The sequence below is a fragment of the uncultured Devosia sp. genome (assembly GCF_964244875.1).
Classification (GTDB): Bacteria; Pseudomonadota; Alphaproteobacteria; order Rhizobiales; family Devosiaceae; genus Devosia.
Genome location: NZ_CAXTKA010000005.1, coordinates 1 through 115,343 on the forward strand (window position 1 = coordinate 1; position 115,343 = coordinate 115,343).

105 protein-coding genes and 2 pseudogenes (1 of these 107 running past the window's edge) are annotated in these 115,343 nt (G+C 62.9%); 64 read left to right on the forward strand and 43 right to left on the reverse strand.

Going from position 1 to position 115,343, the window contains the following annotated elements; translation table 11 throughout:
- Positions 1–548: 548 nt before the first annotated feature.
- The 5 genes from ACFE8X_RS07595 to ACFE8X_RS07615 all read right to left on the reverse strand — a co-directional run bounded on the left by ACFE8X_RS07595 (position 549) and on the right by ACFE8X_RS07615 (position 4,791).
- Positions 549–1,724, reverse strand: coding sequence for a GNAT family N-acetyltransferase (locus ACFE8X_RS07595; RefSeq protein WP_375450856.1), 1,176 nt, complete (start codon positions 1,722–1,724; stop codon positions 549–551).
- Positions 1,714–2,475 carry a glycerophosphodiester phosphodiesterase family protein gene (locus ACFE8X_RS07600; protein WP_375450857.1) on the reverse strand — a complete coding sequence of 254 codons (762 nt, stop codon included), beginning with the start codon at positions 2,473–2,475 and terminating at the stop codon, positions 1,714–1,716. The genes ACFE8X_RS07595 and ACFE8X_RS07600 overlap by 11 nt, the downstream gene beginning before the upstream one ends.
- Positions 2,476–2,679: 204 nt before the next feature.
- A complete protein-coding gene (locus ACFE8X_RS07605; protein WP_375450858.1) occupies positions 2,680–3,144 on the reverse strand; it encodes a RidA family protein in 465 nt (154 codons plus the stop codon).
- Entirely contained in the window at positions 3,141–4,499 is a 1,359-nt protein-coding gene (locus ACFE8X_RS07610) for a DNA polymerase IV (RefSeq protein ID WP_375450859.1), read from the reverse strand. The genes ACFE8X_RS07605 and ACFE8X_RS07610 overlap by 4 nt, the downstream gene beginning before the upstream one ends.
- A 1-nt stretch (position 4,500) precedes the next feature.
- Positions 4,501–4,791 carry a DUF3572 family protein gene (locus ACFE8X_RS07615; protein ID WP_375450860.1) on the reverse strand — a complete coding sequence of 97 codons (291 nt, stop codon included), beginning with the start codon at positions 4,789–4,791 and terminating at the stop codon, positions 4,501–4,503.
- 87 nt (positions 4,792–4,878) lie between these two features.
- On the opposite strand from ACFE8X_RS07615, the gene ACFE8X_RS07620 reads away from it, so the two are divergent.
- Positions 4,879–5,250: a response regulator gene (locus ACFE8X_RS07620; protein ID WP_299723993.1), complete on the forward strand. Its 372-nt coding sequence runs from the start codon at positions 4,879–4,881 to the stop codon at positions 5,248–5,250.
- Positions 5,251–5,377: 127 nt separating this feature from the next.
- Positions 5,378–6,748 carry a PleD family two-component system response regulator gene (locus ACFE8X_RS07625; protein WP_375450861.1) on the forward strand — a complete coding sequence of 457 codons (1,371 nt, stop codon included), beginning with the start codon at positions 5,378–5,380 and terminating at the stop codon, positions 6,746–6,748.
- Between the two features lie 397 nt (positions 6,749–7,145).
- Here the strand turns inward: ACFE8X_RS07625 and rpmG are convergent, their stop codons facing one another.
- From rpmG to rnr, 3 genes are all read right to left on the reverse strand, one after another.
- Positions 7,146–7,313, reverse strand: a complete 168-nt coding sequence (gene rpmG / locus ACFE8X_RS07630) for a 50S ribosomal protein L33 (protein ID WP_375450862.1) — start codon at positions 7,311–7,313, stop codon at positions 7,146–7,148.
- Between the two features lie 248 nt (positions 7,314–7,561).
- A complete protein-coding gene (locus ACFE8X_RS07635; protein ID WP_375450863.1) occupies positions 7,562–7,957 on the reverse strand; it encodes a DUF983 domain-containing protein in 396 nt (131 codons plus the stop codon).
- A 1-nt stretch (position 7,958) separates the two neighbouring features.
- Complete coding sequence (gene rnr, locus ACFE8X_RS07640) at positions 7,959–10,190, reverse strand: ribonuclease R (RefSeq protein WP_375450864.1); 2,232 nt, start codon at positions 10,188–10,190, stop codon at positions 7,959–7,961.
- Between the two features lie 186 nt (positions 10,191–10,376).
- On the opposite strand from rnr, the gene ACFE8X_RS07645 reads away from it, so the two are divergent.
- Positions 10,377–11,426, forward strand: a complete 1,050-nt coding sequence (locus ACFE8X_RS07645) for a dipeptidase (protein WP_375450865.1) — start codon at positions 10,377–10,379, stop codon at positions 11,424–11,426.
- A gap of 82 nt (positions 11,427–11,508) precedes the next feature.
- Positions 11,509–11,934 (forward strand): SMI1/KNR4 family protein, encoded by a 426-nt coding sequence (locus ACFE8X_RS07650; protein ID WP_375450866.1) that lies wholly within the window; start codon positions 11,509–11,511, stop codon positions 11,932–11,934.
- 50 nt (positions 11,935–11,984) lie between these two features.
- Here ACFE8X_RS07650 and topA read toward each other — a convergent pair whose 3' ends face one another.
- From topA to ruvX, 7 genes and pseudogenes are all read right to left on the reverse strand, one after another.
- Positions 11,985–14,588, reverse strand: coding sequence for a type I DNA topoisomerase (gene topA / locus ACFE8X_RS07655; protein ID WP_375450867.1), 2,604 nt, complete (start codon positions 14,586–14,588; stop codon positions 11,985–11,987).
- Between the two features lie 153 nt (positions 14,589–14,741).
- The gene (locus ACFE8X_RS07660; RefSeq protein ID WP_375450868.1) at positions 14,742–15,140 is read right to left on the reverse strand and encodes a hypothetical protein; all 399 of its coding nucleotides are present in this window, start codon (positions 15,138–15,140) and stop codon (positions 14,742–14,744) included.
- A 171-nt stretch (positions 15,141–15,311) separates the two neighbouring features.
- Positions 15,312–16,442 (reverse strand): annotated as a pseudogene (gene dprA, locus ACFE8X_RS07665) (DNA-processing protein DprA).
- Positions 16,439–17,053 carry a glycerol-3-phosphate 1-O-acyltransferase PlsY gene (plsY, locus tag ACFE8X_RS07670; RefSeq protein ID WP_375450869.1) on the reverse strand — a complete coding sequence of 205 codons (615 nt, stop codon included), beginning with the start codon at positions 17,051–17,053 and terminating at the stop codon, positions 16,439–16,441. The pseudogene dprA and the gene plsY overlap by 4 nt, the downstream one beginning before the upstream one ends.
- A 228-nt stretch (positions 17,054–17,281) precedes the next feature.
- The gene (pyrC, locus tag ACFE8X_RS07675; RefSeq protein ID WP_375450870.1) at positions 17,282–18,574 is read right to left on the reverse strand and encodes a dihydroorotase; all 1,293 of its coding nucleotides are present in this window, start codon (positions 18,572–18,574) and stop codon (positions 17,282–17,284) included.
- Positions 18,571–19,560, reverse strand: coding sequence for an aspartate carbamoyltransferase catalytic subunit (locus ACFE8X_RS07680; RefSeq protein ID WP_375450871.1), 990 nt, complete (start codon positions 19,558–19,560; stop codon positions 18,571–18,573). Before ACFE8X_RS07680 ends, pyrC begins: the two co-directional genes overlap by 4 nt.
- A 385-nt stretch (positions 19,561–19,945) precedes the next feature.
- Positions 19,946–20,410: a Holliday junction resolvase RuvX gene (gene ruvX, locus ACFE8X_RS07685; RefSeq protein WP_375450872.1), complete on the reverse strand. Its 465-nt coding sequence runs from the start codon at positions 20,408–20,410 to the stop codon at positions 19,946–19,948.
- Positions 20,411–20,479: 69 nt separating this feature from the next.
- On the opposite strand from ruvX, the gene ACFE8X_RS07690 reads away from it, so the two are divergent.
- The 7 genes from ACFE8X_RS07690 (at position 20,480) to ACFE8X_RS07720 (ending at position 25,957) form a co-directional block, all read left to right on the forward strand.
- The gene (locus tag ACFE8X_RS07690) at positions 20,480–21,007 is read left to right on the forward strand and encodes a hypothetical protein (RefSeq protein ID WP_375450873.1); all 528 of its coding nucleotides are present in this window, start codon (positions 20,480–20,482) and stop codon (positions 21,005–21,007) included.
- 63 nt (positions 21,008–21,070) lie between these two features.
- A complete protein-coding gene (gatC, locus tag ACFE8X_RS07695) occupies positions 21,071–21,358 on the forward strand; it encodes an Asp-tRNA(Asn)/Glu-tRNA(Gln) amidotransferase subunit GatC (RefSeq protein ID WP_375450874.1) in 288 nt (95 codons plus the stop codon).
- A gap of 42 nt (positions 21,359–21,400) precedes the next feature.
- Complete coding sequence (locus ACFE8X_RS07700; RefSeq protein WP_375450875.1) at positions 21,401–21,907, forward strand: hypothetical protein; 507 nt, start codon at positions 21,401–21,403, stop codon at positions 21,905–21,907.
- 76 nt (positions 21,908–21,983) lie between these two features.
- On the forward strand, positions 21,984–23,468 hold the full coding sequence (gene gatA / locus ACFE8X_RS07705; protein WP_375450876.1) for an Asp-tRNA(Asn)/Glu-tRNA(Gln) amidotransferase subunit GatA: 1,485 nt from the start codon (positions 21,984–21,986) through the stop codon (positions 23,466–23,468).
- Positions 23,468–24,223 (forward strand): pentapeptide repeat-containing protein, encoded by a 756-nt coding sequence (locus tag ACFE8X_RS07710; RefSeq protein WP_375450877.1) that lies wholly within the window; start codon positions 23,468–23,470, stop codon positions 24,221–24,223. The genes gatA and ACFE8X_RS07710 overlap by 1 nt, the downstream gene beginning before the upstream one ends.
- Positions 24,224–24,331: 108 nt before the next feature.
- Positions 24,332–24,649 (forward strand): hypothetical protein, encoded by a 318-nt coding sequence (locus ACFE8X_RS07715; RefSeq protein ID WP_375450878.1) that lies wholly within the window; start codon positions 24,332–24,334, stop codon positions 24,647–24,649.
- Positions 24,650–24,790: 141 nt separating this feature from the next.
- Positions 24,791–25,957: an alpha/beta hydrolase gene (locus ACFE8X_RS07720; RefSeq protein WP_375450879.1), complete on the forward strand. Its 1,167-nt coding sequence runs from the start codon at positions 24,791–24,793 to the stop codon at positions 25,955–25,957.
- A gap of 61 nt (positions 25,958–26,018) precedes the next feature.
- Here the strand turns inward: ACFE8X_RS07720 and ACFE8X_RS07725 are convergent, their stop codons facing one another.
- Positions 26,019–26,276, reverse strand: a complete 258-nt coding sequence (locus tag ACFE8X_RS07725) for a YjhX family toxin (RefSeq protein WP_375451055.1) — start codon at positions 26,274–26,276, stop codon at positions 26,019–26,021.
- 289 nt (positions 26,277–26,565) lie between these two features.
- Between ACFE8X_RS07725 and ACFE8X_RS07730 the strand changes: the two genes are divergently transcribed.
- The 4 genes from ACFE8X_RS07730 to gatB are packed head-to-tail and all read left to right on the forward strand — an operon-like array spanning position 26,566 to position 29,397.
- Complete coding sequence (locus tag ACFE8X_RS07730; protein ID WP_375450880.1) at positions 26,566–26,880, forward strand: chorismate mutase; 315 nt, start codon at positions 26,566–26,568, stop codon at positions 26,878–26,880.
- Between the two features lie 14 nt (positions 26,881–26,894).
- Positions 26,895–27,407 carry a GNAT family N-acetyltransferase gene (locus ACFE8X_RS07735; RefSeq protein ID WP_375450881.1) on the forward strand — a complete coding sequence of 171 codons (513 nt, stop codon included), beginning with the start codon at positions 26,895–26,897 and terminating at the stop codon, positions 27,405–27,407.
- Between the two features lie 5 nt (positions 27,408–27,412).
- Positions 27,413–27,898, forward strand: coding sequence for a GNAT family N-acetyltransferase (locus ACFE8X_RS07740; RefSeq protein WP_375450882.1), 486 nt, complete (start codon positions 27,413–27,415; stop codon positions 27,896–27,898).
- Entirely contained in the window at positions 27,895–29,397 is a 1,503-nt protein-coding gene (gene gatB, locus ACFE8X_RS07745) for an Asp-tRNA(Asn)/Glu-tRNA(Gln) amidotransferase subunit GatB (protein ID WP_375450883.1), read from the forward strand. Before ACFE8X_RS07740 ends, gatB begins: the two co-directional genes overlap by 4 nt.
- Here gatB and ACFE8X_RS07750 read toward each other — a convergent pair whose 3' ends face one another.
- The 4 genes from ACFE8X_RS07750 to purM form a co-directional block, all read right to left on the reverse strand.
- Entirely contained in the window at positions 29,398–30,048 is a 651-nt protein-coding gene (locus ACFE8X_RS07750) for a carboxymuconolactone decarboxylase family protein (RefSeq protein ID WP_375450884.1), read from the reverse strand. It lies immediately after the preceding gene.
- 13 nt (positions 30,049–30,061) lie between these two features.
- Complete coding sequence (locus ACFE8X_RS07755) at positions 30,062–30,952, reverse strand: DMT family transporter (protein WP_375450885.1); 891 nt, start codon at positions 30,950–30,952, stop codon at positions 30,062–30,064.
- 218 nt (positions 30,953–31,170) lie between these two features.
- Positions 31,171–31,758, reverse strand: coding sequence for a phosphoribosylglycinamide formyltransferase (purN, locus tag ACFE8X_RS07760; RefSeq protein WP_375450886.1), 588 nt, complete (start codon positions 31,756–31,758; stop codon positions 31,171–31,173).
- Positions 31,755–32,831 carry a phosphoribosylformylglycinamidine cyclo-ligase gene (purM, locus tag ACFE8X_RS07765; protein ID WP_375450887.1) on the reverse strand — a complete coding sequence of 359 codons (1,077 nt, stop codon included), beginning with the start codon at positions 32,829–32,831 and terminating at the stop codon, positions 31,755–31,757. The genes purN and purM overlap by 4 nt, the downstream gene beginning before the upstream one ends.
- A 132-nt stretch (positions 32,832–32,963) precedes the next feature.
- Between purM and ACFE8X_RS07770 the strand changes: the two genes are divergently transcribed.
- Genes ACFE8X_RS07770 through ACFE8X_RS07785 form a run of 4 tightly spaced genes read left to right on the forward strand, consistent with a single transcriptional unit; the run spans position 32,964 to position 38,481 of the window.
- Complete coding sequence (locus tag ACFE8X_RS07770) at positions 32,964–34,052, forward strand: AI-2E family transporter (protein WP_375450888.1); 1,089 nt, start codon at positions 32,964–32,966, stop codon at positions 34,050–34,052.
- Between the two features lie 4 nt (positions 34,053–34,056).
- On the forward strand, positions 34,057–34,785 hold the full coding sequence (locus ACFE8X_RS07775; RefSeq protein WP_375450889.1) for a hypothetical protein: 729 nt from the start codon (positions 34,057–34,059) through the stop codon (positions 34,783–34,785).
- Positions 34,778–36,949 carry an RNA degradosome polyphosphate kinase gene (locus tag ACFE8X_RS07780; RefSeq protein WP_375450890.1) on the forward strand — a complete coding sequence of 724 codons (2,172 nt, stop codon included), beginning with the start codon at positions 34,778–34,780 and terminating at the stop codon, positions 36,947–36,949. The genes ACFE8X_RS07775 and ACFE8X_RS07780 overlap by 8 nt, the downstream gene beginning before the upstream one ends.
- Positions 36,946–38,481, forward strand: coding sequence for an exopolyphosphatase (locus tag ACFE8X_RS07785; RefSeq protein ID WP_375450891.1), 1,536 nt, complete (start codon positions 36,946–36,948; stop codon positions 38,479–38,481). The genes ACFE8X_RS07780 and ACFE8X_RS07785 overlap by 4 nt, the downstream gene beginning before the upstream one ends.
- 60 nt (positions 38,482–38,541) lie before the next feature.
- Here the strand turns inward: ACFE8X_RS07785 and rnd are convergent, their stop codons facing one another.
- A complete protein-coding gene (gene rnd / locus ACFE8X_RS07790) occupies positions 38,542–39,711 on the reverse strand; it encodes a ribonuclease D (RefSeq protein WP_375450892.1) in 1,170 nt (389 codons plus the stop codon).
- A 199-nt stretch (positions 39,712–39,910) separates the two neighbouring features.
- Between rnd and aspS the strand changes: the two genes are divergently transcribed.
- The 17 genes and pseudogenes from aspS (at position 39,911) to ACFE8X_RS07875 (ending at position 57,518) form a co-directional block, all read left to right on the forward strand.
- Positions 39,911–41,701 (forward strand): aspartate--tRNA ligase, encoded by a 1,791-nt coding sequence (aspS, locus tag ACFE8X_RS07795; protein ID WP_375450893.1) that lies wholly within the window; start codon positions 39,911–39,913, stop codon positions 41,699–41,701.
- Between the two features lie 211 nt (positions 41,702–41,912).
- Positions 41,913–43,514 (forward strand): EAL domain-containing protein, encoded by a 1,602-nt coding sequence (locus ACFE8X_RS07800; protein ID WP_375450894.1) that lies wholly within the window; start codon positions 41,913–41,915, stop codon positions 43,512–43,514.
- 84 nt (positions 43,515–43,598) lie between these two features.
- Complete coding sequence (locus ACFE8X_RS07805; RefSeq protein ID WP_375450895.1) at positions 43,599–45,887, forward strand: NADP-dependent malic enzyme; 2,289 nt, start codon at positions 43,599–43,601, stop codon at positions 45,885–45,887.
- A complete protein-coding gene (locus ACFE8X_RS07810) occupies positions 45,884–46,174 on the forward strand; it encodes a Dabb family protein (RefSeq protein ID WP_375450896.1) in 291 nt (96 codons plus the stop codon). The genes ACFE8X_RS07805 and ACFE8X_RS07810 overlap by 4 nt, the downstream gene beginning before the upstream one ends.
- A gap of 81 nt (positions 46,175–46,255) precedes the next feature.
- On the forward strand, positions 46,256–47,227 hold the full coding sequence (locus ACFE8X_RS07815) for a ribose-phosphate diphosphokinase (RefSeq protein ID WP_375450897.1): 972 nt from the start codon (positions 46,256–46,258) through the stop codon (positions 47,225–47,227).
- A gap of 61 nt (positions 47,228–47,288) precedes the next feature.
- The gene (locus tag ACFE8X_RS07820) at positions 47,289–47,687 is read left to right on the forward strand and encodes a septum formation initiator family protein (protein ID WP_375450898.1); all 399 of its coding nucleotides are present in this window, start codon (positions 47,289–47,291) and stop codon (positions 47,685–47,687) included.
- A gap of 113 nt (positions 47,688–47,800) precedes the next feature.
- A complete protein-coding gene (gene pdhA / locus ACFE8X_RS07825) occupies positions 47,801–48,820 on the forward strand; it encodes a pyruvate dehydrogenase (acetyl-transferring) E1 component subunit alpha (protein WP_375450899.1) in 1,020 nt (339 codons plus the stop codon).
- 4 nt (positions 48,821–48,824) lie between these two features.
- The gene (locus ACFE8X_RS07830) at positions 48,825–49,103 is read left to right on the forward strand and encodes a hypothetical protein (RefSeq protein WP_375450900.1); all 279 of its coding nucleotides are present in this window, start codon (positions 48,825–48,827) and stop codon (positions 49,101–49,103) included.
- 50 nt (positions 49,104–49,153) lie between these two features.
- A complete protein-coding gene (locus ACFE8X_RS07835) occupies positions 49,154–50,542 on the forward strand; it encodes a pyruvate dehydrogenase complex E1 component subunit beta (protein ID WP_375450901.1) in 1,389 nt (462 codons plus the stop codon).
- Positions 50,543–50,554: 12 nt separating this feature from the next.
- Positions 50,555–51,952: a pyruvate dehydrogenase complex dihydrolipoamide acetyltransferase gene (locus ACFE8X_RS07840; RefSeq protein ID WP_375450902.1), complete on the forward strand. Its 1,398-nt coding sequence runs from the start codon at positions 50,555–50,557 to the stop codon at positions 51,950–51,952.
- A 9-nt stretch (positions 51,953–51,961) separates the two neighbouring features.
- Positions 51,962–52,612: an SGNH/GDSL hydrolase family protein gene (locus tag ACFE8X_RS07845; RefSeq protein WP_375450903.1), complete on the forward strand. Its 651-nt coding sequence runs from the start codon at positions 51,962–51,964 to the stop codon at positions 52,610–52,612.
- Positions 52,609–53,199, forward strand: coding sequence for a GNAT family N-acetyltransferase (locus tag ACFE8X_RS07850; RefSeq protein ID WP_375450904.1), 591 nt, complete (start codon positions 52,609–52,611; stop codon positions 53,197–53,199). Before ACFE8X_RS07845 ends, ACFE8X_RS07850 begins: the two co-directional genes overlap by 4 nt.
- 3 nt (positions 53,200–53,202) lie before the next feature.
- Positions 53,203–54,642, forward strand: coding sequence for a dihydrolipoyl dehydrogenase (gene lpdA, locus ACFE8X_RS07855; protein WP_375450905.1), 1,440 nt, complete (start codon positions 53,203–53,205; stop codon positions 54,640–54,642).
- Between the two features lie 138 nt (positions 54,643–54,780).
- Positions 54,781–55,821 carry a Gfo/Idh/MocA family protein gene (locus ACFE8X_RS07860; RefSeq protein ID WP_375450906.1) on the forward strand — a complete coding sequence of 347 codons (1,041 nt, stop codon included), beginning with the start codon at positions 54,781–54,783 and terminating at the stop codon, positions 55,819–55,821.
- Positions 55,818–56,052: pseudogene (locus ACFE8X_RS07865) on the forward strand (GlsB/YeaQ/YmgE family stress response membrane protein). Before ACFE8X_RS07860 ends, ACFE8X_RS07865 begins: the two are co-directional and overlap by 4 nt.
- 74 nt (positions 56,053–56,126) lie before the next feature.
- Positions 56,127–57,080 (forward strand): lipoyl synthase, encoded by a 954-nt coding sequence (gene lipA, locus ACFE8X_RS07870; RefSeq protein WP_375450907.1) that lies wholly within the window; start codon positions 56,127–56,129, stop codon positions 57,078–57,080.
- On the forward strand, positions 57,081–57,518 hold the full coding sequence (locus ACFE8X_RS07875) for a type II toxin-antitoxin system RatA family toxin (RefSeq protein ID WP_375450908.1): 438 nt from the start codon (positions 57,081–57,083) through the stop codon (positions 57,516–57,518).
- An 8-nt stretch (positions 57,519–57,526) separates the two neighbouring features.
- On the opposite strand, the gene ACFE8X_RS07880 is transcribed toward ACFE8X_RS07875, so the two are convergent.
- Complete coding sequence (locus ACFE8X_RS07880; protein ID WP_375450909.1) at positions 57,527–58,039, reverse strand: CinA family protein; 513 nt, start codon at positions 58,037–58,039, stop codon at positions 57,527–57,529.
- Complete coding sequence (locus tag ACFE8X_RS07885) at positions 58,039–59,229, reverse strand: bifunctional 2-C-methyl-D-erythritol 4-phosphate cytidylyltransferase/2-C-methyl-D-erythritol 2,4-cyclodiphosphate synthase (protein ID WP_375450910.1); 1,191 nt, start codon at positions 59,227–59,229, stop codon at positions 58,039–58,041. The genes ACFE8X_RS07880 and ACFE8X_RS07885 overlap by 1 nt, the downstream gene beginning before the upstream one ends.
- A gap of 175 nt (positions 59,230–59,404) precedes the next feature.
- On the opposite strand from ACFE8X_RS07885, the gene dusB reads away from it, so the two are divergent.
- The 8 genes from dusB to hflX all read left to right on the forward strand — a co-directional run bounded on the left by dusB (position 59,405) and on the right by hflX (position 69,543).
- Positions 59,405–60,406 carry a tRNA dihydrouridine synthase DusB gene (dusB, locus tag ACFE8X_RS07890; RefSeq protein ID WP_375450911.1) on the forward strand — a complete coding sequence of 334 codons (1,002 nt, stop codon included), beginning with the start codon at positions 59,405–59,407 and terminating at the stop codon, positions 60,404–60,406.
- Positions 60,403–61,527, forward strand: a complete 1,125-nt coding sequence (locus tag ACFE8X_RS07895; protein WP_375450912.1) for a nitrogen regulation protein NR(II) — start codon at positions 60,403–60,405, stop codon at positions 61,525–61,527. Before dusB ends, ACFE8X_RS07895 begins: the two co-directional genes overlap by 4 nt.
- Positions 61,524–62,972: a nitrogen regulation protein NR(I) gene (ntrC, locus tag ACFE8X_RS07900; protein WP_375450913.1), complete on the forward strand. Its 1,449-nt coding sequence runs from the start codon at positions 61,524–61,526 to the stop codon at positions 62,970–62,972. Before ACFE8X_RS07895 ends, ntrC begins: the two co-directional genes overlap by 4 nt.
- Positions 62,973–63,875 carry a PfkB family carbohydrate kinase gene (locus ACFE8X_RS07905; protein ID WP_375450914.1) on the forward strand — a complete coding sequence of 301 codons (903 nt, stop codon included), beginning with the start codon at positions 62,973–62,975 and terminating at the stop codon, positions 63,873–63,875.
- Between the two features lie 171 nt (positions 63,876–64,046).
- Complete coding sequence (locus tag ACFE8X_RS07910; protein ID WP_375450915.1) at positions 64,047–66,353, forward strand: ATP-binding protein; 2,307 nt, start codon at positions 64,047–64,049, stop codon at positions 66,351–66,353.
- The gene (locus ACFE8X_RS07915) at positions 66,353–67,735 is read left to right on the forward strand and encodes a sigma-54-dependent transcriptional regulator (protein ID WP_375450916.1); all 1,383 of its coding nucleotides are present in this window, start codon (positions 66,353–66,355) and stop codon (positions 67,733–67,735) included. The genes ACFE8X_RS07910 and ACFE8X_RS07915 overlap by 1 nt, the downstream gene beginning before the upstream one ends.
- 174 nt (positions 67,736–67,909) lie before the next feature.
- The gene (gene hfq / locus ACFE8X_RS07920) at positions 67,910–68,161 is read left to right on the forward strand and encodes an RNA chaperone Hfq (RefSeq protein ID WP_046138466.1); all 252 of its coding nucleotides are present in this window, start codon (positions 67,910–67,912) and stop codon (positions 68,159–68,161) included.
- 8 nt (positions 68,162–68,169) lie between these two features.
- Positions 68,170–69,543 carry a GTPase HflX gene (gene hflX / locus ACFE8X_RS07925; RefSeq protein WP_375450917.1) on the forward strand — a complete coding sequence of 458 codons (1,374 nt, stop codon included), beginning with the start codon at positions 68,170–68,172 and terminating at the stop codon, positions 69,541–69,543.
- Positions 69,544–69,693: 150 nt separating this feature from the next.
- Here the strand turns inward: hflX and mazG are convergent, their stop codons facing one another.
- Together mazG and ACFE8X_RS07935 are read right to left on the reverse strand one after the other, a co-directional pair.
- On the reverse strand, positions 69,694–70,506 hold the full coding sequence (mazG, locus tag ACFE8X_RS07930) for a nucleoside triphosphate pyrophosphohydrolase (RefSeq protein ID WP_375450918.1): 813 nt from the start codon (positions 70,504–70,506) through the stop codon (positions 69,694–69,696).
- A gap of 45 nt (positions 70,507–70,551) precedes the next feature.
- Entirely contained in the window at positions 70,552–71,475 is a 924-nt protein-coding gene (locus ACFE8X_RS07935; RefSeq protein WP_375450919.1) for a phytanoyl-CoA dioxygenase family protein, read from the reverse strand.
- A gap of 107 nt (positions 71,476–71,582) precedes the next feature.
- Here ACFE8X_RS07935 and ACFE8X_RS07940 point away from each other — a divergent pair, with 107 nt between their 5' ends.
- Positions 71,583–72,377, forward strand: coding sequence for an AraC family transcriptional regulator (locus ACFE8X_RS07940; protein WP_375450920.1), 795 nt, complete (start codon positions 71,583–71,585; stop codon positions 72,375–72,377).
- A 236-nt stretch (positions 72,378–72,613) separates the two neighbouring features.
- On the opposite strand, the gene ACFE8X_RS07945 is transcribed toward ACFE8X_RS07940, so the two are convergent.
- Genes ACFE8X_RS07945 through ACFE8X_RS07975 form a run of 7 tightly spaced genes read right to left on the reverse strand, consistent with a single transcriptional unit; the run spans position 72,614 to position 79,796 of the window.
- The gene (locus tag ACFE8X_RS07945) at positions 72,614–73,450 is read right to left on the reverse strand and encodes an MBL fold metallo-hydrolase (protein WP_375450921.1); all 837 of its coding nucleotides are present in this window, start codon (positions 73,448–73,450) and stop codon (positions 72,614–72,616) included.
- A 3-nt stretch (positions 73,451–73,453) separates the two neighbouring features.
- Positions 73,454–74,233, reverse strand: a complete 780-nt coding sequence (locus tag ACFE8X_RS07950; RefSeq protein WP_375450922.1) for a TatD family hydrolase — start codon at positions 74,231–74,233, stop codon at positions 73,454–73,456.
- A 3-nt stretch (positions 74,234–74,236) separates the two neighbouring features.
- A complete protein-coding gene (metG, locus tag ACFE8X_RS07955) occupies positions 74,237–75,787 on the reverse strand; it encodes a methionine--tRNA ligase (protein ID WP_375450923.1) in 1,551 nt (516 codons plus the stop codon).
- Positions 75,787–76,839, reverse strand: a complete 1,053-nt coding sequence (locus ACFE8X_RS07960; protein ID WP_375450924.1) for an AAA family ATPase — start codon at positions 76,837–76,839, stop codon at positions 75,787–75,789. The genes metG and ACFE8X_RS07960 overlap by 1 nt, the downstream gene beginning before the upstream one ends.
- Positions 76,836–77,522 (reverse strand): dTMP kinase, encoded by a 687-nt coding sequence (gene tmk, locus ACFE8X_RS07965; RefSeq protein ID WP_375450925.1) that lies wholly within the window; start codon positions 77,520–77,522, stop codon positions 76,836–76,838. Before tmk ends, ACFE8X_RS07960 begins: the two co-directional genes overlap by 4 nt.
- A 19-nt stretch (positions 77,523–77,541) precedes the next feature.
- Positions 77,542–78,687, reverse strand: a complete 1,146-nt coding sequence (locus ACFE8X_RS07970) for a D-alanyl-D-alanine carboxypeptidase family protein (RefSeq protein WP_375450926.1) — start codon at positions 78,685–78,687, stop codon at positions 77,542–77,544.
- A gap of 56 nt (positions 78,688–78,743) precedes the next feature.
- Positions 78,744–79,796 (reverse strand): septal ring lytic transglycosylase RlpA family protein, encoded by a 1,053-nt coding sequence (locus tag ACFE8X_RS07975; protein WP_375450927.1) that lies wholly within the window; start codon positions 79,794–79,796, stop codon positions 78,744–78,746.
- Between the two features lie 233 nt (positions 79,797–80,029).
- Between ACFE8X_RS07975 and metH the strand changes: the two genes are divergently transcribed.
- Both metH and ACFE8X_RS07985 read left to right on the forward strand, forming a co-directional pair.
- Positions 80,030–83,800, forward strand: a complete 3,771-nt coding sequence (metH, locus tag ACFE8X_RS07980; RefSeq protein WP_375450928.1) for a methionine synthase — start codon at positions 80,030–80,032, stop codon at positions 83,798–83,800.
- Positions 83,797–84,165: a hypothetical protein gene (locus tag ACFE8X_RS07985; protein ID WP_375450929.1), complete on the forward strand. Its 369-nt coding sequence runs from the start codon at positions 83,797–83,799 to the stop codon at positions 84,163–84,165. Before metH ends, ACFE8X_RS07985 begins: the two co-directional genes overlap by 4 nt.
- Positions 84,166–84,312: 147 nt before the next feature.
- Here the strand turns inward: ACFE8X_RS07985 and ACFE8X_RS07990 are convergent, their stop codons facing one another.
- Both ACFE8X_RS07990 and ACFE8X_RS07995 read right to left on the reverse strand, forming a co-directional pair.
- Positions 84,313–84,858, reverse strand: coding sequence for a DUF1643 domain-containing protein (locus tag ACFE8X_RS07990; RefSeq protein WP_375450930.1), 546 nt, complete (start codon positions 84,856–84,858; stop codon positions 84,313–84,315).
- Positions 84,855–85,757 (reverse strand): bifunctional methylenetetrahydrofolate dehydrogenase/methenyltetrahydrofolate cyclohydrolase, encoded by a 903-nt coding sequence (locus ACFE8X_RS07995; RefSeq protein WP_375450931.1) that lies wholly within the window; start codon positions 85,755–85,757, stop codon positions 84,855–84,857. The genes ACFE8X_RS07990 and ACFE8X_RS07995 overlap by 4 nt, the downstream gene beginning before the upstream one ends.
- Before the next feature lie 442 nt (positions 85,758–86,199).
- On the opposite strand from ACFE8X_RS07995, the gene ACFE8X_RS08000 reads away from it, so the two are divergent.
- A complete protein-coding gene (locus tag ACFE8X_RS08000; RefSeq protein WP_375450932.1) occupies positions 86,200–87,675 on the forward strand; it encodes an AMP nucleosidase in 1,476 nt (491 codons plus the stop codon).
- Between the two features lie 448 nt (positions 87,676–88,123).
- Here the strand turns inward: ACFE8X_RS08000 and eno are convergent, their stop codons facing one another.
- The 6 genes from eno to tpiA all read right to left on the reverse strand — a co-directional run bounded on the left by eno (position 88,124) and on the right by tpiA (position 93,852).
- Positions 88,124–89,401: a phosphopyruvate hydratase gene (gene eno / locus ACFE8X_RS08005; RefSeq protein WP_375450933.1), complete on the reverse strand. Its 1,278-nt coding sequence runs from the start codon at positions 89,399–89,401 to the stop codon at positions 88,124–88,126.
- A gap of 83 nt (positions 89,402–89,484) precedes the next feature.
- On the reverse strand, positions 89,485–90,450 hold the full coding sequence (locus ACFE8X_RS08010; protein WP_375450934.1) for an NAD-dependent epimerase/dehydratase family protein: 966 nt from the start codon (positions 90,448–90,450) through the stop codon (positions 89,485–89,487).
- 32 nt (positions 90,451–90,482) lie between these two features.
- Positions 90,483–90,659, reverse strand: coding sequence for a DUF4169 family protein (locus ACFE8X_RS08015; RefSeq protein ID WP_375450935.1), 177 nt, complete (start codon positions 90,657–90,659; stop codon positions 90,483–90,485).
- An 11-nt stretch (positions 90,660–90,670) separates the two neighbouring features.
- A complete protein-coding gene (locus tag ACFE8X_RS08020) occupies positions 90,671–92,299 on the reverse strand; it encodes a CTP synthase (RefSeq protein ID WP_375450936.1) in 1,629 nt (542 codons plus the stop codon).
- Positions 92,300–92,406: 107 nt separating this feature from the next.
- Complete coding sequence (gene secG / locus ACFE8X_RS08025; protein WP_375450937.1) at positions 92,407–92,940, reverse strand: preprotein translocase subunit SecG; 534 nt, start codon at positions 92,938–92,940, stop codon at positions 92,407–92,409.
- A 156-nt stretch (positions 92,941–93,096) separates the two neighbouring features.
- Positions 93,097–93,852, reverse strand: a complete 756-nt coding sequence (gene tpiA / locus ACFE8X_RS08030; RefSeq protein ID WP_375450938.1) for a triose-phosphate isomerase — start codon at positions 93,850–93,852, stop codon at positions 93,097–93,099.
- 210 nt (positions 93,853–94,062) lie between these two features.
- Here tpiA and ACFE8X_RS08035 point away from each other — a divergent pair, with 210 nt between their 5' ends.
- The 10 genes from ACFE8X_RS08035 to ACFE8X_RS08080 all read left to right on the forward strand — a co-directional run bounded on the left by ACFE8X_RS08035 (position 94,063) and on the right by ACFE8X_RS08080 (position 103,179).
- Positions 94,063–95,937, forward strand: coding sequence for a SurA N-terminal domain-containing protein (locus ACFE8X_RS08035; RefSeq protein ID WP_375450939.1), 1,875 nt, complete (start codon positions 94,063–94,065; stop codon positions 95,935–95,937).
- A 19-nt stretch (positions 95,938–95,956) separates the two neighbouring features.
- Entirely contained in the window at positions 95,957–97,465 is a 1,509-nt protein-coding gene (gene trpE / locus ACFE8X_RS08040) for an anthranilate synthase component I (RefSeq protein WP_375450940.1), read from the forward strand.
- A gap of 31 nt (positions 97,466–97,496) precedes the next feature.
- Positions 97,497–98,096, forward strand: a complete 600-nt coding sequence (locus ACFE8X_RS08045) for an anthranilate synthase component II (protein ID WP_375450941.1) — start codon at positions 97,497–97,499, stop codon at positions 98,094–98,096.
- Positions 98,093–99,118: an anthranilate phosphoribosyltransferase gene (gene trpD / locus ACFE8X_RS08050; protein WP_375451056.1), complete on the forward strand. Its 1,026-nt coding sequence runs from the start codon at positions 98,093–98,095 to the stop codon at positions 99,116–99,118. The genes ACFE8X_RS08045 and trpD overlap by 4 nt, the downstream gene beginning before the upstream one ends.
- The gene (trpC, locus tag ACFE8X_RS08055) at positions 99,111–99,920 is read left to right on the forward strand and encodes an indole-3-glycerol phosphate synthase TrpC (RefSeq protein WP_375450942.1); all 810 of its coding nucleotides are present in this window, start codon (positions 99,111–99,113) and stop codon (positions 99,918–99,920) included. The genes trpD and trpC overlap by 8 nt, the downstream gene beginning before the upstream one ends.
- Positions 99,920–100,402: a cyclic pyranopterin monophosphate synthase MoaC gene (moaC, locus tag ACFE8X_RS08060; RefSeq protein WP_375450943.1), complete on the forward strand. Its 483-nt coding sequence runs from the start codon at positions 99,920–99,922 to the stop codon at positions 100,400–100,402. The genes trpC and moaC overlap by 1 nt, the downstream gene beginning before the upstream one ends.
- Positions 100,399–101,604, forward strand: coding sequence for a gephyrin-like molybdotransferase Glp (glp, locus tag ACFE8X_RS08065; RefSeq protein ID WP_375450944.1), 1,206 nt, complete (start codon positions 100,399–100,401; stop codon positions 101,602–101,604). Before moaC ends, glp begins: the two co-directional genes overlap by 4 nt.
- Positions 101,605–101,743: 139 nt before the next feature.
- Positions 101,744–102,454 (forward strand): transcriptional repressor LexA, encoded by a 711-nt coding sequence (gene lexA, locus ACFE8X_RS08070; RefSeq protein WP_375450945.1) that lies wholly within the window; start codon positions 101,744–101,746, stop codon positions 102,452–102,454.
- A complete protein-coding gene (locus ACFE8X_RS08075; RefSeq protein WP_375450946.1) occupies positions 102,454–102,786 on the forward strand; it encodes a hypothetical protein in 333 nt (110 codons plus the stop codon). The genes lexA and ACFE8X_RS08075 overlap by 1 nt, the downstream gene beginning before the upstream one ends.
- Positions 102,787–102,807: 21 nt before the next feature.
- The gene (locus ACFE8X_RS08080; protein ID WP_375450947.1) at positions 102,808–103,179 is read left to right on the forward strand and encodes a YybH family protein; all 372 of its coding nucleotides are present in this window, start codon (positions 102,808–102,810) and stop codon (positions 103,177–103,179) included.
- Between the two features lie 169 nt (positions 103,180–103,348).
- Here the strand turns inward: ACFE8X_RS08080 and ACFE8X_RS08085 are convergent, their stop codons facing one another.
- On the reverse strand, positions 103,349–105,160 hold the full coding sequence (locus tag ACFE8X_RS08085; RefSeq protein ID WP_375450948.1) for an IlvD/Edd family dehydratase: 1,812 nt from the start codon (positions 105,158–105,160) through the stop codon (positions 103,349–103,351).
- A 289-nt stretch (positions 105,161–105,449) separates the two neighbouring features.
- Between ACFE8X_RS08085 and ACFE8X_RS08090 the strand changes: the two genes are divergently transcribed.
- The 4 genes from ACFE8X_RS08090 to ACFE8X_RS08105 are packed head-to-tail and all read left to right on the forward strand — an operon-like array spanning position 105,450 to position 109,838.
- The gene (locus tag ACFE8X_RS08090) at positions 105,450–106,373 is read left to right on the forward strand and encodes a 2-dehydro-3-deoxygalactonokinase (protein WP_375450949.1); all 924 of its coding nucleotides are present in this window, start codon (positions 105,450–105,452) and stop codon (positions 106,371–106,373) included.
- A gap of 12 nt (positions 106,374–106,385) precedes the next feature.
- A complete protein-coding gene (locus ACFE8X_RS08095) occupies positions 106,386–107,000 on the forward strand; it encodes a 2-dehydro-3-deoxy-6-phosphogalactonate aldolase (protein WP_375450950.1) in 615 nt (204 codons plus the stop codon).
- Entirely contained in the window at positions 106,997–107,872 is an 876-nt protein-coding gene (locus ACFE8X_RS08100; protein WP_375450951.1) for an SMP-30/gluconolactonase/LRE family protein, read from the forward strand. The genes ACFE8X_RS08095 and ACFE8X_RS08100 overlap by 4 nt, the downstream gene beginning before the upstream one ends.
- Positions 107,873–107,882: 10 nt before the next feature.
- On the forward strand, positions 107,883–109,838 hold the full coding sequence (locus ACFE8X_RS08105) for a beta-galactosidase (protein ID WP_375450952.1): 1,956 nt from the start codon (positions 107,883–107,885) through the stop codon (positions 109,836–109,838).
- On the opposite strand, the gene ACFE8X_RS08110 is transcribed toward ACFE8X_RS08105, so the two are convergent.
- Entirely contained in the window at positions 109,807–111,990 is a 2,184-nt protein-coding gene (locus ACFE8X_RS08110) for a ComEC/Rec2 family competence protein (RefSeq protein ID WP_375450953.1), read from the reverse strand. The genes ACFE8X_RS08105 and ACFE8X_RS08110 overlap by 32 nt on opposite strands.
- A 51-nt stretch (positions 111,991–112,041) precedes the next feature.
- Here ACFE8X_RS08110 and gltX point away from each other — a divergent pair, with 51 nt between their 5' ends.
- Entirely contained in the window at positions 112,042–113,460 is a 1,419-nt protein-coding gene (gene gltX / locus ACFE8X_RS08115) for a glutamate--tRNA ligase (RefSeq protein ID WP_375450954.1), read from the forward strand.
- Between the two features lie 136 nt (positions 113,461–113,596).
- Positions 113,597–114,886: a citrate synthase gene (gene gltA, locus ACFE8X_RS08120; protein ID WP_375450955.1), complete on the forward strand. Its 1,290-nt coding sequence runs from the start codon at positions 113,597–113,599 to the stop codon at positions 114,884–114,886.
- Here the strand turns inward: gltA and ACFE8X_RS08125 are convergent.
- On the reverse strand, positions 114,873–115,343 hold the final stretch of the coding sequence (locus ACFE8X_RS08125) for a lipid-A-disaccharide synthase (RefSeq protein ID WP_375450956.1). The gene runs 666 nt beyond the window's last position; 471 of the gene's 1,137 nt are visible here — the last part of the coding sequence; its start codon lies off the right edge, out of view; the stop codon is at positions 114,873–114,875. The two genes, gltA and ACFE8X_RS08125, sit on opposite strands and share 14 nt — an antisense overlap.

The window sequence follows — 115,343 nt, forward strand, 5'->3', positions numbered from 1 at the left end:
GCGCAGGGCATCGGGGGTGGGGAGAAGGGGGATAGAGGGGATGGATCGGGGGTGAACAAGGACCCCCACCCGGCCTCCCCCTGGCAGGGGGAGGAGGTCCCGCCACTCGCGGGACACGATCCAGTTCAATCACTTGGTCAGGGTCTCGATCCCAGTTCCACCCACCGGGCCGCTCCTCCCCCTGCCAGGGGGAGGATGGGTGGGGGTGCACGGAGCCACGATGTCGGGTTGTTACAGACACCTTGCGGCCGGGGTGCATCTCGGGATGGGTACCGGCCGGCGCCGGGGTGACACCGTGGGTGGGCGGGATTGTGCAAGGCGAGGCGAGAGAGCTGACAGATCGGGGCCAAACGAAACCCCCACCCTTTGTTATTCGAGCATAGCTCTCATGGCCTTCATCGCTCAAATCGTTGTACAGGAGCGATTTGCCCTGCGGGACGCTGTGCAGTCCCCTGGGAGGGGAAGAGGGTGCGCCACTCGTGGCGTGAGATCAGATCAAACTTGGTCGTGCTGAAGTGCTGTCGAGCGGCGCCTGCCGCGGGGCGCTGTTATTTGTCGGTGCGTTCGCCCTTGCGGAAGGGGGTGTAGTGGTCGAGCAGTTCCTGCTGCTCTTCGACCGAGGCGCGTTCGTGTTCGAGGAAGTCGGCGATGGCGGTGCGCAGGCCGGGGTGGGCGATCCAGTGGACGGAATAGGTGGGGGCAGGGGCGTAGCCGCGCGCGAGTTTGTGTTCGCCCTGGGCGCCGGCTTCGACCACGTTGAGTTTGTGCGCGATGGCGAAATCGATGGCCTGGTAGTAGCAGAGCTCGAAATGGAGGAACGGGACTTCGCGGATGGCGCCCCAGTTGCGGCCGAAAATGCGGTCCGAACCGAGGAAGTTGATGGCGCCCGCAATGGGGGTGGGGCCGTCATAGGCCAGCATCAGGACGATGCGGTCGGCCATGGTCTGGTTCAGGAGCGAAAAGAACTTGCGGTTGAGATAGGGGCGGCCCCATTTGCGGGCGCCGGTGTCTTCGTAAAAATCATAGAACGCGTCCCAATGGTGTTCCATCAGGTCCGGGCCGGTCAGCCACTTGACGGTCAGGCCATCGGCCAGGGCATCGCGGCGTTCGCGGCGGATGGTCTTGCGCTTGCGCGACGACAGGGTTTCGAGGAAGTCGTCGAAACTTGCAAACCCTTCATTGTGCCAATGGAACTGGGTATCGACGCGCTTGAGCCAGCCGTCGGCCTCGATGGCATCGGCTTCGGCCTGGGGCACGAAGGTGGCGTGGACCGAGGAAGCGTCGCGCTGGTCGGCGAGTTGCCGGGCGGCAGCCAGCAAGGCGGCCGTGATGTTGGCGTCACCGGAAGGTACCAGAAGCTTGGGCGCGGTTGCCGGCGTAAACGGCACCGAGCATTGCAGCTTGGGGTAATAGCTGCCGCCGGCACGCTCAAGCGCATTGGCCCAGCCGTGGTCGAAGACATATTCGCCCATGGAGTGGGATTTGAGAAACAGCGGCATCAGGCCGGCCGGCGTGCCGTCCGCTCCGGCGACGGTGATATGTTGCGGCTGCCAGCCGGTGCGGCCGGTGGCGCAGCCGGACTGTTCGAGGGCGAGGAAAAAGGCATGATCGAGGAAAGGATTGTCGGGTTTGCCAAGCGTAGAGGGAACAAGGCTGTTCCAGACCGCAGCGGGAATTGCCGCGGTGCTCGGGTGAATGGTGGGCGTGTAGGAACTAGCTGGCAAGGAGCGGGTCGAAGCCTTCAAAAACGATCTGGTCAACATGGGGCCGGGCGGCCTCGGCTTCAACCTTACTGCGAATGGTCCAGGCGGTCACGGGTTTGCCGAGGGCTCGCCAGAACTTGATGGCGGGCAGGTCCAGCGCGTCCTTGTCGCAGGAAATGAAATCGAAGTGCGTTTCGTGCCAGTGCAGCAGGTGGCGCAGGGTATAACGCTGCTCGTCGGTCAGGCCGGCATCCGCATCGCTGGGCTCGTAGTCATAGGTGATGATGCCGCGCGGACCGGTGAAGCCGAACTGGCGGATCTGGGTGAGCAGGTTGGGATCGAAGGATTCGATGGTGACGGGGCCAGCATAGGCTTTGAGCAGTTCGGCGGTGGCGCGGGCGAGAAGCTGGGTACCGGCGACATCGCGCTGATGCTTGAGCTCGATCTGCAGGAGAGTGCGGCCGTCGATCTGGGCGAGGAAATCGGTCAGGCGCTGCGGGCAATCGGCGGTCATGCTGCCGAGCAGGGGGGTGGCGGTGAGATCGATGGAGGCAATGGCGGAGACGGGGCCGGTCTTGCCGGTGAGACGTTCGAGATCGTCGTCGTGGAAGACCACCGGGACGCCGTCACTGGTCAATTGCAGGTCGCATTCGATGGAGAAGTCGGCGGCGATTGCGGCTTCGAAAGCGGTGGCGCTGTTTTCGATGATGCCGGCGGCGCGGTCATGCAGGCCGCGATGGGCGATGGGGCGGGGGAAAAGGGCGGTGGTCATGGGGGACCTCATCGGAATGGGAGGGGTCTCGTGTGGCAGGGGATTGTGACGGGGGTGTTACGCCCCTCATCCGCCCTTCGGGCACCTTCTCCCACGGGGGGAGAAGGGGAGAGAGCCGAGAGTTCTCAGTCATCACCCCTCTCCCCTTGTGGGAGAGGGACAGACATTTCTGCGTTCAGCAGAAATGTTAGGGTGAGGGTTGTGTTAGCCCTCGACCTCGATCACCGCATCAATTTCCACTGCGGCGCCAAAGGGCAAGGCCACGACACCGAAGGCGGCGCGGGCGTGTTTGCCTTTGTCGCCGAGGACGCCGACCAGGAGATTGGAGGCGCCGTTGGCGACCAGGTGCTGCTCGAAAAATTCGGGATCGGAGGCGACGAGGACCGTCAGCTTGAGGACGCGCTTGATGTCCTCGAGGCGAAAGCCGCCGATATGAACGATCTGGGCCAGGATGTTGACGGCGCAGAGTTCGGCGGCGTTGCCGCCCTGCACGACATTCATGTTTTCGCCGAGCCGGCCGGTGACCACGCCACCTTCGCCGCTGGAAATCTGGCCCGAGACGTAAACTACGTTGCCAGTGCGGGTGATGGGCACGTAGCTGGCGACGGGGGGCTTGGGGGCGGGGAGTTCGTAGCCGTATTCTCGGAGCTTTTCGATCGGGCTGGTCATCGCGGCTTACCTTGGGTTTGCTCGTGTTCGGACAGGTCCAGGGCTTGTTCCGGACTGGCGTCGGCCTCGGCCGGATCGGTGACCGGCTTGAGCTTGTATAGCTTGCCTCGCACCACGGCGTCACGCCCGAAGCGGGTGCGAACGCGATCCATGGCGCGTTCGGCAGCAGCTTTTCGGGCAATCGCGGGCTCGAGCAGGTCGGCCGGATCGGTGCCGTCGGCGACTTCGAGGCCGGAAACGCCGACGCCGATCAGCCGGAACGCCGTGCCGTCGACTTCCCGCGCCAGCAATTGCAGGCCGGCCTCGTAGATGACATTGGCCAATTGGGTGGGAATCATCAGATGGCGGGCGCGGGTGCGGGTGCGAAAGCCGGCGGATTTCAGCTTGAGCGTTACGGTGTCGCCGACGATGGTCTTGGCCTTGAGGCGTTCCGAGAGGCGTTCGGTGACCTGCAGCAATTGGGTGGACAGGGCGTCGAGCGTGGCAATATCGGTGTTGAAGGTGGTTTCGGACGAGATGGTTTTCATCGCTGCGTCGCTGGAAATGCGGCGGCTGTCCTGGCCGCGCGACAGGCGGGCGAGGCGGGCGCCCATTTCGCCATAGCGGCGCATCAGGTTCGCCGGCGGCTCTTCCTGCAACTGGCCGATGGTGACGAGGCCATCCTTGCGCAGGGTTTCGGTGAAGACCTTGCCGACGCCGTAGATCATGCTGATCGGTCTGGGGGCGAGGAAGCCGAGGGTTTCGGCGGACCCGATGACGGCAAAGCCACGCGGTTTGTCGAGGTCGGAGGCGAGCTTGGCAAGGAACTTGTTGTGACTGAGGCCAACCGAGATGGAGACGCCGATATCGGTTTCGACGGCTTTGGCGAAGCGGGCGAGAACCAGGGCGGCCGGGGCCTTGTGCAGGGCCTGGGTGCCGGTGAGATCGAGAAAGGCTTCGTCGATGGAAAGAGGTTCGACCAGGGGCGTCAGCGCATCCATGTAGCCGCGAATTCGGCGGCTGACATCGACATATTTGGCCATGTTGGGCTTGATGATGGTGGCGTGGGGGCACAGCTTGCGCGCCTGGAACATCGGCATGGCGGAGCGGACGCCGAACTGGCGGGCAATGTAGCAGCAGGTGGAAACGACACCGCGAGTGCCGCCGCCGATGATCAGCGGCTTGTCGCGCAGGCTGTGGTCGTCGCGCTTTTCCACCGAGGCGTAAAAGGCATCACAGTCGACATGGGCGATGGTGAGCGCGAACAATTCGGCATGGCTGCGAATCCGGGGGGAGCCGCAGGCGGGGCAGCGCATCGGGGCGGTAGCGGCTTGCCCGCATTCCAGACAGTCGCGGCAGAGCCAGGGCGCGGCCATGTCATCCCGCCGGGTTCAGTTTTGCCCAGACGCGCATGAATGCCTCGGGCGTGATGGCGGCGTTGGCGCAGAGAGCGAGCAGAATCGATTCGTTTGAGGCAAAGTAGTCGATGAGGCCGCGCTGCAACTGAATGGACCCCACCGAAGTGCGCAGCGATGCGGGCGCGTAGCCGGCGACATCCATGAAGCGCAGCAATTCGTCGGTATGTTCGGCCAGATAGGCCAGGCAAAGCTCAGCCAGGGCCGGCGGGCTCAGGGGGACGGACTTGTGGATGGGCACCGGCGCGCTCATTTGACGTTTCGTAAGAGATTCAATGTTAGCTGAAACGCGTGGCAAAACGAAGCGCTGCCAGTGCCGACAAGGCGCAAGTGAGGATTCATGCCCAAGACAGTCATGATCGTGGAAGACAATGAGCTGAACATGAAGCTCTTCAACGATCTGCTCGAATCGCGCGGCTATGCGGTGATCCAGACCCGGAACGGGATGGAGGCGCTGGATCTGGCGCGGGCGCATCGGCCCGACCTGATCCTGATGGACATTCAATTGCCCGAAGTGTCGGGACTGGTGGTGACCAAATGGCTCAAGGACGATGACGAGCTGGCCCATATCCCGGTCATCGCGGTAACCGCATTTGCGATGAAGGGCGACGAGGAGCGGATTTTGCAAGGCGGATGTGAAGGTTACATTAGTAAACCGATTTCCGTACCTCACTTTTTGGAAACTATTGCCCGCTACATTGGACCTGCCTGAAACGCTCCTGTACCACGCTATGGCGGTCATCTGAGGCCACCAGAAGGCGTTTGCAAACGGCCTTTCAGCGCCAGGCTGGACCGTTGTGGTGGACGCTGCAGGACCAGGCCGTAATTGGGGCCCGACTTTGACCGCACGCGTACTCATCGTCGACGATATTCCGACCAATGTGCGGCTGCTCGAAGCGCGGCTGACAGCGGAATATTATGACGTGGTCACCGCCACCAATGGTCCGCAGGCGCTCGAGATCTGCAACACCTCGGATGTCGACATCGTGCTGCTCGATGTGATGATGCCCGATATGGACGGCTTCGAGGTCTGCAAGCGGCTCAAGGCCAATCCGAAGACGCATCACTTGCCGGTGCTCATGGTGACGGCGCTGGACCAGCCGTCGGACCGCGTCAGGGGGCTCGAGGTCGGCGCTGACGATTTCCTGACCAAGCCGGTCGACGACATGCAGCTGATGGCGCGGGTGAAAAGCCTGGTGCGCCTCAAATCGCTGACCGACGAGTTGCGCGACCGGGCGCTGACGGGCCAGCAGATCGCCATCGAGGACGCATTGCGGGCGATGGACCAGATCACCACGGAGGGTGGATCGATCCTGATCGTGGATACCGACCAGCGGCATGCCGAACGCATCAAGGGCTATCTGACGCCGGCCCACAAGGTCGATATATTGATCCAGCCGGCCGATGCGGTGTTCCAGGTGACGGGGTCGCATTACGAACTGGCGCTGGTATCGATGGCGCTGGATGATTTCGATCCGCTGCGGGTCTGCTCGCAAATCCGGACGCTGGAGCATACCAGGACGCTGCCGATCATCCTCGTGGCGGACGAGGCCGACAAGCCGCGGGTGGTCCGGGCGCTGGACCTGGGGGTCAACGATTTCATCTCCCGCCCGGTGGAGCGCAATGAGCTGGCGGCGCGGGTGCGCACGCAAATCCGGCGGCATCGCTATGGGCTGGAATTGCGCCAGAGCGTCAACAACACGATGGCGCTGGCGGTGACCGACGACATGACCGGGCTTTACAACCGGCGCTATTTCGACCGGCATCTGGGCGTGATGCTGAGCAAGGCACAGGCGCAGGATCGCGACATGGCGGTGATGCTGCTCGATATCGATCACTTCAAGGCGGTCAATGATGGACACGGCCACGATATCGGGGATGCGGTGCTGAAGGAGTTTTCGCTGCGGTTGAAGCGCAATATTCGCGGCGTCGACCTGGCATGCCGGTTTGGCGGAGAAGAATTCGTGGTGCTGATGCCCGATACCGATTTTCGCCAGGCCGAGGCGGTGGCGGAGCGGGTGCGCGAGGCGGTGGCAGAACGAGGCTTTGAAGTGGGCGCGTCGCGGCCGTTGACGGTGACCGTCTCGGTGGGCGTGACACTGCAAGAGAGCGTGGACGATACGGCCGAGACTTTGATCAAGCGGGCCGACGTGGCGCTGTATCGGGCCAAGCGCGAAGGCCGCAATCGCGTCGTGTTCGACGCGGCTTGACCCGCGGCGGTGCCATTAGGGTTATCCCTTATACTTAACAAAGCATTAGCGGGTCGTAAGGCCCGGTTTAACTTGAGTTTTCCGGGAGTCGGCGTAAACGTCATCTCAACGCCAAGACACGACGCTAGAGTGTTTTGGTTAGAGTTCCTTACGGTCACCCGGGTCCGCCGCAACACCTGGGTCCGTAGGGCGGCTGATCCGGTAGCGGATAGAGTGGCCTCTTCGACATGCCGCTCCGGATCAGCCACACCCTCCTCCAAGGGGGAGGCATCTAAATTTCGCCACGAGCGCGTGGTTTACCAGAATTGCACTCCAAAGCTCACGTCACGAGCAACACAAAAGCCCCGCATCGATGATGCGGGGCTTTTGATTTTTGGTACACAATTTGGCGCCAGGATTACTTGATCTTGGCTTCCTTGAACTCGACATGCTTGCGCGCAACCGGATCGTACTTCTTGTAGGAAAGTTTTTCGGTCTGGGTGCGGGCGTTCTTCTTGGTGACGTAGTAAAAGCCAGTATCAGCCGTCGACACGAGCTTGATCTTGACGGAAGCGGCTTTGGCCATTTGTGAATCCTAACAGGGCAAAGGCGCGGCAACGGGGCAGCGCTTGAATTTGGGCGCAACCTACGGATTTGCCGCAGATTGTCAAGTCGGCCGGCGAGATTCAGGTTGGAGCCGCCTGCAAATGGCGGCTTTCTGCACTTCGGTGCTTACGGACCTGGTGTGCGCTCCGCTCCGATGCTCGAACCACCATTTTCGACTGGTACCGACCTGAATTTCATCCGGCCGATGCCCAGTCGCACTCAAGACCGTCAGGCCCGATGGGCGGGATCGAAGCCGTGCATGCGGGCGGCCCATTGCAGGCCAACGATGGCGCCTTTAACGGATGGCAGGATGGCCAGGGGCAGGATGATGGCCAGAGGCAGCAGGGTATAGAGGTACACCATGGGGTTGACGTGCCAAGCCATTTCCATGTGCAGCATGAGGGCTACCAGAAGGTGACCGACGATCATGATGGCAATATAGGGCGGGAAGTCGTCGGCACGATGATAGGACAGGTTTTCGCTGCACACCGGGCAGGTGTCGACGACCTTGAGATAGGTGCGGAACAGCCTGCCCTCACCGCAGTTCGGGCATTTGCACACGACGCCGCGCCACATCGCTTGCGCGACGCTGCGATCCTGCTGGGTGTTGACCTGAACTGGCATCTTATCCCCTCCTGCCGCGCGCCTTGGAGCCGTAACTTTTGGATGGGCGCTTTGTTGCACGCTGAGCAGATGACGCATTGACGCGGACGCCCTCCGACAACAGCTCGAAACGCAACGCGCCGGCCACGGGAGCGACTTCGAGGAGGCGCACAGTGACCGTGTCACCAAGGGTGAATTTTTCGCCGGTCCGGTCGCCGATCATGGCCTGCTGGCCTTGCTCGTAGCGGTAGAAATCCTGCCCCAGGGTGGAGGCGGGGATGAAACCGTCAGCGCCGGTCTCGCGCAGCCGGACGAACAGGCCCGAACGGGTAACGCCCGAGATGCGGCCTTCAAAGCGCGCCCCGATCTGGCCGGCAAGGAACTGGGCGAGCAGGCGATCGGCGGTTTCGCGTTCGGCCAGCATGGCGCGGCGTTCAGTGGAGGAGATGTGCTGGGCGATGCCGGGCAGTTTCTGGGCTTCGTTGTCGCTCAGCCCATCGTCGCCCAGCCCGAGCGCCTTGACCAAGGCCCGGTGGACGATCAGATCGGCATAGCGGCGGATGGGAGAGGTGAAGTGGGCGTACCGTTGCAGATTGAGACCGAAATGGCCGTAATTGTCGGCCGAATATTCGGCCTGGGCCTGGGAGCGCAGCACCATTTCGGAGATCTGCTCGACATTGCCGGCCTTGCGCGCCTGGGCCAGGATGCCGTTGAAATCGCTGGCGCGGACGGCATCGGACTTCTTGACCGAAATGTCGAGCGACCCCAGGAATTCGCGCAGCGCCTGCAGTTTTTCGGCGCTGGGAACGTCGTGGACGCGATAGAGCAGGGGTGTCTTTTTCGCCTCGAGCGCCTGGGCGGCGGCAACGTTGGCGGCGATCATCATTTCCTCGATCAGGCGATGGGCAGCGAGGCGTTCGGGGACGCGGATGTCCTTGACCATGCCCTTGCCGTCCAGAATGATCTTGCGCTCGGGCAGGTCGAGGTCGAGCGGGCCGCGCTGATCGCGGGCCTTGGCCATGGCCGCGTAGGCGGCGTAGAGCGGCTTGAGAATGGGTTCCAGAAGCGGGCCGGTCTGATCGTCCGGGTGGCCATCGATGGCGGCTTGTGCCTGCTGGTAGCTGAGCTTGGCGGCCGAGCGCATCAGGATGCGGTGGAAGCTGTGGCCGAGCTTGTTGCCGCCTTTGTCGAACACCAGGCGCACGGCGAGTGCGGCGCGCGGCTCGCCCTGCCGAAGCGAGCACAAATCGTTGGAGATGCGCTCGGGCAGCATGGGCACGACTCGGTCGGGGAAATAGACCGAATTGCCTCGGAGGTAGGCTTCGCGGTCGAGTGCAGTGCCGGGGCGGACATAGCCGGCGACGTCGGCGATGGCGACATAAACAATGTGGCCGCCGAGGTTTTTTTCGTCCGCGTCGGGCTGGGCATAGACTGCGTCGTCATGATCCTTGGCGTCGGCCGGATCGATGGTGACCAAAGGCAGGTCGCGCCAATCCTCGCGGCCCTTGAGCGTGGCTTCCCTGGCCTCCTCGGCATCGCGGATGACCGAAGGGGGAAAACGAAAGGGGATTTCCAGATTGTGGATGGCGATCAGGCTGATGGCGCCTTCGGAGGCCGGATTGCCGATGACGGCGGTGACCTTGGCGCGGGGGATCATCAGGCGGCCGGACAGCTTGACCTCGACCTCGACGAGATCGCCCTCGCCGGCGGTCAGCAAATCGCCCAGGGGAATGCGCATTTCCTTTTGCTTGCGATCGACCGGAACCAGGCGGGCGCCTTCATTATCGAGGCGCACGATGCCGATATGGCCGCGGCGGGGTTTGTCGAGGATTTTCATCGCCTTGGCGGTATAGGCGGGAATATCGGCGTCGCCGGCATCGATGCGCGCCAGGATCCGGTCGCCGGGAGCGGGCGCCACGCGGGCGTCGCGGCCCCCCAGCACGGCGACGCGGGGGCGCTCGCCTTCCTCCTCGTTCCACTGGGCCGGGAAAGCGTGCAGGTTTTCCGGATCGGCATCAGCCGGGATATCGAGCACGGTGACCGCGGGCAAAGCGGCGGTGCGACGCAGAGCTTTGCGCGTCCGCGTGATGACGCCTTCGCCGTCGAGTTCGGCCAGCATGGCCTTGAACGGGCGGCGCAGGTCGCCGCGAATGCCGAAGACCTTGGCAAGGTCGCGCTTGCCCTTGATGTCGTCGGTATTGGCCAGGGCCTCGAGCAGTTGCTCGCGCGTGGGCAGTTCGCCGGCAGCGGCCAAGCGCGGGCGCTTGGGGCCGGAGGTGCGAGGGGTTCTGGGAGCAGGTTTTTTGCTGGGCATGATGGATATGTAGGGTATCGGGGCGGGATTCGCTAATTCATGGGCTTGTGAGCTGTCGCGGTAACGGGTGGCTCTGCGGCGCGGTTGCCCATATCAATGGGCGCTATAATTTTGTCAGGTTTCTTCATGCCCAATATTCCATTCTTTGACGGCCACAACGATACCTTGCTCAAGCTGTGGATGGCGGCGGGGACCGAGAAGGAGCGGCCGTTTATCGAAGGAATGGCGGGGGCGCATATCGATTTGCCGCGGGCCAGGGCCGGTGGCATGGCGGGAGGGTTCTTTGCGATATTTCCGCCGCCGCTACCAAGCGGGGCGCAGAGCAATCCGGGAAGTTCGGTAGCGCTTGCGGAAACCCTGCCGCCACAACTGGCCTGGGCGGATGCGCAGGCCTCGACCCAGGGCATGGCGTCTATTCTGTTGCGGCTGGAGCAGGCCGGAGCGCTGGCGATTTGCCGGAGCGCGGAAGACGTGCGGGGGGCGATCGCGGCGGGGACGCTGGCGTCGATCTTCCATATCGAGGGCGCCGAGGCGATCGATACCGATCTGCGCGCATTGGACGTGCTTTATGCGGCCGGGCTGCGCTCATTGGGGCTGGTGTGGAGCCGGCAGAACGCGTTCGCGACCGGGGTGCCGTTCCGGCACAATGTCGACCCCGATATCGGGCCGGGGTTGACCGATGCGGGCAAAGACCTGGTGCGGGCCTGCAACCGCATGGGGGTGATGCTGGACGTGTCGCATCTCAATGCGGCCGGGTTCCGCGATGTGGCGGCGCTGAGCGACAAGCCGCTGGTGGCGACGCATTCCAATGTGCATGCGATCTGTCCACATGCGCGCAATCTGGTGGATTGGCAATTGGCGGCGATCGCGGAAAGCGGCGGCGTGGTGGGGCTGAACTTTGCCGTGGGATTCCTGCGGCCGGACGGAAAGTTCATCGCCGATACCGATATCGAGGTGATGGTGCGCCATGTCGATGCGCTGGTGGAGGCGCTGGGCGAGGACGGGGTGGCGCTGGGGTCGGATTTCGATGGAGCGATGATGCCGAACGCGATCGGAGATGTGCGGGGGGTGCAGATCTTGCTGCAGGCGCTGTTGGACAAGGGGTATGGGGAGGCGCTGGTGGGCAAGATTGCGATGAGGAACTGGATGAGCGTGATAGAGACGGTCATCGGCTGAGGCAGGTCGTATTGCTTGCCCGCGAACCACCCGAATCCGGGATTAGTTCGGGCCGGGAACGGAAAAGCGGAGCGTAAATCAGATGGTAGACTGGGTCGACGGCGCGATCAGCAATCCACATCCGGCTTCGCCCGAAGCGGTCAAAACAGCCGAGAATCGGTTGCGGGTCAACTTGCCGCCCGATTTCCTGGCGATCGCCGCGCTGCATCAGGGAGCCGCGCCGGTGCCCGCAAATGTTGTTTTGCCCAACGGGTTCGTGACGGCGCTTGCCCATCTGTTGCATTTTGAGGCATCGCCGATCGTCAGCAACATCGTGGCGGCTCAACTTCCATGGACGGGCGTAATCGACAAGGGGATCATCCCATTCGCCGCGGACATTGGCGGCGATGTCTATTGCTTCAACTACCGCGAGGACTACGACAATCCTGGCGTGGCGTTTTTCAGCGTCGATTTCGGCACCGTGCCGCTGGCATCGAGCTTTACCGATTTCGTGAAATCGCTGGTTTGAGACTGGCAGGTTCGCACCCGAGCATCGCCAAGCTCACGGCTCGACGATGGCTAGAACGGGACGTCTTCGTCGGCGACGATCTTCTTCGGGGCTGCTTTTTTGGCTGGCGCTTTTTTTGCCGCGGCCGGCTTTTTGGCGGCGGCCTTCTTGGCAGGCGCTTTTTTCACCTTCGTGCCAGTCGCCTCGGCGCGGGCGGCGATCAGGGCGAGGGCCTGATCCAGGGTCACGGCCTCTGGCGGCAGGTCCTTGGGGAGGGTGGCGTTGATCTTACCCTGGTTGACATAGGGGCCGTATTTGCCGCCGCGGACCGTGATGGGGCCGTTGTCGTGCTCGAAGGTGGCAATGGCGGCGACAGTGCCGGCGCGCTTGAAGCCACCAGCGGCTTTTTGAGCCAGCAGGTCGACAGCGCGGTTCAGGCCGACGGTGAAGATTTCCTCGACATCAGGCAGGTTGGCATATTTGCCGTCATGCAGGATGAAGGGGCCATAGCGGCCGAGGCCCGCAACGATGGGCAGGCCGCCATCGGGATGCAGGCCAACATCGCGGGGCAGGGAGAGCAGTTGCAGGGCCTTGTCGAGCGTCAAGGCTGCAGGTTCCCAGCCCTTGGGCAGGGACGAGCGCTTGGGCTCTTTGCCGTCGCCGAGTTGGACATAGGGGCCGAAGCGGCCAGTCTTGAGGTGGACTTCTTCGCCCGATTCGGGATCGGTGCCGAGGATGCCGTCGCCGGCGGCTGCTTCGGAGGACTGGCCGGTGGCAGCGTCCGACAACTGCATGGTATGCTTGCATTCGGGATAGTTCGAGCAGCCAATGAAGGCGCCGTATTTGCCCAGTTTGAGCGAGAGCTGGCCGGTGCCGCAGGTGGGGCAGAGGCGACGATCTCCGCCATCCGGCTTGGGCGGGAAGATATGGTCTTGCAGCAGGTCATTGAGCGCGTCGAGCACTTCGGTGACGCGCAGGTCCTTGATCTCGGCCGTGTGGCGCGAGAACTCGGTCCAGAAATCGCGCAGCACGGTCTTGTAGTCGATTTCGCCGGCCGAAACCTGGTCGAGTTGTTCCTCGAGCCCGGCGGTGAAGCCGTATTCGACATAGCGGTTGAAGAAGCTTTCGAGGAAGGCGGTGACGATGCGGCCGCGATCCTCGGGATGCAGGGCCTTGCCTTCGAGCTTGACGTAGTCGCGGTCCTTGAGCGTGGTCAGGGTGGCGGCATAGGTGGAGGGACGGCCGATGCCGAGTTCCTCCATCTTCTTGATCAGGCTGGCCTCGGAGTAGCGGGGCGGCGGCTGGGTGAAATGCTGCTCGATGTCGACGGCCTGCAGCGTGGGCTTGTCGCCGACGGCAAGGGCGGGGAGTTCGCGGCTGTCCTCGTCGACCTCTTCCTCGTCGGACTTGGCCTCGACGCCATAGAGCGCGAGGAAGCCCGGGAAGGTGACGACCGAGCCGATGGCGCGCAGTTCAACGGCGCGGCCAGGCACGTTGACGGCGATATCGACCGTGGTGCGGTCGATTTCGGCGGATTTCATCTGCGAGGCAAGGGTGCGGCGCCAGATCAGGCCATAGAGCTTGGCCCGGTCGGCATCGAGTTGCAGGTTTTCCGGCTTCTTGAACATGTCGGTGGGGCGGATGGCCTCGTGGGCCTCCTGGGCGTTCTTGGCCTTGGTCTGGTAGATGCGGGCCTTTTCGGGCAGGTAATCGCCGCCATAGAGCTTGCCGATGGCGCTGCGGGCCATGGCGATGCCTTCGGGCGACATTTGCACGGCGTCGGTTCGCATATAGGTGATCAGCCCATCCTCGTAGAGGCGTTGGGCGATCTGCATGGTGCGGGATGGCGACAGGCCGAGCCGCGACGATGCGTCCTGCTGCAGGCTCGATGTGGTGAAGGGCGCGTAGGGGTTGCGCTTGGTGGGCTTCTTGTCGACGGCGGCGACGTTGAACTGGCCGGCTTCGATCAGCGCCTTGAGTTCGGCAGCGTTTTCGCCGGTTTTGATGGCAAGCTTGTCGGTCTTCTTGCCATCGACGGCGTAGAGGCGGGCGAGGAAGGACTTACCGTTTTGCGCCAGCTTGGCTTCGACCGACCAGTATTCGTCGGGCTTGAATTTTTCGATCTCGGATTCGCGGTCGCAAACGATGCGCAAAGCGACCGATTGCACACGGCCAGCCGAGCGCGAGCCGGGAAGCTTGCGCCAAAGAATGGGCGACAGCGTGAAGCCAACGAGGTAATCGAGCGCGCGGCGCGCCAGGTAAGCATCGACCAGCGGCTGGTCGATATCGCGCGGGATGGCCATGGCGGCGGTCACGGCATCCTTGGTGATGGCGTTGAACAGCACGCGGCGGACGGGGACGTCCTTCCTGATCGCCTTTTTCTGGCGCAGCACGTCAAGGACGTGCCACGAAATGGCTTCGCCTTCGCGATCCGGGTCGGTGGCGAGGATCAACTCGTCGGCCCCTTTTAGGGCATTGGCGATGTCGGAAATACGTTTCCTAGAGGCCGTGTCGACCTCCCAGGACATGGCGAAATCTTCGTCAGGACGGACCGAACCGTCCTTGGCCGGCAGGTCGCGGACATGGCCGAAGCTGGCCAGGACTTCGTAGCCCGAGCCCAAATATTTGTTGATTGTCTTGGCTTTAGCCGGACTCTCAACGACCACGACCTTCATGAACAACCCAATCCGCAACTGCACTCTTCAAGGTGGCGCAACATGGTGAAGGCGAGCGGCGGTGTCAACGGGATGAAATGCGGGTGCGTGATGCTCTCTCTTTGAAAGAGGAAAATGATGCCTCCCGGACGATGGTACCGGGAGGCGAAAGCGCTACTCGGCCGGAACAGCGCGAGCGGCGGAGCCTTCAGGCGCAAACAGGACCCAGGCAAAGATCAGCACGCCAGCGAGCGTTATCAGCGAGCTGACCGCTACGACGCCTTCGAACGCCAGATTGCCCTGGAGCAGCAAGTAGAGCGAGACGCCCATGATCGCCACGCCTGCGGTATAGACGAGGTAGTGCGCCATGGCGAGGCCGCTGGCGGCTTTGGCCGGATTGAGCGCGTAGTAACCACCGAAAATGGCGCTGGTGACCCAGCCCAGGAGGTTGATGTGCGCATGGGCGCCGATGACGTCATGGTTTTGGCTGATTGACATCTTGAGGCCGATGCCGATGCCGACGAGCAGAAAAACGACGGCAGTCTTGAAAAACAGATTGGAAATTCTTGGCATATGCTTTCCCCCAAATGCCGCAACGCCAGCCTCCCCCTGAGGTGGTGCGGGCGGGGTATGATAGTGCCGCGATAGGCAGGAATCCAGAGTTGTGAAGTTGCTCGTGGCGCGAAGAATGCGGCTCCCGCGGTCGCGGAAATGACGTTGTGGTTGGTCGGGGATGACGGCGCATTACTTATATCGCAGGGCGACCAGCTGGCCGCTGGACCATTCGATTTGTCCGGCGAGGTCGAGTTCGAGCAGCAGCATCTGCATGGCGCCGACCGACAGGCCGGTCTGGCGGATGATCTCGTCCACCTCCACGGGGGTGGTGCTGAGGGCGGAGAGGAGGCGGGCCTTGTCGGTATCGCTAGGCGGTTCGACGGGTTCGCGCTCGGTGAAATCTGGCTCCCAATCGGGATCGAACAGGGCGTTGCGGGAGGGATCGGCGGAGCCCAGCGTTTCGATGATGTCGGCGGCGTTGGTGATAAGCCTGGCGCCTTGCTGGATGAGGGCGTTGCCGCCTTCGGCGCGCGGATCGAGCGGGGAGCCTGGGACAGCGAAGACGTCGCGGTTTTGCTCGAGCGCAAGGCGCGCGGTGATCAGGGAGCCGCTGCGCTTGGCGGCTTCCACCACCACGATGCCGAGCGACAGGCCCGAGACAAGGCGATTGCGACGGGGAAAATCGCGGGCGCGCGGCTCCCAGCCCAGCGGCATTTCGGTGAGCAGGGCGCCGCCCTGGTCGAGAATGTCATGGGCAAGGGGGATGTTTTCGTCGGGATAGATCTTGTCGAAGCCGCCGGCGAGGACGGCTATGGTGCCGGTCGCAAGGCTGGTCTTATGGGCGGCGGTATCAATGCCGCGGGCCAGGCCGGACACGATGGTGTAGCCGCGCTCGCCCAGATCAAGCGCCAGAGTGCGCGTCATCTTGATGCCGGCGGAGGAGGCGTTGCGGGCGCCGACAATGCCGACAGTGCGCTGCCAGTCCAGCGTCTGGCCGCCGGCCATGGTGACCAGCGGCGGCGAGGCGGGGATGTAATTGAGCAAGTCAGGATAGTCGGCCTCGCCGGTAGCGACGAGGCGGGCGCCGTAGCGCTCCAGGCCAGCCAGTTCGTCCTAGGCCTGCGCCTGGGTGGCGATGCGCGGCGTGCTGCCGGTGCGCTTGAGCAGGCCGGGCAGGGCGTCGATGGCGGCTTCGGCCGAACCGAAGCGGTTAAGCAATTGCCGAAAGGTGACGGGACCGACATTTTCAGTGCGGATCAGGCGCAGCCAGGCGGTGCGCTGCGACCGCGTCAGGGCCAGGCCCGGCGCCAGCGCGGTCATGGTGTCGAGGCTTTTTTTTCCGATCCGATCCGGGGTTCGGTATCGTTGAGCAAGCGCACAATATTGGCGCGATGCTGGTAGAACAGCAGGAGCGCCAGTACGGCCGCCGTGGCGGCCAGCCATTCATCCACCACGACATAGGCAAAGATCGGCGCGGTAGCAGCGGCGGTTAAAGCGGCCAGCGAGCTGATCTTGCGGGCGAAGGCGATAACCAACCAGACGGCGCAGAAGATCAGCCCCACGGGCCAGGCTAGGGCCAGCAGCGAGCCGATCATCACGGCGACACCCTTGCCGCCTTTGAAATTGAGCCAGACCGGAAAGCAATGGCCGAGAAAGGCGAAGATGGCACAGAGCAGGGCGGCCTGTTCGCCCCAGAAATAGCGGGCGAAGAGCACCGGCAGCGCGGCTTTTGCCGCATCCAGAATGAGCGTGGCGGCAGCCAGCCAGCGATTGCCGGTGCGCAGCACGTTGGTCGCGCCGATACTCCCCGAGCCGATGGCGCGGACGTCACCCAGGCCCGCAGCGCGGGTCAGCAACAGGCCGAAGGGAACTGAGCCGCACAGATAGCCGGCGACGGCGGCGTAAAGGAAATAGACGTAGGTTGCCGGCACGCGATGTCCCCCGATTGTTGGTAAGAACTACCCTCACGTTGGCCCTTTCCACAAGAGGGAGGGGAAGGAAGGTTTGATGCCGGGGGACTTGGTGGGCGGCGCACCCCCACCTAGCCTCCCCCTGGGAGGGGGAGGGACAGACTGAGGTGGTGGCACGATCTGTTGCAGATCACGGAATGGTTCCTCCCCCTCCGCAGGGGGAGGTTAGGTGGGGGTGGTCGCGCGATTCTATTCGGTATGGGTATGCACCGACACACCGCCCACGATGGTGCGCATGACCTTGCCGGCAAGGCGGGCGCCTTCGAAGGCGGTGTTGCGGGAACGGGAGCGGAAATCGCGTTCGGCGACCTGCCAGGGATAGTCGAGATCGAACAGAATCAGGTCCGCTGGTGCGCCCTTGGCGATGCGGCCCGAGGGCAGGCCCAGGATTTGGGCGGGGCGGAAGGTCATGGCGCGCAACACGGTCATCAGGTCGACATCGCCGGAATGAACCAGGCGCAGGGCGGCGGCGAGCAGGGTTTCGAGGCCGATGGCGCCGTCCGAGGCCTCGGCGAAGGGCTGGCGCTTGACCTCGGAGTCCTGGGGGTCGTGATCGGAATGGATGGTGTCGATGACGCCAGAGCGGAGGCCCTCGATCATAGCTCGGCGGTCGTCTTCGGTGCGAAGGGGTGTCGCGAGCTTGAAGAAGGTGCGGTAACGGCCGATGTCGTTTTCGTTGAGCGAGAGATTATTGATGGAGACGCCGCAGGTGATGGTTCTGGAGCGGCGCTTGGCTTCGCGGACCAGGGAGGCCGAATAGGCGGTGGAAATCTGGGCGGCGTGGTACCGGGTGCTGGTGAGGACGGCGAGCTGCAAGTCGCGGGCGAGAGGGATGGTTTCGGCTTCAAGCGGAATGCCGCGCAGGCCCAGAACGGTGGCGAACAGGCCCTCGTTCATCACGCCGTCGCCAGTCAGGTCGTGGTCGGACACGTGATGGATGATCTGCATGTCGTAATTGGCGGCGTAGCTGAAGGCGGTGCGCAGCAGCGAATTGGACTGGATCGAGCGACGGCCATCGGTCAGGCAAACGGCGCCGGCTTCCTGCAGCAGGCCAAATTCGGTGATTTCGCTGCCGCCGAGGCCCTTGGTGATGGCGGCGGCGGGCAGAACATTGACCTTGCTGGTGGCCTTGGCGCGGCGGATGAGAAAATCGATCAGTGCGCTGTCGTCGACCACCGGCGTTGTGTCGGGCATCATGACGAAGCTGGTAATGCCACCGGCAGCGGCGGCGTCGCCGGCCGATTGCAGGGTTTCGCGGTATTCCTTTCCGGGCTCGCCGGTAAAGACGCGCATGTCGATGAGGCCGGGCGCGAGAATCAGCCCCCTGGCGTCGATCACCTCGGCTCCATTGGGAACGCCGACCGGGCCGCCCTGGACACTGTCGGTGATCAGACCGTTTTCAATCAGCACGGCGCCGGGGCGATCGGTCATGGAGGCGGGATCGACAATGCGGGCGTTTTCGATGAGGACGGGCCGTGTCATGGCTGGTCCCCGGCCGGCAACAGCGCGTCGAGCACGGCCATGCGGACGGCGACGCCCATTTCGACCTGTTCGGTGATGACCGATTGCACACCATCGGCGATGGCGGGATCGATCTCGACGCCGCGGTTCATCGGGCCGGGATGCATGACGATCGCGTCGGGCTTGGCAAAGCCCAGTTTTTCGGCATCGAGACCGTAGAAGCGGTAGTATTCGCGCACCGAGGGGATCATGCGGCCAGTGGCACGCTCGTGCTGCAGGCGCAGCATCATCACCACATCGGCACCGGCCAGGCCCTCGCGCATGTCGGTGAAGACCTCGGTGGCCAGTGCCTCGATGCCGGCGGGCAGGAGGTTGCGGGGGGCGATGACGCGGGTGCGCACGTTGAGCGCGCCCAGCAGCAGCAGGTTGGAGCGGACGACGCGGGAATTGGCGATGTCGCCGCAGATAGCGACGGTGAGGCCGGCAATGCGGCCCTTGTGGCGGCGGATGGTGAGGGCGTCGAGCAGGGCCTGGGTGGGATGTTCGTGAGCCCCATCGCCGGCATTGATGACGGCGCAGCCGACCTTCTGGGACAGCAGTTCGACGGCGCCGGCGGCGGAGTGGCGCACGACGATGACGTCGGGGCGCATGGCATTGAGGGTGCTGGCCGTGTCGATCAGCGTCTCGCCCTTGGAGAGCGAACTGGACTTGACCGACATGTTCATCACCAGCGCGCCCAGGCGCTTGCCGGCGATCTCGAACGAGCCCTGGGTGCGGGTGGAGGGTTCGAAAAAGAGGTTGATCTGGGTTTTGCCGGACAGGGTCGGCAGCGTCTTGCGCTCCTGGCGCGAGACCGGGACCATGGCATCGGCGCGATCGAGCAGATCGACGATCTCGTGCTGCTTGAGATCGGCGATGGAGAGCAGGTGGCGCTGGCTGAATGGGGGGAAATCGCCGGTGGAGGCGGGCGAAGTATTCGAGGCTGTGCCTGGCGAAGCTTGGGCCATGCGCTCCCATCCGTGGTGTTTGGTGGGGTTTAAGGGAGGGATGGAAACGCCGCAAGAGGATTTCCAAAGTGCTGCCGATGGAAGTCGCTATCTGCATGAAATTGCCTAGGCCGCGTGATAGTCATTCCTTATGCAAGACGAGTCACAGAGCCCTTCCTCCATCACCGGCAGTAGTGCGCTAAAGCGCCAGCTATTGGGCGGAATTGTCGTCGGCATCGTTTTGGTTTTGGGAACCTTGGTGGCCGAATGGACCGAACTTTGGCCTAAATGGCTAGGCTACAACGCATGCGAAGGCCTTTATGATAGCCGCGCCGCCGAGACGATCCACGTCCCCGTTTCTCACCGTGGTGCACGTTATCATTGCGAGGTTGTGGAGACGCCGGTCTCAACGCGGCCTTAGCCGGTCCAGAGCGCCCTGCAGGATGTAGCTGGCGGCGAGTTTGTCGACGATCTCGGCGCGGCGGTCGCGGCGGAGGTCGGCCTGGATCATCATGCGGGTCACGGCGCTGGTGGAAAGGCGTTCGTCCCAGAAGGCGATGGGCAGGGTGATGCGTTGGCCAAGGCTTCGGGCGAAGGCGCGGGTGGATTGAACGCGCGGACCTTCGGAGCCGTCCATGTTGAGCGGCAGGCCCAGGACGATGGCGACGATGGCGTTTTGGGCAATCAGTTCGTCCAGCCGGATGGCGTCGGCAGTGAATTTGGTGCGCTTGATGGTTTCGAGCGGGGTCGCCGAATAGCGCATGCCGTCGGACACGGCGACGCCGATGGTCTTGGTGCCCAGGTCCAGGCCCATGATGCGCCCGGTCGGGGGAATGGCGGCGAGAGGATTGGTGAATTGGTCGTCTGACATCGGCCGGTCTCTTGCCTCATAGGGCTCGTCGTATAGTTTGCGGGCAGGCTTGGCGACTGGATTTTCAGCATGAAATTAACATGGTTCGGCGGCACCACGATGCGGGTGCATATCGGGGGCAAGATGCTGGTGATCGACGGGGCGGGGGCGCCCGAAGGGGTCGAGCCGGCCGAATTGCTGTCGGGAGCGGACAGCGTGGTGGCGCTGGACGACGGTGGGTTGGGGCAGGTTGCGGCCAATTGGATGCCGCGGCGGGTAGGGGCCTTGCTGGATGCAGGCGATGACACCGAAGTGCAGATGCACCGAATCGGGGCGGGAGCGATCGTGGTGGATGCGATCGGCGAGCAGCCATTGCTGCTGGTGACGGGTGCGGTGGAGCCTATCGGCCGGTGGACGGGCAATGCGGTGGTCGTCGTCATGGGAGCGCCGGAGACGCTCCCGGAGCTTGCGGCGACGGTTCTGGAGCGGCTGCGGCCCAAGCTGATTGCCGTGGCGGGGCCCGAGGCGGCGGCGGAGCAGGTCATCGCGCTTATCGGCACGTCATTGGACGGGACGGGGCTGGTGTCGCTGGAGCCGGGCCTGGCGCTGGAAGTTTAATCCGTTGTCAAATGCGCAAAGCCGTTGTTAAAAGCGCAGCACTTCCCAAGCCTGGAGACAGCCATGTCGGTCGACGCCGCAACCGTGAAGCGCATCGGACGCCTGGCGCGCATCCGTATCGAGGAGAGCGAGGTTGCCGCCTATCAGGACGAGCTCAACGCGATTCTCGGGTTTGTCGAGCAATTGAGCGAGGTGGACGTGACCGGGGTGGAGCCGATGACGTCGGTGACGCCGATGAGTTTGCGCCGGCGCGACGATGTGATCAGCGATGGCGGCTATGCCGAAAAGATCGTCAGCAATGCGCCGCTGAGCGAGGACAATTTCTTCATGGTGCCCAAGGTGGTGGAGTGATCCATGGCGTGGCGGCCCCCGGCGTACAGAGGAAGCGATAGCGTGAAACTGGTTCTGGTTACGGCGATCTGTCTGGTGGGGGTCGGTTCGGCGACGGCAGCGGATGTGTTCGACGCGATCTATGTGTTGGACCCGGCGGCGTGCGAGCGAGCCGGGGAGGCCGACTTCGCCAACGTGCTGTTTGAGCTGCAGGCCAGCGTGGTCGCACCGCGAACGGGCATCTGGGTTGGCGGCGAATTGGCCTGTACCCTGGTGGATTTTCGCGAGTATCCATCCCCGATAGCCGAGACGAGCGAGGATGTGGAGCTTTATGCCTCGGCGCGGTGCCATGGTTATGATCTGGATTTTCTGGACACTGTCGTTTTGACGGCGGTGTCGCAGCAGATCAACATGGCCAATGGCGATACCGGAGAGGTGCCCGAGGACAAGATGCAGATCATATCGATGCGCGCCGATATCGGTGGGGAAGCCATCACGGACGGATATGCCGGCATCTATACCCGGTGCGATGCGCTGACGCTGGACCAGGTGCAGGCATGGCAAGAGTGATGTGCTGCGCCATTGGCGAGATCGAGCCTGACGCGACCTGCAACCTGTGCCGCGAAAATTTGAGTGAGTTGCCCCGTTGACCGACCTGACCAGACTGAGCCTGGCCGAAGCCCGCAAGGGGCTGGCGGCGAAAACCTTCACCGCGACGGAGTTGACCGGCGCCTATCTCGAGGCGATCGAGGCGGCCAATCCGGCGCTCAACGCCTATGTGGCGGTAACCGGCGAGCAGGCGCTTGGCATGGCCAAGGCCAGCGACGAGAGGCTGGTGCGGGGGCAGGGCGGGCCGCTGGAGGGCATTCCGCTGGGCATCAAGGACCTGTTCGGCACCAAGGGCGTGCACACGCAGGCGGCGAGCCATATCCTGGATGGGTTCAAGCCGGAATACGAATCGAGCGTGACCGCCAATCTGTGGCGCGACGGCGCGGTGATGCTGGGCAAGCTCAACATGGACGAGTTCGCCATGGGTTCGTCCAATGAAACCTCGTTTTATGGGCCGGTGATCAGTCCGTTCCGGGCCGAGGGCAGCAATGCGAACCTGGTTCCGGGCGGATCGTCGGGCGGATCGGCGGCGGCGGTCGCGGCATGGCTGTGCGCGGCGGCAACGGCAACCGATACCGGCGGCTCGATCCGCCAGCCGGCAGCGCTGACGGGGACTGTGGGGATCAAGCCGACCTACGGGCGCTGCTCGCGCTGGGGCGTGGTGGCTTTCGCGTCGTCGCTGGACCAGGCGGGGCCGCTGGCGCGGACCGTAAAAGACGCGGCGCTGATGCTGACCTCGATGTCGGGGTTCGATCCCAAGGATTCCACCAGCGCCGAACTGGCGGTACCCGATTTCGCGGCGGCGGTGGAGCGCGGGGTGAAAGGCCTCGTCATCGGGGTGCCGCGCGAGTATCGCATGGACGAGATGCCGGCAGAGATCGAGGCGCTGTGGCTCCAGGGGCTGGAATGGTTCAAGGCGGAGGGCGCGACGGTTCGCGACATTTCGCTGCCACATACCAAATACGCGCTACCTGCCTATTACATCGTGGCACCGGCGGAGGCTTCGTCGAATTTGGCGCGTTATGACGGCGTTAAATACGGGCTGCGTGTATCTGGCCGCGACATCACGGACATGTACGAGCTGACGCGTGCGGCGGGCTTCGGCCGCGAGGTCAAGCGCCGTATCATGATTGGTACATACGTGCTGTCTGCAGGTTACTTTGATGCATACTATGTGCAGGCGCAGAAGGTGCGGACGATGATCAAGAAGGACTTCGAAGACGCGTTCAATGCGGGGGTGGATGCGATCCTGACGCCGGCGACGCCATCGGCGGCGTTCGGCATCGGCGATGAGGACATGGCCAGCGATCCGGTCAAGATGTACCTCAACGACATATTCACGGTGACGGTAAACATGGCCGGATTGCCGGGCCTAGCGGTGCCGGCCGGCAAGGACGGGCGGGGCTTGCCGCTGGGCCTGCAGCTGATCGGCAAGCCGTTCGACGAGGAAACGCTATTTGCGGCCGCAAGGGTGATCGAGCGCAGCGCGGACATGGATTTTTCGCCCAAGCGCTGGTGGTGATGCGGCAGGGCGCGTTCGAGGATGCGATCCGGACGGGCGCCTTCATCGAGGGCGAGGATCTGTTCGAGATCGACTGGCGCGACCTGCCGTCCGGGCAAGTGCGGCTGCGCGGTTGCACGCTGCGTGACGGCTCGCTCGGCGGCGCCGAACTGAATGAAAGCGTGTTCGAAGACGTTACCTTCCTCAATTGCCGTTTCGCCGGCGCGGACCTGATCAACACCAAATTCCTGCGCTGCGTGCTGTTCGACAGCGAGGCGCGCAAGGGCTGCGACTTTGCCGATGCGCAGATGCGCGGCGCCCATTTCACCGACTGCAACTTGTCGCTGGCGCGATTTGCCGGCGCCAATCTGCATGCCGTGACGCTCGAGCGGTGCAAGGCGGCGGGCGCCGACTTCGAGGATGCAAGCCTGGTGCGCAAGAGCGGCCGCAGCAGCGTGGTAGCGGGTCGGTTCATCGATTGCGCGCTGGACTTCGCCAATTTTCGTGGGGTGGTGCTGGAGGATTGCGACTTTGACGGCAGCAGCCTGCGGCAAGCGGATTTTTCGCGAACCAGCCTGGGCAAGACCGGCTTCCGGCGCGCCGATTTGTCGGCAGCGATCATCGATGAAGCCGATATGGCGGGTGCCGATCTGCGCGACGCTGTGGTCAACGGATTGGATTTGACGCGGGCGCGCAATTTCACCGGCGTCAAGGTCAGCCAGTCCCAGCTTGGCGCATTGGTCGGACCGTTCGGACTGCGCGTGTTTCCCGATTGAGGCACAGCGGCGCCTTGATTGGCGCGGCCATGAGCGTTATGTGCGCTAGGGTTCGCCCCAAAGCGCAACACATTAGGCAGGCAACCTGCCGCTGCTTCAGGTGATTGGATGGCCGTGGATATCTTTACCTCGCTCGACTGGTCCGAGCCGCCCAAGGACATGAGCAAGCCGCTGCAAGCGCTGTGGTGGCTCAAGAAGGGCAATATGCGCGTCGGGCCCGAGTGGGAGCAGGCGCATACCATCGTTCAGGCGATGGAAGGCGTGCAGGCGTTCGATTGGGTGCATGCATTGATGCACTGGATCGAGGCCGACATGGGTAACGCAGATTACTGGTATCGCCGCGCCGGCAAGAAGCGGGCGACAGCCAGCGTTTCGGCTGAATGGGAGCATATCGCGGCCGAACTCAGCGATGTGACGCGCCACTAGACCGGCTCAAGGAAACACAAGCCCACGCAACTTAAGTTGTCTAGACCGCGACGATCGTTCACGTTTCGGAGGCTTGGGAACAGCCCATGAAGCTTGTCGTTAAGGAGGCAGCGTCCCCCTTTCCCAATGACGAGAAAAGCAATGCAAACCCAGTTTTTTCGCCCGGCCGAGCTGTCGCTGATGGCGCTCGCGACGGCCCTTATGCTCACCGGCTCCGTGTTGGCGCAGGACGCTGCCGTACCTGAACCGATGCCGGCGGACGCCGCACCCGCCGATGCTGCAGCGCCTGCCAGCGATAGCAGTGACCTGGCTGAAACCGACGATAGCGGCACGATGGAACGAGCGCATCCGGAGATGAAGATGGTGCTCGAAAAGCTGATGGAGCTTGGCGCCAAGCCCGTCCATACGCTGAGCGTTGAAGAAGCCCGCCTACAAAAGACTCCCGCGGATGCCGTGGTGGGCGTGTTGGTGGACAAGGGGGAAAGCGCAGCCCCCGAAGCCGTGGGCAGCTTGAAGGAAATCACCATTCCGGGCGCCGAGGGAAACCTGAAGGCGCGGGTCTATACACCGGCCGGCGAGGGGCCGTTTCCGGTCATCGTCTATTTTCATGGCGGCGGCTGGGTGATTGCCGATCCGGTCGTTTACGATGCCTCCGAGCGGGCGCTCAGCAACCAAGCCAATGCAATCGTGGTGGGACCGTATTACAGCAAGGGTCCTGAACACCGCTTTTCCGCGGCGCAGGACGATGCGATCGCAGTCTACAAATATGTGGTCGAGAACGGGGGCGAATGGAATGCCGATACGGACCGGATCGCGGTTGCGGGTGAAAGCGCCGGCGGCAATCTTGCGGTCAACGTCGCCATCGCCGCGCGCGACCAGAAACTGCAGACGCCGGACGCAGTGATTGCGGTTTACCCGGTCGCCGGGGCTGACCTCAATACGCCGTCCTATATCGAAAACCAGAATGCTACGCCGCTGGGCAAGGCGGATATCGAATGGTTCGTCGAAAATTATGCCAACAGCATGGACGATACCAAGGACACGCGGTTCGACCTGGTGCATGCCGACCTGAGCGATTTGCCACCGACGACGATCATCGGTGCGGAAATCGATCCGCTGGCTTCGGAAGGCAAGACGCTGGCCGATAATCTGACCGCGGCCGGTGTGGAAGTGAAGTATCAGCTTTGGGATGGCGTGACGCACGAATTTTTCGGCATGGCCGCCGTGGTGCCCGAAGCGCAGGAAGCGCAGGATTTTGCCGGCGAAAGCCTGCGAGCGGCGTTTGGCACGATAGCCGTATCACCCTAGCGCGGCGCTTGCGGATGCGGACAAGGCCGGGCATTGCCCGGCCTTTTTACGTGCCGCACGGTCAGCGATTGTCGTATTCGCTCCTGACCAGTTCCAGCCCGCGGCGGGTAATCCGATAAGGCTGTCCGCCGGTAGACTTGATGGCCTTTTTCGCCTTCAGCTTGCGGAATAACAGCAAGCTGCAGTTGCTGATCAGCCAGCCGTCGCGGCTGAAGAACTCCAGTCCAATGGTCTTGCCATGGTCGTTTTTGAGCAGCGCAATGCGGCCGCCCTGCGCCAACGCGTGCAACACGCGCTGTTCGTCTCGAGAGATATCCATTTTGATTGTTGGCCCGAAATGCGGGCGGGGTGCCTTGACCCAACGGCCCGCGAACAAACGTCATCCGTCGGCGGCATCGCGCGCGCCGGCAGATTGGTTCACTCATGCCCCGTCGCAGATGGACGGGGCGCTAGCGGGTCTCGGACTGAGTAGACATGGGCAGAACCTTGTTGCCACTCGAGAATAGCGCCGTCATGCAACGCTTGCCAGATTAGGCAATCGGAGCGGTTGAAATTGGGGCGGTGCCGGTGCAAACCAGCAACAGCAACAAAGCCGCACTGGAATTGCCGTGACCGAACCCAAGCCGCCCGCCCACTGCCAGACCAAAGAAGACGTTCGCGCCGAAATCGACCGGGTGGACCAGGCATTGCTGGCGCTGTTTGCGGAGCGGCATCGCTACGTGACCCGAATGGCGCAGATCAAGACCGACCCGCACGAGGCGCGCGACCCGGTTCGCATCGAAGCCATCATCGACAAGCTACGAACACGCAGTTTGGCCCTTGATCTCGACGAAGATCAGGCCGAACTTATCTGGCGCACCCTGATCGACTGGAATATCAACTACGAGAAGGGCATCATCGCGGCGCGCCGACGCGCCGAATAGGGACAGAGGTTGTCATGGCGGGCATTTTCATCCGCAAGGCCGAAAGCGAAGACGCGCGCAGGCTCGCCGATATCGCCTACCGCGCCTGGGAAAGCGGCATCCTGCCGCTGTTGACCGAACAAACCGGCATGCGCCAGGCCGAACAGCGCCGGCTGGCCCAGGTGGTCGCCGAAACGCTGGGGCGCATCCTGGTGGCCGAGGTCGACGGGATCGTCGTCGCCTGGTGTTCGCGGGCGCATCGGCGAGCCTATATTCCATATCTGTTCGTGATGCCCGAACTGCAGGGCCACGGCCTGGGCAGCATGCTGCTGCGGCGCATGGAGGTGATCCTGGAGCTGGAAGGCGCCGAGCGCGTGCATCTGGAGACGCCGGCAGACAACGTCCTGGCGGTGCGGTTCTACGAAAAGCAGGGCTATCGCATTCTGGCGATGCGGCCGGACGGACGCGCCGCGCACGAGCCCTTCATGAGCGTACGGCTGGAAAAAGTGCTGCATCCGTTCGATGGCGTCGTTACGGATGAGGACTGATCCGATTGACGATCGTCGTTAGAAGAGCGCGGCCCGGAGAGGGCAAGGCGCTTGGCGCAATCGGCTTTGCAGCATGGGCGGCGAGCCAATTTGCCATCAACGACAATAGCCGCGCCGATCGAACGGCACTGCGGGCCGATTTCGAAAAGATCGGCAATGATGATCCAGACGCGATTCTCGTTGCAGAGATCGATGGGCAGCTTGCCGGATGGGGCGCATGCGAAGACCGAGACCAACGCATTTCGGACCTCTGGGTCGCGCCGGCATTCCAGGGACAAGGCGTTGGCAGCACGCTACTTGGTGCTTTGGAGGCCGAAGTGGCGGCGCTAGGTCTGTTGCAGGCGGAGTTGGAGACGCTGGCCAGCAACAGCGCGGCAATCGGTTTTTACCAGAGGCATGGATTCGTTGTCGCCTGGCGTGGTGAAAAGTTTTCCACAGCACTCGGGTATGCCATAGACAAAGTTGGAATGAACAAGAGCCTCGCCCCATGACCCTTATCGACACGCGCATACCCAATCCGAAAAGCTTTATTGCCGGTTCGACGGGCGATTGGGAAATCGTTATCGGCATGGAAGTGCACGCGCAGGTGACCAGCGAGAGCAAGCTGTTTTCGGGGTCCTCGACGCTGTTCGGCAATCCGCCCAACAGCAATGTGTCGTTCGTGGATGCGGCAATGCCGGGCATGCTGCCGACGATCAACGAGGAATGCGTGCGCCAGGCGGTGCGGACCGGATTGGGGCTCAAGGCGGCGATCAACAAGCGCAGCGTCTTCGATCGCAAGAACTATTTCTATCCCGACCTGCCGCAGGGCTATCAGATTTCCCAATTCAAGGATCCCATCGTGGGCGAGGGCAGGGTGGTCCTCGACATGGGAGAGGACGGCGAGATCGAGATCGGTATCGAGCGGCTGCACCTGGAGCAGGACGCAGGCAAATCGATCCATGACCAGCATCCGAATATGAGCTTTGTCGATTTGAACCGCTCGGGCGTGGCGTTGATGGAAATCGTGTCCAAGCCCGACCTGCGTTCGGCCGAAGAGGCCAAGACGTATCTGAGCAAGCTGCGCACGATCCTGCGTTATCTGGGGACTTGCGACGGCAATATGGAGCAGGGCTCGATGCGCGCCGACGTCAATGTGTCGGTGCGCCGGCCGGGCGGCGAATTCGGGACGCGCTGCGAAATCAAGAATGTGAACTCGGTGCGGTTCGCCGGGCAGGCGATCGAATACGAGGCGCGGCGGCAGATCGATATCCTGGAGGATGGTGGCAGCATCGATCAGGAAACGCGCCTGTTCGATCCCAAACTGGGCGAAACGCGCTCGATGCGCTCCAAGGAAGAAGCGCATGATTATCGCTATTTCCCCGACCCCGATTTGCTGCCGCTGGAGTTCGACCAGGCGTTTATCGATGCCCTGGCGGCAAAGCTGCCGGAACTGCCGGACGAGAAGCGGGCGCGCTTCATCGCCGACTATGGCGTCTCGGCCTATGACGCGATGGTGCTAACGCTGGATCGCGAAGCCGCCGATTTCTACGAAACCACGGTAAAGTTTGGCGGCAAGGCGCGCGACGGCAAGCAGGTGGTCAATCTGATCATGGGCGATCTGTCGGCCTATGCGAACACGCAAGGCGTGACGTTTGCCGAAACGCATGTGACTCCCGCCCAGATCGCCGGCATCGCTGACCTGATCGCCGACGGCACGATCTCGACCAAGATCGCCAAGGACGTGCTGGCGCTGATCCTGGGTGAGGAAAAAAGTGCCGATCCGGCCGAACTGGTCGAGCGGCGCGGGCTCAAGCAGGTGACCGATCTGGGCGCGATCGAAAAGATCATCGACGAGATCATCTCGGCAAATCCTGACCAGGTGGAAAAGGTCCGGGCCAAGCCGACGATTATCGGCTGGTTCGTGGGCCAGGCGATGAAAGCTTCGGGCGGCAAAGCCAATCCGCAGGCGCTGAACGAGCTGATGAAGCAAAAGCTGGGGATCGAATAATCAGGTTGGCTTGCCGACGGTCATTGTCGCGCGAAACTTTGGATCCTCGTCCAGGAACGTGGGTTCCGGCATGGCGCCTACGGCATCGAAATAGCGACTCATGAAGCAGCGGAGCGAGGCGCAGAGCGCGATGTCGGCGATTTCGACATCGCTAAACGCCAGGGCGCGCAGCGCATCGATGTCCTTCTGGGTAATTTTTGAGGCGTCGCGCGCGATCTGCTCTGCATAGGCGAGCATGGCGACAGCTTTTACATCCAGACCGGCGGTGCGGAAATCGCGCTGGACTGCCAGGACCATCGCTTTGGAGCCCAAATCGGCAAGTAGGAGTCGGGCGTAGACATGGGTGCAATAGGTCGAGGGCACCTGCTTGGCGGCGATGAAGGTGATGAGACGCCAGTTGCGCGTTCCGAGCGAGAAATTGGCCTTCACCGCTCCAAAAAAGTGCTCGAAAATCGGCAGCATGTCGGGGCGCGCCGTCCAGCATTGCGTCGCCGCCATAAGCAAGCCGATACTGGCCACTTCGCCGCGATAGATATCGGCGACTTCGCCGGTGGCTTCATCGGCGGCAATCGTCTTCAAAAACATGGGTGGTTCTCGCTCCTGCTCACCAAGCCTAGCGCAGAACGGAACGTGCGTCAGCGTTGGAATCAAGGTTCTTCCCGGTTCAGGCCGCGAGCTTGCGGCGCATGGCGAGCAGGCGGCCATCGATCAGCAGAAGGCCGACAAAGACCACAAGCATGCCAAGCAACTGGATCGGCGGCACGGTTTCTCCGAGTAGCATTACGCCGAGGACAATCGCCGAAATGGGGGCGATGAACGTTGTCGTGGCGAAATTGGTGGCGCCGACGCGCGGCAGAACGCGGTACATGACCTGGAAGGTGAAAGCGGTGGAGAGCAGCCCGATGGCCAGAACGGCAAGCCAGGTCTCGGTTCGGGCCATGACAGGAATGCCTTCGACCACCAGTGCCAGCGGGGTCGAGACGATCGTGGCCCCGGTCAGCGCGATGGCGGCCAGGGCCGTCGGCTCGACGGAGCGAAAACTGCGCGTGATGTTGAGCGAAACGGCATAGCACAGCGTTGCGAGGAGGCAGGCACCAACCGCCCAGAGCTCGGATTGGCCACCCGACGACAGCGCGGGCGAAGCCAGGATCGTGGCCCCGGCAAAGCCCAACACGATTCCGGCGCCCTTGGCCCGATTGGCCCTTTCGCCGCCCGGCCAGAAATGGCTGACGATCACCGTCATGATCGGCGTTAGCGCGTTGACGATGGCGGCGACGCCGCTGGCGAGATTGGCCTGCGCCAGGGGAAACAGAGCGAATGGAACGGCGTAGGCCAGAACGCCGAGCGCGCAGAGCTTGAACCACAGCACCGGATCGGCTGGCAAGGGTTTGCGAAGCACGATCATCACCGACCAGCAGCCGAGCGCTCCGATCGCCACGCGCAGGGATGTGACCCAAAGCGGCCCGATCTCGCGGATGAGTATGGCATTGAAAATGAACGAGCAGCCCCAGATGGCGCCCAGCAGAATTATCCAGAACCAATTGCGCGGCGCCATGTCGTTTCTCCCAAGCTCGTAAACTATCCGGGCGCCGAGTCCGGGTCGAACCGATTTTGCCGATGGGAGCCATCATATCAAGTCATTCAACCAAGGTCGTTCGCGTCGCCGGTTGCCTTGGTTTGGTGCGGCATTTCTAGGGACTGGCGGCCGTACCACCGGCTAAATCCGGCCTGATATCCCGCCCCAAATGGACGGGCGCATGACGAGCGTGGCCGTCAGGGCAGGCTGATCTTCCCCTCGGCCAACAGCCTTAGCGCTTCGGGATAAATGCGGTGCTCGGCGGCAAGAGTGCGATCGGCCAGTGTTTGCACGGAGTCACCGTGAAGGACCGGAACTTGCGCCGACAGTATCGGGGCGCCTTCATCGAGGCCGGGCGTTACGAAATGGACGGTGCAGCCATGCACGGTGGCGCCATCGGCCAAAGCGCGGGCGTGGGTATCCAGGCCTTTATAGCGTGGCAGCAGGGAGGGGTGGATATTGATCATCCTGCCGGCCCAGCGGAGCGTGAACCGTGCACTCAAAATCCGCATGAAACCGGCAAGGCAGACGATATCGACCTCCCAGCTCTCAAGCACACGGGTCAGAACGTCTTCGAAGTCCTCACGGCTTGGAAACTGGCTTTGCGCCAGCGACGCCGTGGCAATTGCCTGGCGTGCAGCGAGGGCTAGGCCTGGTGCTGCAGCACGGTTCGATAGAACGCCGACGATTTCGGCGGGGTAGTCCGGCGCCTTGGCAGCCTCGATCAGCGCCTGCATGTTGGAGCCACGACCCGAGATCAGGATAGCGACGCGTTTGCGGTTCACAGGGCCAATTTACCCCGGAACGTCACTGGCTCGTCCGTCCGCTCGGTCAGCTCGCCGACGATGGCGGCGGTTTCTCCGGCGGCGTTGAGGTGGGCGACGAGCCTGTCGGCGTCCTCTGGGGCCACGGCGGCCAGCATGCCGACGCCACAATTGAAGGTGCGCAGCATTTCGCGTTCGCCGATCCCGCCGACGCGGGCGAGCCAGCCGAATACTCGTGGTACGGTGATGCCGGAAAGATCAATCTTGGCGGCCAGGTGGTCGGGCAGGACGCGCGGAATATTGTCGATGAAGCCGCCGCCGGTGATATGGGCCAGGGCCTTGATGGCCATGCCAGCCTTGAGGGCGGAGAGCAGCGGCTTGACGTAAATGCGGGTGGGCGTAAGCAGTGCATCGGACAGCGATTGGCTGGGGGCGAAGGGGGCGTCCATGTACCAGTCGATGCCGGATAGCTCGACAATGCGGCGGACCAGCGAATAGCCGTTGGAATGCACGCCCGAGGAAGCCAAGGCGACCAGCACGTCGCCGGCGGCAATGTCGGGGCGCGGCAGCAGCGTGCCGCGCTCGGCGGCGCCGACGGCAAAGCCGGCCAGATCATAATCGTTGCCGTGGTACATGCCGGGCATTTCGGCGGTTTCGCCGCCGATCAGGGCACAGCCGGCCAGGCGGCAGCCTTCAGCGATGCCGTTGACGATGGACGTGCCCTGGGCGACATCCAGTTTGCCCGTGGCAAAGTAATCGAGGAAGAACAGCGGCTCGGCGCCCTGAACGATGATGTCGTTGACGCACATCGCCACCAGGTCCTGCCCGATCGTGGCGTGGTTGCCGGTATCAATGGCGATCTTGAGCTTGGTGCCGACGCCGTCATTGGCGGCAACCAGCACCGGATCGATAAAGCCGGCGGCCTTGAGGTCGAACAGGCCGCCGAAACCGCCGATTTCGCCATCGGCACCGGGGCGGCGCGTGGAGCGCACGGCAGGCTTGATGGCTTCGACCAGGGCGTTGCCGGCATCGATATCGACGCCGGCCTGCTTGTATGAGAGCCCGTTTGATGGCAGGTTTTGCGGGTCGGACATGGGCCTCAATGCCAATTGGGGAAACCGGGCGCAACTGCGCGTTCTAAACTTCAAGCAGTTGAAGTTTCAGGCGCTGGCCGCTACGAGGCCTGATAGCTTCTCCACTGAACCGAAGCAAGGGTTGCCCGCCGCATGACACTGCGAAATCAAGTCCTGATCTGGATTGGCCTGCTGGCTGCCCTGGTGCTGGTGCTGTGGGTGTTCCGCGCCATCCTGCTCCCCTTTATCGTCGGGGCCGCCTTGGCTTATCTGCTCAATCCGCTGGTGAACCAGTTGCAGGCCTGGCGCATCAACCGCCCTTGGGCCACCACGATCGTGTTGCTGAGCGTGATCGCCATTGTGCTCGGCATCTTCACCATGTTCGTGCCGCTGATCGGCCAGCAGGTCATCGGGTTGATCCAGCGCATGCCGCAATATGTCGGCGACCTGCAAGCCTTGGTCGCGCGCTGGTCTCCTCAAATCAATGAATGGCTCGGGCCGGAGCGCGCGGCCCAATTGCAGGCCAGCATCAACGAACTGGCGCGGCAGGCGCTTGGTTTCATCGCCACCTTGCCGGGTGAACTGGTCAATATCGGGCTCACCGGCGCGGCCGTCATAGGCTTCACCGTGCTGACGCCCGTGGTCGCTTTCTACCTGCTGCTCGATTGGGAAGGCATGGTTCGCGGCATCGAAGGGCTGTTGCCAAAGGACCATAAAGGCGAGATCGACACGATCCTCAAGGATATCGACAAGTCGATGGCGGGCGTGATCCGGGGGCAGGGCGGCGTGCTGTTGATCGACGCGGCGTTCTACGCCACGGCCCTGAGCGTGATCGGGCTCAACTTCGGGCTTGTGGTCGGGCTCATCGCGGGCTTGATGAGCTTTATCCCCTTTGTCGGCGCCGTCTTGGGCATTGGCCTATCGGTGGGCATCGCCATCGTGCAGTTTTCGGGCGATCTGTTGATGGTGGGCATCGTTGCCGGCGTGTTCCTGTTCTGGCAGTTCATCGAGGGCAATATCTTGTATCCCAAGCTGGTGGGCTCCTCGATCAATATCAACCCGGTCTGGATGATGTTCGCGCTGCTCGCCCTGGGCGCGGTGTTCGGTTTTATCGGCCTGTTGCTGGCCGTGCCGATGGCTGCCATCGCCTCGGTGCTGGTGCGCTATGGCGTGCGCAAGTACAAGGAAAGCGCGCTTTACCTGGGGTCCAATGGTTCCGGCGGCGATCCTGGAACGATCTGAGTCAATGGTGAACGATCAGGTTTCGGGCCAATTGCCCCTGGCGTTTGGCCATGTCGCGGCGCATGGCGAGGGTGATTTCCTGGTCGGCGAGGGGAATGCCCTGGCGCACGGCCGCATCATGGCCTTTCCTCAATGGAGCGATCCGCTGACGCTGGTGCTGGGGCCGGCCAAATCGGGCAAGTCGCATCTGGCCCGGATTTTTGCGGATCGGAGTGGCGCGGCCTTTGCCGGAGTGGACGCGCTGGAGCGACTGGCGCGCGAGGGTGGGCAAACGCCGTTGGTGATCGAGGATGTCGATCGCGCCGGTTATAACGAGGCTGGGCTGTTCCATTTATTGAACCAGGCGATGCGCGACAACCGGGCGGTGCTGATGACCGCGCGGGATGAGGTTGCGCAATGGCCATTCAGCACCGATGATGTGCGCTCAAGGGCGCGGCGCGCGACCGTGTTCAGCGTGGCAATGAGCGATGACATGCAATTGTCGCAGATGTTCGTGAAACTGTTTGGGGACCGCCAGATCGCTGTCGATCCAAAGATCATCGGCTATCTGGTGGCGCGGATGGAACGCTCCACCGAGGAAGCCGTGATCCTGGCCGAGCTCATGGATCGACTGGCGCTGGCCAAAGGAACCGCCATTACCCGCAGCATTGCCGCAGATGCGCTCGACCGCCGCAGGATCGCGCGAGGTCATGCGCACCAGGACGACGACCAGGACGAAGCAAACGATGAATGAGATCAGCGAAATCGCCGAAGCCGATGTGAGCACGCCCGATATCGAGGAATTGCGCAAAAGTCCGGCCCGGTTCGTCAACCGGGAAGTGAGCTGGCTGCAGTTCAACATGCGGGTGCTGGAGGAGGCGGGCAATGTCCATCATCCGCTGCTGGAGCGGCTGCGGTTCGTGTCCATTTCCGCCAATAACCTGGACGAATTCTATATGGTGCGGGTGGCGGGCCTCAAGGGACAGACTCGTGCTGGCCTATCCAAGCAGAGCGCCGATGGACTGACTCCCGCCGAGCAGCTCGAGGAAATCGGCACGCTGGCCCAGCACCTGCAACTGGAGCAGCAGGATCAGTGGCAGACGGTGCGCGAGGAATTGTTCGCGCAGAACGTGGTGATCCACGAGGCCGATGACCTGAGCGCCGACCAGGTCGATTACCTGTCCAAGCTGTTCCGCGAAGAAATTTTCCCGGTGCTGACGCCGATTGCGGTCGATCCGGCGCATCCGTTTCCGTTTATTCCCAATCTTGGGCTGGCGCTGGCGTTTGAATTGAACCGACCCAACCATGACCAGCCGCTGACAGCACTGGTGCGCATACCGTCCAATCTCGACCGGTTCATCAATCTGCCGGGCGGGCTGGTATCGGAGGGCCGCAGCGAAGTCGTGACCATCGATACGCTGGTCAAGCTGTTCTTTCACAAAATGTTTCCCGGCCATGAGGTGGTCGGCTCCGGTGCGTTCCGACTGATCCGCGACAGCGAAATCGAAATCGACGACGAAGCAGCCGATCTGGTGATCGAGTTCGAGACGGCGCTGCGCCAGCGCCGGCGCGGGCAGGTGATCCGGCTCGAGGTGGAAAGCACCATGCCTCGGGCGCTGAAGCGCCAGATCAGCGAGCAGTTGCGCGTCAAGGACGGCGATATCTTTGAGGTGCAGGGCTTCCTCGGGCTCGCCGATGCGGCCAAGATTTGCGACGTCGACCGGCCGGACCTCAAGTTCACGCCCTATCACGCGCGGTTCCCCGAACGCATCCGCGATTACAGCGGCGATAATTTCGCTGCGATCCGGGCTAAGGATATCCTAGTGCATCATCCGTTCGAAAGCTTCGACGTGGTGGCGCAGTTTTTGATCCAGGCGGCGCGTGATCCGGATGTGGTGGCGATCAAGCAGACGCTTTACCGCACCTCGGCCGACAGCCCGATCATCAAGGCTTTGGTGCTCGCGGCGGAGGCAGGCAAGTCGGTGACGTGCCTGGTCGAGCTCAAGGCGCGGTTCGACGAGGAAGCCAATATCCGCTGGGCACGCGACCTGGAACGCGCCGGGGCGCAGGTGGTGTTCGGGTTTATCGAGCTCAAGACGCACGCCAAGCTCAGCCAGGTGGTGCGCCGCGAAAAGGGCAAGCTGGTCAGCTATTGCCATATCGGGACGGGCAATTACCACCCGATCACGGCCAAGATTTACACGGATCTCAGCTATTTCACCATCGATCCGGCGATCACGCGGGACGTGGCGCGGGTGTTCAACTTCATCACCGGTTATGCGCGGCCGACGGAACTGGAGACCATCGCGGTCTCGCCGGTCAATCTTCGCGAGACGCTGATGGACAGCATCGCGCGCGAAATCGAATTCGCCCGCACCGGCCAGCCGGCCAGCATCCTGTTGAAAATGAACTCGCTGGTCGATCCGCAGATCATCGACGGGCTGTACGATGCCAGCCAGGCGGGGGTGAAGATCGATCTGATCGTGCGCGGCATTTGCTGCTTGCGGCCCGGTATCCCGGGCTTTTCAGACAATATCCGCGTCAAGTCGGTGGTTGGCCGGTTCCTCGAACACAGCCGCATCTACTGCTTCGGCAATGGCGAGGCGATGCCATCGCCGCGTGCCATGGTCTATATCTCCTCGGCCGATCTGATGGGACGGAACCTGGACGGGCGCGTCGAGGTTATGGTGCCGATCCTCAACAAGACCGTGCATAAGCAGATTTTGGACCGCATTCTGGTTGCCTATCTCAAGGACAACCAGCAGAGCTGGGAGGTGCTGCCGGATGGTAGCTCGCACCGGATTCGCATGGCCGAGGGGGATGAACCCTTTAACGCCCACGACTATTTCATGACCAATCCATCGCTTTCGGGCCGCGGCAGCGCGGGCCTGCACGAGGGTGACGAGGGCTTCGATTGAATTCCTTCTGGGGCGTCGATGCCGATCCAACGGCGCAGGGGCGAATAAAAGGCGCCCGACCCGTGGCGGTGCTGGATATCGGCTCCAATTCGGTCCGGCTGGTGGTTTATGAGCGGCATGCCCGGGCGCTGACGCCGCTTTATAACGAGAAATCGGCGTGCTCGCTGGGGCGAGGCATCGCGCAAACCGGGCGGCTGGCCGATGCCAATGTCGAGCGGGCGCTGACGGCTATCAAGCGTTTTGCGCTGGTGGCGCGGATGATGCGGGTGGGAAAAATTCATGTGCTGGCCACATCGGCGGTACGCGATGCGGCCAACAAGCGGGAATTCGTAGCGGCGGTTGAAGCCATCATCGAATCTCGCGTGCAAGTGCTCAGCGGTGAGCAGGAGGCTCATTTCGCGGCTCTTGGCGTGGCGGCCGGTATCGCCGATTTCGCCGGGATGGTGGGTGACCTGGGCGGGGGGAGCCTGGAGCTTTCCGCGATTACCGGGGGCGCCGATACCAATGGGGAAACCTTCGAGCTGGGCGTGATCCGGCTGCAGGACGATAGCGGCGGCTCGCCGGCCAAGGCGGTCGAGATCGTGCGCGAGCGGTTGGCGGGCTCGTCGCTGGCAAACAGCGGGGGCGGGGCATTCGCGGCCATCGGCGGCACGTGGCGGTCGCTGGCCAAGCTGCATCAAGTGCAACGCCGTTATCCGCTGCATATGGTGCAGCACTACGAGGTCGCGGCAGCCGACATGGTCGTGCTGTGCGACGAGATCGTGGCGGCCGGGTCGCTCAAGACCTATCCGGGTTCGGACAGCGTCAGTTCGTCGCGGCGCGACCTGGTGCCGTTCGGCGCCGTGGTGCTGGCCGAAGTGCTGCGGGCCGGGCAGTTCGACAGCGTGGTGTTTTCCGCTTTGGGCGTTCGCGAAGGGTTTTTGTACGGCCTGCTCGACCGGAGGGAACAGGGGATCGATCCGCTGATCCAGGGCGCAGAGGAGCTTTCGGTGCTGCGGTCGCGCTCGCCGGCCCATGCCAGCGACCTGATCGAATTCAGCAGTGAGTATTTGGCGGTTGCGGGGGTTACCGAAACCGCCGAGCAGACCCGGCTGCGGCAGGTGTCGTGCCTGCTGGCCGATATCGGCTGGCGAGCGCATCCTGACTATCGCGGTCTGCAAAGTGCGGACGCGGTGGCGCATGGGTCGCTGACCGGTGTCGATCATGCCGGTCGGGCATTTCTGGCCCATGTGATCGCCGTGCGTTACAATGGGCTCAAGCTCAAGGGCGTGACACAGCCGCTCGTGGGGCTGGCGGGCGCGGAAGGATCGCGGCGGGCCCGGCTGATCGGCGCGCTGTTTCGCGTGGCCTATCCGATGACGGCAGCGATGCCGGGCATCCTGCCGCGTATCCGGTTCCTGATCGAGGGCAATACGCTGGTGCTGGTGCTGCCGCAGGACCTGGCGTTTCTCGACGGTGAGCATCTGCAAGGCCGGCTGGAGCAATTCGCCGGCATCGCGGGCCACAAGAGCGCGAAAGTGCGGGTGGGCTAGCCGTCAGGGTCAGCCACCAGCAGCATGACTTCGACACGGTAACCAGCAGCTTCCCTCTGGCTACTCTGCCGGTGTGGTGTCCTTCACGGCGAATTCGATCACGCCCTTGCGGGTAGCAACGAGGCCAACGCGGCCGTGCTTGATGTCGAGCGCTTTGTCGCCGAAGAGCTTGCGGCGCCAGCCTTTGAGGGCGGGCACATCGGCATCGTCATCGAGCACCAGCGCGTCGATTTCATCGGACGTGGCGATGATGCGGGCGGCAACGCCATGTTGATCAGCGACCGATTTCAACAGCACCCGGATCAGGTCGCCGACGGCGCCCTTGGGCGAGGGGCCACGATAGCGGTCGGGCAAATGGGGTAGATCGGATTTGTCGAGGCCCTCAACTTGCTTCAGGATGCTCATGATTTCGCCGGCGGCAGCGCTGCGGCCAAAACCGCGCGGGACCGCGCGCAGCTTGTCGAAGGCATCGGGGGTCAGCGGGCGCTGCATCGCCAGTTCGTAGAGCACATCGTCCTTGAGCACGCGGCTGCGCGGCTGGTCGCCGTCCTGGGCGCGTTTTTCGCGCCAGCCGGCCAACAGCTTGAGCGCCGCCAGATCGCGCGGGCGATTGATCTTGAGCTTGAGGCGTTCCCAGGCCTGATCAGGCTGGATGACATAGGTGTCGATATTGCGCAGCACGCCCAGCTCGTCCTCGACCCAGTCCCAGCGCTTGGTGGCGTCAACCTGCCGGCGCAGTTCGAGATAGATGTCGCGCAGGTGGGTGACGTCGGCGGCGGCATAAAGACGCTGCTTTTCGCTGAGCGGGCGGGCCGACCAATCGGTAAAACGCGACGACTTATCCAGTTCGACATTGGTGATCGAGCGCACCAGATTGTCATAGGAAACGCTGTCGCCAAAGCCGCAGACGCTGGCGGCGATCTGGGTATCGAAGATGTTAACCGGCACCTTGCCGGTCAGCTTGACGAAGATTTCGATATCCTGCCGGGCGGCGTGAAAAACCTTGGTCACGTTGGGATCGGCCAGCAGTACAAAAAAGGGCGACAGATCAACGCCGGGCGACAATGGGTCGATCAAAATGACCTCCTCGGGCGTCGCGGCCTGGATCAGGCACAGCTTGGGCCAATAGGTGGTCTCGCGCAGGAATTCGGTATCGACGGTTACAAAATCGAACTGTGCGGCGCGCTCGCAAAAGGCCGCGAGCACGTCTGTGGATATAACGAGGTCCATACCGGCTTCCGTCTCAAAATCGTCGTATTTCTTCCTAGCAGGTGCGGCAGTTCCACTCCAGAAGGGATTTGTTAAGCTATCGGAATTGGTTAGTCGGCTCGGCGCGCGCAGGGCGGCGGTAGGGGTCGCGCTGCTTGACAAGTGGAGTCACCCATGCGCTTTTCGCGCCAAGATTCCGGCCTTTTTCCACGGTTACGACATGACACAGCATCGCTATCGTTCCCATACCTGCGGACAGTTGACGGCAGCCGACGCCGGCCAGGATGTTCGCCTCAGCGGCTGGGTGCATCGGGTTCGCGACCATGGCGGGCTACTCTTCATCGATCTGCGCGATCACTATGGGCTGACCCAGGCCGTGATTGATCCCGACTCTCCCGCATTCAAGGATGCCGAGAAGGTCCGGTCCGAATGGGTGATCATGATCGATGGCGAACTAAAGCTGCGCGACGCCGCCGCAATCAACCCAAACCTGCCCACGGGGATGGTCGAAGTTTATGTGCGCGCTATCGAAGTTCTCGGGGCTGCCGCCGAACTGCCGATGCCGGTGTTCGGGGACCAGGAATATCCCGAGGACGTGCGGCTCAAGTACCGGTTCCTGGACCTGCGCCGTGAGCGGCTGCACCGCAATATTGTGCTCCGTTCCAAGGTCATCTCGTCGTTGCGGAGCCGCATGGTGCAGCAGGGCTTCATGGAATATCAGACGCCGGCGCTGACGGCGTCCAGCCCGGAAGGCGCTCGCGACTTCCTGGTGCCATCGCGCGTGCATCCGGGCAAGTTCTATGCGCTGCCGCAGTCGCCTCAATTGTTCAAGCAACTCCTGATGATCGCCGGGTTTGATCGCTATTTCCAGATCGCCACGTGCTTCCGCGACGAAGATGCCCGCGCCGACCGCGCCGTCGAGTTTACCCAACTCGATATCGAGATGAGCTTTGTCGAGCAGGAAGACATCTTTCAGGCCATAGAGCCGGTATTGCGCGGCCTGTTCGAAGAATTTGCCAATGGTTGGCGCGTAACGCAGACCTTCCCGCGCATTCCTTATGCCGATGCCATCCGCAAGTATGGTTCGGACAAGCCGGATTTGCGCAACCCTATCGAAATGCAGGCGGTGACCGAGCATTTTGCCGGTTCGGGTTTCAAGGTGTTCGCCAGCCAGATCGAAGCCGATGCCAAGGTGGAGGTTTGGGCGATCCCCGCCAAGAACAAGGCCGGCGCCGAGCCGATCGGCCGTGCCTTCTGCGATCGGATGAACGCCTGGGCGCAGGGCGAGGGCCAGCCAGGCCTCGGCTACATCTTCTTCAAGGATGGCGCAGGGTCTGGTCCGATCGCCAAGAACATCGGCGAAGAGCGCACTGCTGCCATCAAAGCCCAGCTTGGCCTGGATGACGGCGACGCCGTGTTCTTCGTTTGTGGCCGCCCGGAGAAGTTCTACAAATTTGCCGGCGAAGCCCGCACGAAGACTGGTACCGATCTCGGTCTGGTCGATCTCGAGCAGTTCGCGTTCTGCTGGATCGTTGATTTTCCGATGTTCGAGTGGATGGACGAAGAAAAGGAGGTGGATTTCTCCCACAATCCGTTTTCGATGCCGCAGGGCGGGTTGGACGCGCTACTGACGCAGGATCCGCTGACCATCAATGCTTATCAGTATGACTCGGTCTGCAACGGCTATGAACTGTCGTCCGGCGCAATTCGTAACCACCGGCCCGATATCATGCGCAAGGCTTTCGAGATCGCCGGCTATTCAAACGACGACCTGGAGGATAAGTTTGGCGGCATGTTGCGCGCCTTCGAACTCGGGGCCCCGCCGCATGGCGGCATCGCTCCGGGCGTTGATCGCATGATCATGCTGTTGGCCCATGAAGACAATCTGCGTGAAGTCACGGCATTCCCGATGAATCAGCAGAGCGAAGACCTGTTGATGGGCGCGCCCAGCGCGGCATCGGCCAAGCAGTTGCGCGAGCTCAACCTGCGATTGAATGTGCAGGACAAGTGACGGTTCGGCTGATCGAGCTTGCGCTACACATGGTGTTGTTTCCGGGAACGCGGGAATGACCCAGCTATATAATGTGGCTCTTTGTAGGGAAAACTAGGTTCAGCGGCACAGGCATGGTGCCAACCCTTTCCGCCAGTTAATCAGCATTAATGATGCGTTAAACGCTGCTTGATACTCCAAAGGGGTCGACCCGCCCCGATGGATTCGTGCGTTGCCATCCCGCTATAACCACATCCTGATGCTGCTGGGCGCCATTCTGGCGTTCGTGCCCATCGTCGCCGTGGATTATCTATTGGACGCCTATGTCCGGGTGAAAGAGAAGGACATTGTACAGCAGTCGGTTGGCGCCGTCACTTCACAGATCGAAATCGGTGCGGATGGCGCGATAACCGCGTTGCGCCGTATTCTGGCGGACAGTCCGTCGCTGTGTACGCCCACCTTCATCGCCAATGTCCAGCACGAAATCGAGGCCAGCCTCACCATCAAGCAGGTGCTGGTCGAAAATGCCGATGGCGTACAATATTGCGACGCTTTCGGGCAGACGCTGCGCTACTCGCCACTGTCGGCGAGCCTGCCAATGCCAGGCCAAACCGAGACCATCACCGTGGTCAAGTTCGGCGACATGGCGATGCCGGCCCTCAAGATCACGCAGGCCTTCGGGCAGACGCGGCGGGTGTCGGCCTTTGTGCCGCTGCTCGGCCAGACACAGGCGGGGCTATCGGACGCCATGAGCACGGCGGCGCTGTTGCGCGTGGCCTTGACCGATGGCACCACCATCCTGACGGTAGGTGATCCCACCGCGTTCGACCGCCGCACGACGAGCGCCGAGTTCATCTATGCCAAGACATTCGCCGGCGAGTTGCCGATCATGGTGGAATGGGGCGTGCCGTTCGCCATGGTGCGGGCGAGCTATGCCGACCTCGATGTCAGTTTTACCATCATCGCTTGCCTGACCGGGGCGAGTTTTCTGCTGCTGTCGCTGCAATATGCGCGGCGCTCGGCGGTGCCGGCGTTCGATCTGGAGCGGGCCATCTCGCGCAATGAGATCAAGCCGTATTACCAGCCGGTGATCAATCTCAAGACGGGCGAGCTGGTGGGTTGCGAAGTGCTGTGCCGCTGGGAAAAGCGCAACGGGCAGGTGGTGCCGCCCGGCGCGTTCATCGACTATGCGGAAGTAACGGGGCTCGCCATTCCCATGACGCTGTCGCTGATGCAGCAGGTCAAGGCGGATCTGGGCGTCTTGTGCAAGACGATGCCGGAGATGAAAATCTCGATCAACCTGTTCGAGGGCCATTTCCGCGACGGCGACATCGTGGAGGATGTGCAGGCAATCTTTGGCGGCTCCAGCATCGGGTTCCGCCAACTGGTGTTCGAAATCACCGAGCGCCGGCCGCTAGCCAATTCGGCGCAGGCCAACAGCGTCATTGCCGGGCTGCATGCCCTGGGCGCGGGCCTTGCCATGGACGATGCGGGCACGGGGCATTCGAACCTGGCCTATCTGCAAACGCTGGGGCTGGACATCATCAAGATCGACCGGGTGTTCGTGGACATGATCAAGCCGGGCACCACGCAGGTGCCGGTGCTGGATGCGCTGATCGCCATGTCGCGCGATCTGGACTGCGAAGTGGTGGCCGAAGGGGTCGAGACCGAGGCGCAGGCGCTGTATCTGCGGGCGCGCGGCGTGCTGCATGCGCAGGGCTTCATCTTCGCGCCGGCGCTCAAGATCGGCGCCTACAAGGAACTGGCGCTGGCGCTGCATGCCGCCAAGGAGCCGCGTCGCCGGATCGATGCCGTCGTTGCCAGCGCCGCCTGATCCGGGCGCCCGTTTTATCTTCTTTCCTTGCGGGCTGAATGGTGGCACCAACGCCGGCAAGATTGCGCGCATCGGGAGGCAGCAGTGTCGTCGGACATCAATGAACAGCGCAATGCCTTGCGCGAGTCAGCACTGCATTTCCATCAGTTTCCCAAGCCGGGCAAGCTCGAAATCCAGCCCACCAAGCCTCTGGGCAACCAGCGCGACCTGGCGCTGGCCTATTCGCCGGGCGTTGCGGCGCCCTGTGAAGAGATCGCCAAAACGCCCGACGCCGTTTCGCTCTACACGTCGCGGCAGAACCTGGTGGGCGTGATTTCCAATGGTACGGCCGTGCTGGGCCTGGGCAATATCGGGGCGCTGGCGAGCAAGCCGGTGATGGAAGGCAAGGCCGTCCTGTTCAAGAAGTTCGCCGGCATCGATGTGTTCGATATCGAGATCGACGAGATCGATCCCAAGAAGTTCATCGAGGCGGTGGCGCCGCTATGGCCGACCTTTGGGGGCATCAACCTCGAGGACATCCGCGCGCCCGATTGCTTCGAGATCGAAGAAGCGCTGCGCGAGCGGATGAGCATTCCGGTATTCCATGACGACCAGCACGGTACGGCGATCATCGTGGGCGCCGCAGTGCTGAACGGGTTGGAACTGGCAGGCAAGCGCATCGACGAGGTCAAAATCTGTACGTCTGGGGCAGGGGCCGCGGCAATTGCCTGCCTCAACGTTCTCGTGGCTTTGGGGGCCAGATATGAGAACATTTGGGTAGCCGATAAGGACGGTTTGGTTACGCACAAGCGCAATGATGTTAACGACAAATGGCGTGGGCAATTCCGCCGGGTCAGCGAGGCTACTACCCTTGCCGAGGTGATCGATGGAGCCGATATCTTTCTAGGCCTGTCGGCGGCGGGTGTGCTCAAGCCCGAAATGCTGGTCAAGATGGCGCCCAAGCCGCTGATCCTGGCGCTGGCCAATCCCAACCCCGAAATCATACCGGAACTGGCAAAGGAGGTCCGTCCCGATGCCATGGTGTGCACGGGTCGGTCGGATTATCCGAACCAGGTCAACAATGTGTTGTGCTTCCCGTTCATTTTTCGCGGGGCGCTGGACGTCAATGCCTCGACGATCAACGAGGAGATGAAGCTCGCGGCCGTGCGCGCCATCGCCAAGCTGGCGCATGATCCGGGACTGGAAGTGTCGCCGTCGGGGGCGCCTGCGGTTTTCGGGCCCGAGCACATCATCCCCAATCCGTTCGATCAGCGACTGATCCTGCGTATCGCGCCGGCGGTGGCCCGGGCGGCAATGGAATCGGGGGTCGCCAAGAAGCCGATCGAGGACTTCGACGCCTATCATGACAGCCTCAACCGCTTCGTATTCCGCTCCGGGCTGGTGATGAAGCCGATCATCGACCGGGCGCAGGGGCAGGACAAGCGGATCGCCTTTGCCGATGGTGAGGACGAGCGCGTATTGCGGGCGACCCAGGTGATCCTCGAGGAACGTATAGGCCGGCCGATCCTGATCGGGCGCCCGCAAGTCATCGAGCAGCGCATAGAGCGGTTCGGCCTGCATCTGGTGCCGGGCAAGGATTTCGAGGTCATCAATCCCGAGGACGATCCGCGCTATCGCGATTACGTGGCGCTATTTCATTCATTGGTGGGGCGCAGCGGCGTCACGCCGGACACCGCCCGGCAGATGGTGCGCACCAATACCACGGTGATTGGCGCCCTGGCGGTCAAGCGCGGCGATGCCGATGCGCTGATCTGCGGGCTGCAAGGGCGGTTCATCCGCCACGTGCGCGACATCCGCTCGGTGATCGGCGTGCAGGACGGGGTCAGCGACGTGTCGGCCCTGTCGATGCTGATCATGCCCCGGGGCGCGTTTTTCCTGGCCGATACCTATGTCAATCCGGACCCGTCGCCCGACGAGATCGTCAGCATCGCGCTACAGGCGCGCGACCATTTGAGGCGTTTCAATATCGAGGCACGGGCGGCATTGCTGAGCTACTCCAATTTCGGTTCGCGCGACGGCGACAGCGCCTACAAGATGCGCGAAGCCTATAAGAAGCTCAAAGCAGCGGCGCCGGACCTGCTGGTCGAGGGCGAAATGCAGGGTGATCTGGCGCTGAACCAGGAATTGCGCGAACGCTATATTCCCGACTCGGTGCTGACGGGGGAAGCCAACCTCTTGATCTTTCCCAATCTGGACGCGGCCAACCTGTCGATGACGCTGCTCAAGGAAATGAACAACGCGCTGTCGGTCGGCCCGATCCTGATGGGTCCCCGATCGCCGGCGCATATCCTGGCGCCGTCAGTCACCAGCCGCGGCATTGTCAACATGGCGGCCATCGCGGCCACGGAATCGCTCGGAGTTATACGCGTATGATCCGTCACAGTGTTATCTTCACGCTTAAGCATTCGGCGGGCTCCGCCGAGGAGACGGCGTTCCTACGCGACGCGAAAATCCTTGCCACCATCCCCGGCGTGACCAAGTTCGAGCAGTTGCGTCAGGTCAGCCCCAAGAACGATTATGCGTTTGGCTTCTCGATGGAGTTTGCCGACCAGGCGGCCTATTCGGGGTATGATGGGCATCCCGACCACGTGGCGTTCGTGCGCGATCGCTGGGTGCCCGAGGTCGCGAAATTCCTTGAGATCGACTACGTGCTGGTCTGAAGCCCAACTGGCCCGCTTGAGTCTGCGCACCCGCCATGCTAGAGGCCGGGCATCCCATCCGGAGATACCGAGAATGTGCCCATGAACCAGATTGCTGTGTTCGGTGGGAGCGCGCATCCGCAACTCGCCAAGGATATCTGCGCTCAGCTCGGCGTGCCGCTGAATCCCACCCGGGTCACTCGCTTTTCCAATGATTGCATCGAAGTGCAATTGCAGGCCAATTGCCGCGAGCAGGACGTGTTCCTGATCCAGACTCTCAGCGCCCCGGTACAGGACCATCTGGTCGAATTGCTGCTCATGCTGGATGCGGCCCGAGGCGCATCGGCTTCGCGGATCACTGCCGTTATCCCGCATTATTCCTATGCCCGCTCCGATAAGAAGGACGCGCCGCGGATTTCCATCGGTGGGCGGCTGGTCGCCGACCTTTTGGCGACGGCGGGCGCCGATCGGGTACTAACGATGACGCTGCACTCGCCGCAGGTGCACGGTTTTTTCAGCGTGCCGGTGGACCATCTGCACGCGCTTTCCGAACTGGCGGCATATTTTCAGCGCTACGATCTCAGCAATGCGGTGGTGGTGTCGCCCGACCTTGGCAATGCCAAAACGGCCGCGGCCTTTGCCAGGCTTCTTGGCACGCCCGTCGCTGCGGGAGCGAAGGAGCGAATTAGCGATACTGAAGTTCGCATCACTGCCGTAATCGGCGATGTTCGCGGTCGCGATGTCATCGTGCTTGATGACGAGATCGCCAATGGCGGCTCGATGATCGAGCTGTTGAAGCATCTTCGCGCCAACGGTGTTCGGTCGATCCGCATTGCCTGCACGCACGGCATTTTTGCCGGCTCCGCTTTGCAGCGCCTGGCCGCCGAGCCCGACCTGGATGAGATCGTATGCACCAATACGCTGCCCATTGCGGGCGAAACACAAATCGCAAAACTAAAGGTTCTCTCCATAGCGCCCGCGCTTGCCGAAGCAATGCGGCGCATCAATAGCGGCGGGTCGGTCAGCGCACTCTTTCACGATGCATCGCGCCTCGAACAGGCTGCGGCCGAATAGCGAAACCCCCCGTTAAACCCTTATCAGCCATAATGGGCGTGTTATTACACCCGGTTTGCCCATGCCCACCCGTCTCAAGAAACGTGCAATCTGGCGCCCGCTGGCACTGAGCGTGGCCCTGCTCGGATTTCAGGGGTATCTGGGGTTTTCGGCCATTGGCGGGCAGTTCGGTATTGAAAACCGCAAGCAGATCATCGCCGATATCGAGGTGCTCAAAGCCAGATCGTCGGCATTGCAGGCGGAGATCGATGCCTACAGGCATCGGGCCAGCCTGATGGACACACGGAGTCTTGACCCTGACTTGATCAGTGAGCGCGCGCGGGGCATGTTGAACATGGCCAACGCCGATGACATTATCGTCATGGTTGATCCCGCCAGCGGTAAGCCGATATCAAGTTCATTTTCGGAATCATCTGAAAATGAGTTAAAGACAGATAGTGCTGATATCATAGACCATTAGCAGCGATTTCAAGAAGCCGTCGGCGCTTGCTGCGGTATGTCGACTTGCTTTATGGTGCTGTTATGTGGCCAAGTCGGCCTGACGGAAATCCAAATCGATGCGGAGCGTATCTCATGGCGCGTAAGGCGGTGGCCACCCAGGCCAAGGCGAAGTCGAATATTCCCGAATTTTCGAAGGACCAGGAGATCGAGGCCTATCGCGAGATGCTGCTGATCCGGCGTTTCGAGGAAAAGGCCGGCCAGATGTACGGGATGGGCCTGATCGGGGGGTTCTGCCACCTGTATATCGGGCAGGAAGCCGTAGTGACGGGCGTCACCATGGCCTCGAAAAAGGGCGTCGATGCCCAGATCACCGGCTATCGCGACCACGGGCATATGCTGGTCATGGGCCTGGACCCCAAGGGCGTCATGGCCGAGCTAACCGGGCGGGCGGCAGGACTGTCCGCCGGCAAGGGCGGCTCGATGCATATGTTTTCCAATGAGCACCGGTTTTACGGCGGCAACGGGATCGTGGGCGCACAGGTATCGCTCGGCACGGGGCTGGCGTTTGCCGCCAAGTATCGCGGCGACGGCTCGGTCAGCATCGCCTATTTCGGCGATGGCGCGGCCAACCAGGGCCAGGTCTATGAGAGCTTCAACATGGCCAAGCTCTGGAACCTGCCGGTCGTTTTCATCATCGAGAACAACAAGTATGCCATGGGCACCTCGATCGAGCGCGCCGCGGCAACCACCGATTTCTCCATGCGCGGGGCGTCTTTCAACATTCCGGGCGAGCAGGTCGACGGTATGGACGTGCGGTTGGTGCATGACGCGGCCGAGCGCGCCATCGAGCATGCCCGTTCAGGCAAGGGTCCGTTCATTCTCGAAATGCTGACCTATCGTTACCGCGGTCATTCGATGTCCGACCCGGCCAAGTATCGCACCAAGGACGAAGTGACCAAGTATCGCCAGGAACGCGACCCAATCGAACAGGTCAAGGCGCGTTTGCTGGAAGCGGGCTACGCCACCGAGGAAAGTCTCAAGGCGGTCGAGGCCGATATCCGTGCCATTGTTACCGAGGCTGCCGACTTTGCAACAACGGCGCCGGAACCCGATGCGGCCGAACTATGGACCGACATCACGGTGAGCGCGTAGCGGCGTGAGCATCCTAGCGGGCGTTGTAGCGTTGTTCGCAATCCTGGCTCTTGCGCTTGCCGTGCGCGAGGCCATGGCGATTGCGCGGCTATCGCCAAAGGCCAGCGGGCTCGGCAATTACTTCGTGCTTGGCTGGTGGAAGTTCGGTGCCATCGCGACGCAGGCTGATCCTGACGCTGCGCCACATCTGGAAATCTACAAGCGGGCGGTCATCGCCTTTCTGGTTTTTGTCGTTATCGGTCTGGTGCTCAGTGGCATAGCCTCGGGTTTTGGACGGAGCTAATTTCCGCGCGTCCCAGGGCCCGCGCCCGGACGATGTGGCAGGAGAGTTGAATGCCCAATATTCTGATGCCCGCGCTTTCGCCGACCATGGAAGAAGGCAAGCTGAGCAAATGGCTGGTCAAGGAAGGCGACAGCGTATCGCCGGGCGACGTGCTGGCCGAGATCGAGACCGACAAGGCGACGATGGAAGTCGAGGCGGTCGACAGCGGCGTGGTCAAGACGCTGCTGGTCGCCGAAGGCACCGACAATGTGAAGGTCAATACGCCGATTGCGCTTGTGCTCGGAGAGGGCGAGAGTGCCGATGCCGCACCCGTCGCTGAAACAGCGCCTGAGCCGGCAGAAGCACCCGTGGTGCCTGCCGAGAAAGCGGCCGAGGCAGCCTCTCCAGTCGCTTCGGCGCCAGCCGCACCCAAGCTGGATGCGCAAAGCGATCCGGACCTGCCTGAGGGCGTCGAGATGGTCGAGATGACCGTGCGCCAGGCGTTGAACGAGGCGATGGCCGAGGAACTGCGCCGCGACAAGGACGTGTTCATCATCGGCGAGGAAGTCGCCGAATATCAGGGTGCCTACAAGATCACGCAGAACCTGCTGCAGGAATTCGGGTCGCAACGCGTGATCGACACGCCGATCACCGAGCATGGCTTTGCCGGTTTGGCGGTTGGGGCGGCGTTTGCGGGCCTCAAGCCGATCGTGGAATTCATGACCTGGAACTTCGCGATGCAAGCGATCGACCAGATCATCAATTCGGCCGCCAAGCAGCTCTATATGTCAGGCGGCCAAGTCAAGGCGCCGATGGTGTTTCGCGGCCCCAACGGCGTGGCCTCGCGTGTTGGCGCACAGCATAGCCAGGATTATTCGGCATGGTACGCCCATGTTCCGGGGCTTACCGTGATCGCGCCATACAGCGCTGCCGACGCCAAGGGGCTGCTGAAAGCCGCGATCCGCTCGCCCAATCCGGTGGTGTTCCTGGAAAACGAGGTGCTGTACGGCTCGACGGGCCTTGTGCCCAAGATCGATGATTTCGTCTTGCCGATCGGCAAGGCGCGCATTGCCCGCTCGGGTAAGGACGTGACTGTCGTGTCGTTCTCCATGGGGATGCGCTATGCGACGCAGGCGACCGAAAAGCTGGTCGCGGCCGGGGTGGATGTCGAACTGATCGACCTGCGCACTTTGCGTCCGCTCGACATCGACACGGTCATCGCCTCGGTCAAGAAGACCGGGCGGCTGGTGACGGTGGAGGAAGGCTGGCCGCAGGGTGGCATCGGCGCCGACATTTCGGCCCGCGTGACGGAGCAGGCATTCGATTACCTCGATGCGCCGGTGCTGCGGGTGACCGGCAAGGACGTGCCGATGCCCTATGCGGCAAATCTGGAAAAGCTGGCATTGCCGAACGTCGATGAAGTGATCGCGGCGGTGAATGCCGTGACGTATCGCTCGTAAGGGAGAGTTGTGATGCCGATCGAAATCACCATGCCGGCGCTCTCACCCACGATGGAAGAGGGCAAGCTTGCCAAATGGCACGTCAAGGAGGGTGACAGCGTTTCCTCCGGCGACGTGATCGCCGAGATCGAGACTGACAAGGCGACGATGGAAGTCGAGGCGGTCGACGAGGGGACGATCGGCAAGATCGTAGTCGCCGAGGGCACGGACAATGTGAAGGTCAACGCCGTGATCGCGGTGCTGCTGCAGGAGGGCGAAAGCGCCGATGCAGCGGTGGCGCCAAAGGCAGCGCCGCCTCCCGAAGCCAAGACCGAGCCGGCGCCACAGGCCGACGCCGGCTCCACCATGCGCGAGAACACGGCGACGCAGGCAGGAACGGCTGGCAAAGAAGCCAGTGAAAAGCAAGCCTTGCAGTCCAATATCGCTGCGGCCGGAGCCAAGATTGCGAACGGCGCAGCCAATACCAACGGCAAGGTATTCGCTTCCCCACTTGCTCGCCGCCTCGCGAAGGAAGCCGGGATCGATGTTGCCAGTATTTCAGGTTCCGGCCCCAAGGGACGCGTGATCAAATCCGATGTCGAGGCCGCCAAGTCCGGCAAGACCCCGCTCAAGGCTGCTTCCGCGGCACCATCCGCTGCTCAGGCAACTGGCAGCGCCGCTCCCGCCGGCATGACCAAGGCGCAGGTTCTGGCGCTTTACGAAGAGGGCAGCTACGAACTCGTGCCCAATGACGGCATGCGCAAGGTCGTGGCGCAGCGGCTGACCGAATCCAAGCAGACGGTGCCCCATTTCTACCTGACGCTGGATTGCAAGATCGATGCGTTGCTGAGCGCGCGCGAGCAGATCAACGCCAGTGCGCCCAAGGGCAAGGACGGCAAGCCGGAGTTCAAACTCTCGGTCAATGACTTCGTGATGAAGGCCTGGGCCGTGGCGCTGCAGCGCATTCCGGCCGCCAATGCGACCTGGGCCGGCGACGCCATCCTCTACCACAAGCGCAGCGACGTGGCCGTGGCGGTCGCAGTACCGGGCGGGTTGTTCACTCCGGTGGTGACAGCGGCCGACACCAAGACGCTTCGGCAGATTTCCGAAGAGGTCAAGGACCTGGCCACCCGCGCGCGCAACAAGAAGCTGGCGCCGCACGAATACCAGGGTGGCGCCTCTTCGGTCAGCAATCTGGGCATGTTCGGCATCAAAAGCTTTTCGGCCGTGATCAATCCACCGCATGGTACGATTTTAGCGGTGGGCGTCGGCGAGGAGCGCGTCTATGCCGACGCGGGCCAGGTCAAGGTCGCCAATTTCATGACCGTGACTCTGTCCTGCGACCATCGGGCAGTCGATGGTGCGCTGGGCGCGGAAGTGCTCGGCGTGTTCAAGGGCCTGATCGAAAATCCCGTGATGATGCTGGCTTAGGGCATTCCCATGAAAACCATTCTTGCCTACGGCGATAGCCTGACCTATGGAGCCAATCCGACGCCGAATGGGCCGCGACATGCCTATGAGGACCGCTGGCCGACCGTGTTGGAACAGGGGCTGGGCGGGCAGGCGCGGGTGATCGCCGAAGGGCTGGGTGGACGCACGACCGCCTCGGACGACTGGTACACCAATGCAGACCGCAATGGCGCGCGCATCCTGCCGACATTGCTGGAGACCCATTCGCCGCTCGATTTGGTCATCATCATGCTGGGCACCAATGACTTGAAGCCCGCCATCTGCGGCTTGTCGCTGGAAGCTTCCTACGGGATGCGCCGGCTGGTGCAAATCATCCGCGGGCACTATGCGGGCAAGAACGAGACCGCGCCCCAGATTATCCTCGTAGCGCCGCCGCTGATCTGCGACTCGCCCAATGCCGACATGATGGGCCATTTCGGCGGCATCGAGCATGCGCTGAACCAGTCCGGCCAGTTCGCCGAGCATTATGCGAACCGGGCTCGCGAGTGGAACACGGGCTTTTTCGACGCTGCCACCGTGGCCGTCGCCGATCCGCAGGACGGCGTGCATCTGGACGCCGCCAATACCAGGGCGATCGGGGAGGGGCTGGTGCCGGTGGTCAAGCAGGCCCTGGGCTGGTGAGCGAACCTTACGCCATCCGGTCGGCGCGCAAGTCAGACGCTGCGGAGATTGCGCTGCTGGTCAACATCGCGGTGCATGGCCACATGGTAGCCGGGTGGGTGCACAGCAAGCAAGCGCAGGACACCTACGATCCGCTCGAAGTGGGCCGGATGGAGATGCTGAGCGAGGACACGCAGTTCAACTGGCGCAGCGCCTTCATGGCGGAGGTCGATGGCGAGATCGCCGGCATGCTGCTGGGATATCGCAAGGCCGATGCGCGCGAAAGCCTGTCCGATGATCTCTGGGCGCCGATGGTGCCCATAGAGCAGCTGGAAGCCGAGGCCAATGGCCTGTGGTTCATCAGCATGGTGGGCGTGCACAAGGCCTGGCGGGGACGTGGCGCCGGTTCGGCCTTGCTGGACAGGGCGGAAACCGAGGCGCGCGTCACGCAGGCCAAGGGGCAGGCCCTGATCGTGGAGGACGCCAACAGCGGCGCCCGCAAACTCTATGAAGGCCGAGGATTTTCGGTCCGGACGAGCCGTCCCATGGTGCCGTTTCCCGGCGCGCAGCAGGACGGAACGGACTGGCTGTTGATGGTGAAGGATTAAATCATGGCTGATCAATACGATCTTCTCGTCATCGGGGCCGGTCCGGGCGGCTATGTCGCGGCCATTCGCGGGGCGCAACTGGGCATGAAGGTGGGCATCGTCGAGCGCGAGCACATGGCCGGCATCTGCTCGAACTGGGGCTGCATTCCCACCAAGGCACTGCTGCGCACGGCCGAGATCTACGGCCATATGGGTCATGCCAGAGATTACGGACTGACGGCGGGCGATTTCGGGTTCGACCTGGACGGCATCGTCAAGCGCTCGCGCGGTATTGCGGCGCAGATGAACAATGGCGTGCAGTTCCTGATGAAGAAAAACAAGATCGATATCATCTGGGGCGAGGCGGTTATCACCAAGCCGGGCGAGATCAAGGTCGCGCCGACCAAGAAGGCGATCGTGCAGCCGCAGGGGCCGGTGCCGAAAAACCCGCTTGGAGAGGGCACTTATACCGCCAAGAACATCATCATCGCGACCGGCGCGCGGCCACGCGTCCTGCCCGGCATCGAGCCGGATGGGGACAAGATCTGGACCTATTTCGAGGCGATGAAGCCCGCGACCATGCCTAAATCGTTGGTGGTAATGGGTTCGGGCGCAATCGGGGTCGAGTTCGCCTCGTTCTATCGCTCGATGGGCGCCGAGGTGACCATCATCGAGCTGTTGCCGCAAATCCTGCCGGTCGAGGATGCCGAGATTTCGACGCTGGCGCGCAAGCGGCTGGAAAAGCGCGGCATCAAGATCCTGACCGATGCCAAGGTCGCCAAGGTGGAAAAGACCGGGGACGGGATCAAAGCCTTCGTCGAACTCAAGTCCGGCGAGAAGCAGGAAATCTCGGGCGAAAAGCTGATCTCTGCCATCGGCGTGATGTGCAATATCGAGGGCATCGGGCTGGAGGCGATCGGGGTCAAGACCGAGCGCGGCGCCATTGTTATCGATGGCTATGGCCGCACCAATGTGGCGGGCATTTGGGCCATCGGCGATGTTGCCGGGCCACCCATGCTGGCGCACAAGGCCGAGCACGAGGCGGTGGTGACGGTGGAAAAGATCGCCGGGCTCAGCGTCCACGGCCTCGACAAGACCAAGGTGCCGGGCTGCACCTATTGCGAACCGCAGATCGCCAGCGTCGGGCTGACCGAGGCCAAGGCCAAGGAAGCCGGGCGCGCCATCAAGGTGGGCCGTTTTCCTTTTGTCGGCAATGGCAAGGCCATCGCGCTGGGCGAGCCGGACGGGCTGGTCAAGACCATTTTCGACGCCAAGACCGGCGAATTGCTGGGCGCGCACATGATCGGGGCGGAAGTGACCGAGTTGATCCAGGGGTTCGTCTTAGCGATGAACCTGGAAACCACCGAGGAAGAGCTGATCCATACCATCTTCCCCCATCCCACACTCAGCGAAACGCTCAAGGAGAGCGTGCTCGATGCCTATGGGCGAGCGCTGAATATTTAAGCACTTTCGGACCCACAAACTCGGTGTCACTCCGGCCTTGAGCCGGGGCCCATCCTGAAATCTCAAGATGGGTCCCCGCTTTCGCGAGGACGACACCGTGGGTGGGGTTGGGTCTGGAGAAACAAAGGAGTTATCCACATGGTCAAAGCCATTCAAGTCGGCCTCGGGCATTGGGGTTTCAGCTGGACGAAGGAGGTTATCCCCAAAGTTCCCGCTGTCCACATGGCGGGCTACGTGGATGCCAATCCCGAGGCGATCAAGCGGGTGCAGGTGGAGTTGGGGATCGAGGACAAGCGCTGTTTCCTCAGCCTAGAAGACGCAGCCAAAGGCGTCGAAGCCGATCTGGTGATCGCGACACTGCGCACCGAAGCGCATTACCCGGTGGTCAGGCAGGCACTGGAACTGGGTTTCAACGTGCTGGTGGAAAAGCCGTTTGCGTCAACCATTGCGCAGGCAAAGGAGCTGGTAGCGCTGGCGGAGCAGCAAAACCGGATCCTGATGGTCAGCCAGAACTACCGCTTCCAACCCGCGCCGATTGCCGCGGCCGAATTGATCGGGGCGCAGAAGTTCGGGCCGGTCAATCTGGTGTCGGTGGATTTTCGGCGCCATGCGCCGAGCCAGGGCTATCGCTACTGGGACATGCCCGATCCGCTGTTGGCCGACATGTCAATTCACCATTTCGATTTGATGCGCATGGTGCTCAACGACGATCCAAAACGGGTTTCGTGCCGAACCTGGAATCCGCCGGCGAGCCCGTTCGGGCACCACCCGATGGGGGTTGCGACGGTGGAATTCGAAAAGGGAACCATCGTGTCCTATCGCGGCTCCTGGATGAGCAGTGGTCCGGTTACGCCTTGGGCCGGTGAATGGACCATGGATTGTTCGGAAGGCGAAATCTGCTGGACCTCGCGCGACCATTTCATGGGCAAGGCCGGTCCCGACCGGCTGACAACGCGTGTGCGCGATGCACAACCTGAAGCAATAGCGTTGCAGCCGCTCGATTTCGCCGACCGGACGGGAACATTGGCGGCAATTGCCAAGGCGATCGCCAGCGTATCGGTGCCGGCGCGGTTCAGTTCGGGGAAGGACAATCTGCATTCGCTGGCGCTGGTGCAGGCGACGATTCTGTCAGCCGGGCGCGAGGGCGCCTGGGTCGATATCGCCGAGGTCATGGCGTGACCCAGGAAATCTGGATCTTCCTCGCCATCGGGCTTGTCGCCGGGACGTTGGCGGGCTTCGTGCTCGGCGGTGGCGGCTTGTTGCGCAATCTGATCGTGGGCGTCATCGGCTCGTTCGTGGGCGGGTATTTGCATTTCCTTGCCGATCGAGAACGCGTTGCTGAGCCAGGTCATCACCGCGACGATCGGCGCGGTGGTGGTGATCATCATAGCGCGGGTAATTGCGCGCTGAACGACAGGCCGGCTTGAACCGGCCGGCTTTGGGAGCGATATAAGTCGGCATAGAACTGCCAGTCAGGACCAAAATTGGTTACGCTTATCGACAATTCCATCGTGCGGCCGCGGCACCCCGAAAAGGCCAATCGGCCGGACAGCATCACCCTGCGCAAGCCTGACTGGATCCGGGTCAAGGCACCGGGCTCGCCCGTCTACAAGGAAACCCAGGCCATCGTGCGCGAGCATGGGTTGGTAACCGTGTGCGAGGAGGCGGGCTGCCCCAATATCGGGGAGTGCTGGAGCAAGAAGCACGCCACCATGATGATCATGGGGGAGATTTGCACGCGCGCCTGCGCTTTTTGCAATGTGCGCACGGGTATGCCGGGGCCGCTCGATCCCAACGAGCCGGAAAATGTCGCCAAGGCGGTCGAGAAGCTTGGGCTGCAACATGTGGTGATTACCTCGGTCGATCGCGACGATCTGGCCGACGGGGGTGCGCAGCATTTTGCCGAGGTGATCCGGGCCATCCGCTCGCGTAGTCCCAAGACGACCATCGAGATCCTGACGCCGGATTTTTTGCGCAAGGACGGCGCGCTGGAGATCGTGGTCTCGGCCAAGCCGGACGTATTCAACCACAATCTGGAAACAGTGCCGTCCAAGTACCTCAAGGTGCGGCCGGGCGCGCGCTATTTCCACTCGATCCGGCTGCTGCAGAAGGTCAAGGAACTCGATCCGACCATGTTCACCAAGTCGGGAATCATGGTGGGGTTGGGCGAGGAGCGCAACGAAGTGCTGCAACTCATGGACGATTTGCGCTCGGCCGACGTGGATTTCCTCACCATCGGGCAGTATTTGCAGCCCACGAGGAAGCATCATCCGCTGATCCGGTTCGTGACGCCCGACGAATTCAAGTCTTTCGCGACGGTGGCGGCTGCCAAGGGCTTTTCGCTGGTGTCATCGAGCCCGCTGACCCGTTCGTCCCATCATGCCGGCGAGGACTTCGCCGCTCTTAAAGCCGCCCGTCTGGCAAAACTTGGTCAATGAATGAAGCGCTTTTTTGAACACCACGTGCCGCATCTGCCCCAGCGCATGTTCGATATCGTTGCCGATCTGGAGGACTACCCGCGCTTCGTGCCCAATTGCAAGGCAATGCAGGTGCGTCCAGATGCGAGCGGGCCGGACACGGTGCTGGCCACGATGACGCTGTTCTTCGGTCCGATCACGCAGGCCTATACCAGCCGCGTCGTCAATGACCGGCAGGGCGTGACCATCAAGGCCAAGGCCGTGGACGGTCCGTTCGCCTATCTCGACAGCATCTGGAGCTTCGAGCCGGAGGGCATGGGAACCCGCGTGCGGTTCGAAATTGACTTCAAGATTTCCAACGTGCTGATTGCGGCCGTGGCCGAGCCTGCCTTTGCCGCCAAGCAGGCGCAGATCATCCAGGCCTTCATCGACGAAGCCGACCGCCGGTACGGCAACTGAGTGATTGCCTAGCGATCGTCGTCGTCGGTGCTGGTCAGCACCTGGAGCACGACATCGAGTGCCGCGGCAACGCTGAGTTGGCGAATTTCGGCTCGGCCGAGGTCGCCGAAGCGGTGTTCGATGACCAAAGTCGCCAGTTCTGATGACACGGCCACATAGACCAGCCCGACCGGCTTTTTCTCGCTGCCACCAGCAGGACCGGCAATGCCGGTGACGGCGACGGCATAGTCCGCGTGGGCAGTGTTGCGGGCGCCGTCGGCCATGGCGCGAGCGACTTGGTTGGAAACCGCGCCGTAATCGTGGATCAGCCGCGCCGGCACCTGGATCATGCGCGACTTGGCGGCATTGGCATAGGTGATGTAGCCGCCGAAATAGGCCGCCGAGGAACCGGGAATATCGGTCAATGCCGCGCCGATCATGCCCCCGGTGCAGCTTTCGGCGGTAACGATGGTTTTGCCGGCCTCGGTCAGCAGGGAGATGATCTGCTCGGCCGAACTGGTCTGGAGGCTTGCCGTTGCCATCAGGATTGCCTCGGCAGTTCTACGCTTGCGCTGGCCATGGCCACGATTCCTTCCTCCCGCCCGACAAAGCCGAGCTTTTCGCTGGTGGTCGCCTTGATGGCGATCCTTGATGGTTCGATCCCGAGCGCTTCGCCAATGACAATGCGCATGGCGGGCACATGTTCGGCGATCCTGGGCCGCTCGGCAATGATTGTCACGTCCAGATTGACGATGCGCCCACCGGCCTTGCCAACCAGAAATCCGGCATGCTTGAGGAAAATGCTGGATGCGGCACTTTTCCACTGCATGTCGCTGGGTGGAAAATGAGTGCCGATATCGCCTTCGCCGATAGCGCCGAGAACGGCGTCGGTCAGGGCATGCAGCGCCACGTCCGCATCGGAATGGCCTTGCAGCCCGGCCGTGTGCGGGATGCGCACGCCGCCCAGCCAGACAGCGTCGCCGGGCTCGAAGGGATGCACGTCATAGCCGGTGCCGATGCGGGTCTCCATGATGTTATTTCCCATGACGATGCGCTCGGCCCGCTCGAAATCGGAGGCATAGGTCAGTTTCATATTGTGCTCGCTGCCGATCACCATGGCGACGGTAAGGCCTGCCCATTCAGCGATTTCTGCATCGTCGGTGAACTGCCGCCGCTCGCCTGCGGCGCGAAGGTGCGCCGCCAAAATCTGCTCGAACCGGAAACCCTGTGGCGTCTGGGCCGCGAAAAGCTGGCTGCGGTCCTCGGTGCCTGAGATCAGGCGCCCATCGCCTGAGCGCTTGACGGTATCGCTGATCGCCAGGGCGGGCAGGGACCCATCATATCGCTCCAGCACTGCGATGACATCGCCGATCAGCTCGGCGAAAGCAAATGGGCGCGCTGCGTCCTGGATCAGCACCAGGTCAGGCCGGTGCGGTGCCAGGGCCTTCAGACCCGCCAGCACGGAGGCCTGGCGCGATTCTCCGCCAAAGACCGGCGGCAGCAGGCGCGGGTCGTCCAGGTTTAGATCAGCATAAAGCTGCGAGTGGTCAGGGTTGATTACAGGCAGGACATGGGCGAGATGCGGATAGTCGAGAAAGGCTCTGATCGTGCGGGTAAGGACGGGGGTTCCGGCAAGGGCGCGGTATTGCTTGGGCTCGGTGGCGCCATCGATATTGACCCGCTCGCCCCGGCCGGCGGCGACGACAATGACCGCAATGGTGCTGGGGGGCATAAGGGCTGGAACTCGCACAAGATACTGTCGTACTTGCATGGTCTAACGCCCGCCCCTGCGACCAGCAAGAGCAGCGTCTTAAAATGGACCGCGCGGTTGATAAGATGTTGCGCGTGGCGCGGTTTTGACTATTGTGCAGGCAGTCCTATAAAAATGATCGTTTCCGGGGCAGTCAGTGTCTGAATTTGCCTGCGGGTTGAGCATCGGCGCGCAGTTTGCCCGCAATAATGCGTTTCTTGCACCAATGGCTGGTATCACCGATCGCCCGTTTCGCGAAATTGCCGAGCGGTTCGGAGCGGGGCTTGTCGTATCCGAAATGATCGCCAGCGCGGCGCTGACCACGGGGCATCATGATATGGTGCGCAAACTCGGCAAAGCCGGCCGGTTGCCGCATGTGGTGCAACTGGCGGGATGCGAGCCCGAATGGATGGCGCTCGGGGCCAAGATTGCCTGCGAGGCGGGTGCCGACATTATCGACATCAATTTCGGGTGCCCGTCCAAGCGCGTGACCAATGGTTATGCGGGTTCGGCGTTGATGCGCGTTCCCGATATTGCAATGACGCTGGTCGAGGCCGTGGTCGGCGCGACGCCGCTGCCGGTGACGGTCAAGATGCGGCTCGGTTGGGACGACGAGACCCTCAATGCGACCGAGATGGCACGGCGCGCCGTGGACGCCGGGGCGCAGATGATTACCGTACACGGGCGGACGCGACAGCAGTTTTATAAGGGTGCGGCCCGCTGGGCGCCAGTGCGGGCGGTGGTCGAGGCGGTCGAGGTGCCTGTCGTCGTCAATGGCGATATCGTCGATCTGACGAGCGCAAAGGAGGCGCTGGCGCAGTCGGGTGCGGCGGCCGTCATGCTCGGGCGCGGCGCGCAGGGCCAGCCATGGGTGGTTGGGCAGATTGGTGCACAATTGGCGGGTGAGGTGCCGATAGCAGCGCCGCAGGGTGAGGCGCTCGTTGCTTTGATCCGGGAGCATTACGAGCAGATGCTGATCGAATATGGCGTTCAGGTCGGTGGCCGGGCGGCGCGCAAGCATTTGGACTGGTATATGGAAGCGGCGGGGCTGCTGCTCGACAAGCCGGTGCGCAGCGCGCTGTTGAACAGCGACAATCCCCAAACGATTCTGAAGCTGATCGGCGATATCTTTTCTGGCGGGTGGAAGGCGGCGGCATGATGGATGCTTTGGGGCTCGAAACATCGACCGCTATTTTGCAGGCTTTGCCCCAGCCAATCATCGTCTGCGGCGAGCAGCACCAGATCGTTTTCGTAAACTATGCCGCCGAGGCGTTTTTCGGAGCGTCAATGAGCGTGCTGGCGCGGCAACGGCTGGACGATCTGATCGCGTTCGGATCGCCGATCATCAGCCTGGTCGAGACCGTGATGCTGCGCCGCGCGCCGATGACTGAATATCGCGTGCGGGTCGGCTCATCCCGCTTCGGGGACGAGCGCATTGCCGACGTGTTCGCCAGCCCGATTTCGGACACCGATGGCCGGGTGGCGCTGCTCATCCAGGAGCGGACCATGGCCGACAAGATCGACCGGCAAATGGTGTCGCGCGGCGCGGCGCGTTCGGTAACGGGCCTGGCGTCGATGCTGGCGCATGAAATCAAGAACCCGCTGTCGGGCATCCGGGGGGCAGCGCAACTGCTGGAACAGAGCGTGGCCAGTGACGAGGTGCCGCTGGCGCGGCTGATCCGCGAAGAAACCGACCGCATTGTCGGGCTGATCGACAGGGTCGAGGTGTTTGGCGATGAACGGCCGCTAGAGCGCGAGCCGATCAATATTCATGTGGTGCTGGATCGCGTCAAGCTCTTGGCGAGGAATGGCGTTGGGCAGGGCATTGCCTTTTCGGAGGAATATGATCCGTCGTTGCCGCCGGTGTTTGGCAATCGTGACCAGTTGATCCAAATCTTCCTAAACTTGGTCAAGAACGCCTCCGAAGCGCTTGAACGCACACAGAAACCTGAAATCAAGTTTATGACCGCTTTTCGCCCGGGCATTCGCATCAGCGTCATGGGCGTGTCCGAGCGCATTTCGCTGCCACTGGAAATCGTCATCGAGGATAACGGCCCCGGCGTGCCGCCCGATATCCTGCCGTTCCTGTTCGATCCGTTCGTGACCACCAAGCCGAACGGCTCCGGGCTGGGACTGGCGCTGGTGGCCAAGATCGTGGGCGACCATGGCGGGGTGATCGACTGCGACAGCCGCCCGGGCCGCACGCGTTTCCGTATCCTGCTGCCCGTGGCGAGCGGGGCTTTCAACATGTCGTCGTTTGAAGAGGTGGGCGTCCGATGAGCCACGTTGTGCTGCTGGCCGACGACGATGCCGCGATCCGCATGGTGCTGAACCAGGCGCTGACGCGGGCCGGATACGAGGTGCGTCCGACAGGCAACATTTCCACGATGTGGAACTGGGTCAGCCGGGGCGAGGGGGATGTGCTGATTACCGATGTGGCGATGCCGGACGGCAATGCCTTTGAGGTCATGCCCAAGATCAAGAAGCTGCGGCCAGACCTGCCGATGATCGTGATGAGCGCCCAGAACACCTTCATGACGGCGATTCGGGCGTCGGAGGTTGGTGCCTACGAGTACCTGCCCAAGCCGTTCGATATCACCGAGGTGCTGTCGGTGGTGGCACGGGCCCTGGCCGATGCCAAGAAGCCGACGCGAGCGGAGCGCAAGGCCGAAGAGCCGGGCGAGACTATGCCGCTGGTCGGCCGTTCGACGGCGATGCAGGACATCTATCGGGCGCTGGCACGGCTGATGCAGACCGACCTGACGGTGATGATCACCGGCGAAAGTGGTACGGGTAAGGAATTGGTGGCGCGGGCCCTGCACGACTTCGGCAAGCGCCGGAACGGGCCGTTCGTCGCCATCAACATGGCGGCAATTCCGCGCGATCTGATCGAGGCGGAACTGTTTGGGCACGAGAAGGGGGCTTTTACCGGAGCCAATACCCGCTCGTCCGGCCGGTTCGAGCAAGCCGAGGGCGGCACGCTGTTCCTCGATGAGATCGGCGACATGCCGATGGATGCACAAACGCGGCTGTTGCGGGTACTGCAGGAGGGCGAGTACACGATGGTCGGGGGCCGATCGTCGATCAAGACCAATGTGCGGATCGTCGCCGCCACCCATCGCGATCTCAGCCAGATGATCCGGCAGGGGCTGTTCCGCGAGGATTTGTTCTATCGCCTCAACGTCGTGCCGATCCGGCTGCCGCCGTTGCGCGAGCGGGTCGACGATATCGGCGATCTGGCGATGCACTTTCTCAAGACGTCACAACGCGAAGGCGAGCCGATCAAATCGATTGCGCCTGACGCTATCCGGCTGATGCAGAACTATTCCTGGCCAGGCAATGTGCGCGAACTGGAAAACCTGGTGCGGCGGCTATCGGCCCTCTATGCCGACGAAAGCATTTCGGCGGAAATCGTCCAGAATGAATTGAACATCGCCGACCGGCCACAAGCTGGGGGCACGGCCGGGCCGATGGACGTATCCATGGCGGTGGAAACCCATGTGGGGCAGTTGTTGCGCGAATATGAGCCGAACCTGCCGCCCGCGGGGCTCTACCAACGGGTGATCGACCGTGTCGAGGCGCCCTTGATTGCCATGGCGCTCAACGCCTGTGGCGGCAACCAGATCAAGGCTGCGGATTTGCTGGGATTGAACCGCAATACGCTGCGCAAGAAAATCCGGACCCATAGCATCGAAATCGTCAAGCATAGCCGGCGGAACGGCTAGGTGGCCCTGCCGATCCTGTGCGTGGGCGCGTTGACGCTGGACACCATTTTCAGCGTGGCGGAACTGCCGCCAGGGCCGGGGAAGTTCATTCCGCAGGCAGCGGTTGAGATCGCGGCAGGCATGGCTTCGACCGCTGCGACCGCCATCGTGCGCCTGGGCGGAACCGCGGCGCTGTGGGCATCGGTCGGCACAGACGCGACCGGCAAGCGGTTGATCAGCGAAATTGCGGCAGAAGGCGTCGATTGCGCCGCGGTTCGGCAGGTCGAGGATGCGCGCTCGGCCTTTGCAACGATATTGGTGGACCAGTCGGGCGAGCGGATTATCGTGCCTTACTATGATGGGAAATTGCTTGAGGAGCCGAACGCAAGTCCGACGATTAGCAGCGAAAAACTGGCTGCGGTCATGGTCGATGTGCGATGGCCGAAAGCCGCAGCCCGAGCGTTAGCTGCGGCCCGTTCTGCAGGGATTCCGGCAGTGCTGGATGCCGATGTGGCGCGGCCCGAGACCTTGGACCTTCTGCTGCCGCTGGCGACGCATATCGTTGCTTCCGATGTGGCGGCGCAGCAGATTACGGGAGAAGCGCGACCAGCGACGGCCGTGGAAAGGCTGGCGGAACGATACGAGAGCTTTGTGGCGGTAACGGCGGGCGGCGACGGCGTGTACTGGTTTGACGCCAAAAATGGCGTGTTTCGGCACTGTCCAGCGCCCAAGGTCGTGGTCCGCGATACGCTTGCGGCAGGTGATGTGTTTCACGGCGCGTTCGCGCTTGGCTTGGCGGAAGGCATGCCGATGGATCGGATCGTGGCGTTTGCGACCACTGCCGCGGCGATGAAGTGCGAGGTGTTTGGCGGGCGGCTAGGAGCGCCAAGTCGCGCAGAGGTTGAAGTGAGGATGCAAAAATAGGGCAGAGCGAGGGTCCGGCTCGTCTTAAGGAGCGCGCCCGCAGGACTAACTGTCACATTTTGGCAACATTTGTGTTGAACGGATGACCGAATTGGGTCAGACTTTGCTGTCCCCTGCGGAGGCCGTCATTTGGCTTTGGGCATAAGCGACGATATAACGCCAAGCGCCGAATTGAGCCATCCGGTAACGGAGGCAAAAGTCGCGAGTGGGCGGCTGACGTTCTTTGTCGGCCAAAACAATCGTGCGCTCCGCGTGTTGGGCTTCGTGGTCGTGCTGGCATCGGTGCTGATGTCCTCGATCTCGTTCCTGGTGCTGTCCGGCGCGACTACCGTGCAGCCGTCGGCCGAGATGTGGACCGTTATCTGGGTGGTGACCGGTATCCTGGTGCTGCTGATGATCGCCCTGGTGCTGACCGAGGCGACATTGCTGTTCCAGGCGCGGATGCAGCAGCAGGCCGGCGCGGGCCTGCAGATTCGCCTGGTGACGATGTTCGCCCTGGCAGCGGCGGTTCCGGCGGTGATTGTGGCCATCGTGGCCACCATCACGCTGAACCAGGGTCTGGACCAGTGGTTTTCGGAGCGGACGCGCGCCATGGTGGAAAGCTCGCGGCTGGTGGCCCGCTCCTATATGCTAGAGCATGCGCAGGTCCTGCGTGACGACATCATCTGGGTTGCGACCGAGTTGGAGCAGGCGCGCGGCACTTTTGAAGCCGATCGTGAGCGCTTTCAGCGCATTTTGACGGCTCTGGCCGTGACGCGGTCCCTGCCGTTTACGTCGTTGATCTCGGAGGATGGCGATACGCTGATGCGCGCCCAGATCAACGTGCAGGGCGCCTATCCGAAGCTACCGCAAGGGGTGGCCCAAGGGGTCGTGGAAGGTATTCCGACAGCGATCGCGCCGGGTCAAACCAAGAATGTGGGCTCGGTGGTCAAGCTGCGCGGCTATGATAATACATACCTTTTCGTGGCGCGGCCGGTCGATCCGGAAGTGCTCGAATATATGCGTTTGACCGACCAGAACATTACCGAATACCGCCAGTACGCGTCTAACCGGTTGGTGTTCCAAATCACCTTTACGATCATGTATGTGGGGCTGGCGGCGGTGCTGTTGCTGGCGGCGCTGTGGATCGGGATAGCCCTGGCGAACCGGTTCGTCGATCCCATCCGAAATTTGATGATTGCGTCCAACCGCGTCAGCCAGGGCGATCTGGACGTGCAGGTCCCAGTCCTAAAAGGGCGGGGTGACTTCCGGGATTTATCAAATCGTTTCAATCGGATGACGCAGCAGTTAAAGAACCAGCGCGAAGCCCTGTTGACCGCGAGCGAAATGAACGAGAAGCGCCGGCAGTTTACCGAGGCGGTGGTGGAAGGGGTGTCGGCAGGCATTATCGGACTGGATCCGTTTGGCGCGGTGACGCTAGTCAATCCACGTGCCACCGAAATGCTGGGCCGTGATGAAATTGCCATGATGGGCGAGCCGATCGAGGAGGTTATGCCGCAGTTGGCGCCAATCCTGGAGCGGGCGCGGTCGGCGCGGCGCGGGCAGGTGCGCGACCAGATTTATCTGGGCAACGAAACCGACCGAAAAACCTACCAGGTTCAGCTGACCCGCGAAGGCTCGATGGCGGAGTCCAAAGGTTACGTGCTGACATTCGATGATATTACCGACCTGGAATCGGCACAGCGGACCAGTGCCTGGGCCGACGTGGCTCGGCGGATCGCCCATGAGATCAAGAATCCGCTGACACCGATACAATTGTCGGCCGAGCGCCTGCGGCGACGTTATGGTACACGACTGGACGACGATCGCGATGTATTTGACAAATGCATCAACACGATTGTGCGGCAAGTGGGCGATATTGGCCGCATGGTGGACGAATTCTCGGCGTTTGCACGGATGCCCGAAGCGGCACCGGAAATGGCGGATCTCAGCGATACCGTGCGGCAGGCGGTGTTTCTGGAAAGCGTGCGGCTGCCAGAAATTTCGATCCATACCGACCTTCCCGAAGCGCCGATCTACGCCTATTTCGACAGCAGGCTGATTTACCAGAGTTTGACAAATTTGATAAAAAATGCCGTGGAAGCTTTTGAGAGTGTGGAATTATCCGCAGCATATCGGCCGGCTATCATCGTGCAGGGGCAGGTGGAAGGCAATCATGCGCGGATCGCCGTGTCGGACAATGGCAAGGGCTGGCCAAAGGATAATCGGCAGCGGCTGCTCGAGCCCTATATGACCACGCGCGAGAAGGGAACGGGGCTTGGCCTTGCCATCGTCGCCAAGATTATCGAGCAACATGGAGGCCTGGTGGAACTGGTCGATGCGGAGCCTGACAATGATGGCCGTATTGGCGCTTGCGTTACCTTTACGTTACCGCTGACGGCACCTTTCAGGGCAATTCGCGACACTGCTTCCAACCAGACAGACGCCGGGCCGGTTCAAACGGAGGAGCCGCTGCTTGCAGCGGTCGTTCATAAATAATGGCACTCGATATTCTGATCATTGATGACGAAGACGACATCCGCGACCTGATCGCCGGTATCCTGGAAGATGAGGGTTTTGAAACCCGCCAAGCCCACGACGCTGATAGCGGCCTTAACGAAATTGCGCGCCGGCGGCCGAGCCTGGTGTTTCTCGACATCTGGATGCAGGGCTCGCGGTTGGACGGGTTGCAATTGCTGGATGTGTTCCAGAGCCAGCATCCGGACATGCCGGTCGTGATGATCTCGGGCCATGGCAATGTGGAGACCGCGGTTTCGGCGATCCGGCGCGGGGCGTACGACTACATCGAAAAGCCGTTCCAGATCGACCGGCTGCTGCATATTACGCAGCGGGCGATGGAGGCTACACGGCTGCGCAACGAGGTGGCGGAGCTCAAGGAGCGCTCATCCGCCAAGAACGGGGACATGGTGGGAACGTCTCCGGCGCTGCAACAGGTTCGGGGGGTGATCGACAAGTCGGCGCCGACCAATTCGCGCATCTTCATTTCCGGGCCTTCGGGCGCCGGCAAGGGGTTGGTGGCGCGGTTGATCCATCAGCGCAGTCCGCGCACCGATGCGCCGTTCGTGGAGATCAATGCATCGCTCTATGCGCCCGAGGAAGTGCCGGTGGCGCTGTTTGGACGCGAAGTGCGCGAGAAGACCGGCACGTTGCGGGCCGAGGTCGGTGCGCTGGAAAAGGCGCATGGCGGCACGCTCTATCTATCGGAAGTGACGACGCTGCCGGCGCAGACGCAGACGGCGCTGCTGCGCACGCTGGTGGAAAACCGCTTCACGCGGGTTGGCGGCACCCAGGCGGTGCCCATCGACGTGCGCATCATCGCCGCCAGTTCACAGAACGTGGCGGCGCAGATCGAGGCGGGCGAATTCCGGTCGGACCTGTTTCACCGGCTGTCGATCGTGCCGCTGCCGCTGACGCCGCTCAAGGAACGCCGCGAGGACGTGCCGCCGCTGGTCAACGTGTTCATCGACCAGGTTTGCCGCATGCATAACTTGCAGCGCCTGGCGGTGGGCGACGATGCCATGGCGGTGCTGCAGGCGCAGGAATGGCCCGGCAATGCCCGGCAATTGCGCAATTCGATCGAACGCCTGCTGATCCTGATGAAGGACCAGCAGCCTGAAGACGGGGTGATCAGCGCAGCGATGCTGCCGTCCGATATCGGCGAGGTCTTGCCCACTGTGGGAGACACCGACGCATCGGCTCATCTGATGAGCCTGCCATTGCGCGACGCCCGCGAGGTGTTCGAACGGCAATACCTGGTGGCCCAAATCGAACGGTTCGGCGGGAACATTTCCAAGACGGCGGAGTTCGTTGGAATGGAACGCAGTGCATTGCACCGCAAGATCAAGTCGCTGGGTCTTTAAACCTGCCGAAATATCGCCCGTGCCATGCACCAGGCGCGGGTAGGCAGTAAAAGTCTTCTGTGCAATAGTGACAAGGGTCTATTGGACCAAGGGGGCAGGGCGGCTGCCTCCGAGAGACCTGGCATTCCCAGGCAATTATAACAGCGGTATCCAATGCCGCGAAAAGAGGCCTCAATGCCCAGCGAGAAGCAGCAAAATCTGCAAGACTCCTTCCTCAACCATGTTCGCAAGCAAAAAGTCCCGGTGACGATTTTTCTCGTCAATGGTGTCAAACTGCAGGGGGTTATTACCTGGTTCGACAATTTCTGCCTGCTCCTGCGGCGCGATGCGCAGTCGCAACTGGTTTATAAGCATGCCATCTCGACCATCATGCCCGGCGCTCCGATCCAGTTGTTCGACCCCGAGCAGAACCAAGACAGCGACTGATTTCGACAATGGACGAGAATGACGATACGGCTGCCGAACCGGGCGGCCCCAAGGCCTTCATCGATCAGCGCGAGCATCCCACGCGGGTTGGCCTGGTGGTGCCAGATGTGCGCGGCAGTTTTTCCCAGCACAGCATCGATGCCCGCAAGGCGGAGTTCGAGGGCTTGGCGGAAGCCATCCGGCTTGAGGTGGTTTTTTCCGAGATCGTCAAGGTTCGCGAGGTCAAGCCCGCAACGTTTATCGGGGGCGGGCATACCGAAATGCTGGCTGGTCGCGTCAAGGGCGAAGACATCGACCTGCTGCTCGTGGACGCAGCGCTGACGGCCATCCAGCAGCGCAATCTGGAAAAGGAAACCGGCGCCAAGGTGCTCGACCGCACGGCGCTGATCCTGGAGATTTTCGGCGAGCGCGCAGCGACGCGTGAAGGCGTGCTGCAGGTTGAACTCGCGCATCTGAACTATCAGAAGGGCCGGCTGGTGCGCTCTTGGACCCATCTTGAACGCCAGCGCGGCAGCGGCGGCTACGGGTTCATGGGTGGTCCCGGTGAGACCCAGATCGAAAGCGATCGCCGCCAGATCACCGACCGTATCGTACTGCTGGAGGAGCGGCTGGAAAAAGTGCGCAAAGTGCGCGCCCAGCAGCGCGGCAAACGTGAAGACACCAAGTTCCCGGTGGTGGCGCTGGTTGGCTATACCAATGCCGGCAAGTCGAGCATTTTCAATACGCTGACCGGGGCAGGGGTGTTTGCCAAGGACCTGTTATTCGCCACGCTGGACACCACGTTACGCAAGCTGGCACTGCCGCACGGGCGCGAGGTGATGTTGAGCGACACGGTTGGCTTCGTTGCCGACCTTCCGACCGACCTGGTGGCAGCTTTCCGCGCGACGCTCGAAGAGGTCGTTGACGCCGACATCATCCTGCATGTTCGCGACGTCGCCAATGACGACCACCTGGCGCAGGCGCTGGACGTGCTCAAGGTGCTTGGGGATCTTGGCGTTTCGGCCGAGACTACTCCCATTATCGAGGTGTGGAACAAGGTTGACCTGCTGCCGGCGACCGATGATCCAGATGACCTGCTGAATATTGCGACGCCGACGGGGAAGGTTGCGGCGATCGTGCCAGTTTCGGCCAAGACCGGGCAGGGGCTCGATGCCCTGAAGCTGGCGATCGAGGCGGGACTGGCCGACAAGAGCCGGACCTATCATGTGCATGTGCCACATGCCGCCGGCGCCGATATCGGCTGGCTGCACTCGCATGCCGAAATCATCACCCGCGATGAGCCGACCGAAAAAGGCAGCGGCTTCGTGGTGCGTGTCGAGCCGAGACAAAAAACGGCGTTCCTCGAGCGGTTCAACGGGCGCATCGAGAGTTCCGACGCCTAACCGGTCGCCGAGCAGATGATGCTGGTCTGCAAATACCAGTTTTCTGCGCTTCCGGTCCTCACGTACCTGAAAGTACGCTCCGGTCCGGTTCTCGAAAACTAGCATTTTCGACTGAGCTTGATCTGCCGTCGGCCGGTTAGGTGCTGACTGCTAGCTCGTCTTATCTGCAGCCCTGATTTCATTCCAATAGCCATCAAGCCGCTCCAGGCCGGCCGCCTCGACTGCAACGCCATCCTCGCGGGCACGGGCTTCGACGTGGTAGAAGCGGCGGGTGAATTTTTGATTGGCGTCGCGCAGGGCGGCTTCGGCGTCGACGCCGGCATGGCGGGCCAGGTTGGCAACGGCGAAGAGGAGATCGCCGATTTCCTCATGGGTGGCCGCCTCATTGCCGGAGGCCGCAGCGTCCATGACCTCGGACAGCTCCTCACTGACCTTGGCATTGACGGCGGCCAGATCGGGCCAGTCGAAGCCGACGCGTGCCGCGCGCCTGGTGAGCTTTTCGGCGCGAGCCAGGGCGGGCAGGGTGTTGGCCACGTCGTCGAGAACCGAGGGCAGGCCATCCCCCTTGCGGGCGGCCTTGGCGGCGCGCTCCTCGACCTTGATGGCCTCCCAGCGGCTCTGCGCCGCATCGGCATCATTGGCTTCAAGAGCGCCGAAGACATGCGGGTGACGCCGGATCAGCTTGTCGGTAATGGCATAGATGACGTCGCCAATATCGAAGTGGCCGGCCTCGCTGGCCATCTGCGCGTGGTAGATCGGCTGCAGCAACAGGTCACCCAGTTCCTCGCGCAGATCGGCAAAGTCCTGCCGTTCGATGGCGTCGGCGACCTCGTAGGCTTCTTCGATGGTGTAGTGGCGGATGGTGGAGAAATCCTGCACCAGATCCCAGGGGCAGCCGCCAACGGGATTGCGCAGAGCGGCCATGATGTCGATCAGGCGGGAAATATCGCGGGAGGGCTGCATGGCGAACTCGACTACAGAATCGGTCCGCCAAGCTTAGCAAGGCCGCTATAGCATGTCGTCCAGTGACCAGTGATTGGCCCAGCGGGCATCGATTTCGTCGCTGACGCGCTGGTAGCGAATGTCGGTGGACAGGCGCATGCGGCCATCTGTGGCCTCATTGGCAGTGGCGGCATGGATCATGTAGGGCGAATGCAGCATGACATCGCCGGCCTCATAATCGGCCATCAGCCAGCGGGCGTCGAACTTGTCGGCCAGTTCGGCCAGGTTCTTGGTCAACCAGCCGCCGGCAGCCATGTTTTTATTGTAGGCGCTGACGCGTTCATCGGGAGTGAGATCAGCATTGGCGGCGGCAAATTCTGCCTCCATCGTGCGCCCAAGGGTGTGCGAGCCTTCCAGATAGACCAGGCCGCCCATGTGGACGGGAACGTCGCCGATGGGAATCCAGGCGGTAACGAGGCGTTCGGTGCCGCCGCGGATGTAGACCAGATCATAGTGCGCGCCGGTGCTCGCCGCATCGCGGGGGCGGGTGTAGCGGATGATCTTGCGCTTATGCAGATAGGACAGGCCTTCGAGAAAATCGTCCATGAAGCCGACGAGACGCTCGTGCATGCAGAATTTTTCATAGCGCGCGGAGCGGACCCATTCCATCAGCAGCTTGCGTGCCAGGGGTTCGGCCTGGGGGTCGCGGCGGCAGATTCCGTCGGCCGGGTCGGTGCCAGGCTCCAGAATGCCGGCCGCGGCCATGAAGGCGAAGAACTCGGCGCGATGAGACAATATGTCGGCACGGGGGAGCAGTCCCTTGACCAGCAGACAACCCTGTTCGTGGAATTGCCGGCGCAGTTCAGGCATCGGGGTTGTCGGGCGGGTCGCGGGCAGCCAGCCGAGCCGCGAGGGGGCGTTGCTCAAGGGCACGCCGTTGGAGTGCAATGCGGGCAAAGACGGTGACTGGTGCAGCTCGGCTGTCGGCATGATACTCTCCCCGTGGTTTTCAACCGATCAGTATGCCTGTTGCCTTGCCAAGCCAATGATCTGGTCGCTCAACTGGACTTATTGCTCACTTTGGGTAGTCTCGAGCCATGGCGCTTGCGCGGTATCGATCCATTGCCGAGCCGTTTCGATCGTTTCCGATCCACTGTACGGGCATTGGCTCGCAACGGGCCAGCCGGCCTTGTCTCAACCGGCGCTTGCCGGGTTATGGCGTCGTCGTGGTCTCAAGCGGCAAGGGCTGGTTCTGGTCGGAACGGCAGCCCAAGTGCTCGCTGGAGGGACCCGTCGCGTTCTGGCTGCACCCTGGGATTGCGCATAGCTACGCACCCGATGCGAGCGGTTGGAGCGAACATTGGGTGCTGATCGAGGGCATCTGGCTGGAGCAGGGCGCTGCGGACCTGGTTCCTTCACCGGACACGCCTGTCGTGCCGATCACCAGGCCGGCGGCGCTCGAGGCGGCGATGAGCGCTATACGCGGCCACTTTGTCGGGCAGACTACGATGACCACGGCGATCGCCGGTGCCGATGTGCTCGGCCTGCTGCTGCTTCTGGCGAATCAGCCGCCAGGTTCGGCCAAGCGGGACGGCCATACCGCCTTGGCCGAAGTCGACGCGCGGCTGAGTGTCAGCGAAATCGTCCGGCGCAGCGGCATTCCGGCTTCGACGCTGCGGCGACGGGCGCGGCAGCAATTGGGAACCTCGATCAAGGCGGAGCAACTGCGGCAGCGGCTCGACGGCGCCAAGGAACTGCTGGCCACCAGCGCGCTGCCGATCGCCGCTATTGCGGAAGCATCCGGGTTTAGCGACCCGTACTATTTTTCACGCCTGTTCAAACGGCGAGAGGGCATGACGCCGAGCCAGTTTCGACAGTTGAACCAACGCTGACCGGGCCGCTGGGGTACAGGCTAGCAATCCATCTGGTGGCCGTTACAGGCCGCACTCCGCCATCATGGAAATTCGCATAATATATATTATGGAACCTTTGATGTATGGAAGTGTCGGAATTTGGCGGGTCTTAGGCGGTTCGCTGAATCAGCACCCAGGGTTGACCGCTGCAAGGATCATTGGGCCGCCTTCGATGCCCATCTTAGTGCAGCTGCGTGGCCTGGGGATAAGTGGCGTCAGGGATTGATGATCGTGCCTGCGATGACGTCGATGCGCATGCCGTCGAAGGCTGGGTCGACGTGGGCGGGCAAGCTCGATCGGAGCGTTTGGTAGTCCATGTCGATGTGCATGTTGGTCAGCACGGACCGGGTCGGCGCGAAGCGTTCGATCAAGCCCAGGGTTTCGGCAAGGCTCAGATGACTGGGATGCGGCCCAGGGCGCAGCGCGTCGATGACCCAGAATGCAAGGCCCGATACGGCGGCGTCGGAGTGTAGCGGAATGGCGGACAGATCGCAGGAATAGGCAAAGTCGCCGACGCGAAAGCCGAGTGACGTAATGGTCCCATGCGTTTGTTCGAACACGTCGACGGTGATGGCGCCGCCGGGGCCATCGACCGACAACACGGCGCCGGGCTCGATTTCATGGGCGGTCAGAATAGGCGGATAGTCGCTGCCGGGCGGCGCGGAAAAACAATAGCCAAAGGCTTGCCGGATGCGGGCACCGGTCGCGGCGGTGAAGTAAACGTCGACGCGCTTGCGGTCGTTGAGGGCCAGCACGCGCAGGTCATCGATGCCGTGGGTATGGTCGGCATGCTCATGGGTATAAAGGACGGCGTCGACGCGCCCGACATTGGCATCCAGCAACTGTTCGCGCAGGTCGCAGCCGGTGTCGATCAGGATCCGGGTAGGTTCGGACACGCCGTCGGTCCAACCCTCCAGCAGCAGTGCGCAGCGGCGGCGGCGGTTGCGCGGCTCGGCGGGATCGCAATCGCCCCAGATATTGCCGATGCGCGGCACGCCGCCCGAGGAGCCGCAGCCGAGTATGGTGGCAATGATGGTCTGGGCGCTTGACACGGCCTAGGCCAGCCCAGTCTTGAAGAACAGACGGGCAAAATTGGCCGTGGTTTGGGCGCCCAGGACGTCGATGCTCACGCCGCGCAGATCGGCCAGTTTTTCGGCGGTATGGCGCACGAAGGACGGTTCGTTGGATTCGCCGCGATGCGGTATTGGCGCGAGATAAGGTGCATCAGTTTCAACGAGATAGCGGTCTTCGGGGACAAATTTGGCGACGTCGCGGATGTCTTCGGCGTTCTTGAAGGTGATGATGCCGGAAAAAGAAATATAGCCGCCCAGATCGAGCGCGGTACGGGCGAGGGACTGACCGGCGGTGAAGCAGTGCAAGACGAACGGGAAGGCCCCCTGCCCGGCTTCGTCCCGGAGGATCGCGGCCATCTCGTCGTCGCATTTGCGGCTGTGGATAACCAGTGGAAGACCGGTGATCCGGGCAGCGGCGATATGGCGGCGCAGGCCCGTGGCCTGGGCCTCTCGCGGGGCGTTATCGTAAAAATAGTCGAGGCCGGCCTCGCCGATGGCAACGCAGCGCGGATGGGCGGAGAGCCGGACCAGATCGTCGGTTTGAACGTGCAATTCCTGGTCGGCATTGTGCGGGTGGGTGCCGACCGAGCACCAGACGTTCGGGTAACGTTCCGCTATCGCCGCGTATGTGGAAAACTTATCCACAAGCGTGGATATTGTTACCATTCCGGTAACGCCGACAGCAGCGGCGCGGCTCAGGACGCCGTCGATGTCACCGGCGAGCGCGTCGAAATCGAGATGGCAGTGGCTGTCGATCAGCATGGCTCATTCGGCCTTGCGCTCGAGGCGGGCAAAGACGCCTTGGGGGACCGGAAGATCGGTTCCGGGCACCAGACGATCCGACACGCCGGCGTCCGCCAAAGTGCGCTGGTCGGCGGGAACGCCCAATTGATCCAGCAGCGCTTCGGCCGATCGCGGTACGAAGGCCTGCATTGGAATGGTCAGGCGGCGGACGGTGTCGGCGGTGATGTAGAGCACGGTGGCCATGCGGGTGAGGTCGGTTTTTTTGAGAGCCCAGGGCTCCTGGCCGGCGAAGTAGTTGTTGGCGGAACTAAGGGCGGCGATGATGGCGCCGGCGGCTTCGTGGACGAGCTGGGCGTCCATGGCGCGCTGGGCTACCTGGAGCGCCTCGTCGACCTCGCGGATGAGGGCCAGATCCTCGGCTGAATGTGGGCCGTGCTCGGGCACCTTGCCATCGCAGTTCTTGTTGATCATCGATAGCGAGCGTTGCGCCAGATTGCCGAGGTTATTGGCGAGGTCGGCGTTGACGCGATTGACCAGCTTGTCGCGGCTATAGTCGCCGTCCTGGCCGAAGGACACTTCGCGCAACAGGAAATAGCGCAGCTGATCGACGCCGAACTCCTCGGCCAGTGCAAAGGGATCGACCACATTGCCCAGCGACTTGCTCATCTTTTGCCCGTCGACGGTCAGGAAGCCATGGGCGAATACGCGATGCTGCACGTCGATGCCCGCGCTCATCAGGAAAGCGGGCCAATAGACGGTGTGGAAGCGGATGATGTCCTTGCCGATGACGTGCAGGTCGGCCGGCCAGAACTTCTTGAACAACTCGCTCTGCTCATCGGGAAAACCGACGCCGGTGATGTAGTTGGTCAGCGCATCGACCCAGACATACATGACGTGGCCGGGCGCGTCGGGTACCGGAATGCCCCAATCGAATGTGGTGCGCGAAATCGAGAGGTCCTGCAGGCCGCCCTTGACGAAGGAGATGATCTCGTTGCGCCGCTCGCGGGGCGCGATGAAATCGGGATTGGCTTCGTACAGAGCCAGCAACCGCTCCTGATAGGCCGAGAGGCGGAAGAAATAGGTCGGCTCCTCGACCCACTGGACTTCGGCGCCCGAGGGCGCGAAGCGCTTGCCGTCCTTTTCGGTGAGTTCGTCATCATCGAAATAGGCTTCGTCGCGCACCGAGTACCAGCCCTTGTAGGTCGACTGGAAAATGTCGCCATTGTTGCGCGCCGCCATCTTCTGCCAGATGGCTTGGCTGGCGTTGTGATGGCGCGGCTCGGTGGTGCGGATGAAGTCGTCGTTGGAGATATCCAGAACTTCGGCAAGCCGCCGAAATTCGCCGGCATTGCGATCGGCCAGTTCACGCGGCGTGATGCCCTGCGCGGCCGCCGTCTGCACCATCTTAATGCCGTGCTCGTCCGTCCCGGTCAGGAAATAGACCTCGCGCCCTTCCAGCCGCTTGAAGCGGGCGATGGCGTCCGTGGCGATCATCTCGTAGGCATGGCCGATATGGGGGGCGCCGTTTGGATAGGAGATCGCGGTCGTCACGTAGAAAGGTTTGGCGGACATCAGGGCTCGATGGAAACGGGGGTGGTGGTCTCGATGTGCCTTCTGATCGCGTCGAAGATGGCGACGAGCGTCTGTTTGGCGTCCAGATTGATGCTGTCGGCCTCGGCAAGCAGGGCTTGTGCCTTGTCCCATAGTGCGTTGGCGGAGGCAAGGCGATAGCGGGCAGCGGGTTGCAGGGCAGCGGCATGCGCTTCGCCAGCCAGCCAATCGCTCAGCAGTTCGCGGGCGAAGGACATTTCGGGGCTTTGCGCATCGGCGCCCAAGGCTTCGGCGAGCTTGACATGGACGCTGGATGGATGGGCGGCAGGCGCGGTCAGCCAGGCCTGGAGGGCGTCCAATGCGGTGTCCCGCCCCAATGCGAGGGTTTCAAAAGCACGCCTGGGCCGCCCGCCTGCAAGCCGGACGGCACGCTCGCTCTGGTCGGAGGCGAGGTCGGGTCGCTGGCTGGCCAGCACGGCGCGGACATCGGCGTCGGCCAGGGGGCGCAGGCCAAGGCTGTGGCAGCGCGACTTGATGGTGGGGAGCAATTGCCCGGGACGATGGGAAATCAGGAAGAAGGTGGTGTCGGCGGGCGGCTCTTCCAGTATCTTGAGCAGGGCGTTGGCGGCAGCGCTGTTGCAATCATCGATGCTGTCGATGATGGCGATGCGGTGGCCCGCGCGCCCGCGCGTCTGATGCAGGCGATCGCGCAATGGGTGCCGATCCCCGTCTGGCCGCCGGGCGACCTGGTCGACCGTGATGACGGTGCTCAGCTTGGTGCCGGCCTTGTTGAGGGTTCGGCGCAAAACGAACAGATTGGGATGCGCACCGGCCGCGACCTGGTCATCAACGCGATGGGCGTCTTCGTCGCCGGTGGCCGCGATGATGAGGCGGGACACGTAAAAGGCCAGCGTTGCCTTGCCGATGCCTTGGGGGCCATGCAGCAGGACGGCGCCGGGAAGCCGGCGCTTGTCGAGCCGGTCGAGAAGTGCGAGGCGCGCAGACTCGTGGCCCCAAAGAAGGCCATGCTGCTCGGGCGCAGCGACATCGTCCAGGCCTTCGGTCTCGCTCACGCGCGCGCCCTGCCCGCAAGCTCGGGGAATTTGGCGCTGACCACGCTCCAGATTGCGGCTTCCAGGGCGTCCTCGCTTTGTTCGGCAGAGATGACGACGCAGCGGTCGGGATTGTCGCGGGCGATGGCGAGAAAGCTTGCGCGCAAGCGCTTGTGCCAGTCGATGTCTTCTTTTTCAAAACGATCACCGGTCAGCGCCAGCCCGTCCTCGATGGCGCGTTGGGCGACGCGCTTGAAGGCGATTTCAGGATCCATGTCGAGCATGATGGTGAGGTCTGGTCCATGACCGTCCAGAGCCAGAGTTTCGAGGGCAACGATCAGCTTGTCGTCGACGCCGCCGGTCAGGCCCTGATAAGCCCGGGTGCTGTCATGGAAGCGGTCGGAGATGACCCAGCGGCCGGCGGCCAGATTGGGCGCGATCAGTTCGTTGACGTGGTTGAGGCGGGCGGCCGCGAACAGCACCGCCTCGCCGCCCGGCCCCCAGCTTTCGGAGCGGCCCTGCAAAATGAACGAGCGCACCGCTTCCGCCTTGGCCGTGCCGCCGGGCTCGCGGGTGCGCACGGCATCGATCGCTGCATTGGCGAGATTGGCCAGGAGGCGCTTGACCTGGGTCGACTTGCCGACGCCTTCGCCACCTTCAAAGGTGATGAAGCGGGCGCGGCTGGCCTGTGAGGCGTCAAGCATCGGGGTATCGTATCCTCGGTTACAGCCAGCCCAGCGCCAATTGCTTGAGCGCATCGGTGGCGCGGCGCACGATATCGCCTTCTTCCACGCTTTGAGCGGCGAACAGCGGCGCAGTCTGCACGAGTTTGTCATCGCAAAAAACGCGCAGTTCCGCAATCTGGTCGCCCTGGGTGACGGGCGGCAGCAAGGGACCGGTGTAAACGATGGCTGCCTGCAGGCAGCGGCGCGAGCCGCGCGGCAAATAAAGGGCGACTTCGCCATCGCCGACAAGGCCAACGCTGCCGCTGGCGCCGCCGTACACATTGGCATAGCCGATGACGTGGCCTTCGGGGAAGGCCGAGACGCGCTCGAAGGCGCGGGCGCCCCAGGTGATCAGCTTGCGGCCCTCCTCGGTGCGTTCGGCCATCGAGGTCAGGCCATGCAGGACGGCGATGAGGCGGCGGCCGCCTTCAGCGGTGGAGATCACCGAACCATAGCCGGCCGCCTCGGTATGGCCGGTCTTGAGCCCGTCAACACCGATGCCCAGCTCCACCAGCGAATTGCGATTGAGCTGTTTGATGCCGTTCCACTCCATCTCCGGCTCGGAAAAGTAATGGTAATATTCGGGAAATTCGCGAATGAGGTAGCGGGCGATATCGGCCAGGTCGCGGGCCGTGACATGCATGTCCGGGTCCGGCAGACCGGTGGGGTTGGTGAAGTGGGAGTCTTCAAGGCCGATCTGCTGGCCAAGATCGTTCATCATATTGGCAAAGCTGCCTTCGGAGCCGGCAATGCCTTCAGCCAGGACGATCGCGGCGTCATTGCCGGACTGGATGACCACGGAGCGCACCAGGTCTTCGACCTTGATCTTGGAGTTCAGGTCGGCAAACATGGTGGAGCCGCCCGATGCGGCCCCACCGGTGCGCCAGGCGTGTTCGGAGACGAAGAACTCATCGGTAAGCTTGACCCGGCCGGAGCGGACTTCATTGAACACCACGGCGATGGTCATCAGCTTGGCCATGCTGGCCGGCTCCATCGGCAGGTCGGCGTCCTTCTGGAAGATCGCCGTGCCGGAGGCCTCGTCCATCAGGATGACAAACCTGGCCTTGGTGTCGAAATCGGCCTGGGCGAAGGCCGGCGCGGTCAGGAGCAGGATCGCAAAGGCAAACTGGAGCAGCCGTTTCACGATCGTCCTCATTGCGTCAGGGGTGGGCCGGCGGCGTCGCGTCGCCGGATACCGAACTAATAGACAATAATGTCGTTGAGGCCAAGTTCGCGGGCGAGATCGAGCGCGTCGGTGCGCGCCACGCCGGGCTTGAGATGCGTCAGGGTCAGGCGGGTGGCCGGAGCGCCATTGACCATCACGTTTTCTTCATCGACAGCGCCGAGGAAGGCGAAACGCTCGGCCAGCTCGATCGCATTGTCCTGGTTGGCAAAGACGCCAAGGCCCAGCTTGATATCGCGCGCGTCTAGATCGACCGAGTCGACCCAGTCTTGTAGGGCTGGGGAGCGGGTGGCCATGGCATCGACGGCGGCGTGGGCGGTTTCGATGGCGACATCCTGTTGTTCGGGCGAGGTATCGGCATAGGAAAACAGGTTGCCCAGGAAATTGGTGGCCATGTCGGCCATGCTGTTGGTGGTGTCGTTGCTGGCAAGACGCGTGGTGCTGCCGCGGCCAAAATCGGAGGGGCCGTCATAGCTGGCGACCAGCATCCGGGTGTCGTCGCCTTCAAGGGGGGCACGGCCAACATATTGGACCGCAATCTGGGCGTGGCCGTTGTTGACATAGCCCAGCATTTCGGCGGCGCGATGGGACAGGTCCATGATGCGGCCGGGCATGTAGGGGCCGCGATCATTGACGCGGACGATCAGCGAGCGGCCGTTTTCCTGATTGGTGACGCGCACATAGGAGGGCAGCGGCAAGACCGGGGACGCGCCGGTGATGGCGTTGGCGGAAAAGATTTCGCCGTTGGCGGTACGTCGGCCATGGAAATCGGAGCCGTACCAGGAGGCTTCCCCGCTGGCTGCATAGTTGGGATCCTCGGTGGGCGTATAGACCTTGCCGCGGACCGTATATGGCTTGCCGACCTGGTAACGCCCGCCACCCTTGGGGGGATTGGGATTGTTGGTGACGCGGGGCGACACCTTCACGCCATATTCGGACGAGGAGAAGGCGCCGCGCTTGACGGTAGCGCCAAGACCGCCGCCACCGCAGGCTGCGAGCATGGGAGCAAGCAGCGTTGCGAGGGCGAGGAGGCGGGCGGCGTGGCGCCAGGAAGCGGTCGGAATGCTCAAAGTCATACGCTCTTATCTGCTGGAGCCAGGACAATAGCCCAGGCCCGGTTCCCCCGCGCGTAGGGAACCCATTTTGGGTTTCAGTTCAGTTAAAGGGAACGAAGTGTTAGCGTCGAGCATCGCATTTGCGGCCAATTGGCGGCATGTGGCGGTGCTTGCAAGTTGGAAGACATAAAGATATCTTTATATGATTGCTTTGGTGCTCGACGAGAACAAGCGGACAGGAACGGACGATGCGTGACGCCAATTCCCCTTCATCCCCTGCCCGCCTCGATGGCGCGGAAATCCTCGCGGCACTGACGACGGCGGCACGCGAGCGCATCCTGATCCTGGATGGCGCCATGGGCACGATGATCCAGCGGCTCGGTTACACCGAGGACAATTTCCGCGGCGACCGGTTCAAGGATTGGCAAAAGCCGCTGCAGGGCAACAACGACCTGCTGATCCTGACCGAGCCCGAGGCGCTCGAGGACATCCATTATGCCTATGCCAAGGCCGGTGCGGATATCGTGGAAACCAACACGTTTTCCGGCACCAGCATTGCCCAAGCCGATTACGGCATGGAAGCGATCGTCTATGAACTGAATTTCGAGGGTGCGCGGATCGTCCGGCGCGCGCTGGACCGGGCGACGGCGGAGGACGGGGTGCGCCGGTTCGTGGCCGGGGCGCTGGGGCCGACCAATCGCACGGCGTCGATCTCGCCGGATGTCAACAATCCGGGGTTCCGGGCAGTCAGCTTCGACGAGTTGCGCCTGGCCTATGGCGAGCAATTGCGCGGCCTGATCGATGGCGGCGCGGACATCATCCTGATCGAGACCATTTTCGACACGCTCAACGCCAAGGCCGCGGTGTTCGCGACCGGGGAGGTGTTTGCCGAAAAGGGCATCCGGTTGCCGATCATGATTTCGGGGACGATCACCGATCTGTCGGGGCGCACGCTATCGGGACAGACGCCGACGGCGTTCTGGTATTCGTTGCGCCATGCTTCGCCGTTCACGATCGGGCTGAACTGTGCCTTGGGTGCGGACCTGCTGCGGGGCCACATTGCAGAAATCTCGGCGGTCGCGGACACGTTCGTCTGCGCCTATCCCAATGCCGGGCTGCCCAATGAATTCGGCGGCTATGACGAGACGCCCGAACTCATGGCGGCGCAATTGGGACGCTTCGCGGCCGAGGGTCTGATCAATATCGTGGGCGGCTGCTGCGGGTCGACGCCGGACCATATCCGCGCCATCGCGGCGGCGGTGCGGCCACATCCGCCGCGCCAGGTGCCCGAGATCGCGCCGCAGATGCGGCTGTCGGGGCTGGAGCCGTTCACGCTGACCAAGGAAATCCCGTTCGTCAATGTGGGCGAGCGCACCAATGTCACCGGCTCGGCGCGGTTCCGCAAGCTGATCACGGCAGGCGATTATTCGGCGGCTTTGGCCGTGGCGCGCGAGCAGGTGGAAAACGGTGCGCAGATCATCGACGTCAACATGGACGAGGGCCTGATCGACTCCAAGGCGGTGATGGTCGAGTTCCTCAACCTGATCGCCGCCGAGCCCGATATCGCGCGGGTGCCGATCATGATCGACTCGTCCAAATGGGAGGTGATCGAGGCCGGGCTCAAGTGCGTACAGGGCAAGGCGCTGGTCAATTCCATCTCGATGAAGGAAGGCGAAGAAACGTTCCTCAAATCGGCACGGCTGGTGCGCGCCTATGGCGCGGCCGTGGTGGTGATGGCGTTCGACGAGCAGGGCCAGGCCGATACGCTGGCGCGGAAGGTCGAAATCTGCACGCGGGCTTACAAACTGCTGACCGGGATCGGCTTTCCGCCCGAGGATATCGTGTTCGATCCGAACGTCTTCGCGGTGGCGACAGGGATCGAGGAGCACAACAATTACGGCGTCGACTTCATCGAGGCGACGCGCCAGATCACCGACACCCTGCCCCATGTGCATATTTCGGGCGGGATCTCAAATTTGAGCTTCTCGTTTCGCGGCAATGAGCCGGTGCGCGAGGCGATGCATGCGGTGTTTTTGTACTATGCCATCCAGAACGGCATGGACATGGGCATCGTCAATGCCGGGCAGTTGGCGGTCTATGAATCCATCGACAGGGAATTGCGCGATGCCTGCGAGGACGTGATCCTCAATCGAAGTCCGGACGGGACCGACCGGCTGCTGGAGATCGCGGAAAAATATCGCGGCGCCAGCGGCAAGGAGGCGGCGGCCAAGGATCTGAGCTGGCGCGACAAGCCGGTGGCGGAGCGGATCGGCTATGCCATGGTCAACGGCATTACCGAGTTCATCAATGCCGATACCGAGGAGGCGCGCCAGGGGGCGGAGCGTCCGCTGCACGTGATCGAGGGACCGCTGATGGCGGGGATGAGCGTGGTAGGCGACCTGTTCGGCGCGGGCAAGATGTTCCTGCCGCAGGTGGTGAAATCGGCGCGGGTGATGAAGCAGGCCGTGGCGCTGCTGCTTCCCTATATGGAGGCCGAAAAGCTGGCCAATGGCGGCGGCAGCGAGCGGCAAAGCGCGGGCAAGATCCTGATGGCGACGGTGAAGGGCGATGTCCATGATATCGGCAAGAACATCGTGGGCGTCGTGCTGGCCTGCAACAATTACGAGATCATCGACCTGGGCGTGATGGTGCCGGTCGCTAAAATCCTGCAGACGGCACGGGAGCAGAATGTCGATATCATCGGGCTGTCGGGCCTGATCACGCCGTCGCTGGACGAAATGGCGCATGTCGCCGGCGAGATGGAGCGCGAAGGGTTCGACATTCCGCTGCTGATCGGGGGGGCGACGACCAGCCGGGTGCATACCGCGGTCAAAATCCACCCGCGCTATCAGGCCGGGCAGACGGTTTACGTGAACGATGCCAGCCGGGCGGTGGGCGTGGTGTCGAACCTGTTATCGCCCGATACCAAGGTAGCGTTCATCGCAAATGTGCGGGCGGAATATGCCAAGGCGGCCGCGGCGCATGAGCGGGCCGAGGCGGAAAAGCAGCGTTTGCCGCTGACGCGGGCGCGGGCCAATGGGTTCCGGCCGGAGTGGGCTGGCTATAACCCGCCCGTGCCGCGCTTTTTAGGAACGCGGACGTTTACCGATGCGGATTTCGGCCTTGGGGAATTGGCAAAGTATATCGACTGGACGCCGTTTTTCCAGACCTGGGAGCTCAAGGGCCGCTATCCGGGTATCCTGGAGGACCCCAAGCAGGGCGAGGCGGCGCGGCAATTGTTTGCCGATGCGCAGGCCATGCTCGGGCAGGTGATCGGGGAAAAATGGTTCAAGCCGCGCGGGGTACTGGGGTTCTGGCCGGCCAATGCGGTGGGCGACGATATTCGTCTGTTCACCGATGAAAGCCGCAAGAGCGAATTGGCGACGCTGTTCACGCTGCGCCAGCAATTGAGCAAGCGCGATGGCAAGCCGAACATGGCGCTGGCCGACTTCGTGGCGCCGGTCGAGAGCGGAAAACCCGATTATGTCGGCGGCTTCGTCGTCACCGCCGGAATCGAGGAAGTAGCGATCGCGGCAAAGTTCGAGCAGAAGAACGACGATTATTCCTCGATCCTGGTCAAGGCGCTGGCGGACCGGTTTGCCGAGGCTTTTGCTGAAAAGATGCATGAAAGGGTGCGCCGCGAGTTCTGGGGTTATGCGGGCGACGAGGGGCTGCGGCCAGAGGAACTGATCGGCGAAAACTATCGCGGCATCCGCCCTGCCCCGGGCTATCCGGCGCAGCCCGACCATACCGAAAAGACCACGCTGTTCCGCTTGCTGGATGCCGAGACCCAGGCGGGCGTGACGCTGACGGAGAGCTTTGCCATGTGGCCGGGCTCGTCGGTATCGGGCATCTACCTGGCGCATCCGGAAAGCTATTATTTCGGAGTGGCCAAGGTGGAGCATGACCAGGTGCTCGACTATGCCGAACGCAAGGGCATGGGTGTCGCCGAGGTGGAGCGCTGGCTGGCGCCGATCCTGAATTATATTCCGGGTCCGGCCGTGGCGGCGGCGGAGTGATGGATGCTTCGGAGCAACGCAAGGCCGGGCGCATTCCGGTTACATTGGTGACCGAGGCGCGGCGGCTGGTGCCGCTCGATCGCAGCACCGCGCTGGTGCGGCTGGCGGCCAATACCGGACACGGGCATGCGGACGGGGTTGCCTGCCTGGCATGCGCCGGGCGCGGGGATGTGCGGGCGATCTTGTTCGACTTGCTGGAGGAAGTGCGGCTCGGGTTGCGGCCGGCATTCACCAGCGTGGTGGTCGATGCGTCGGCAGTGGTTGAACCGGGCAAGGTGGTGGAGGCATTGACGGGGAAATTGCAGGCGACGGCGTTGCGGGATCATACGGTGGCGCGGCGGTTTTATCTGGTGGGGGTGGCTTAAGAGCCCCCTCACCCTGCTTGCTCCGCTGACGCGTCGCAAGCTGTCCCTCTCCCACAAGGGGAGAGGGGTGGCTCTGAATTCAAGCCAACCACCGCGCCCCCTTCTCCCCTCGTGGGAGAAGGTGCCCGAAGGGCGTATGAGGGGTTCCTACCCTTCGTATTCCACCAACGGAGTATCCAGCCGCAAATACAGTGGATGCTTTGGCGAACCGTCGGCGTTGGTGCCGAAGCACATGATGGGGACGGCGTGGTGGCGCAGGGCGGTGACGAGTTCGCGCGCCGGCGCGAGCAGGGCGCGGTTGAGTTTGCCGTGGCAGAGGACGACGAGCGATGCGCCTTTGGCGGCGGCGACCAGGGATGGCAGGTTGGCGGGCGATGAGGCGATGACGCCCGGTCCCAGTAGCGCCTTCGGGTCGGTGGCGCGGTAGTCGCCGACATTGCCCTTCATCATGCCGGTGAAGCCTTCGCGCAGGCTGAAATTCCATTCGCGGGCGCAGGTGGGATCGTTGACACCGGCATCGGCGGTGCTGGGATTCATGCCGATGAACAGGCTGTAGCGCGGCGGGAAGTGTTCGCCGGTCCAGCGCCGCATGATCTGGCGATGCTGGTGGTCGCTGAAGACGGCGTCGCCCTGCACGCCGGGCGGCAGCGCCAGACGGACCTTGCCGCCGGGATCGTGGTCATCGCCGATCATGCGGTCAGATCGTCCGGTGGCACGAGACCATTGATCAGGCAGGCGGTGGTGACGGTGTTGGCCAGGAGGCAGGCGATGGTCATCGGACCGACGCCGCCCGGCACCGGGGTGATGGCGCCAGCGATTTCGGTGGCGGTGGCGTAATCCACATCGCCGACCAGGCGCGTCTTGCCCTCCCCGCGTTCGGGCGCGGCGATGCGGTTGATACCGACATCGATGACCGTGGCGCCCGGCTTGATCCAGTCACCCTTGATCATGGCGGGGCGACCGACGGCGGCAATGACGATATCGGCCTGGCGGACAATGGCGGGCAAATCCCTGGTGCGGGAATGGGCCATGGTGACGGTGCAGCTTTCGCGCAGCAGCAGTTGCGCCATCGGTTTGCCCACAAGGTTGGAGCGTCCGACGACGACGGCATGCAGGCCAGACAGATCGCCCAGCGCATCGCGCAGCAACATGAGGCATCCCAAAGGCGTGCAGGATACCGGGCCCGGCAGGCCGATGACCAGCTTGCCGACGCTGGCGGGGGTGAAGCAATCGACGTCCTTGGCCGGGTCGATGGTTTCGATAATCTTTTTGGGGTCGATGTGGTCGGGCACCGGCAATTGCACCAGAATGCCGTGAATGGCCGGATCGGCATTGAGTTTTTCGACCAAGGCCAGCACCTCGGCCTCGCTCGCCGTTTCAGCCAACTCGTATTTTTCCGAGTGCATGCCGACTTCGACGGTCTGCCTGGCCTTTTGCGCCACATAGACCTGGCTGCCCGGATCGTAGCCCACGATGACGACGGCAAGGCCCGGCGTGATGCCATGGTCGGATTTCAGCCGCGCCACATGGCCGGCAATGCGAGACCGCAGGCCTTCGGCGAACAGCTTGCCGTCGATGATGCTGGCGGGCATGGCATGCTCCTTGGACATGGGTCGCGCGCAGCCGGGGAACCGGGGACGTTCCAGGCATGCCGGGTTGTCATAGGGAAAAGCGGGGGCGTCGTCCATGCCCGCTGGCAGTATGGTGGTCGCAAAGGGAAAGGGCTGCAATGGCATTTCTGTCATTGCAGCCCTTGGGCCTTCGCCCACCGCACTGTTGAGGGCTTGGGGGACAAGCGGCAGGCGAAACGCCCTCGTTCACCGGCTGCATGGGTCGCTTGCGTGTCCCGTGAACTGCCATCAAGATGGTGGGCAATTGCGGCGGGACCAGTGGCCTTCACCGAAGTGTGAAAAGGCGCATCGTGCCGGGCCGCAATTGCCCCTGCGCCGATAAGCTGTCATGGCATGGCGGTATCACGACGACAATTCCCACCAGACGGGGGGCTCAATCCGGGGCCCGTAAACGAGAACACGAATGACCACGATCAGCCCGCCGCGCCTCGAAAAGCAATCCTTCACCGATCCTGAAAAAGCCTGGGCGTATCTGGCGGAAATCTATCACCGCAATACCGATTTCATTCGGGGGCATCTGAGCGCCTTGACGCGGGGAATCGTGCCGGACGGCAAGGTGCGGGCGTGTTATCCGCAGGTGGAGGTGCGCTCGACCAGCTACGGGAAAAGCGCCTCGACCCTGCCTTATGGCTACCTGCATACGCCGGGTCTCTATCGCACCACGGTGACGGCGCCCGATCTGTTCCGCACGTATTTCCAGGAGCAGTTCACGGTGATCCTGAAGAATCACGGGGGCAGCATCGACATCGGGGAGTCCGACACGCCGATCCCGCTGCACTTCGCGGTCGCGGCCAGTGACCGGGTGGATGGCGAGGCGCTCAATGCGCTCAATATTCCGCTGCGCGACGTGTTCGATGCGCCCGATCTCGGCAATACCGACGATGAAATTGCCAATGGGACGTTCGTACCGCCCAAGGGGGGGCCGTATCCGCTGGCCGCATTCACGGCGCCGCGCGTCGATTATTCGCTGTATCGGCTGAGCCACTATACCGGTACCGACGCGCAGCACTTCCAGAATTTCGTGATCTTCACCAATTACGCGTTTTACATCGACGAATTCTGCCGCGTGGCGAAGGAATACATGCGCTCGGGGCACGCCCATTACGACAGCTTCATCGAGCCGGGCAATGTCATCACTACCAATGCGCGGCTGGGCGGCACGGTGACTGGAACGGCGGCGGCGCGGACGCCGCAAATGCCGGCCTATCACCTGACGGCGGGGCGCAGCCGGGGCATCACCATGGTCAATATCGGCGTCGGGCCATCCAACGCCAAGACCATCACCGACCACATTGCGGTGTTGCGGCCGCATGCCTGGATCATGCTGGGGCACTGCGCGGGCCTGCGCAATTCGCAGGAACTGGGCGACTATGTGCTGGCGCATGCCTATGTGCGCGAGGACCATGTGCTTGACGCCGACCTGCCGCTGTCAGTGCCGATCCCGGCGCTTGCCGAAGTGCAGGTGGCGCTGGAGCAGGCGGTGGAAGAGGTGACCCAGCTCGAGGGGCTGGAAACCAAGCAGATCATGCGTACTGGGACGGTGGCAACGTTCGACAACCGCAATTGGGAACTGCGCGACCAGACCGAGATCACCCAGCGGCTCAGCCAGTCGCGCGCGGTGGCGCTGGATATGGAGAGTGCGACGATCGCGGCGAACGGGTTCCGGTTCCGGGTGCCGTATGGGACGCTGTTGTGCGTGTCGGACAAGCCGTTGCACGGGGAGCTGAAACTGCCGGGGATGGCGTCGGATTTTTACCGCACGCAGGTTAACCGGCATCTGCTGATCGGGCTGCGGGCAATGGAGATCTTGCGCGACCAGCCGGCGGAACGGCTGCATTCGCGCAAGCTGCGCAGTTTTGCGGAGACGGCGTTTCAGTAGGCTGGGCACGCCCTCGTGGTTCGAGGCTCGTAAGAACTCGCACCTCACCATGAGGGCTACTGGAAAACGGTGATTTAACAGTAGCCCTCATGGTGAGGTGGGAGCGCAGCGACCCTCGAACCACGAGGGCGTGGCAGGATGGCGGGTTATCTCAGCCAAAAAAGCCCGGCATCAAGCTGCGCAGTTTTGCGGAGACGGCGTTTCAGTAGGAGCGCTGTGCTTCAGTTGTCGGCCTTCTCCCCTTGAGGGAGAAGGTGCCCGAAGGGCGGATGAGGGGTCTCTTGCTTACGCACTGAAGCATGGGAGGGCGCAGGACCCCTCACCCTGAGTTTCCGCTGAACGCGGAAACTCTGTCCCTCTCCCACAAGGGGAGAGGGGTGAAGACTGATGGAGCTGTGACAAAAAAAGCCCGGCGAATATGCCGGGCTTTGTCATTCAATCTGTGGGATTACCGACCCTTGACCACCGAATACCCCGCATATTTCGCCGACGAGCCGAGTTGCTCCTCGATGCGGATCAACTGGTTGTATTTGGCCAGGCGATCGGAGCGGGAGAGGGAGCCGGTTTTGATCTGGCCGCAGTTGAGGGCGATGGCGAGGTCGGCGATGGTGGAGTCTTCGGTTTCGCCGGAGCGGTGCGACATCACCGAAGTGTAGGCGGCGCGGTGGGCGGTGTCGACGGCGTTGAGGGTTTCGCTGAGCGAGCCGATCTGGTTGACCTTGACCAGGATGGAGTTGGCGACGCCCATCTTGATGCCGGAGACGAGGCGCTCGGTATTGGTGACGAAGAGGTCATCGCCCACGAGCTGGACCGTCTTGCCGATGGCGTCGGTCAGGGCTTTCCAGCCTTCCCAATCGTCCTCGGCCATGCCGTCCTCGATGGACACGATGGGGAAGCGGGCGGCAAGATCGGCGAGGAAAGCGACGTTTTCGTCGGAGGAGAGCGACTTGCCTTCCCCGTCCATGGCGTATTTGCCGCCCTTGTAATATTCAGTGGCGGCGCAATCGAGGCCGAGGAACACGTCCTCGCCCGGGCGGTAGCCGGCCTTTTCGATCGACGTCATGATGAAGCCCAGGGCTTCTTCGGCCGATTTCAGGTTCGGGGCGAAGCCGCCTTCGTCGCCGACGGCGGTGTTGTGGCCCTCGGCGGACAGGCCCTTCTTGAGGGTGTGGAAGATTTCCGAGCCGATGCGGACGGCGTCGGCCAGGGTTTCAGCACCGGCGGGCAGGATCATGAATTCCTGCATGTCGATGGGATTGTCGGCGTGCTGGCCGCCATTGATGATGTTCATCATCGGCACCGGCAGAATGTGGGCATTGGGACCGCCGACATAGCGGTAGAGCGGCAGTTCGCTGGACTCGGCGGCGGCCTTGGCGACGGCGAGCGAGACGCCCAGAATGGCATTGGCGCCCAGGCGCGACTTGTTGGGCGTGCCGTCAAGCTCGATCATGGCCTGGTCAACGCCGAGCTGGTCGAGGGCGTCGAGGCCCTGGATTTCCTCGAAAATCACCGAGTTGACGTTTTCGACGGCCTGGGTCACGCCCTTGCCGAGCCAGGACTTGCCGCCATCACGCAGCTCGACGGCTTCGTGGGCGCCGGTGGAGGCGCCCGAGGGCACGGCGGCGCGGCCGAAGCTGCCATCGTCGAGCACCACATCGACTTCGACCGTGGGATTGCCGCGGCTGTCGTAAATCTGGCGGCCTTGGACGTGGATGATCGAAGACATGGAAAGCCCCTTCCGGCTGGCATTGCGCGCTGTTGCCGCCTGTCTAGACGCGGCGTGTGACGAATCAAAGAGGGGGCGCCAAATTATTTGGCGGGCGGGGCCACCTGCCCGTCGGCGATCAGCCAGGTGACCGCCTCCTCGATGCCCTGCAAGGACGTGTAGCGCGGCGCGTAGCCAAGCAGGCGCTGGGCCTTGGCGATGGAGCAGTTCGGGCTGCGGGCGACATGTTCCCAGGTGGCCTTGGCATCTTCGGATGGCTGGGCGGCCGCCCAGGTGTCATATGGCTGGAAGCTCAGATCCGGTTCGTGGCCGAACCAGCGGAACATGTGTTCGGCGTAGCCGCGCAGCGTCAGCGCGCCGGATGAGACGGCATGAAAGCTTTCCCCGACCGAGGCGCTCCAATTGGCGATGGCGCGCATGAACAGCTGGGCGACATCGTCGGCATGGACGTGGTGGACGGTCTCGAGGCCGAAATTGGGTAGCGCGAGCGTTTCGCCCCGGGCGATGGTGGAAAACACGGCAGGGTTGAAGTGGCCGGCGGGATTGAGCGGCGCCCAGCCGGGACCGACGATGTGGCCGGGATGGATCAGGGTGGCAGGGAAATTATCGCGACGGGCGCGATCGAGCAAATAGGTTTCGATGGCCGCTTTTTGCACGCCATAGTCGCCGAAGGGATATTTGGGGGTTTCTTCCAGTGTTGGAACCACGGTGGAAAAGCCATGGGTCCAGATGGTGCCGGTGTGGAGGAAATGGCCGACATTGCCGAGCAGCGATTCCACCAGATGTTGGGCGCTGGGCAGGGTGAAGCAGATCATGTCGATGACGATATCGCCGTTGAGGGCGCGAATGGCCGGACCGAAGCTGCCGTCGGCCTCCATGGCGGTGCGGTCCATGATCTGGTGCTCGACGCCGCCCCAGGCGTGGTGCAGCGAGTAGGGTTGCGCCCTGCCCCGGCTGATGGCGACGACATCGTGGCCGGCCTCGACCAGGCGCGGCACCAGATAGGTGCCGACATGTCCCATTGCTCCGATGACGATGATGCGTGCCATGGTGAACTCCAGTGTGCTGTTGGTGCGCCGGTCTAATCGTCGCGTTTGTGATCGTCGAGGCGTTTGTCGACCTGCTCCGACCTGGCTTTGGTCAGGTTCCGTTCGGCCTTGGTGCGGCCGAAAGCGATGCGGTTCCGGTCAGCCTGGGCAGACTGCTCCGCCTTCGCCTTGCGCTTGCGCGCGGTGCGCAGATTGACGATCTCGGCCATGGCGCCCTGCCCTAGACCAGCCGGCTCTGGTCGATGGCGGCGGCAATGAAGGATGCGAACAGGGGATGCGGTTCGAAGGGCTTGGACTTCAGTTCGGGGTGGAACTGGACGCCGATGAACCAGGGATGGTCAGTGCGCTCGACGATTTCGGGCAGCTTGCCGTCCGGTGAGACGCCGGAAAACAGCAGGCCGTTCTTTTCGAGCACCTTGCGGTAGTCCATGTTGACTTCGTAGCGATGGCGATGGCGCTCGGAAATATGGGTGGTGCCATAGATGTCGGCGACGCGGGAGCCGCGCGTCAGTTGGGCCGGATAGGCACCGAGGCGCATGGTGCCGCCCAGATCGGCGTCGTCCTTGCGCGTTTCGGTGTCGTTGCCCTTGAGCCATTCGGTCATCATGCCGACGATCGGCTCCCTGGTGGGACCGAACTCGGTGGAACTGGCGTGCCGGACGCCAGCCATATTGCGGGCGGCCTCGATACAGGCCATCTGCATGCCGAAGCAGATGCCGAAATAGGGCACGTCCTTGATGCGGGCAAAACGGGCCGCTTCGATCTTGCCGGCCGAGCCGCGTTCGCCAAAGCCGCCGGGGACCAGAATGCCATGCACATGTTCGAGATAGGGCGCGGGTTCGTCGCGCTCGAACACTTCGCTGTCGATCCACTGTAGATTGACCTTGACGCGATTGGCGATGCCGCCGTGGGCCAGGGCCTCCGAGAGCGACTTATAGGCATCCTTGAGGCCGGTATATTTGCCGACAATGGCGATGTTGACCTCGCCTTCGGGATTGTGGAGGCGGTTGGACACTTCGCGCCAGGCGGACAAATCCGGCTCGGGCGCATCGGTGATGCCGAAGGCGGCCAGGATTTCGCGATCGAGGCCTTCCTTGTGATAGGCCAGGGGCACATCGTAGATGGAGGCCACGTCGAGGCCCTGGATAACCGAACTTTCGCGGACATTGCAGAACAGCGACAGCTTTTTCTTCTCGCCATCGGGGATGGGCCGGTCGCAACGCACCAGCAGCACGTCGGGCGCGATGCCGATGGAGCGCAATTCGCGCACCGAATGCTGGGTCGGCTTGGTCTTGAGCTCGCCGGCACTGGGAATATAGGGCATCAGCGTCAGGTGGAGATAGCAGGCGTGGTGGCGCGGCAGGTCGTTGCCAAGCTGGCGGATGGCCTCGAAGAACGGCAGGCCTTCGATATCGCCGACGGTACCGCCCACTTCGACCAGAACGAAATCGAATTCGTCATTGCCTTCGAGCACGAAATTCTTGATGGCGTCGGTAACGTGCGGGATGACCTGGACGGTGGCGCCGAGATAGTCGCCCTTGCGCTCCTTGGCCAGGATATCGGAGTAGATGCGGCCGGTGGTGATGTTGTCGCGCTTGTTGGCGGAGCGGCCGGTGAAGCGTTCGTAATGGCCCAGGTCGAGGTCGGTTTCAGCGCCGTCGTCGGTAACGAAGACCTCGCCGTGCTGGGTGGGCGACATGGTGCCCGGATCGACATTGAGGTAGGGGTCGAGCTTGCGCAGGCGCACCTTGTAGCCGCGCGCCTGCAGCACGGCGCCGAGCGCCGCCGATGCCAGACCTTTACCCAATGAGGAGACCACGCCTCCGGTGATGAAAACGTACCGAGCCATGGGCGCTCACCTTACATAGATCAGGTTTGATTCGCAGAGCGGCGAACCACTCTACACAAAAGAAGAAGGGGATGTTTCCATCCCCCTCTGGTCGTGCCTTGCGGCGGTTAGTTGGTCGCCGGAGCGGCCGGTGTCGGTTCGGGCGTCGCCGCCGGCGTGCTGGCGGCAGGCTCGGGCGTCGGCGTCGTCGGGACCGGCAGGTCGCTGGCCGGGGCCGGCGTAGCGGCTGGCGCCGTATCGGGAGCGGCAGGCACGGCTTGGGTGGTCACGGGCGCGGTCGCGGGGGCCGTCTCTGTTGCCGGGGCGCCGGGAACAGGCAGATCGGAATCGCCTTGCAGCGCATCGAGGGCGTCAAGAACGCTGGTCGGCGCCGCCTCATCGCCCTGGGTCGCGCGATCGAGAATGCCGCTGGTGCCGCGATCGAACTCGCTCAGAATGGTCAGGCCGATCGCGGTGAGGAAAAACAAGGTTGCCAGGATCGCCGTGGTGCGGGTGAGCAGGTTGGCCGAACCGCGTGCGGTCATGAAGCCGCCGCCACCGCCGCCCATGCCGAGGGCGCCACCTTCCGAGCGCTGCAGCAGGATCACTGCGATCAGCGCCAGGACGATCAGCAGATAGGCCACAATCAGGACGTTTGCCATGCGGGTTTGGGTCTCGGTACGTCAAAAGATGGGGCGTCATACACGCGGCGGCAAACAAATGCCACCCCGGCGCATTGATAATCAGGTGATGCCCGCCTGACCTAAATCTCAACGCGCCGGTCCTGCCTGCGCTGAAATTCAGCACCGGCCATGCGCTCATACTGCGGAGATAATGGTGTAGAAGTCCTTTGCCAAGAGGCTGGCGCCACCGACGAGGCCGCCATTGACGTTTTCGATGGCGAGAATCTCGCGGGCGTTCTGGGGCTTAATCGAGCCGCCATAAAGAATCGGTGTCGTGGCACCCTTATCGCCGAAACGTTCGACGAGCAGGGCGCGGATGCGGTCGTGCATGCGGGCGATCTCGTCATTGGTGGGGGTACGGCCGGTGCCGATGGCCCAGACCGGCTCATAGGCAATGATGACGTCGTGCTGCCCAGCGGCGTCGGGTACCGATGCGGCGAGCTGGCCGGCGACAACGGCTTCGGCATGGCCGCTATCGCGTTGCGATTCGGTTTCGCCAATGCAGATGATCGGCTTGAGCCCGGCACCCATGGCGGCTTCGGCCTTGGCGCGGATGGCGGGATCGGTCTCGCCGTGATCGGCGCGGCGTTCGGAATGGCCCACGATGACATATTGGGCCCCGGCATCGGCCAGCATGCCGGCGGAAAGATCGCCGGTATGGGCTCCGGCGGCCTGGGCATGGCAATCCTGGCCGCCGGCGAGAATGCCGCTGGTGGAGCCCTGGGACGCGACTGCGTGGAGCATGGTGGCGGGCGGACAGATGATGACCATGGCCCGGGGTGCATCGCCGGTGGTCAAGAGCGCGGCGAGTTCCTGCAGCTCGCTAAGCGAGGCCCGCGAGCCGTTCATTTTCCAGTTTCCTGCGATTACGGGCGTGATTGTGGTTGTCACTCTTGCAGCTCCTGCCTCTTGCACCGGAACGGGCTTTGCCCTAACCCCGGCTGTCCATGCGTGTTCTGGCTAGAAAAGGGTCTCCCCTTTTTCGCGGAACGCTTTACTAGTATCCCGCCGCGTGGGCCGTAAAGCCCACGGTTCAAATCCGGCGTGTCCGGCCCGATCAACGGGGCGAACGCGCCACCATTGTGTAGTGGAACGTCCGACATGCTCGATAGTTTGCGCGTCTTTGCAAAATCCTGGCCCGGCAAGGTGATGGGCGCCTGCCTGCTGGTGGGGCTCGCAGGCTTCGGCATCAACAACGTGATCACGGATCTGGGCTCCAACAACGTGGCCAAGGTGGGGGGCGTCGACATCACGTCGCGCGACTTCCTGCGCGCTTATCAGTTGCAGCTCAACCAGGTGTCCCAGCAGATCGGTTCGGTGCCGACGCCGGACGAGGCGATGAACCTGGGCATTCCCTCGGCAGTGCTGCAGAACCTGGCGCAGGACGCGGCGGTCGACCAGATGGCGGATGGATTTGGCCTCGGCGTTTCAGAGAACAAGCTGGGCGACCTGCTGCGCACGGACAGCAATTTTGCCGGCACGCTTGGCAATTTTGATCCGACGCAGTTCCAGGCCGTGTTGCGCCAGAGCGGGCTGACGGAAGCCGAATATTTCGACGGCCAGACGGAGTCGGCGCGGCGGCAGCAATTGATCCAGTCGCTGTTTGGAGACATCACGCTGCCCAAGGCGGCGTCGAGCCTGGTCAACCGCTATGCCGCCGACCAGCGCACCATCGACTACATCATCGTGGGCGAAAACAGCGTGGCCACGCCGGCGCCGCCGACCGATGCCGAGCTCAGCACCTATCTTGGCGCCCACCAGGGCGAGTTTCGCACCTTGGAAACCCGCACCGTGCAGTTGCTGGCCCTGTCGCCCGAAACGCTGGCGGCGACCAAGACCATTTCCGAAGACGCGATCGTGGCCGAATATGAGCGCACCAAGACCGGCATGACCACGCTGGAGCGCCGGACCATCCAGCAGGTGGTGTTGGCGACGCCCGAGCAGGTTACGGCATTCGAGGGCGGCGCGGCGGCGGGCAAGACCTTTGCGGCGCTGGTTGCGGAAAACGGGCTGGTGCCAACCGATATCGGCACGCTGGCGCAGCGCGAGATCACCGACGCCAACCTCGCGACGGCGGCGTTCGGCCTGGCCCAGGACGGCTATGGCGTGATCGACGGGGTGACGGGCAAGCGGGCGATCCACGTTTCGGCGATCGAGGCGGGGCATACCAAGACGCTGGCCGAGGCGCATGACGAGGTTGCCCAGGCCCTGGCGCTGACCCAGGCCAAGGCCGAGATTGCCGACGTGCTCGACCAGGTCGAGGAATTGCGCGCCGCATTCCAGCCGCTCAGCGAAATCGCCGGCCGGTTCGGGCTGCAGCTCTACGAGGCTTCGGTGACCCAGAGCGGGGCCGAACTGGCTGTATTGCCGGTGCTGGCCGAGGCGGACCGGCCCAAGGCAGTGCAGGCGATTTTCAAGGCGGAGCAAGGCAAGCTGACCCCGGCGATCACGCTGGCTGGCAATGCCAATGTGTGGTTCGACCTGGAAAAGATCGACCTGGCGCGCGACCAGACGCTGGACGAAGTACGCGACGCGGTCAGCACGGCCTGGACGACCGAAAAGGTCAACGATGCGGTGGTCGCCGAGACGGATTCCATCGTCAAGCAGATGGATGCGGGCCAGTCGCTGATCGATGTGGCGGCGTCGCTGAGCCTCGTGCCGCAAGCCAGCCTGCCGTTCAACCGGTTCGGGGCGGCGGATACGGCGATCGATGGCCAAGTGGCGTCGGCGGTGTTCGCGGGCGGGCCTGAGCATCATGGCTCGGCGGTCAATGGGGAGGGCGACCATATCGTTTTCCAGGTCAGCGCGGTGACGCCGGCCGAAGGGCCGCTCCAGACACAGGCGAATGCCTCGCTCGACAATGAAGCGCGCATCGGCATCTATGGCGACTTCGTCAGCGCGGTGCGCGACGAGGCTGGGCTGCGCATCAACCAGCAAGCGCTGACGCAGCTTCTGGCGGCGGGCGCTGCCCAGTAACATCAATCGGACAGCGGCCATGGACGACGAGGGCTATCAGCGTTTCGCGGAGCAATACGATGCTGGCAAGTCCCAGATCGTATGGCGCCGCGTCGTCGCCGACCTCGAAACGCCGATCGGCACCTATATGAAGCTGGCGGCAGGGCGCACGAATACGTTCCTGCTGGAATCAGTGCAAGACGGGGCGATCCGCGGCCGTTATTCGATCGTCGGGCTGGAGCCGGACGTCATCCTCAAGGTCGAGCATGGGCAGGCCCTAATCAACCGCGCCGCCCATCTCGATGCCGAGCAGTTCGAGCCGGTCGCGGAGGCGCCGCTGGATGCGCTGCGCATGCTGGTCGCCGGCTCCAAGATCGAAGTGCCGCCCGGCCTGCCGCCACAATCGGCGGGGATCTACGGGTTTTTGGGCTATGAGATGGTCCGCTACATGGAGGTGCTGCCCGACAGCAATCCGGATCATCTAGACCTGCCCGAGGCCATGCTGATGCGGCCGGCGATGCTGGCGATCTTCGATACGCTCAAGGACGAACTGTATCTGACCGCGCCGGTCTATGTGCGCCAGGGCGTTTCGGCGCGACAGGCCCATGAAGCGGCGCAAAGCCACATCGAGGACGCGATTCGGCGGCTGGGCCAGGCCTTGCCGACCACCCCTGCCCTGCCGGACCTGGAAACCATCGCGGTGACCAGCAATACGAGCAAAGAGCAATATGCGGGCATGGTGGGGAAGGCGAAGGACTACATCACGGCCGGCGATATTTTTCAGGTGGTGCTGAGCCAGCGGTTCGAAGCGGAATTTACCTTGCCGCCGACGGCGCTGTATCGGGCGCTGCGCCGGACCAATCCCTCGCCCTACATGTATTTCCTTGATTTCGGGCGGTTCTCGGTGGCCGGGTCAAGCCCGGAAATCCTGGTCAAGGTGCAGGACGGGGACGTCACCATTCGGCCCATCGCGGGCACCCGCAAGCGGGGCGCGACGCCGACGCGCGATCAGGAACTGGCGGCCGAACTGCTCGCCGACCCCAAGGAATTAGCCGAACACCTGATGCTGCTCGACCTGGGCCGCAACGATGTGGGGCGGGTCGCCAAGATCGGCACGGTCAAGGTCACCGACAAGTTCTTCCTCGAATACTATTCCCATGTCATGCACATCGTTTCCAACGTGGTGGGCGTGCTGGATCCCAAGTATGATTTCGTCGATGCCTTATCGGCCGGGTTTCCGGCGGGCACGGTGTCCGGCGCGCCAAAAGTGCGGGCGATGGAAATCATCGACGAACTGGAGACGTCGCGGCGCGGGATTTATGGCGGGTGCGTTGGGTATTTTGGGGCGGATGGAACGATGGACACCTGCATCGTGCTGCGCACGGCCATCCTCAAGGACGGCATGCTTTATGTGCAGGCCGGCGCGGGCATCGTGGCGGACAGCCAGCCGGCGCTAGAGCAGATGGAGTGCGAAAACAAGGCGCGCGCCCTTTTCAGCGCCGCCGAGGAAGCGTTACGCTATGCCGGCGAAGCCCGGATCGGGCAATAGTGCGTTGCACCACGAGGTCCGGGACCCCAGAATGACCAGAACACTCGTCATCGATAACTACGACAGCTTTACCTACAACCTGGTGCACTTTCTGGGTGAGCTAGGGGCGGATATAGCCGTGGTGCGCAACGACAAGATCACGCTGGATGAGATTGGGGCGATGGCGCCGGACGCGATCGTGCTGTCGCCCGGGCCCTGTACGCCGAACGAAGCGGGCATTTGCCTCGCGCTGATCGAGCGGTTCAAGAGCCAAACGCCGATTCTGGGCGTGTGCCTGGGCCACCAGGCGATCGGCCAGGCGCTGGGTGGCGACGTGATCCGCGCGCCGCACCTGGTGCACGGCAAGACCAGCAAGATCAACCACACGGGCCGGGGCCTGTTTCGCGGCCTCAATTCGGGGTTCGAGGCCACGCGCTATCATTCGCTGATCGTCAAACCCGACACGCTTCCCGAGACCCTCGAGGTGACGGCGACGACCGATGACGGGCTGATCATGGGCATGCAGCACACGAGCCTGCCAGTGCATGGGGTGCAATTTCATCCCGAAAGCATCGCCTCGGAAAACGGTCACGCGCTGCTGCAGAATTTTTTGAACCTGGCGCGCGATTTCAACCAGAAGAAAGCCGCCTGATGGACTTAAAAGCGGCCTTGCACAAGATCGCGGCCAATCGGGACCTCACGGGCGAGGAAATGCGCGGTGCCATGAGCACGATCATGGAGGGCGGCGCGACGCCGAGCCAGATCGGCGCCTTTCTGATGGGCATGCGGGTCAAGGGCGAGACGGTTGGCGAAATCGCAGCAGCCGTATCGATCCTGCGCGAGAAGATGGTGGTGGTGGAAGCGCCCGAACACGCGATCGATATCGTTGGTACCGGCGGCGATGGGGGCGGCACGCTCAATATTTCGACGGCAAGCGCGATCGTCGTCGCGGCGGCCGGGGTGCCGGTGGCCAAGCACGGCAATCGGGCGCTGTCGTCCAAATCGGGCGCATCGCAGGTGCTCGAGGCGCTGGGGGTGCGGCTGGACCTGACGCCGGCCGAGATTTCGCGCTGCATCAAGGAGGCCGGCATCGGCTTCATGTTCGCGCCGTCGCACCATCCGGCGATGCGCCATGTGGGACCGTCGCGGGCCGAAATGGGCGTGCGGACCATGTTCAATCTTTTAGGGCCACAGGCGAACCCTGCCGGCGTGCGGCGCTATGTGCTGGGGGTTTATGCGCAGGAGTGGGTGGAGCCGGTCGCGGCGGCGCTGCTGGCCAACCGCGCCGTCAAGGCCTGGGTGTTTCATGGCAGCGACGGGCTGGACGAGCTGACCACCACGGGGCCGAGCTTTGTGGCCCAGATCGCGGGCGGCGATCTGCGCAGTTTCGAGGTTTTGCCCGAGCATGCCGGGCTCAAGCGCAGCGACCCCAAGGATTTGCTGGGGGGCGATCCGGCGTACAACGCGGCGGCGATGCGGGCGCTGTTCGAGGGCGCGCCCGGGGCCTATCGCGACATTGTGCTGCTCAATTCGGCGGCGGCGCTGATCGTGGCGGAGGCAGCGCCGGACCTTCGGAGCGGCGCCGACATTGCCGCATCCATCATCGACAGCGGCAAGGCGCGGCAGACGCTGGCGCGGCTGGTCGCGGTGTCCAACGGGCAAAGCCATGACTGATATTCTCAAGCAGATCGAAGCCTATAAACGCGAGGAAATCGCCGCGGCCAAAGCGATGCGGCCCTGGGCGGAAGTGGTGGCTGAAGCCCATGACCAGCCGGCGCCGCGCGGGTTCTTGCGGGCGATCAAGGCCAAGCGGGCGGCAGGGCAATACGCGCTGATCGCCGAGGTCAAGAAGGCCAGCCCCTCCAAGGGGCTGATCCGCGCGGATTTCAATCCGGCCGAGATTGCGCGGGCCTATGAAACCGGCGGCGCCGCGTGCCTGTCGGTCCTGACGGACCGGCCGTCGTTCCAGGGATCGCCCAGCTATCTGATCGAAGCGCGCGCGGCGACGCAACTGCCGGTCTTGCGCAAGGACTTCCTGTTCGAAACCTACCAGGTTGCCGAAGCGCGGGCCTGGGGCGCCGACTGCATCCTGATCATCCTGGCTGCCGTGGGCGACGACGTTGCCCGCTACCTGCTCGATGCGGCCGAGGAATGGCACATGGACGCGTTGGTGGAAGTGCATGACCAGCTCGAGCTGGACCGGGCGCTGGCGCTCGACGCGGCGTTCATCGGCATCAACAATCGCAATCTGCGCACCTTCGAGACCAGGCTGGAGACGTCCATCGATCTTGCCAGCGGCGTTCCGGCCGGCACGGAGCTGGTCAGCGAAAGCGGCATCATGACCCATGAGCATGTGCGCCGGCTGGACCAGACAGCGGGCATCGGCACCTTTCTCGTCGGAGAAAGCCTGATGCGGCAGGACGACGTTGTCGCCGCCACACGGGCCTTGCTGATGGGCCTGCAGGGCGTGCACTGATGGCGGCAAGCGGGCTGACCCATCTCAACGCCAGGGGCGAGGCTCACATCGTTGACATTGCCGACAAGCCGGTGACCCGGCGGCGGGCGGTGGCGCAGGCGCGGATCACCGCCCAGGCGGACACCGTCATCGCCATCATGGGTGGCGCGCTCAAAAAGGGCGATGCGCTGGCGATCGCCCGGATCGCCGGCATCATGGCGGCCAAAAAGACCGCCGAACTGATCCCGCTCTGCCATGCGATTGCCTTGACCAGGGTCGAGGTCGATATCGTGGCCGAAACCGCAACGACGATCGTTGTCCGGGCGAGCGCGGAAACGCTGGCGCAAACCGGCGTGGAAATGGAAGCGCTGATTGCCGCGTCCACCGCAGCGCTGACGCTGTACGACATGGCCAAGGCAATCGATCGGGCCATGACCATCACAGATCTCTGCGTACTGGAAAAATCGGGCGGCAAGTCCGGCGATTTCGTGCGTGCACCATGAGCCTGTTGCCGGTCGAGCATGCGATCACCAAGATTTTGCAGCGCGTGCCACCGATGCAGACCGAGCGCGTCGCCCTGCCCCAGGCAGCCGGCCGCGTTCTGGCCGAAGCGATGGTGGCCAGCCATGACCAGCCGCCGTTCAACGCCAGCGCGATGGACGGTTACGCTGTGCGGGCGCGGGACGCGGCGCCGGGCGCCAGCCTGCGCATAATCGGCATGTCGCAGGCCGGGGCGGGTTTTGCCGGGGTGATGGGCGCTGGGGAATGCGTGCGCATCTTTACCGGCGCGCCGGTTCCCCAGGGGGCGGATGCGGTGATCATGCAGGAACTGGCGAGCGTCAACGGGCAGCATGTCCGGTTTGCCGAACAGCCGCAGCCGGGACGCAGCATAAGGCCAATGGGCAGTGATTTTGCCGTTGGGCAGACGCTGGTTGAGCCCGGCACGCGGCTCAATGGCCTGCACCTGGCGGTGGCGGCGGCGGCAAACGTGCCGACGCTTATGGTGGGCCGACAGCCGGTCATTGCGCTCTTGGCGACCGGGGACGAACTCGTGCCGCCGGGCAGCAGGCTTGGCGCGGACCAGATCGTGGCGTCCAACAGCTATGGGCTTGGGCCCCTGCTCGCGCCTTATGGCAGGATCGTCGATCATGGGATTGCCGGGGACGATCGCGCCGGGCTGACGGCGCGGCTGCGCGACATGTTCGCGGATGAACCCGATATCGTGGTCACGACCGGGGGAGCCAGCGTCGGGGATCATGATATCGTCCAGGACGTGCTGGTGGCGCTCGGCGTGACGCTGGATTTCTGGCGCATCAATATGCGGCCGGGCAAGCCGCTGATGTTCGGCACGCGCGGCAAGACGCTGGTGTTCGGCTTGCCGGGCAATCCGGTTTCGGCGCTAGTGACCGCAGTGGTGTTCATCAAGCCGGCATTGCGGCTGTGGCTGGGCGCAGGCGCGGCGCCGGGGCGGTATTGGCGCCTGCCGCTGGCGGCGCCTACGCCGCCGAACAGCGTCCGGCGCCATTTCATGCGCGCCCAACTGGTGCACGAGGAGACCGGGACGGCCCTGCGGCCCATAGCGGAAGTGGATAGCGGGCATACATCGTCGCTGGCGCAGGCCGACATGCTGATCGTGCAGCCCGAGCACGACCCCGGCCAAGCGACGGGGACGATGGTGGACGCAATCAGTATCGGGCAGTTCTAGGCAAGTCCGGCAAGGACACAGGCAGTCGATTTGCTTGCCCGACTAAATTTAACTGGTCGCGCCTGTGGGATATTGCAGAACATAACTGGAACACGTATGCTCGTTCAGTCTTTGTTCCGATTCCCGACCGAGGGGCCCAATGCTCACGCGCAAACAACACGAACTGCTGATGTTCATTCATGAACGGATGAAGGAAAGCGGTATCCCGCCCTCGTTCGACGAAATGAAAGACGCGCTTGACCTGGCGTCCAAGTCGGGCATCCACCGGCTAATCACGGCGCTGGAGGAGCGCGGCTTCATCCGGCGCTTGCCCAATCGAGCCCGGGCGCTGGAAGTGGTCAAGCTGCCCGACTCGATGAACCCGTCGCTGGGTGGGCGCAAGTCGCGGTTCGAGCCAAGCGTGATCGAGGGCAACCTGGGACGCGTGGCGGCACCGCCGATGCGCGGCACGGTGGAGGATTATGCCCGGCCGGTGTCGATTCCGGTAATGGGGCGGATTGCGGCCGGCACGCCGATCGAGGCCATCCAGAGCCATTCGCACACCATCTCGGTGCCGCCCGAAATGCTGGGCGCGGGCGAGCATTTCGCGCTGGAGGTGCGCGGCGACTCGATGATCGAGGCGGGAATTTTCGATGGAGACACCGTGCTGATCCGCAAGCAGGATTCGGCAGGGACCGGCGAGATCATCGTGGCGCTGGTCGATGATGAGGAGGCGACGCTGAAGCGCCTGCGCCGCAAGGGCAATACCATTGCGCTCGAGGCGGCCAATCCGGCTTACGAGACGCGAATTTTCGGGCCCGATAGGGTCAAGGTGCAGGGACGGCTTGTCGGGCTGCTGAGGAAATATTGATGCGTTTTGCCCTGATTCTGGTTGGACTTCTTATGCTGCCACAGGCGCCGGCATTTGCCCAGGAAGCAAGCGCCAGTGAGACACGATGCTGGGTGGGAAACATCACGTTTTCGGCAGGCATGGCGATCAGCGCCGGTGACGGGACCGCGGTATGCAAAGCCGGAAGCGGATGGACGAAGGCCGAGGCCGCGACGCCCGTGGCCGGGTGCCTGCTCGAGGGTAAGTTGTCCTCGGCGGGCGCTATCGTGGGTATTCGCAACAATGACAGCTTGCTGCTGCAATGCGATGCCGGCGGGCGCTGGGTGACGATCGATACTGCCGCGCAGAGCTAGCGGTGCGGCGGAGGCATCCAAATGGCCGATAGTGCCGAAGAGGTCATGGCGCTCTATCGCGCGCGTATTAACGGCCATGACTTCGACCGGCTGGCAGCCCTGATCGCCGACAATGCGGTGTTCTGGTTTGGCGATGGCTCGCATGTTGGGTTGGCCTCGATCCGGGCGGCGTTCGAAGCGACGTGGAAACGGTTCGAGAACGAAACCTACTGGCTGGAAGATCTACAATGGCTGGCCGTTGGTAGCGCGGCCGCCTCATGTATCTATGGGTATTGCTGGCGAGCCACGATCGGCGGGGTGGAGCGATCGGGCCAGGGCCGAGGGACCTCGGTGGTTCGCGACGGCAGGACCGGCTGGCAGATCGTGCATGAGCATTTGAGCGCTTTGCCTTGATCGCGTTGGCAGATGCAATCGCAGCCTTTGAGGTATCGAGCGTCGGTGTTGATCGGGCTTTTGAACCGAGGTGGGGGTCGTCTGCGTTCACCGAAATACGCCACTGCCACCTAGGCGAAAAAAGGCCCGCCAATTTGGCGGGCCCGTTGTTTTTCGGTTGGCGTTCTGACTAGTGATTGTCGCGCGGGATGCCGTTGGTCTGGGCGATGCGCTGGTATTTTTCGGCGGGCTTGAGGATGGCGCCGTCGCCGAGCTGGCCGACGATGCCGCGCTGGATTTCCTGCCAGGGGGTCTGGTGCTTGGGGAATTTATAGCCGCCCATGGATTCCAGATCGGCGCGGCGCTTCGCGATTTCGGCGTCGGAAATCAGGATATTGGCCTGACCCACATTGAGATCGATGCGGACGCGATCGCCGGTGCGCAGGATTGCGAGGTTACCGCCTGCTGCTGCCTCGGGGGAAGCATTGAGGATGGAAGGCGAGCCGGACGTACCCGACTGGCGGCCATCGCCGATGCAGGCGAGAGCGGTGATGCCCTGCTTGATGAGGTATGCGGGCGGGCGCATGTTGACGACTTCGGCCGCACCCGGATAGCCGATCGGGCCGGCGCCACGCATGAACAGTAAGGTGTGCTCGTCGATTTCGAGAGCCGGATCATCGATGCGGTGGTGGTAGTCCTCGGGACCGTCAAACACCACGGCCTTGCCCTCGAAGGCACCGGGGCTGGCCGGATTGGCGAGATAGCGATCACGGAATTCGGTCGAGATCACGCTGGTCTTCATGATGGCGTTGTCGAACAAATTGCCGCGCAGGACCAGGAAACCGGCTTCGGTCTTGAGCGGGTTGTCGAAGCGGCGGATGACCTTTTCGTCCTGGATCGGGGTGTTGCGGCAATTTTCGCCGATGGTCTTGCCATTGGCTGTGGGCGCGTTCTCGCGGATGAGGCCCTGGCTCATCAATTCGTTGACGACGGCCGGAACGCCGCCGGCGTGGTAGTAATCCTCGCCCAGATATTCGCCGGCGGGCTGCAGATTGACCAGCAGCGGCACCTTGTGGCCATAGGTCTGGAAATCCTGTAGTTCGAGTTCGACGCCGATATGCTTGGCAATGGCCTGGATGTGGATGGGCGCGTTGGTCGAGCCGCCGATGGCGGAGTTGACCACGATGGTGTTGATGAAATTGTCCTTGGTCAGGATGTCGGAGGGCTTGAGGTCCTCGTGCACCATGTCGACGATGCGCTTGCCGGTGCGATAAGCCATTTCCTGACGATCGCGATACGGCGCGGGAATTGCCGCGGATCCCGGAAGCTGCATGCCCAGCGATTCGGCCAACGAATTCATGGTCGAGGCGGTGCCCATGGTGTTGCAATAGCCGGTCGACGGGGCCGAGGACGCGACCAGTTCGATGAACTTGGCGTAATCGATTTCGCCGGCCGCCATCATCTGGCGGGCCTTCCACACGATGGTACCGGAGCCGGTGCGCTCGCCCTTGTGCCAGCCATTGAGCATGGGGCCGACCGATAGCGCGATGGCGGGGATATTGACGGTGGCGGCGCCCATCAGCATGGCCGGAGTGGTCTTGTCGCAACCGATGGTCAGGACCACGCCGTCGAGCGGGTAGCCGTAGAGAACCTCGACGAGGCCCAGATAGGCGAGATTGCGGTCAAGGCCCGCGGTCGGGCGCTTGCCGGTTTCCTGAATCGGATGCACCGGAAACTCGATGGCGATGCCGCCGGCTTCGCGGATGCCCTCGCGGACGCGTTCGGCCAGGACGATATGATGCCGGTTGCAGGGCGACAGGTCCGAGCCGGTCTGGGCAATGCCGATGATGGGCTTGTCGGACTGCAGTTCTTCGCGCGACACGCCGAAATTCATGTAGCGTTCGAGATAAAGCGCCGTCATATCGGGATTGTCGGGGTTGTCGAACCAGGCGCGCGAACGCAATTTCTTGGGAGCCGCACTGCCGCCGTTACCTGCAGTCATGTTGATTGTCCTTAATGATCCGTGCGGCAATCCGGCGCCGCTCGTTTGAGCCGTTTTAACATGGCTGGGGCCAGTGTGAACGCTATTCCGCGAAAAAATCATACTAATGGCGGGGCAGGCCCAATCGGCGGTCATTTCTTGCTGGACGCCCTGACGTGCTTACCCCACGAGGGGACGAGGCGGCGCGGGCCGGATCATCTGCCCGGACGGTCCGTGCAAATGGGCTGGTTGAAACGACGATCTGCGACTAGGGTCGCGCCGCCATAACGGTGTCGTCATAGAGGGTTTCGTGAACAGTTCAGTAGATTGGGTTGCGGTCGATTGGGGCACTTCCAACCTTCGGGCCTGGGGGATCGACGACACAGGCGGCATAGCGTTCGCGAAAACGTCGCCGAACGGCATGGGCAAGCTGGCGCGCGAGCAGTTTGCGGGGGCGCTTACCGAATTGCTGGCGGATGTCGAGGGGCCGGCCGGCCGGCCGATCAGCGTGTTGATCTGCGGCATGGCCGGTGCGCGCCAAGGCTGGCTGGAAGCACCGTATCTGCAGGCGCCGACCGATCTGCGGGCGCTGCTGGATGGCGCCGTGCATCCCGAGATGCCCGACGCGCGGTTCCGACCGACAATTCTTCCGGGCGTGTGCCAGAAAATGGCCGGGTCCGACAACGTCATGCGGGGCGAGGAAACCCAGCTCCTCGGGCTGGCCGCGCTTAATCCGGGGTTCTCGGGCGTCGTGTGCATGCCGGGAACGCATTCGAAATGGGCGCAGCTTTCCGGCACTCATATCGAGCGTTTTGCCACGGCGATGACGGGCGAGTTGTTCGAGGTGCTGCGCACCCATTCGGTGCTGCGGCATTCGCTCGACGGCGATCTCGAAGGGCCGGGGCGCGGCGAGGGTTTTGCCGTCGGCGTGCAGGCGGGGCTGGATCATCCCGAGCGCCTTTTGGGCGAGTTGTTCGAGGTGCGGGCCGGCTCGCTGCTGTCGGGGCGCCAGCCGGACTGGTGCGCGGGCTATCTGTCGGGCCTGCTTATCGGGAGCGAAATCGGCGCCAATCGCGTTTGGATCGGCGATGCGGAAGTGCCGCTCATCGGCTCGGCCGCCCTGTGCGGCCTCTATGGGCAGGCGTTGGACCGGATCGGGGTGCGTTCACGTCTGGTGGACGCGACCGAGGCCGTGCTGGCGGGGCTCAAGGCAGCGCGGCAATTCTCCAATTAGCGGACGGACATCATGCACACTCCTCGCCATATCATTGCCATCCTGCGGGGCATTACCCCGCCCGAAACCGTGGACGTCTGCAAGGCGCTGATCGATGCCGGGATCACCATGATCGAGGTGCCGCTCAACTCGCCCGATGCGCTGAACAGCATTTCCCTGGCGTCCAACACGTTCGGTGATGACGCCATGATCGGCGCCGGCACGGTGCTGACCAAAAAACAGGTCTGGGCCGTGGCCGATGCCGGAGGCACGTTCATCGTTTCACCCGATACCAATAAGTCGGTGATCGAGGAGACGGTGCGGATCCAGCTGGCCTCCTATCCGGGGGTGTTCACGCCCAGCGAAGCGTTCCGCGCCATCAGGGCGGGCGCGACCGGGCTCAAGTTTTTTCCCGCCGAAGTGCTGGGGCCAAAGGGTATCAAGGCGATCAAGGCAGTGCTGCCGCCGGACATGCCGCTTTATGCGGTGGGTGGCGCCAATCCGGACAATTTTTCCGAGTTCTTCGCCGCAGGCTGCATCGGCTTCGGGCTAGGGACTTATCTCTACAAGCCGGGCGTGGAAATGGCGCAGATCGTCGAGCACGCAGGTTTGGCCGTTGCTGCCTATGACAAGGGCACAGCGCAATGAACCAAACGGCCGAGCTTTTGATCGACAGCCAATGTGCCTTGGGTGAAGGCCCGTTCTGGCATCCGTTGCGGCAGCAGGTGTTCTTTTTCGATATCAACAACAGGAAGCTGTTCGCCGCTGAGGCGGACGGCGCAGTGGCGCAGATCTGGTCGTTCGACGAGATCGTCGCGGCCGCAGCGGTGATCGACGCGGACAATCTGGCGATCGCCACCGAAACCGGGCTCAAGCGGTACAACCTATTGACCGGCGCCGTGAGCCTCATCGTGCCGATCGAGGCGGACAATGGGCTGACCCGCACCAATGACAGCCGCGTACATCCGTCCGGGGCGTTCTGGATCGGCACGATGCGCAAGGACGAGGACGCGGCCGAAGGGACGGTTTATCACTACCGCGCGGGCAAGCTCAGCGTCATTCGCCGCGCGGCCAAGGTGCCCAATGCCACCTGTTTTTCGCCCGATGGCCGTATCGCCTATTGGACCGACACGCCGACCAAGCAGATCCTGCAATGCCCAACCGATCCGGCGACGGGTATGCCGATAGGTGAGTGGTCGCTGTTCGCGGATGTTGCGGATGGCCGGGGTTTCCCCGATGGTGCCGTTGTGGATAGCGAGGGCTATCTGTGGAACGCCAAATGGGGCGGAAATTGCGTCGTGCGTCATGCGCCCGACGGCACGGTCGATCGCATCATCGAGGTGCCGGTCAGCCAGGTCAGCTGCCCGGCATTCGGCGGACCGGAGCTCAAGACGCTGTTCTTGACCACGGCCAACAAGACGCTCAGCGCCGAGCAACTGGCAGAAGAAAAGGTCGCCGGTGGCGTTTTCGCCATCGCGCTCGACATTGCCGGACAGCCCGAGCCCCTCATCACCCTCTAGAGTTTACTTCATGACCCCTGCGCTTGGCGTTTGCTATTATCCCGAACATTGGCCGGAGACATGGTGGGACGGCGATGCCGCTCGCATGGCGGAAGTGGGGATAAAATTCGTTCGTATCGGCGAGTTCGCCTGGTCCAAGCTTGAAGCGGCTCCCGGCGAACTGACGTTCGAGTGGATCATTCGCGCCATGGACGTGCTTGGCAAGCACGGGCTCAAAGTGGTGTTCGGCACGCCGACGGCCACGCCACCGCGCTGGGTCGTCGGCAAGCATCCCGACATGCTGGCCGTGGGCGCCGACGGCCGGCGGAAGGGTTTCGGTTCGCGCCGGCATTATGACTTTTCCCATCTCGGCTATCGCGAGGAAGCGCGCCGGATCACGCAATTGCTGGCTGACGCGGTGGGACAGCACCCGGCCCTCGGTGGCTGGCAGACCGACAATGAATATGGCTGCCACAACACGACATACTCGTATTCGCCGGCGGCACTGGCCGGGTTTCGGCTCTGGCTGGAGGCACGCTATGGCACGATCGCGGCGCTGAACGAGGCGTGGGGCAATGTATTCTGGTCGATGGAATACAACCGGTTCGACCAGATCGAGCTGCCAAACCTCCTGGTAGCCGAGGCATCGCCCGCCCATGACATGGACTTCCGGCGCTATTCGTCCGACCAGGTGGCGGCGTTCAACGCGGTGCAGTACGAGATTTTGAAAGCCGCGCGACCCGACCTGCCGGTCATCCACAATTTCATGGGCCGGTTCACCGAGTTCGACCACTATGACGTTGCCAAGACGCTCGATGTGGCCAGTTGGGATGCGTATCCGCTGGGACACCTGGCGGTCAGCGACGAGCCGGACGACGTCAAGACGCAGTACATGCGCCAGGGCGAGCCGGATTATCAGGGGTTTCACCACGATCTTTATCGCAGCGTGGGCCATGGCCGCTGGTGGATCATGGAGCAGCAGCCGGGGCCGGTGAACTGGGCCGATTATAATCCCGATCCCCTGCCCGGCATGGCCAGGCTTTGGGCTTGGGAGGCGTTTGCGCATGGCGCCGAGGTCGTCACCTATTTCCGCTGGCGGCAGGCGCCGTTCGCGCAGGAGCAGATGCATGCCGGGCTATTGCGGCCCGACAGCGAGCCGGCGCCTGCCTATGGCGAGGCCGTGCAGGTTGCACAGGAATTGCAGGCGACCGGCATCAGCGGCGTGGCCGGCAAGGCGCGAGTCGCCATCGTCTTCGACTACCAGAGCGAGTGGGCCTGGCAAATCCAGCCGCAGGGCAAGGGCTTCAGCCACGGCGCCCATGTGCGGGCGATTTACGCATCGTTCCGCAAGCATGGCGTCGATATCGATATCCTGCCACCGGCAACGACGAGCTTTGCCGGTTACGACATCGTCGCCATTCCGGCGCTGTTTACCTGGAACGACGCCTTGCGGACGGCCATCGAAGAGTTCGAGGGACTGTTGCTGATCGGACCTCGCAGCGGTTCCAAGACGGAGAATTTTTCCATTCCGCGGTCCCTCGCGCCAGATTTGCCGCGCAACCTGCTGGATCTGCGCGTCGTCCGGGTTAGCACGACTGACCCGGTGCATCAGACGCCGGTCAAGGGCGGCGGCGCGGTGCAGCATTGGCGCGAGCGGGTTGAGACCGGCGGCGAAGTGGTGTTCGAGGACCACGACGAGTTGCCGGTGCTGGTATCGCAGGGCAAGCTGTATTACCTGACCGCGAGCGGCAACAAGGCGCTGATGCAACGTGTGGTCGACCATTTGATCGCTGAAGCCGACCTGCCGGTGCTCAACCTGCCCGCGGGCGTGCGGTGTCGGGTGCGGGACGGTTTTCGCGTCTATGTGAACTATGGAGCGGGAGCTGCTACGCTCAACGCTGCAGCGGACGAAACCGGCTATGTGGTGGGCACGGCGGACATGCCGGCGGCGGGTGTCAGCGTAGCGCGGCTCGCCAAGGGCGCGTGAGGCTGGGCACGGCCGGGCGGATGTCGAAGGCTTTGGCCGCCGCGTTCCAGCGCAGCCATTGCACGCCGCCGGCGCGCAGGTCGCGCGCATCGATGACCTGCGTCTGCGCCCGGCAATAGGCAGGCGCCGGAATGCGGGCGATGATCAGATCGTGCCGGGCGCAATCTTCGGCAAAGGCGTCCGGGCTGGCGACCACGGAAATCGAGAAGGCGTCGGTCGCGGCCATGCAGGCAAGACTGTCGCAATGGGCGTCATCGAGTGCGTCCGCGATATCCTCCTGGTAATATTGGCTCCAGACGTCGACGGCGAAGGTGCCGGTCTTGCCGGCGAGCAGACCAAGACCGGACGTGCTGCGGACTGCTACGGCCCGGGTGGTATCGGCGATCAGCACGTCGGGGCGCGCGTCGAGCGCAAATAGGAGGATTGCCGGGATCGCGAGGATAGGCGCGGCGAACCGCCAATAGGTTCGGACAAAGGCAAACCAGGCCATGGCCAACAGGCCGATGAAAAGGGCAATCGGCGTCAGGAGCGGGTTGCCTTGCAGGCCCGCGCTCCAGCCGGCGACCAAGGCCGCAATGTCCAGCATGCGCTCGATGCCCCAGGCCATGACCAGCAGGAATGGGGATTCGAGGCCGAACGGCATGGCAAGAACCGATGCCATGGCGGCGGGCATGATGACGACGGAGACGACGGGCAGGACCAGCACATTGCCCAAGACACCAAGCGGAGCGGTTTGCTGGAAATGATAGGCGGAAAACAACAGCGTCGCCGTGCCGGCGATCAGGCTGGTGAGCGCGGCGACCCATATGTGTTTGACACTCCGGCCGATCCAGCTCCGGTGCTCGGCCGGCGGCTTGCGGGGAAGCTCGTAAACGCCGATCAGCGCGACCACGGCGGCAAAAGAGAGCTGGAAGCTGGCGCGGAAGACGCTGGCCGGATCGATGACGATGATGACCAGCGCGGCGATCGCGACGTTGCGCATGGTCAGGGCCCGCCGACCCGCAAGCACGGCGCCGAAGATCAAGCCCAGCATGAGTGTGGAGCGCAGCGCCGGGACATTGGCGATGCCGCCGGCCAGCAGCAGATAAAAGCAGGCTGTCACTATGCCGCCCAGCGCGGCGATTTTCTTGACCGGCAAAGGCGGTGTCCAACCGGCGAGGCTGGCCAGGAGCAGGCGCAATATGGCATAGACCCCGCCGGCCACCAGCGACAGGTGCAGCCCCGAAATGGAATAGACATGGGCCAGCCCCGAGGCGGCCATGACGTCGCGGGTTTCATCTGAAATCAGGCTCTGGTCGCCCATGACCATGGCTTGGCCGATGGCGGCCGAGGCGCCGGTCAGCACGCGCTCGATACGGCTGGCAATGGCGCGGCGCAGATTTTCCACGGCGCGGGTCGGGTCAAGGCCGGAGCCGCTCGACACCAGCACCAGGCCGCCGGTGACGTTGCCATAGGCGCCAATGCCGGAAAAATAAGCGTGAAACTGGCTGTCGAAAGCGCCGGGCAGGACGGGACCGGGAATGGGCGCAAGCCGTAGCCGGGCTTCGATGACATCGCCGGGTGCGAGCGGCGGCTCAGCGCCGACCAGCAGGCGGGCGCGCGCGACGATCGCGGACTTGCTGTCCCCCACGGGCGTCAACTGCGAGACGACGATGCGCCGCTCGGTTGCGGTTTGGGTCAGGATTTCATCGACCGTCGCGCGATATTGCCCATAGATGGGAAAGCTCAGCATGGGCGTGCCGAACAGCAGACCATGGACCGGCAGCAGGCAGAGGCCGGCCCAAAAGGCCGACAGCAGCACCAGGGCACGCAGCCGATCGATATGCGCGAGCGAGGCGGCAAGCAGCGCCACGAGCAGGATCGCCACGCCGAGCAGAGCCCAAGGACTTGGCTCGTGGGGCAGCTGGCTATAGGCGACGAGCCCGCCGATGATGCTGAAAGGCAGGAGCACGAACAAGCGTCGCGTTTCGATCGCGTCCCCGATCGCCAGGGACAGCGAGAGGGTCAGTCGCTGCCGCCATGGCACAGCTACAGGGCCAGGCGACGGTGGCCAGGTGACGACGATGCCGGGCGGCTTGCGTGCCACCGGCAGCTCGGCGATGTCCAGTGTTTCGGCCCCCCGCACCGGCTTGCCCCCTGCCCTTGCGCTCATACCCGCCTATGCTACACACGGCACGCAAACTCGTCCAACCGTTCCGGTCTCATGTCCCAGGTCATCACTCGCTTCGCGCCCTCGCCAACCGGTTACCTGCATATCGGCAGCGCCCGCACCGCCCTGTTCAACTGGGCCTATGCGCGCCATACGGGCGGCAAGATGCTGCTGCGCATCGAGGATACCGATCGCGAGCGTTCGACCGAACCGGCGATCCAGGCGATCTATGACGGGTTGAGCTGGCTGGGACTGCAATGGGACGATGAGCCGACCCTGCAGTTTGGCCGTGCGGCGCGGCATGCCGAAATCGCGCACGAGCTGGTGGCCAAGGGCCATGCCTATCTCTGCTATTGTTCGCCGGACGAGTTGACGCAAATGCGCGAGGAAGCCCGCGCCGCCGGCAAGCCACCGCGCTATAACGGCTATTGGCGCGACCGCGACCCGGCCGAGGCACCCGCCGGCGTGGCGCCCGTGGTGCGCATCAAGGCGCCGCTGGCTGGCGAGATCGTGGTTGATGACCATGTCCAGGGCAAGGTCGTGTTCAAAACCGAGAACCTGGACGATTTCATCATCCTGCGTTCTGACGGCACGCCCACCTATATGCATGCCGTTGTGGTGGACGATCATGACATGGGCGTCACCCATATCATTCGCGGCGACGATCATCTGACCAATGCCGCGCGCCAGATCGTCATCTACAACGCCATGGACTGGACCGTGCCGGAGATGACCCACATTCCGCTGATCCACGGGGCCGATGGCGCCAAGCTCAGCAAACGCCATGGCGCCCTGGGCGTGAACGTCTATCGTGAAATGGGCTACCTGCCCGAGGCGCTGCGCAATTACCTGGCGCGGCTGGGCTGGTCGCACCAGGACGACGAGATTTTCTCGACCGAGCAGATGATCGAGTGGTTTAGCCTCGAAGCGCTCAACAAGGGCGCGGCGCGCTTCGACTTCGTCAAGCTGGAAAGCATCAACGGGCACTATATCCGCGAGGCGGCGCCGGATTATCTTTACGGCGTGATGGTGGCACTGGCGCAGGAAATCGGCCGGCTGGCCGATCATGAGGGCCTTGTCGCCAACACGCAGACCGTGCTGGCGGCGCTGCCAGAATTGCAGCCACGCGCCAAGACCGTCCTGGAACTGATCGAGCTGGCGCAGTTCATCTATGCGTCACGTCCGTTGACTATCGATAGCGCGGCCGCGGCATTGCTGACGCCCGATGCGCGGGCGGTGCTCGGCGATGTTCGCGAATTGTTGACGGGTTTGAACGATTGGAGCGTGCCGGCAATCGATGCCGCGATGCGTGTCCTGGCGGACGCCAAGGGGTTAAAGCTGGGAAAGTTGGCACAGCCGTTGCGCGCCGCATTGACGGGACGGACGATTTCGCCGGGTATTTTCGAGGTTATGGTGCTGATCGGACGCGATGAAAGCCTGGCGCGGCTTGGCGACCAAATCGAGAGCAAATAATATCGGTTTACCTATCGGTTGCCTCGAAAGGGGCAATGCTGATACCTCAAATAGAGCATATGCTTAAGCCAAGTTTGCCGGCCCCGCCCAACGAAACTCCCTTCCGCTCGGGTGGTGGGCCATCGAGGAGAGCTCAATGACCGATAAAGTCGCCAAACTCGTCATCGGGGACCAGTCCTACGAATTTCCGGTGCTGTCCGGGTCGGTGGGACCGGATGTCATCGACATCCGATCGCTTTATGCCAAGACCGGATTGTTCACCTACGATCCCGGGTTTACCTCGACCGCCGCTTGCGACAGCGCGATCACCTATATCGATGGCGACAAGGGCGAACTGCTGTATCGCGGCTACCCGATCGACCAGCTTGCCGCCAAAAGCAGCTATACCGAAGTGTGCTATTTGCTGCTTTACGGCGAATTGCCCAACACGCAGCAACTGGCCGAATTCGACGAGCTGGTGACGCACCACACCATGGTGCACGAGCAGATGCACTATTTCTATCGCGGCTTCCGGCGCGATGCGCATCCGATGGCGATCATGACCGGCGTGGTCGGGGCAATGGCCGCGTTTTACCACGACTCCACCGACATCACCGATCCGCAGCAGCGCGAAATCGCCTCCATCCGGATGATCGCCAAGATGCCGACGATCGCCGCGATGGCGTATAAATACTCGGTCGGGCAGCCGTTCGTTTATCCGCGAAACGATCTCGACTATGCGTCCAATTTCCTGCGGATGTGTTTTTCCGTGCCGGCGGAGGAATACGTGGCCAACCCGGTTGTCGCCAAGGCGATGGACCTGATTTTTACCCTCCATGCCGACCACGAGCAGAATGCCTCGACCTCGACCGTGCGGCTGGCCGGCTCGTCGGACGCCAATCCGTTTGCTTGCATCGCGGCCGGGGTGGCCTGCCTGTGGGGTCCGGCCCATGGCGGCGCCAATGAAGCGGCGCTCAACATGCTCAAGGAAATCGGCACCGTCGATCGCATTCCCGAATTCATTGCGCGCGCCAAGGACAAGAATTCGGGCTTCAAGCTGATGGGCTTCGGGCACCGCGTCTACAAGAATTTCGATCCCAGGGCGACGGTGATGCAAGCCACGGCCAAGGACGTGCTGGAGCTGTTGGGCGTGCACAACAATCCCACGCTGCAGGTGGCGCAGGCGCTGGAAAAGATCGCGCTCGAGGATCAATACTTCATTGACCGCAAGCTCTATCCCAATGTCGATTTCTATTCGGGGATCATCCTGGAAGCGATCGGCTTCCCCACCTCGATGTTTACCGTGCTGTTCGCCATGGCGCGCACGGTGGGCTGGATCGCGCAGTGGAAGGAAATGATCGCCGATCCGCAAAAGAAGATCGGACGGCCGCGCCAGCTGTACAATGGCTCGCCAGCGCGCGACTACGAGGCGATCACCGGTCGCTGACCGGCCAATGGCCAAGGACCCGGTCTGCAGGGTCCTGCCGGGGGGCATCGGGGGCGCCCTGCTCCATCAATGCAACGAGTTCGTCAAAGGCCACGATCTGGTTGTGGCGGGCTTTTTCATTGTCCAGCAGGCGCCTTGCGGCGGCGACCAGCAGGTCGGGTTCGGGCCTGACCGTGATCAGTTCCTCGGTTACCGGGCGGGCCAGGATAATATTGGGCAGCCCTACCTGCGGGCGGCCGATCCGCTCGAACTCGCGGGCCTGGGGCGTGTCGAGCACATAGATGACCACCATGGGCAGGCGCGCCAGCGCCAGTTCCAGCGTGGCGGTGCCGGAGACCGATAGTGCGATGATGCTTTGAGCGTAGAGCGCATGACGGGCCGTTCGGTCCGCAACGATCGTCACCGGGACGGGCCAGTTGGCCGTTTCGGCGCGGAGTCGGGACTCCAGCGACGGCAA

Coding starts and splice junctions, on each gene's coding strand:
- ACFE8X_RS07600 (WP_375450857.1), bottom strand. CDS start 2,475: ATGACCACCGCCCTTTTCCCCCGCCCCATCGCCCATCGCGGCCTGCAT.
- ACFE8X_RS07605 (WP_375450858.1), bottom strand. CDS start 3,144: ATGACCAGCCCGATCGAAAAGCTCCGAGAATACGGCTACGAACTCCCC.
- ACFE8X_RS07610 (WP_375450859.1), bottom strand. CDS start 4,499: ATGGCCGCGCCCTGGCTCTGCCGCGACTGTCTGGAATGCGGGCAAGCC.
- ACFE8X_RS07615 (WP_375450860.1), bottom strand. CDS start 4,791: ATGAGCGCGCCGGTGCCCATCCACAAGTCCGTCCCCCTGAGCCCGCCG.
- ACFE8X_RS07620 (WP_299723993.1), top strand. CDS start 4,879: ATGCCCAAGACAGTCATGATCGTGGAAGACAATGAGCTGAACATGAAG.
- rpmG (WP_375450862.1), bottom strand. CDS start 7,313: ATGGCCAAAGCCGCTTCCGTCAAGATCAAGCTCGTGTCGACGGCTGAT.
- ACFE8X_RS07635 (WP_375450863.1), bottom strand. CDS start 7,957: ATGCCAGTTCAGGTCAACACCCAGCAGGATCGCAGCGTCGCGCAAGCG.
- ACFE8X_RS07645 (WP_375450865.1), top strand. CDS start 10,377: ATGCCCAATATTCCATTCTTTGACGGCCACAACGATACCTTGCTCAAG.
- ACFE8X_RS07650 (WP_375450866.1), top strand. CDS start 11,509: ATGGTAGACTGGGTCGACGGCGCGATCAGCAATCCACATCCGGCTTCG.
- topA (WP_375450867.1), bottom strand. CDS start 14,588: ATGAAGGTCGTGGTCGTTGAGAGTCCGGCTAAAGCCAAGACAATCAAC.
- ACFE8X_RS07660 (WP_375450868.1), bottom strand. CDS start 15,140: ATGCCAAGAATTTCCAATCTGTTTTTCAAGACTGCCGTCGTTTTTCTG.
- pyrC (WP_375450870.1), bottom strand. CDS start 18,574: ATGACACGGCCCGTCCTCATCGAAAACGCCCGCATTGTCGATCCCGCC.
- ACFE8X_RS07680 (WP_375450871.1), bottom strand. CDS start 19,560: ATGGCCCAAGCTTCGCCAGGCACAGCCTCGAATACTTCGCCCGCCTCC.
- ruvX (WP_375450872.1), bottom strand. CDS start 20,410: ATGTCAGACGACCAATTCACCAATCCTCTCGCCGCCATTCCCCCGACC.
- ACFE8X_RS07690 (WP_375450873.1), top strand. CDS start 20,480: ATGAAATTAACATGGTTCGGCGGCACCACGATGCGGGTGCATATCGGG.
- gatC (WP_375450874.1), top strand. CDS start 21,071: ATGTCGGTCGACGCCGCAACCGTGAAGCGCATCGGACGCCTGGCGCGC.
- ACFE8X_RS07710 (WP_375450877.1), top strand. CDS start 23,468: ATGCGGCAGGGCGCGTTCGAGGATGCGATCCGGACGGGCGCCTTCATC.
- ACFE8X_RS07715 (WP_375450878.1), top strand. CDS start 24,332: ATGGCCGTGGATATCTTTACCTCGCTCGACTGGTCCGAGCCGCCCAAG.
- ACFE8X_RS07720 (WP_375450879.1), top strand. CDS start 24,791: ATGCAAACCCAGTTTTTTCGCCCGGCCGAGCTGTCGCTGATGGCGCTC.
- ACFE8X_RS07725 (WP_375451055.1), bottom strand. CDS start 26,276: ATGGATATCTCTCGAGACGAACAGCGCGTGTTGCACGCGTTGGCGCAG.
- ACFE8X_RS07735 (WP_375450881.1), top strand. CDS start 26,895: ATGGCGGGCATTTTCATCCGCAAGGCCGAAAGCGAAGACGCGCGCAGG.
- gatB (WP_375450883.1), top strand. CDS start 27,895: ATGACCCTTATCGACACGCGCATACCCAATCCGAAAAGCTTTATTGCC.
- ACFE8X_RS07755 (WP_375450885.1), bottom strand. CDS start 30,952: ATGGCGCCGCGCAATTGGTTCTGGATAATTCTGCTGGGCGCCATCTGG.
- purM (WP_375450887.1), bottom strand. CDS start 32,831: ATGTCCGACCCGCAAAACCTGCCATCAAACGGGCTCTCATACAAGCAG.
- ACFE8X_RS07770 (WP_375450888.1), top strand. CDS start 32,964: ATGACACTGCGAAATCAAGTCCTGATCTGGATTGGCCTGCTGGCTGCC.
- ACFE8X_RS07775 (WP_375450889.1), top strand. CDS start 34,057: ATGGTGAACGATCAGGTTTCGGGCCAATTGCCCCTGGCGTTTGGCCAT.
- ACFE8X_RS07780 (WP_375450890.1), top strand. CDS start 34,778: ATGAATGAGATCAGCGAAATCGCCGAAGCCGATGTGAGCACGCCCGAT.
- rnd (WP_375450892.1), bottom strand. CDS start 39,711: ATGGACCTCGTTATATCCACAGACGTGCTCGCGGCCTTTTGCGAGCGC.
- aspS (WP_375450893.1), top strand. CDS start 39,911: ATGACACAGCATCGCTATCGTTCCCATACCTGCGGACAGTTGACGGCA.
- ACFE8X_RS07810 (WP_375450896.1), top strand. CDS start 45,884: ATGATCCGTCACAGTGTTATCTTCACGCTTAAGCATTCGGCGGGCTCC.
- ACFE8X_RS07815 (WP_375450897.1), top strand. CDS start 46,256: ATGAACCAGATTGCTGTGTTCGGTGGGAGCGCGCATCCGCAACTCGCC.
- ACFE8X_RS07820 (WP_375450898.1), top strand. CDS start 47,289: ATGCCCACCCGTCTCAAGAAACGTGCAATCTGGCGCCCGCTGGCACTG.
- pdhA (WP_375450899.1), top strand. CDS start 47,801: ATGGCGCGTAAGGCGGTGGCCACCCAGGCCAAGGCGAAGTCGAATATT.
- ACFE8X_RS07835 (WP_375450901.1), top strand. CDS start 49,154: ATGCCCAATATTCTGATGCCCGCGCTTTCGCCGACCATGGAAGAAGGC.
- ACFE8X_RS07840 (WP_375450902.1), top strand. CDS start 50,555: ATGCCGATCGAAATCACCATGCCGGCGCTCTCACCCACGATGGAAGAG.
- ACFE8X_RS07845 (WP_375450903.1), top strand. CDS start 51,962: ATGAAAACCATTCTTGCCTACGGCGATAGCCTGACCTATGGAGCCAAT.
- lpdA (WP_375450905.1), top strand. CDS start 53,203: ATGGCTGATCAATACGATCTTCTCGTCATCGGGGCCGGTCCGGGCGGC.
- ACFE8X_RS07860 (WP_375450906.1), top strand. CDS start 54,781: ATGGTCAAAGCCATTCAAGTCGGCCTCGGGCATTGGGGTTTCAGCTGG.
- ACFE8X_RS07875 (WP_375450908.1), top strand. CDS start 57,081: ATGAAGCGCTTTTTTGAACACCACGTGCCGCATCTGCCCCAGCGCATG.
- ACFE8X_RS07880 (WP_375450909.1), bottom strand. CDS start 58,039: ATGGCAACGGCAAGCCTCCAGACCAGTTCGGCCGAGCAGATCATCTCC.
- ACFE8X_RS07885 (WP_375450910.1), bottom strand. CDS start 59,229: ATGCCCCCCAGCACCATTGCGGTCATTGTCGTCGCCGCCGGCCGGGGC.
- ACFE8X_RS07895 (WP_375450912.1), top strand. CDS start 60,403: ATGATGGATGCTTTGGGGCTCGAAACATCGACCGCTATTTTGCAGGCT.
- ntrC (WP_375450913.1), top strand. CDS start 61,524: ATGAGCCACGTTGTGCTGCTGGCCGACGACGATGCCGCGATCCGCATG.
- ACFE8X_RS07915 (WP_375450916.1), top strand. CDS start 66,353: ATGGCACTCGATATTCTGATCATTGATGACGAAGACGACATCCGCGAC.
- hfq (WP_046138466.1), top strand. CDS start 67,910: ATGCCCAGCGAGAAGCAGCAAAATCTGCAAGACTCCTTCCTCAACCAT.
- hflX (WP_375450917.1), top strand. CDS start 68,170: ATGGACGAGAATGACGATACGGCTGCCGAACCGGGCGGCCCCAAGGCC.
- mazG (WP_375450918.1), bottom strand. CDS start 70,506: ATGCAGCCCTCCCGCGATATTTCCCGCCTGATCGACATCATGGCCGCT.
- ACFE8X_RS07935 (WP_375450919.1), bottom strand. CDS start 71,475: ATGCCGACAGCCGAGCTGCACCAGTCACCGTCTTTGCCCGCATTGCAC.
- ACFE8X_RS07940 (WP_375450920.1), top strand. CDS start 71,583: ATGGCGCTTGCGCGGTATCGATCCATTGCCGAGCCGTTTCGATCGTTT.
- ACFE8X_RS07950 (WP_375450922.1), bottom strand. CDS start 74,233: ATGCTGATCGACAGCCACTGCCATCTCGATTTCGACGCGCTCGCCGGT.
- metG (WP_375450923.1), bottom strand. CDS start 75,787: ATGTCCGCCAAACCTTTCTACGTGACGACCGCGATCTCCTATCCAAAC.
- tmk (WP_375450925.1), bottom strand. CDS start 77,522: ATGCTTGACGCCTCACAGGCCAGCCGCGCCCGCTTCATCACCTTTGAA.
- metH (WP_375450928.1), top strand. CDS start 80,030: ATGCGTGACGCCAATTCCCCTTCATCCCCTGCCCGCCTCGATGGCGCG.
- ACFE8X_RS07990 (WP_375450930.1), bottom strand. CDS start 84,858: ATGATCGGCGATGACCACGATCCCGGCGGCAAGGTCCGTCTGGCGCTG.
- ACFE8X_RS07995 (WP_375450931.1), bottom strand. CDS start 85,757: ATGCCCGCCAGCATCATCGACGGCAAGCTGTTCGCCGAAGGCCTGCGG.
- ACFE8X_RS08000 (WP_375450932.1), top strand. CDS start 86,200: ATGACCACGATCAGCCCGCCGCGCCTCGAAAAGCAATCCTTCACCGAT.
- eno (WP_375450933.1), bottom strand. CDS start 89,401: ATGTCTTCGATCATCCACGTCCAAGGCCGCCAGATTTACGACAGCCGC.
- ACFE8X_RS08010 (WP_375450934.1), bottom strand. CDS start 90,450: ATGGCACGCATCATCGTCATCGGAGCAATGGGACATGTCGGCACCTAT.
- ACFE8X_RS08015 (WP_375450935.1), bottom strand. CDS start 90,659: ATGGCCGAGATCGTCAATCTGCGCACCGCGCGCAAGCGCAAGGCGAAG.
- ACFE8X_RS08020 (WP_375450936.1), bottom strand. CDS start 92,299: ATGGCTCGGTACGTTTTCATCACCGGAGGCGTGGTCTCCTCATTGGGT.
- secG (WP_375450937.1), bottom strand. CDS start 92,940: ATGGCAAACGTCCTGATTGTGGCCTATCTGCTGATCGTCCTGGCGCTG.
- ACFE8X_RS08035 (WP_375450939.1), top strand. CDS start 94,063: ATGCTCGATAGTTTGCGCGTCTTTGCAAAATCCTGGCCCGGCAAGGTG.
- trpE (WP_375450940.1), top strand. CDS start 95,957: ATGGACGACGAGGGCTATCAGCGTTTCGCGGAGCAATACGATGCTGGC.
- ACFE8X_RS08045 (WP_375450941.1), top strand. CDS start 97,497: ATGACCAGAACACTCGTCATCGATAACTACGACAGCTTTACCTACAAC.
- trpC (WP_375450942.1), top strand. CDS start 99,111: ATGACTGATATTCTCAAGCAGATCGAAGCCTATAAACGCGAGGAAATC.
- moaC (WP_375450943.1), top strand. CDS start 99,920: ATGGCGGCAAGCGGGCTGACCCATCTCAACGCCAGGGGCGAGGCTCAC.
- glp (WP_375450944.1), top strand. CDS start 100,399: ATGAGCCTGTTGCCGGTCGAGCATGCGATCACCAAGATTTTGCAGCGC.
- lexA (WP_375450945.1), top strand. CDS start 101,744: ATGCTCACGCGCAAACAACACGAACTGCTGATGTTCATTCATGAACGG.
- ACFE8X_RS08075 (WP_375450946.1), top strand. CDS start 102,454: ATGCGTTTTGCCCTGATTCTGGTTGGACTTCTTATGCTGCCACAGGCG.
- ACFE8X_RS08080 (WP_375450947.1), top strand. CDS start 102,808: ATGGCCGATAGTGCCGAAGAGGTCATGGCGCTCTATCGCGCGCGTATT.
- ACFE8X_RS08085 (WP_375450948.1), bottom strand. CDS start 105,160: ATGACTGCAGGTAACGGCGGCAGTGCGGCTCCCAAGAAATTGCGTTCG.
- ACFE8X_RS08095 (WP_375450950.1), top strand. CDS start 106,386: ATGCACACTCCTCGCCATATCATTGCCATCCTGCGGGGCATTACCCCG.
- ACFE8X_RS08100 (WP_375450951.1), top strand. CDS start 106,997: ATGAACCAAACGGCCGAGCTTTTGATCGACAGCCAATGTGCCTTGGGT.
- ACFE8X_RS08105 (WP_375450952.1), top strand. CDS start 107,883: ATGACCCCTGCGCTTGGCGTTTGCTATTATCCCGAACATTGGCCGGAG.
- ACFE8X_RS08110 (WP_375450953.1), bottom strand. CDS start 111,990: ATGAGCGCAAGGGCAGGGGGCAAGCCGGTGCGGGGGGCCGAAACACTG.
- gltX (WP_375450954.1), top strand. CDS start 112,042: ATGTCCCAGGTCATCACTCGCTTCGCGCCCTCGCCAACCGGTTACCTG.
- gltA (WP_375450955.1), top strand. CDS start 113,597: ATGACCGATAAAGTCGCCAAACTCGTCATCGGGGACCAGTCCTACGAA.